Source organism: Ferrimonas sp. YIN67, assembly GCF_057219095.1.
The window spans coordinates 1-115,343 of record NZ_JBXVVJ010000011.1; the positions used below are offsets into that span (position 1 = coordinate 1).

General features: G+C 58.5%; 103 protein-coding genes, 1 pseudogene and 1 riboswitch. Of the genes and pseudogenes, 45 read left to right on the forward strand and 59 right to left on the reverse strand.

Going from position 1 to position 115,343, the window contains the following annotated elements; all coding sequences use genetic code 11:
* The 3 genes from AC2D8U_RS18695 to allS all read left to right on the forward strand — a co-directional run.
* Window positions 1-863 (forward strand): hydantoinase/carbamoylase family amidase (locus AC2D8U_RS18695; protein WP_484620599.1); only part of this gene is annotated, 863 nt, incomplete at its 5' end.
* 20 nt (window positions 864-883) lie between these two features.
* Window positions 884-2,134, forward strand: a complete 1,251-nt coding sequence (locus AC2D8U_RS18700; RefSeq protein WP_484620600.1) for an MFS transporter — start codon at window positions 884-886, stop codon at window positions 2,132-2,134.
* A 545-nt stretch (window positions 2,135-2,679) separates the two neighbouring features.
* Window positions 2,680-3,606, forward strand: a complete 927-nt coding sequence (gene allS / locus AC2D8U_RS18705) for an HTH-type transcriptional activator AllS (protein WP_484620601.1) — start codon at window positions 2,680-2,682, stop codon at window positions 3,604-3,606.
* Here the strand turns inward: allS and AC2D8U_RS18710 are convergent.
* Window positions 3,595-4,536 carry a carbamate kinase gene (locus tag AC2D8U_RS18710; RefSeq protein WP_484620602.1) on the reverse strand — a complete coding sequence of 314 codons (942 nt, stop codon included), beginning with the start codon at window positions 4,534-4,536 and terminating at the stop codon, window positions 3,595-3,597. The genes allS and AC2D8U_RS18710 overlap by 12 nt on opposite strands.
* A 465-nt stretch (window positions 4,537-5,001) precedes the next feature.
* Here AC2D8U_RS18710 and allE point away from each other — a divergent pair, with 465 nt between their 5' ends.
* The 3 genes from allE to AC2D8U_RS18725 all read left to right on the forward strand — a co-directional run bounded on the left by allE (window position 5,002) and on the right by AC2D8U_RS18725 (window position 9,324).
* Window positions 5,002-5,790, forward strand: a complete 789-nt coding sequence (gene allE, locus AC2D8U_RS18715) for a (S)-ureidoglycine aminohydrolase (protein WP_484620603.1) — start codon at window positions 5,002-5,004, stop codon at window positions 5,788-5,790.
* A 251-nt stretch (window positions 5,791-6,041) separates the two neighbouring features.
* Window positions 6,042-7,271, forward strand: coding sequence for a pyridoxal-phosphate-dependent aminotransferase family protein (locus tag AC2D8U_RS18720; RefSeq protein WP_484620604.1), 1,230 nt, complete (start codon window positions 6,042-6,044; stop codon window positions 7,269-7,271).
* Between the two features lie 823 nt (window positions 7,272-8,094).
* Window positions 8,095-9,324, forward strand: coding sequence for a dicarboxylate/amino acid:cation symporter (locus tag AC2D8U_RS18725; protein WP_484620724.1), 1,230 nt, complete (start codon window positions 8,095-8,097; stop codon window positions 9,322-9,324).
* Between the two features lie 572 nt (window positions 9,325-9,896).
* Here AC2D8U_RS18725 and AC2D8U_RS18730 read toward each other — a convergent pair.
* From AC2D8U_RS18730 to AC2D8U_RS18750, 5 genes are all read right to left on the reverse strand, one after another.
* Window positions 9,897-11,036, reverse strand: coding sequence for a glycerate kinase (locus AC2D8U_RS18730; RefSeq protein ID WP_484620605.1), 1,140 nt, complete (start codon window positions 11,034-11,036; stop codon window positions 9,897-9,899).
* 52 nt (window positions 11,037-11,088) lie between these two features.
* Entirely contained in the window at window positions 11,089-11,976 is an 888-nt protein-coding gene (locus tag AC2D8U_RS18735; protein WP_484620606.1) for a 2-hydroxy-3-oxopropionate reductase, read from the reverse strand.
* An 11-nt stretch (window positions 11,977-11,987) separates the two neighbouring features.
* Entirely contained in the window at window positions 11,988-12,770 is a 783-nt protein-coding gene (gene hyi, locus AC2D8U_RS18740; protein WP_484620607.1) for a hydroxypyruvate isomerase, read from the reverse strand.
* Between the two features lie 41 nt (window positions 12,771-12,811).
* Complete coding sequence (gene gcl / locus AC2D8U_RS18745) at window positions 12,812-14,551, reverse strand: glyoxylate carboligase (protein WP_484620608.1); 1,740 nt, start codon at window positions 14,549-14,551, stop codon at window positions 12,812-12,814.
* Between the two features lie 62 nt (window positions 14,552-14,613).
* The gene (locus AC2D8U_RS18750; RefSeq protein ID WP_484620609.1) at window positions 14,614-15,099 is read right to left on the reverse strand and encodes an ureidoglycolate lyase; all 486 of its coding nucleotides are present in this window, start codon (window positions 15,097-15,099) and stop codon (window positions 14,614-14,616) included.
* A 160-nt stretch (window positions 15,100-15,259) separates the two neighbouring features.
* Here AC2D8U_RS18750 and AC2D8U_RS18755 point away from each other — a divergent pair, with 160 nt between their 5' ends.
* Window positions 15,260-15,715 (forward strand): hypothetical protein, encoded by a 456-nt coding sequence (locus AC2D8U_RS18755; protein WP_484620610.1) that lies wholly within the window; start codon window positions 15,260-15,262, stop codon window positions 15,713-15,715.
* A 108-nt stretch (window positions 15,716-15,823) separates the two neighbouring features.
* Here AC2D8U_RS18755 and AC2D8U_RS18760 read toward each other — a convergent pair whose 3' ends face one another.
* The gene (locus AC2D8U_RS18760) at window positions 15,824-16,336 is read right to left on the reverse strand and encodes a 2-thiouracil desulfurase family protein (RefSeq protein ID WP_484620611.1); all 513 of its coding nucleotides are present in this window, start codon (window positions 16,334-16,336) and stop codon (window positions 15,824-15,826) included.
* A 189-nt stretch (window positions 16,337-16,525) separates the two neighbouring features.
* On the opposite strand from AC2D8U_RS18760, the gene AC2D8U_RS18765 reads away from it, so the two are divergent.
* The 5 genes from AC2D8U_RS18765 to prpF all read left to right on the forward strand — a co-directional run bounded on the left by AC2D8U_RS18765 (window position 16,526) and on the right by prpF (window position 23,246).
* The gene (locus AC2D8U_RS18765; protein ID WP_484620612.1) at window positions 16,526-17,191 is read left to right on the forward strand and encodes a GntR family transcriptional regulator; all 666 of its coding nucleotides are present in this window, start codon (window positions 16,526-16,528) and stop codon (window positions 17,189-17,191) included.
* Complete coding sequence (gene prpB, locus AC2D8U_RS18770) at window positions 17,188-18,072, forward strand: methylisocitrate lyase (RefSeq protein WP_484620613.1); 885 nt, start codon at window positions 17,188-17,190, stop codon at window positions 18,070-18,072. The genes AC2D8U_RS18765 and prpB overlap by 4 nt, the downstream gene beginning before the upstream one ends.
* Before the next feature lie 28 nt (window positions 18,073-18,100).
* Window positions 18,101-19,222, forward strand: coding sequence for a bifunctional 2-methylcitrate synthase/citrate synthase (gene prpC / locus AC2D8U_RS18775; RefSeq protein WP_484620614.1), 1,122 nt, complete (start codon window positions 18,101-18,103; stop codon window positions 19,220-19,222).
* Window positions 19,223-19,338: 116 nt separating this feature from the next.
* Window positions 19,339-21,942, forward strand: a complete 2,604-nt coding sequence (gene acnD, locus AC2D8U_RS18780) for a Fe/S-dependent 2-methylisocitrate dehydratase AcnD (RefSeq protein WP_484620725.1) — start codon at window positions 19,339-19,341, stop codon at window positions 21,940-21,942.
* A 110-nt stretch (window positions 21,943-22,052) separates the two neighbouring features.
* A complete protein-coding gene (gene prpF / locus AC2D8U_RS18785) occupies window positions 22,053-23,246 on the forward strand; it encodes a 2-methylaconitate cis-trans isomerase PrpF (RefSeq protein WP_484620615.1) in 1,194 nt (397 codons plus the stop codon).
* A 716-nt stretch (window positions 23,247-23,962) separates the two neighbouring features.
* Here the strand turns inward: prpF and AC2D8U_RS18790 are convergent.
* The 3 genes from AC2D8U_RS18790 to ilvC form a co-directional block, all read right to left on the reverse strand.
* Window positions 23,963-24,703, reverse strand: a complete 741-nt coding sequence (locus tag AC2D8U_RS18790) for an MBL fold metallo-hydrolase (RefSeq protein ID WP_484620616.1) — start codon at window positions 24,701-24,703, stop codon at window positions 23,963-23,965.
* A 158-nt stretch (window positions 24,704-24,861) separates the two neighbouring features.
* Window positions 24,862-25,644 carry an HDOD domain-containing protein gene (locus AC2D8U_RS18795; protein ID WP_484620617.1) on the reverse strand — a complete coding sequence of 261 codons (783 nt, stop codon included), beginning with the start codon at window positions 25,642-25,644 and terminating at the stop codon, window positions 24,862-24,864.
* A 156-nt stretch (window positions 25,645-25,800) separates the two neighbouring features.
* Window positions 25,801-27,282, reverse strand: coding sequence for a ketol-acid reductoisomerase (gene ilvC, locus AC2D8U_RS18800; protein WP_484620618.1), 1,482 nt, complete (start codon window positions 27,280-27,282; stop codon window positions 25,801-25,803).
* Window positions 27,283-27,456: 174 nt separating this feature from the next.
* Here ilvC and ilvY point away from each other — a divergent pair, with 174 nt between their 5' ends.
* Window positions 27,457-28,356, forward strand: a complete 900-nt coding sequence (gene ilvY, locus AC2D8U_RS18805) for an HTH-type transcriptional activator IlvY (RefSeq protein WP_484620619.1) — start codon at window positions 27,457-27,459, stop codon at window positions 28,354-28,356.
* Window positions 28,357-28,406: 50 nt separating this feature from the next.
* Complete coding sequence (locus AC2D8U_RS18810) at window positions 28,407-28,790, forward strand: DUF2784 domain-containing protein (RefSeq protein ID WP_484620620.1); 384 nt, start codon at window positions 28,407-28,409, stop codon at window positions 28,788-28,790.
* Here AC2D8U_RS18810 and hisC read toward each other — a convergent pair.
* From hisC to AC2D8U_RS18830, 4 genes are all read right to left on the reverse strand, one after another.
* Window positions 28,784-29,836, reverse strand: a complete 1,053-nt coding sequence (hisC, locus tag AC2D8U_RS18815) for a histidinol-phosphate transaminase (protein WP_484620621.1) — start codon at window positions 29,834-29,836, stop codon at window positions 28,784-28,786. The genes AC2D8U_RS18810 and hisC overlap by 7 nt on opposite strands.
* Window positions 29,837-29,848: 12 nt before the next feature.
* On the reverse strand, window positions 29,849-31,204 hold the full coding sequence (locus tag AC2D8U_RS18820) for a YjiH family protein (RefSeq protein WP_484620622.1): 1,356 nt from the start codon (window positions 31,202-31,204) through the stop codon (window positions 29,849-29,851).
* Window positions 31,205-31,434: 230 nt separating this feature from the next.
* Window positions 31,435-32,178: a glutamine amidotransferase-related protein gene (locus AC2D8U_RS18825; protein ID WP_484620623.1), complete on the reverse strand. Its 744-nt coding sequence runs from the start codon at window positions 32,176-32,178 to the stop codon at window positions 31,435-31,437.
* Between the two features lie 75 nt (window positions 32,179-32,253).
* On the reverse strand, window positions 32,254-33,471 hold the full coding sequence (locus AC2D8U_RS18830) for an acyltransferase family protein (RefSeq protein ID WP_484620624.1): 1,218 nt from the start codon (window positions 33,469-33,471) through the stop codon (window positions 32,254-32,256).
* Window positions 33,472-33,644: 173 nt separating this feature from the next.
* Here AC2D8U_RS18830 and AC2D8U_RS18835 point away from each other — a divergent pair, with 173 nt between their 5' ends.
* Window positions 33,645-33,866, forward strand: a complete 222-nt coding sequence (locus AC2D8U_RS18835) for a cell division protein ZapB (RefSeq protein ID WP_484620625.1) — start codon at window positions 33,645-33,647, stop codon at window positions 33,864-33,866.
* 79 nt (window positions 33,867-33,945) lie between these two features.
* Here the strand turns inward: AC2D8U_RS18835 and AC2D8U_RS18840 are convergent, their stop codons facing one another.
* The 5 genes from AC2D8U_RS18840 to AC2D8U_RS18860 form a co-directional block, all read right to left on the reverse strand.
* The gene (locus AC2D8U_RS18840; RefSeq protein ID WP_484620626.1) at window positions 33,946-34,149 is read right to left on the reverse strand and encodes a DUF1107 family protein; all 204 of its coding nucleotides are present in this window, start codon (window positions 34,147-34,149) and stop codon (window positions 33,946-33,948) included.
* Window positions 34,150-34,303: 154 nt separating this feature from the next.
* Window positions 34,304-34,912, reverse strand: coding sequence for a thiol:disulfide interchange protein DsbA/DsbL (locus AC2D8U_RS18845; protein ID WP_484620627.1), 609 nt, complete (start codon window positions 34,910-34,912; stop codon window positions 34,304-34,306).
* Window positions 34,913-34,983: 71 nt separating this feature from the next.
* Window positions 34,984-35,979: a serine/threonine protein kinase gene (locus AC2D8U_RS18850; protein ID WP_484620628.1), complete on the reverse strand. Its 996-nt coding sequence runs from the start codon at window positions 35,977-35,979 to the stop codon at window positions 34,984-34,986.
* The gene (locus tag AC2D8U_RS18855; protein WP_484620629.1) at window positions 35,976-36,305 is read right to left on the reverse strand and encodes a DUF3630 family protein; all 330 of its coding nucleotides are present in this window, start codon (window positions 36,303-36,305) and stop codon (window positions 35,976-35,978) included. Before AC2D8U_RS18855 ends, AC2D8U_RS18850 begins: the two co-directional genes overlap by 4 nt.
* Window positions 36,269-37,681 (reverse strand): protein adenylyltransferase SelO, encoded by a 1,413-nt coding sequence (locus AC2D8U_RS18860; protein WP_484620630.1) that lies wholly within the window; start codon window positions 37,679-37,681, stop codon window positions 36,269-36,271. The genes AC2D8U_RS18855 and AC2D8U_RS18860 overlap by 37 nt, the downstream gene beginning before the upstream one ends.
* A gap of 164 nt (window positions 37,682-37,845) precedes the next feature.
* Between AC2D8U_RS18860 and AC2D8U_RS18865 the strand changes: the two genes are divergently transcribed.
* From AC2D8U_RS18865 to AC2D8U_RS18875, 3 genes are all read left to right on the forward strand, one after another.
* Window positions 37,846-38,226 carry a nitrous oxide-stimulated promoter family protein gene (locus AC2D8U_RS18865; RefSeq protein WP_484620631.1) on the forward strand — a complete coding sequence of 127 codons (381 nt, stop codon included), beginning with the start codon at window positions 37,846-37,848 and terminating at the stop codon, window positions 38,224-38,226.
* Between the two features lie 5 nt (window positions 38,227-38,231).
* Window positions 38,232-39,095 (forward strand): hypothetical protein, encoded by an 864-nt coding sequence (locus tag AC2D8U_RS18870; protein ID WP_484620632.1) that lies wholly within the window; start codon window positions 38,232-38,234, stop codon window positions 39,093-39,095.
* 221 nt (window positions 39,096-39,316) lie between these two features.
* The gene (locus AC2D8U_RS18875; protein WP_484620633.1) at window positions 39,317-39,850 is read left to right on the forward strand and encodes a porin family protein; all 534 of its coding nucleotides are present in this window, start codon (window positions 39,317-39,319) and stop codon (window positions 39,848-39,850) included.
* A 35-nt stretch (window positions 39,851-39,885) separates the two neighbouring features.
* Here AC2D8U_RS18875 and AC2D8U_RS18880 read toward each other — a convergent pair whose 3' ends face one another.
* From AC2D8U_RS18880 to leuA, 5 genes are all read right to left on the reverse strand, one after another.
* Entirely contained in the window at window positions 39,886-41,226 is a 1,341-nt protein-coding gene (locus AC2D8U_RS18880) for an OmpP1/FadL family transporter (protein WP_484620726.1), read from the reverse strand.
* Between the two features lie 274 nt (window positions 41,227-41,500).
* A complete protein-coding gene (gene leuD, locus AC2D8U_RS18885; RefSeq protein WP_484620634.1) occupies window positions 41,501-42,103 on the reverse strand; it encodes a 3-isopropylmalate dehydratase small subunit in 603 nt (200 codons plus the stop codon).
* On the reverse strand, window positions 42,103-43,539 hold the full coding sequence (leuC, locus tag AC2D8U_RS18890) for a 3-isopropylmalate dehydratase large subunit (RefSeq protein ID WP_484620635.1): 1,437 nt from the start codon (window positions 43,537-43,539) through the stop codon (window positions 42,103-42,105). Before leuC ends, leuD begins: the two co-directional genes overlap by 1 nt.
* A 3-nt stretch (window positions 43,540-43,542) precedes the next feature.
* Entirely contained in the window at window positions 43,543-44,634 is a 1,092-nt protein-coding gene (gene leuB, locus AC2D8U_RS18895) for a 3-isopropylmalate dehydrogenase (RefSeq protein ID WP_484620636.1), read from the reverse strand.
* On the reverse strand, window positions 44,631-46,187 hold the full coding sequence (gene leuA, locus AC2D8U_RS18900; protein ID WP_484620637.1) for a 2-isopropylmalate synthase: 1,557 nt from the start codon (window positions 46,185-46,187) through the stop codon (window positions 44,631-44,633). Before leuA ends, leuB begins: the two co-directional genes overlap by 4 nt.
* A gap of 438 nt (window positions 46,188-46,625) precedes the next feature.
* Between leuA and AC2D8U_RS18905 the strand changes: the two genes are divergently transcribed.
* A complete protein-coding gene (locus AC2D8U_RS18905; RefSeq protein ID WP_484620638.1) occupies window positions 46,626-48,356 on the forward strand; it encodes an ATP-binding protein in 1,731 nt (576 codons plus the stop codon).
* Here AC2D8U_RS18905 and recQ read toward each other — a convergent pair.
* A complete protein-coding gene (gene recQ, locus AC2D8U_RS18910; RefSeq protein ID WP_484620727.1) occupies window positions 48,347-50,173 on the reverse strand; it encodes a DNA helicase RecQ in 1,827 nt (608 codons plus the stop codon). The two genes, AC2D8U_RS18905 and recQ, sit on opposite strands and share 10 nt — an antisense overlap.
* Window positions 50,174-50,479: 306 nt before the next feature.
* Here recQ and rarD point away from each other — a divergent pair, with 306 nt between their 5' ends.
* Window positions 50,480-51,373 carry an EamA family transporter RarD gene (gene rarD / locus AC2D8U_RS18915; RefSeq protein WP_484620639.1) on the forward strand — a complete coding sequence of 298 codons (894 nt, stop codon included), beginning with the start codon at window positions 50,480-50,482 and terminating at the stop codon, window positions 51,371-51,373.
* Here the strand turns inward: rarD and AC2D8U_RS18920 are convergent.
* Genes AC2D8U_RS18920 through hemC form a run of 4 tightly spaced genes read right to left on the reverse strand, consistent with a single transcriptional unit; the run spans window position 51,370 to window position 55,574 of the window.
* The gene (locus AC2D8U_RS18920; RefSeq protein ID WP_484620640.1) at window positions 51,370-52,554 is read right to left on the reverse strand and encodes a heme biosynthesis HemY N-terminal domain-containing protein; all 1,185 of its coding nucleotides are present in this window, start codon (window positions 52,552-52,554) and stop codon (window positions 51,370-51,372) included. The two genes, rarD and AC2D8U_RS18920, sit on opposite strands and share 4 nt — an antisense overlap.
* Complete coding sequence (locus tag AC2D8U_RS18925) at window positions 52,551-53,924, reverse strand: uroporphyrinogen-III C-methyltransferase (protein WP_484620641.1); 1,374 nt, start codon at window positions 53,922-53,924, stop codon at window positions 52,551-52,553. The genes AC2D8U_RS18920 and AC2D8U_RS18925 overlap by 4 nt, the downstream gene beginning before the upstream one ends.
* Entirely contained in the window at window positions 53,881-54,642 is a 762-nt protein-coding gene (locus AC2D8U_RS18930) for a uroporphyrinogen-III synthase (protein ID WP_484620642.1), read from the reverse strand. Before AC2D8U_RS18930 ends, AC2D8U_RS18925 begins: the two co-directional genes overlap by 44 nt.
* Window positions 54,642-55,574: a hydroxymethylbilane synthase gene (hemC, locus tag AC2D8U_RS18935; RefSeq protein ID WP_484620643.1), complete on the reverse strand. Its 933-nt coding sequence runs from the start codon at window positions 55,572-55,574 to the stop codon at window positions 54,642-54,644. Before hemC ends, AC2D8U_RS18930 begins: the two co-directional genes overlap by 1 nt.
* A 230-nt stretch (window positions 55,575-55,804) precedes the next feature.
* Here hemC and AC2D8U_RS18940 point away from each other — a divergent pair, with 230 nt between their 5' ends.
* Together AC2D8U_RS18940 and AC2D8U_RS18945 are read left to right on the forward strand one after the other, a co-directional pair.
* Window positions 55,805-58,150, forward strand: a complete 2,346-nt coding sequence (locus AC2D8U_RS18940) for a class I adenylate cyclase (RefSeq protein ID WP_484620644.1) — start codon at window positions 55,805-55,807, stop codon at window positions 58,148-58,150.
* Window positions 58,151-58,213: 63 nt separating this feature from the next.
* Entirely contained in the window at window positions 58,214-58,462 is a 249-nt protein-coding gene (locus AC2D8U_RS18945; RefSeq protein ID WP_484620645.1) for a zinc ribbon domain-containing protein, read from the forward strand.
* On the opposite strand, the gene AC2D8U_RS18950 is transcribed toward AC2D8U_RS18945, so the two are convergent.
* Window positions 58,459-58,995, reverse strand: coding sequence for a dihydrofolate reductase family protein (locus AC2D8U_RS18950; protein ID WP_484620646.1), 537 nt, complete (start codon window positions 58,993-58,995; stop codon window positions 58,459-58,461). The two genes, AC2D8U_RS18945 and AC2D8U_RS18950, sit on opposite strands and share 4 nt — an antisense overlap.
* A 103-nt stretch (window positions 58,996-59,098) precedes the next feature.
* Between AC2D8U_RS18950 and AC2D8U_RS18955 the strand changes: the two genes are divergently transcribed.
* Entirely contained in the window at window positions 59,099-59,659 is a 561-nt protein-coding gene (locus AC2D8U_RS18955; protein ID WP_484620647.1) for a TetR/AcrR family transcriptional regulator, read from the forward strand.
* Window positions 59,660-59,662: 3 nt separating this feature from the next.
* On the opposite strand, the gene AC2D8U_RS18960 is transcribed toward AC2D8U_RS18955, so the two are convergent.
* The 6 genes from AC2D8U_RS18960 to moaA form a co-directional block, all read right to left on the reverse strand.
* Window positions 59,663-60,331, reverse strand: coding sequence for a TIGR01621 family pseudouridine synthase (locus AC2D8U_RS18960; RefSeq protein ID WP_484620648.1), 669 nt, complete (start codon window positions 60,329-60,331; stop codon window positions 59,663-59,665).
* A gap of 72 nt (window positions 60,332-60,403) precedes the next feature.
* Window positions 60,404-60,850 (reverse strand): molybdopterin synthase catalytic subunit MoaE, encoded by a 447-nt coding sequence (gene moaE / locus AC2D8U_RS18965; RefSeq protein WP_484620649.1) that lies wholly within the window; start codon window positions 60,848-60,850, stop codon window positions 60,404-60,406.
* A 61-nt stretch (window positions 60,851-60,911) separates the two neighbouring features.
* Window positions 60,912-61,160, reverse strand: a complete 249-nt coding sequence (moaD, locus tag AC2D8U_RS18970) for a molybdopterin synthase sulfur carrier subunit (RefSeq protein ID WP_484620650.1) — start codon at window positions 61,158-61,160, stop codon at window positions 60,912-60,914.
* Window positions 61,160-61,639, reverse strand: coding sequence for a cyclic pyranopterin monophosphate synthase MoaC (moaC, locus tag AC2D8U_RS18975; protein WP_484620651.1), 480 nt, complete (start codon window positions 61,637-61,639; stop codon window positions 61,160-61,162). The genes moaD and moaC overlap by 1 nt, the downstream gene beginning before the upstream one ends.
* On the reverse strand, window positions 61,636-62,163 hold the full coding sequence (moaB, locus tag AC2D8U_RS18980; RefSeq protein WP_484620652.1) for a molybdenum cofactor biosynthesis protein B: 528 nt from the start codon (window positions 62,161-62,163) through the stop codon (window positions 61,636-61,638). The genes moaC and moaB overlap by 4 nt, the downstream gene beginning before the upstream one ends.
* Before the next feature lie 54 nt (window positions 62,164-62,217).
* Window positions 62,218-63,198 (reverse strand): GTP 3',8-cyclase MoaA, encoded by a 981-nt coding sequence (moaA, locus tag AC2D8U_RS18985; RefSeq protein ID WP_484620653.1) that lies wholly within the window; start codon window positions 63,196-63,198, stop codon window positions 62,218-62,220.
* A riboswitch (molybdenum cofactor riboswitch) is annotated at window positions 63,186-63,345 on the reverse strand. (Overlaps the previous gene by 13 nt.)
* A gap of 237 nt (window positions 63,346-63,582) precedes the next feature.
* Here moaA and AC2D8U_RS18990 point away from each other — a divergent pair.
* Entirely contained in the window at window positions 63,583-65,217 is a 1,635-nt protein-coding gene (locus AC2D8U_RS18990; protein ID WP_484620654.1) for an electron transfer flavoprotein-ubiquinone oxidoreductase, read from the forward strand.
* A 140-nt stretch (window positions 65,218-65,357) separates the two neighbouring features.
* Here the strand turns inward: AC2D8U_RS18990 and AC2D8U_RS18995 are convergent, their stop codons facing one another.
* Together AC2D8U_RS18995 and AC2D8U_RS19000 are read right to left on the reverse strand one after the other, a co-directional pair.
* Entirely contained in the window at window positions 65,358-66,365 is a 1,008-nt protein-coding gene (locus AC2D8U_RS18995; RefSeq protein ID WP_484620655.1) for a GGDEF domain-containing protein, read from the reverse strand.
* A gap of 42 nt (window positions 66,366-66,407) precedes the next feature.
* Window positions 66,408-67,286, reverse strand: coding sequence for a PfkB family carbohydrate kinase (locus AC2D8U_RS19000; protein ID WP_484620656.1), 879 nt, complete (start codon window positions 67,284-67,286; stop codon window positions 66,408-66,410).
* A gap of 236 nt (window positions 67,287-67,522) precedes the next feature.
* Between AC2D8U_RS19000 and AC2D8U_RS19005 the strand changes: the two genes are divergently transcribed.
* The gene (locus AC2D8U_RS19005; RefSeq protein WP_484620657.1) at window positions 67,523-68,848 is read left to right on the forward strand and encodes a coproporphyrinogen III oxidase family protein; all 1,326 of its coding nucleotides are present in this window, start codon (window positions 67,523-67,525) and stop codon (window positions 68,846-68,848) included.
* Between the two features lie 38 nt (window positions 68,849-68,886).
* On the opposite strand, the gene AC2D8U_RS19010 is transcribed toward AC2D8U_RS19005, so the two are convergent.
* Window positions 68,887-70,095: an aromatic amino acid transport family protein gene (locus AC2D8U_RS19010; RefSeq protein WP_484620658.1), complete on the reverse strand. Its 1,209-nt coding sequence runs from the start codon at window positions 70,093-70,095 to the stop codon at window positions 68,887-68,889.
* Window positions 70,096-70,689: 594 nt separating this feature from the next.
* Between AC2D8U_RS19010 and AC2D8U_RS19015 the strand changes: the two genes are divergently transcribed.
* Both AC2D8U_RS19015 and AC2D8U_RS19020 read left to right on the forward strand, forming a co-directional pair.
* Window positions 70,690-71,088: a hypothetical protein gene (locus AC2D8U_RS19015; RefSeq protein WP_484620659.1), complete on the forward strand. Its 399-nt coding sequence runs from the start codon at window positions 70,690-70,692 to the stop codon at window positions 71,086-71,088.
* Window positions 71,089-71,453: 365 nt separating this feature from the next.
* Window positions 71,454-73,199, forward strand: coding sequence for an alpha/beta hydrolase family protein (locus AC2D8U_RS19020; protein WP_484620660.1), 1,746 nt, complete (start codon window positions 71,454-71,456; stop codon window positions 73,197-73,199).
* 378 nt (window positions 73,200-73,577) lie between these two features.
* Here the strand turns inward: AC2D8U_RS19020 and AC2D8U_RS19025 are convergent, their stop codons facing one another.
* From AC2D8U_RS19025 to AC2D8U_RS19045, 5 genes are all read right to left on the reverse strand, one after another.
* A complete protein-coding gene (locus AC2D8U_RS19025; protein WP_484620661.1) occupies window positions 73,578-74,930 on the reverse strand; it encodes a coproporphyrinogen III oxidase family protein in 1,353 nt (450 codons plus the stop codon).
* Between the two features lie 743 nt (window positions 74,931-75,673).
* Window positions 75,674-76,660 (reverse strand): formate dehydrogenase subunit gamma, encoded by a 987-nt coding sequence (locus AC2D8U_RS19030; protein ID WP_484620662.1) that lies wholly within the window; start codon window positions 76,658-76,660, stop codon window positions 75,674-75,676.
* Between the two features lie 77 nt (window positions 76,661-76,737).
* Window positions 76,738-77,313 (reverse strand): formate dehydrogenase FDH3 subunit beta, encoded by a 576-nt coding sequence (gene fdh3B, locus AC2D8U_RS19035; RefSeq protein WP_484620663.1) that lies wholly within the window; start codon window positions 77,311-77,313, stop codon window positions 76,738-76,740.
* Window positions 77,314-77,329: 16 nt separating this feature from the next.
* Complete coding sequence (locus AC2D8U_RS19040) at window positions 77,330-80,188, reverse strand: formate dehydrogenase subunit alpha (protein WP_484620664.1); 2,859 nt, start codon at window positions 80,186-80,188, stop codon at window positions 77,330-77,332.
* Window positions 80,189-80,202: 14 nt separating this feature from the next.
* Window positions 80,203-80,403: a formate dehydrogenase gene (locus AC2D8U_RS19045; protein ID WP_484620665.1), complete on the reverse strand. Its 201-nt coding sequence runs from the start codon at window positions 80,401-80,403 to the stop codon at window positions 80,203-80,205.
* A 473-nt stretch (window positions 80,404-80,876) separates the two neighbouring features.
* Here AC2D8U_RS19045 and AC2D8U_RS19050 point away from each other — a divergent pair, with 473 nt between their 5' ends.
* Both AC2D8U_RS19050 and AC2D8U_RS19055 read left to right on the forward strand, forming a co-directional pair.
* Window positions 80,877-81,191, forward strand: a complete 315-nt coding sequence (locus AC2D8U_RS19050; protein WP_484620666.1) for a DUF1496 domain-containing protein — start codon at window positions 80,877-80,879, stop codon at window positions 81,189-81,191.
* Between the two features lie 125 nt (window positions 81,192-81,316).
* Window positions 81,317-81,607 (forward strand): hypothetical protein, encoded by a 291-nt coding sequence (locus tag AC2D8U_RS19055; protein ID WP_484620667.1) that lies wholly within the window; start codon window positions 81,317-81,319, stop codon window positions 81,605-81,607.
* 109 nt (window positions 81,608-81,716) lie between these two features.
* Here the strand turns inward: AC2D8U_RS19055 and uvrD are convergent, their stop codons facing one another.
* The 3 genes from uvrD to AC2D8U_RS19070 all read right to left on the reverse strand — a co-directional run bounded on the left by uvrD (window position 81,717) and on the right by AC2D8U_RS19070 (window position 85,700).
* Window positions 81,717-83,882, reverse strand: a complete 2,166-nt coding sequence (uvrD, locus tag AC2D8U_RS19060) for a DNA helicase II (protein WP_484620668.1) — start codon at window positions 83,880-83,882, stop codon at window positions 81,717-81,719.
* A gap of 81 nt (window positions 83,883-83,963) precedes the next feature.
* Window positions 83,964-84,671 carry an HAD-IA family hydrolase gene (locus AC2D8U_RS19065; RefSeq protein ID WP_484620669.1) on the reverse strand — a complete coding sequence of 236 codons (708 nt, stop codon included), beginning with the start codon at window positions 84,669-84,671 and terminating at the stop codon, window positions 83,964-83,966.
* Window positions 84,672-84,767: 96 nt separating this feature from the next.
* Window positions 84,768-85,700, reverse strand: a complete 933-nt coding sequence (locus tag AC2D8U_RS19070; protein WP_484620670.1) for a GGDEF domain-containing protein — start codon at window positions 85,698-85,700, stop codon at window positions 84,768-84,770.
* A gap of 185 nt (window positions 85,701-85,885) precedes the next feature.
* Here AC2D8U_RS19070 and AC2D8U_RS19075 point away from each other — a divergent pair, with 185 nt between their 5' ends.
* A complete protein-coding gene (locus AC2D8U_RS19075; protein ID WP_484620671.1) occupies window positions 85,886-86,221 on the forward strand; it encodes a DUF2956 family protein in 336 nt (111 codons plus the stop codon).
* Here the strand turns inward: AC2D8U_RS19075 and AC2D8U_RS19080 are convergent.
* Window positions 86,168-87,139, reverse strand: a complete 972-nt coding sequence (locus AC2D8U_RS19080; protein WP_484620672.1) for a LysR family transcriptional regulator — start codon at window positions 87,137-87,139, stop codon at window positions 86,168-86,170. The two genes, AC2D8U_RS19075 and AC2D8U_RS19080, sit on opposite strands and share 54 nt — an antisense overlap.
* A 186-nt stretch (window positions 87,140-87,325) precedes the next feature.
* Between AC2D8U_RS19080 and AC2D8U_RS19085 the strand changes: the two genes are divergently transcribed.
* The 3 genes from AC2D8U_RS19085 to AC2D8U_RS19095 all read left to right on the forward strand — a co-directional run bounded on the left by AC2D8U_RS19085 (window position 87,326) and on the right by AC2D8U_RS19095 (window position 91,342).
* Window positions 87,326-88,702, forward strand: coding sequence for an alkyl sulfatase dimerization domain-containing protein (locus AC2D8U_RS19085; RefSeq protein WP_484620673.1), 1,377 nt, complete (start codon window positions 87,326-87,328; stop codon window positions 88,700-88,702).
* Between the two features lie 13 nt (window positions 88,703-88,715).
* Entirely contained in the window at window positions 88,716-89,621 is a 906-nt protein-coding gene (locus AC2D8U_RS19090; protein WP_484620674.1) for an MBL fold metallo-hydrolase, read from the forward strand.
* A gap of 209 nt (window positions 89,622-89,830) precedes the next feature.
* Entirely contained in the window at window positions 89,831-91,342 is a 1,512-nt protein-coding gene (locus AC2D8U_RS19095) for a sulfatase family protein (RefSeq protein ID WP_484620675.1), read from the forward strand.
* A 71-nt stretch (window positions 91,343-91,413) separates the two neighbouring features.
* Here the strand turns inward: AC2D8U_RS19095 and xerC are convergent, their stop codons facing one another.
* From xerC to lptM, 5 genes are read right to left on the reverse strand one after another with little or no spacing between them, the layout of a single operon-like run.
* Window positions 91,414-92,301, reverse strand: coding sequence for a tyrosine recombinase XerC (gene xerC, locus AC2D8U_RS19100; RefSeq protein ID WP_484620676.1), 888 nt, complete (start codon window positions 92,299-92,301; stop codon window positions 91,414-91,416).
* Window positions 92,294-92,956, reverse strand: coding sequence for a DUF484 family protein (locus AC2D8U_RS19105; protein ID WP_484620677.1), 663 nt, complete (start codon window positions 92,954-92,956; stop codon window positions 92,294-92,296). The genes xerC and AC2D8U_RS19105 overlap by 8 nt, the downstream gene beginning before the upstream one ends.
* Complete coding sequence (gene dapF / locus AC2D8U_RS19110) at window positions 92,953-93,780, reverse strand: diaminopimelate epimerase (protein WP_484620678.1); 828 nt, start codon at window positions 93,778-93,780, stop codon at window positions 92,953-92,955. Before dapF ends, AC2D8U_RS19105 begins: the two co-directional genes overlap by 4 nt.
* A 35-nt stretch (window positions 93,781-93,815) precedes the next feature.
* Window positions 93,816-95,060, reverse strand: a complete 1,245-nt coding sequence (lysA, locus tag AC2D8U_RS19115; RefSeq protein WP_484620679.1) for a diaminopimelate decarboxylase — start codon at window positions 95,058-95,060, stop codon at window positions 93,816-93,818.
* 33 nt (window positions 95,061-95,093) lie between these two features.
* Window positions 95,094-95,261, reverse strand: a complete 168-nt coding sequence (lptM, locus tag AC2D8U_RS19120) for an LPS translocon maturation chaperone LptM (protein WP_484620680.1) — start codon at window positions 95,259-95,261, stop codon at window positions 95,094-95,096.
* Window positions 95,262-95,356: 95 nt separating this feature from the next.
* Between lptM and cyaY the strand changes: the two genes are divergently transcribed.
* Entirely contained in the window at window positions 95,357-95,674 is a 318-nt protein-coding gene (gene cyaY, locus AC2D8U_RS19125; protein ID WP_484620681.1) for an iron donor protein CyaY, read from the forward strand.
* A 188-nt stretch (window positions 95,675-95,862) separates the two neighbouring features.
* Here the strand turns inward: cyaY and moeB are convergent, their stop codons facing one another.
* Window positions 95,863-96,612, reverse strand: coding sequence for a molybdopterin-synthase adenylyltransferase MoeB (gene moeB / locus AC2D8U_RS19130; RefSeq protein ID WP_484620682.1), 750 nt, complete (start codon window positions 96,610-96,612; stop codon window positions 95,863-95,865).
* Window positions 96,612-97,913 carry a molybdopterin molybdotransferase MoeA gene (gene moeA / locus AC2D8U_RS19135; RefSeq protein ID WP_484620728.1) on the reverse strand — a complete coding sequence of 434 codons (1,302 nt, stop codon included), beginning with the start codon at window positions 97,911-97,913 and terminating at the stop codon, window positions 96,612-96,614. The genes moeB and moeA overlap by 1 nt, the downstream gene beginning before the upstream one ends.
* Window positions 97,914-98,094: 181 nt before the next feature.
* Here moeA and AC2D8U_RS19140 point away from each other — a divergent pair, with 181 nt between their 5' ends.
* The 3 genes from AC2D8U_RS19140 (at window position 98,095) to AC2D8U_RS19150 (ending at window position 99,974) form a co-directional block, all read left to right on the forward strand.
* The gene (locus AC2D8U_RS19140; protein WP_484620683.1) at window positions 98,095-98,757 is read left to right on the forward strand and encodes a 7-cyano-7-deazaguanine/7-aminomethyl-7-deazaguanine transporter; all 663 of its coding nucleotides are present in this window, start codon (window positions 98,095-98,097) and stop codon (window positions 98,755-98,757) included.
* 111 nt (window positions 98,758-98,868) lie between these two features.
* Window positions 98,869-99,525 carry an HD domain-containing protein gene (locus AC2D8U_RS19145; RefSeq protein WP_484620684.1) on the forward strand — a complete coding sequence of 219 codons (657 nt, stop codon included), beginning with the start codon at window positions 98,869-98,871 and terminating at the stop codon, window positions 99,523-99,525.
* Window positions 99,522-99,974: a GNAT family N-acetyltransferase gene (locus tag AC2D8U_RS19150; RefSeq protein WP_484620685.1), complete on the forward strand. Its 453-nt coding sequence runs from the start codon at window positions 99,522-99,524 to the stop codon at window positions 99,972-99,974. The genes AC2D8U_RS19145 and AC2D8U_RS19150 overlap by 4 nt, the downstream gene beginning before the upstream one ends.
* A gap of 176 nt (window positions 99,975-100,150) precedes the next feature.
* Here the strand turns inward: AC2D8U_RS19150 and elbB are convergent, their stop codons facing one another.
* On the reverse strand, window positions 100,151-100,807 hold the full coding sequence (elbB, locus tag AC2D8U_RS19155) for an isoprenoid biosynthesis glyoxalase ElbB (protein WP_484620686.1): 657 nt from the start codon (window positions 100,805-100,807) through the stop codon (window positions 100,151-100,153).
* A 448-nt stretch (window positions 100,808-101,255) separates the two neighbouring features.
* Between elbB and polA the strand changes: the two genes are divergently transcribed.
* A complete protein-coding gene (polA, locus tag AC2D8U_RS19160) occupies window positions 101,256-104,009 on the forward strand; it encodes a DNA polymerase I (RefSeq protein WP_484620687.1) in 2,754 nt (917 codons plus the stop codon).
* 569 nt (window positions 104,010-104,578) lie between these two features.
* On the opposite strand, the gene yihA is transcribed toward polA, so the two are convergent.
* Window positions 104,579-105,208, reverse strand: coding sequence for a ribosome biogenesis GTP-binding protein YihA/YsxC (yihA, locus tag AC2D8U_RS19165; protein ID WP_484620688.1), 630 nt, complete (start codon window positions 105,206-105,208; stop codon window positions 104,579-104,581).
* 171 nt (window positions 105,209-105,379) lie between these two features.
* Here yihA and AC2D8U_RS19170 point away from each other — a divergent pair, with 171 nt between their 5' ends.
* The 7 genes from AC2D8U_RS19170 to AC2D8U_RS19200 all read left to right on the forward strand — a co-directional run bounded on the left by AC2D8U_RS19170 (window position 105,380) and on the right by AC2D8U_RS19200 (window position 111,728).
* Complete coding sequence (locus AC2D8U_RS19170) at window positions 105,380-106,006, forward strand: c-type cytochrome (protein WP_484620689.1); 627 nt, start codon at window positions 105,380-105,382, stop codon at window positions 106,004-106,006.
* A 779-nt stretch (window positions 106,007-106,785) separates the two neighbouring features.
* A complete protein-coding gene (locus AC2D8U_RS19175) occupies window positions 106,786-107,421 on the forward strand; it encodes a class I SAM-dependent methyltransferase (protein WP_484620690.1) in 636 nt (211 codons plus the stop codon).
* Window positions 107,422-107,457: 36 nt separating this feature from the next.
* Window positions 107,458-107,991, forward strand: coding sequence for a Der GTPase-activating protein YihI (gene yihI, locus AC2D8U_RS19180; RefSeq protein ID WP_484620691.1), 534 nt, complete (start codon window positions 107,458-107,460; stop codon window positions 107,989-107,991).
* Window positions 107,992-107,994: 3 nt separating this feature from the next.
* Complete coding sequence (locus AC2D8U_RS19185; RefSeq protein ID WP_484620692.1) at window positions 107,995-108,444, forward strand: DUF2489 domain-containing protein; 450 nt, start codon at window positions 107,995-107,997, stop codon at window positions 108,442-108,444.
* 207 nt (window positions 108,445-108,651) lie between these two features.
* On the forward strand, window positions 108,652-110,022 hold the full coding sequence (gene hemN / locus AC2D8U_RS19190; RefSeq protein ID WP_484620693.1) for an oxygen-independent coproporphyrinogen III oxidase: 1,371 nt from the start codon (window positions 108,652-108,654) through the stop codon (window positions 110,020-110,022).
* A 477-nt stretch (window positions 110,023-110,499) separates the two neighbouring features.
* Complete coding sequence (locus AC2D8U_RS19195) at window positions 110,500-110,805, forward strand: DUF1244 domain-containing protein (RefSeq protein ID WP_484620694.1); 306 nt, start codon at window positions 110,500-110,502, stop codon at window positions 110,803-110,805.
* Window positions 110,802-111,728, forward strand: a complete 927-nt coding sequence (locus tag AC2D8U_RS19200; protein WP_484620695.1) for an alpha/beta fold hydrolase — start codon at window positions 110,802-110,804, stop codon at window positions 111,726-111,728. The genes AC2D8U_RS19195 and AC2D8U_RS19200 overlap by 4 nt, the downstream gene beginning before the upstream one ends.
* Before the next feature lie 23 nt (window positions 111,729-111,751).
* Here AC2D8U_RS19200 and AC2D8U_RS19205 read toward each other — a convergent pair whose 3' ends face one another.
* Both AC2D8U_RS19205 and AC2D8U_RS19210 read right to left on the reverse strand, forming a co-directional pair.
* Window positions 111,752-114,115 (reverse strand): EAL domain-containing protein, encoded by a 2,364-nt coding sequence (locus AC2D8U_RS19205; protein WP_484620696.1) that lies wholly within the window; start codon window positions 114,113-114,115, stop codon window positions 111,752-111,754.
* A 214-nt stretch (window positions 114,116-114,329) separates the two neighbouring features.
* Window positions 114,330-114,542: pseudogene (locus AC2D8U_RS19210) on the reverse strand (NAD(P)/FAD-dependent oxidoreductase); the annotation flags it as partial.
* Window positions 114,543-115,343 lie beyond the last annotated feature (801 nt).

Sequence of the window (115,343 nt, forward strand, 5' to 3'; positions counted from 1 at the left end):
CCCTGGCCGAAGAAGAGGGCAGCCGCTTCCCCTACGTGTTCTGGGGCAGCAAGAACATCGTCGGGATCGCCGACAATAAGGATGTCCAGGATCTGACCGACAACGACGGCATCAGCTTCGTCGATGCCATGAAGCAGTGCGGCTTCGATTTCGCTACCGAAAAGACGGTCCGCAAGGACATCAAGGCCTTTATCGAACTGCATATTGAGCAGGGCAAGGTACTGGAGACCGAAGGCAAGCAGCTGGGCGTGGTAACCAGCATTGCCGGTCAGCGTCGCTACAACATCACCCTCAAGGGCGAAGCCAACCACGCCGGCACGACCCCCATGGGCTACCGCAAAGATACCGTTTACGCGCTCTCGAAGATCGTCAGCCAATCCATCGCCAAGGCCGAGGCCGCCGGCGATCCCCAGGTACTGACCTTTGGTCGGGTAGAGCCCAAGCCCAACACCGGCAACGTGGTGCCCGGCGAAGTCCTGTTCTCCATGGATTGCCGTCATACCGATAAGCAAACCTTGATCAACTTCAGCGAAGAGATCATCGGCGACATTCGCCGGATCAGCGCCGAAATGGGGATCGAGTGCGACGTCGATTTCTACATGGACGAAGAGCCCATCCCGATGGATCCCAAGTTGGTGGATCTGATCGATGCGACCCTGGCGGACAGCGGCGCAGACTACATCCGCATGCACAGCGGTGCCGGTCACGATGCCCAGATCTTTGCCCCCCGCATTCCCACCGGGATGATCTTCATTCCCAGCATTGCAGGGATCAGCCACAACCCGGCTGAGCGCACAGAGTTGGACGATCTAACCGTCGGCGTCGAAGCCCTTATCAAGGTGCTGTACGAGCTGGCGTACTAATAAAACAATAGGTGATGAGAATGGAAACAAATCAACAATCCGGTATGGAATACTGGAAGAAAATTGTTATGGTGATGAGCCTCGGCTGGGTCGCCATCTGGATCTACCGTACCGTCCTGACCCCGATCTACCCCGAGATCCAGGCCCACCTGGGCGGTGCAACCGATGCGCAAATGGGGGCTGTCGCCAGCTTCTACTTCCTGGCTTACTGTACTCTGCAGGTGCCCTGTGGCTACCTGGTCGACAAGATCGGCCAGCGCGCCGCCCTGGTTGCTGGCTTCAGCATCTTCATCATGGGTTCGCTGTGCATCGCTAACGCCATGCACATCAACATGATGTATATCGGCGCCTTTATGGCGGGTACTGGCTGTGCCACCTTCTTCTGCTCCGCCTACTCGCTCTCCAACGAGAATGTGCCGGTTGAGCGTCGCGCCTTGGCCAATGCCTTCATCAACAGCGGTTCTGCGGTGGGGATGATGATCGGCCTGATTGGCTCCTCCATCCTGGTGAAAAACCTCAGCGTTGGCTGGCAAACCGTGATGTTTATCGTCGCCACTGTCCTGCTGCTGACGGTGCTGGCGTTCTTCTTCACCATCAAGCCCAACGCCGAGCGCAAGGCCGCCCATGAAGCCAAGCTGGCTGCCGAAGCCAGTGACAGTGCCCCTGCGGCGAAACTCTTCTCCGCGAAGATGATCTCCGTGTACTTCCTGTACTTCACGACCTGTTATGCCTACTACATGATCGTAACCTGGCTGCCCTCCTACCTGCAGTCCGATCGTGGCTTCGAAGGGGCCGCCATTGGTTTCGCCGCGGCGACCGTGGCCCTGGCCAGCATCCCGGGTGCCCTGTTCTTCAGCAACCTGTCCGACAAGTTCCGAGACAAGAAGGTGAAGATCATCCTGGGCCTGGAACTCGTTGCCGCCCTGATGCTGGTGACCACCGTCTGGGCAGGCAGCGTACCGGTACTGATGGCCTCCCTGGCCCTCTATGGTCTGCTGGGCAAACTGGCCCTGGATCCGATCCTGATCTCCTATGTATCTGAGCAATCGGACAAGCGTTCCGTCGGTCGTAGCCTGAGCATGTTCAACTTCTTCGGTATGAGCTCCTCGGTGATCGCCCCAACTCTGACCGGTTACATCTCCGACCTGTCTGGCTCCACCGCGACCAGCTTCGTGATGTCTGCCGTCATGGTCGTCGTTGCCACAGCGCTGTTCGGCATCATCGCCACACGTAAGGCAAGCCCGGCTCAGGATACCGTTACTGCTAACTGATCTTTGATAGTCAGCACTTAGACTCTGGCCCCTCGGCGACACTCGACACTCAGCCTGCTGTCGAAATGATCCCGAGGGGCCAGCCATTTTCCCCTTGCTTCCAGTGCTGCCACTCCCGCTCTTCGCGACATGAAAACCTTCAGTCCGGATCCATCACTTGACCCTTCGCTTCCCCACATATGGCGTTACGCTTGTGTCGAAATGAGCATAATGCTTCGGCTTAAACTCCGCATAAGCGGTAAAACCACGGCACGAGTCAATCATCGAAAGCGTCTTGGTTCAGATCGAAGCGAGGTACGCCAACCCTGGGCGCGGATCCGAAAACCACATGTAGGCCAATCGCGAAAAGGAGTAGCCGAGGAAGGGATAAGTGAATGAAATACTGGTTAGCAAACGGTAAGAACCGAAATATGTTTCAACAATGTAACGGGGCATTTAGCAGTTTGTGCTTATTGTGCCTTCTCTAATCTTGATCAATTTTTCCCTTTCCACATTCTCTTATAAAGGATATAACTCGGGTTAAATAAAGGAAATAAGAGCTGACTATGCTTGATAAGGAAACCATCCGGTCCTTCATGAAAGTGGCTGAGTACTCCAACTTTTCAAAAGCAGCCGAAGCACTGCATAAGACTCCGGCCGCCATCAGCTATAGAGTAAAAGTACTAGAAGAATCTGTCAAAACTCAATTATTTATTCGAACGACTCGAAGTGTGCACTTGACGGAAGCCGGTGAACATCTGCTTAGTCAATGCCAGAGGTGGCTCGATTGGATGGAGGACATGCCCAACGAGTTACGTCAGATAGCCGATGGTGTGGAGCGGCAGGTCAACATTACCATTAATAATGTCTTATTTGATGAAAGCACGGTATCAGAGTTGGTCTTTGCACTGCACAAGGCTTTCCCATTCACTCAGGTAAATATCTCCAAAGCGGTATATATGGGTGTATGGGATGATCTGCTTCATAATGACTACCATTTTGCCATTGGAGTACCAGCATTCGATACCATCGACAATGCAGTCATGTTGAAACCATTGGGTAAGATAAGCTGGACCTTTGTTCTTGCCCCCGATCATCCCCTGGCAGCCATTAATACTCCCTTGAAGGAGTCTCATCTTAGAAGTTATCCGGCAATCAATGTCGAGGACACGTCACATAACATCAATAAGCGTACGGCATGGCTGCTGAGGAACCAAAAAGAGATCCGGGTACCCGACCTGTCCACCAAGGTCGCCTGTCATGTCAAGGGGGCAGGCATTGGCTTCCTTCCGACCAACCTGGCCGCTCCCCTTATCGAGCAAGGCAAGCTGGTTGAACGGCAAGTCCAGTGGAGCCGTCCGCCATCCCCTTTGTCGCTGGGTTGGCGTTTGGACTCCACCGGACAGGTCACCCAATGGCTCATCGAACAGTTCAAAAGTCAGCATCCGACGATCCAGGGCTTTATGAGAAATATTGACCAGTTAGACCGCTAAGGAATAATCCGGTGTTTTGATCTCCTGGGGACGGATACAGGTGCCCTTATCTCCCGCCAGGATCTGCTCAACATCCTGCAATGCGCCAATGTAGGCGGTCTGGCCGGTACGCTCAACGAACTGGATCACCGCCTCGGCTTTTGGCCCGATAGCGCCATCCGGCACGGCAAAGGGGCGCAGTTCTTCGATGGTCACATCGCGCAGAGCGCGTTGCTCAGGCGTACCCCAGTCCTGATACACAGCATCTGCATCGGTCAAGATCATCAGGTAATCCGCATTGATCTGCTCAGCCAGCATGGAGGCGACGAGATCCTTATCGATCACCGCTTCTACGCCCTGATAGCCGGCTTCATCGGAAACGACTGGCATACCGCCACCACCGCAACAGATCACCGTTTGACCTTGCTCCAGCAAGTTTGAAATGGTCCCGGCTTCCAGTACCTGTACCGGCTTGGGAGAAGCCACAACACGACGGACATAATCACCATCGGCACGCAGTTGCCAACCGTACTGCTTCTCCAACTGCTCTTTCTGCTCCGGCGAGTAAACCGGTCCGATAAACTTGGTCGGATCGGCAAAGGCAGGATCAGAGCTGGACACTTCCACCCGAGTCAGCAAACAGGCAACATCATTCATCCCATTAGCGGTCAGGGTCTGAGTCATCATATAACCCAACATGCCCTGAGTTTCGGCAACCAGTACATCCAGCGGATAGGCGGGCACGTCCTGGTAGGCCAGATTTTGCAGTGCCAACAGGCCGACTTGCGGGCCGTTCCCATGCACCAGAGTAATATCATAATCATCGCTTAACTGTTGGATCAGGGCAGAGGCTTGATTGATGTTTTTATATTGGCTCTCAACAGAAAGGACTTCACCACGCTTGATGATGGCATTGCCACCTAAAGCAATTACAATACGCTTTTTACTCATAAATCACCCTTAGACGTTATATCAATAACACATGTCATGACGATGGATTAGCAGTTAGAGTCTCCAACTGTATGAAAGAAAACAGCCATAACTCATACCGAGTGACAGAAATGTGCGCCCTCAATCTGTAGAGTATTAAGTAGGAGCCCTAACTTTGGAGCCCATCCCTAACGCAGAGTAATCGACCAGACAGACTCACACTCGGAGCAACCATCATCCACTTTGATGTTGACACCTTAATAATGGTACGTTTATGTGTCCACCGGAAAGATGCCTCCCCGCCCTTTATCAAGCATTTTTAGTCAATGGTTTATCCACCTTTAAATTAGTCATCAAGACACAGTTTTGGATGTAAAACTTGCTCTCCTAAGGATAAACTAATCTTCGTCAACACTATTTTTGTTCCTTTACTTGGCCAGGGTTCTCGTTTGCTCCATCGACCAAGTAATGTTTTTGAGGTGGACTATGGGTTATTTAAACAATAATACTGGATACATTGACGACTTGCTGGCATCACGGGCTATCATTAAGAAAGACAACTACGCCGTTTTGCCGCCAGATGGACTCGTGCGCAACATAGTGCCAGGTTTTGAGAACTGCGACATCACAGTGCTTGCCTCGCCGAAACTCGGCGCCAGCTTCGTCGATTACCTGGTAACCCTGCACGATGGCGGCAACAATCGTAGCGGTTTTGGTGGCGAGGAGATTGAATCCTTCTTCTACGTCATTGAAGGCCAAGTTGTGGCCGAAGTCGAAGGTAATCGTCATACCCTGACATCCGGTGGCTATATCTACTGCCCGCCTGGCAGCAAGCTCTACTTGGAAAATGACAATCAGGCTAAAGACAGCCAGGCTTTTCTCTATAAACGCAAATATCAGGCAGTCGATGGTTATCAACCCCGCGTCGTAGTCAATCACAGAGATAATCTGGAAAAAGTCCAATACGAAGATATGAGTGATGTCATTGTCGAAGATCTGCTGCCTAAAGATCTCGGTTTCGATATGAACTTCCACGTGTTGACTTTCGAACCCGGTGCCTGCCATGGCTACATCGAAACCCATGTTCAAGAACACGGCGCTCTGATCCTGAGCGGAGAAGGTGTCTATAACTTTGACAACAATTGGGTCCCGGTGAAAAAAGGCGATTACCTGTTTATGGCGGCCTACTCTCCTCAGGCTTGCTATGCAACAGGTCGTAAAGAAGCGTTTAGCTATATCTATTCAAAAGACTGCAATCGCGATATCGAACTGTGAGTTAATGCCGCTAGCGACAGTACTGTAGGAAGCCCTAGATCACAAATGGGCTTCCTTTTTGTTTAAAAAGCCCGTCGAATATTATAAAAGAAGTAATAAAGCGGCGACATGGTTACGCCCCCTTTACCTTTACCATAAAATATATACCGTAAATGTTCTCCCGTGTTGTCATAACCTTTGGCCAGGTTTGCAAGGAAAGCCCGTTTAAACGGTATCGCCAGTCAAAGCATATTTAAAGGAGATAATGACAAATGCAGCCTCAATACGAACTGTTTGAAACATTAAACCCACCCCAGCGTCTGCTGATGGGACCCGGTCCGATCAATGCCTATCCCAGGGTACATCAGGCGATATCGAGCCAGCTCATTGGTCAATTCGATCCCGTCATGACTGACTATATGGTGCAGACCCAGCGTCTTTACCAGCAAGTCTTTCATACAAACAATCCAGCTACCCTGCTGATTGATGGCACGGCCAGGGCGGGTATTGAGGCAGTCCTAGTATCGATCCTCCAACCCGGCGATAAAGTGTTGATCCCGGTAATTGGGCGCTTTGGTCACCTATTGTGCGAAATCGCCCGACGCACAGGTGCAGAGATCTCCACCATTGAAGTGGAATGGGGACAGGTCTGCGATCCACAGCAAATTGAAGATGCGATCCGTCAGATCAAACCTAAGCTGGTTGCCACCGTACAGGGCGATACGTCCACAACCATGAACCAACCGCTCAAAGAGATCGGTGAGATCTGTCATCGCCACAATGTCTTGTTCTATTGCGATGCAACCGCTTCCGTAGCGGGTAACACTCTGCTGGTCGATGAATGGCATCTGGATGCCGTCTCAGTCGGTCTACAAAAATGCCTGGGCGGCCCTTCCGGTAGTGCACCTATCACCCTGAGCCCTCAGTTTGTCGAGCGCATCAACCGTCGCAAGCACATTGAGAAAGGGATCCGTGCCCAGCACCATCGCGATGGTCAAGAAGCCATGATCCAGTCCAATTACTTCGACCTGCCGATGATCCTGGATTATTGGGGCGAGGAACGCCTCAACCATCACACGGAAGCAACTTCCATGCTGTACGCTGCGCGGGAGTGTGCTCGTTTGTTCCTGGAAGAGGGTCCAGAAAAGGTCATTGAGCGCCACCAGCAGGCCGGCGATGCTATGGCCAAAGGCCTCGAAGCGATGGGGCTGACCCTGTTCGGCGACCAGAAGCACAAGATGAATAACGTGGTCGGCGTCTATATCCCGGATCAAGTGGATGGTGAAGCCATTCGCAGTGAACTCCTTCTGCGCTTTGGCATTGAGATCGGCACCTCATTTGGCCCACTCCAGGGCAAGATCTGGCGGATCGGCACCATGGGTTATAACGCCCGCCAGGAAGCGGTACTGCACACCTTGGCCGCACTCGAATCCGTACTGATCCAACACAAAGCACCTATCCAGGTAGGTGCGGCAGTCGCAACGGCGATGGCCTTCTACTGATTCGCTCTCCCAATGCCGCAAGCCCGCTTGCGGCAACCTGCGAACCCAGATAAAGATCCAGACCGGGAGCCGCTTTAAGGCACAACTTGAAGGCTCCCCTATCCCCCGGAACCCCCGCCAGAAGAACGCCATGGGTCGATCTGCCCAACGCATTCTCCCCGGTTCGTCCCAATGCCTCACCCAGTGTCGGCGCCTCTCTGCATAACTAAAATATTGACGTGATTATGGTTAGCCGTGGGTCATTCCTCCCGAAGCGACTCTGCTCACCTCATTCAAAACCATCACGCATGAACCATGCTTCCCAATATGCATAAAATTAAACAACGGGCAACAAGTCATTAATTAAAGCTTATGGTAAGGAGTAATAATCGTGAGCAGTTAACCAAGATAATCCTAGCTCTTTTTGCATGGATTAAATAATTCCAGCTCGATTATCAAAAAAATTTAATAACTAGCCATTTCTTGTACGAAAACAGTGTAAAGACAATGGCCATTGCGTATCTTCGAATCAACAAAAGATATAGAAGAAAGGGTTCGACATTATAAGAATAAATAAAAGACAAACCGTGAGCCGAATCAATAATTTATAGTCAACAGCGGAATAGTTGTACAAACTGGTATGACAACATTCCTGGCACTTATTATTGAAAGGACTGCATTGTCCAATAGGTAAATGGTTGAGCAAGAAAGGCATGATCGCCCATTATCTGCGATCTGTCTGTTGATGAATTAGGTAGATGTAAATGTAAACCGAGCGATTTAAACAAGGATGAGGGGCTGAACAATGTCAATCAGCGTAGCGCAAAGTAAACCCAAGCAAAAAATGTCCCTGACCACACAAATTCTCATTGCAACCTTTGGTGGTATTGCATTTGGGGCTTTGGTTGGTCCATGGGCAGAGAACATAAAATTTATTGGTGACATCTTTATTCGTTTGATCCAGATGTCAGTCGTTTTACTTGTCATGACAGCCGTAACGGCAGCAATCGGCAACGTGGATGGTAAGGGTGCTGGCAAAATGAGCCTGCACACCTTTAAGTGGATCATTTCACTGACCGTTGTTTCCGCATTCGTAGGATTGGGACTTGCCCTGGTCTTCCAGCCCGGTGCCGGCATCGTGATCCAAGGCGCGGCAGAGGCGGTTGCAGCCCCGGAAACCTCGTTGAAGGAGACCATCCTGGGATTCTTCTCCACCAACATCGTGAACTCGATGGCCAGTGGTGCCATGATCCCCTGTATTGTCTTTGCTGTGATCTTCGGCTTGGCAATGGGCGCTTACACTCGCACTTCGGGCCAAACCATCATTCGTGATTTCATCGTGGCCTTGAATGCCGTCATTATGAACATCATCAAGATGGTGATGAACCTGGCTCCCATCGGGATCTTCTGTCTGCTGGCCCACGTTTCCGGCGCAGTTGGCTTCAAAGTCATCTTCCCCATGCTCAAGTTCCTGGGTGCACTCGCCCTGGGCTGTGCCATCCTGCTGGTGGTCTACGGCTTCATCACCGCCATGCTGGTTAAGGTAAACCCGCTGAAGATGCCCAAGAAGTTCGTCAAATTGTCCATCATGTCAATGACCACAACTTCCTCCGCCATCTGTCTGCCAACAAAAATGGAAGACACGGTGACCAAGTTTGGGGTCAGCCGCAAGGTGGCTGATTTCACCGGTCCCATCACCATGTCCATGAACGCGAACGGCGCTGTGATGTGCTATGTACTGGCCATCTTCTTTATGAGCCAGTCAACCGGCATCGTGCTTGAGCCAATTCAGATGGGTATGGCGATCTTGCTGTCTGTCCTGATGTGCATGGGAACCATCGTTGTTCCTGGCGGCATGATCATCGTCTACACCTTCCTGGCCACTTCCATGGGCCTGCCCCTGGACAGCGTTGCCATCCTGATCGGTATCGACTGGTTCTCCGGCATGTTCCGAACCCTGCTGAACAATACGGTAGACGTAATGATCGCCATGCTGGTGGCGGACAAGATTGATGAATTTGATCGCGACGTTTACAACGAAGAAGCCACGGCAGAGTACCTGCAGGCGGCTTAACGTCAGCCACACTCAGTAAGGCGTAACACCTTTTTGAGAAAGCCAGCGGGTATGCCCGCTGGCTTTTTGCTGCCTGTGTCCCCATCGTGACGACAAAGCCTTCTCCCCTCGAGGGCGATGAGTTCGGTCAATTCAAGCATTCAACCCCTGCCAACGGGACCCAAGGATCTGCCGAGTATCTGGATCTGCAGGGAACAGAGAGAGGCAGAAAAAGCAGAGAGCGCAGAGAGAGCAGAGAGAGCCCAGAGCGCAGAGAGCGCAGAGAGAGCCCAGAGCGCAGAAAGCCCAGAAAGCCCAGAAAGCCCAGAAAGCGCAGAGAGAGCAGAGAGAGCTGAGAGAGCAGAGAGAGCAGAGAGAGCAGAGAGAGCCCAGAGCGCAGAAAGCGCAGAGAGCAGAGAGCAGAGAGCAGAGAGTGCAGAGAGTGCAGAGAGTGCAGAGAGAGAGCAGAGAGAGCAGAGAGAGCAGAGAACGCAGAGAGCGCAGAGAACGCAGAGAGCGCAGAGAGAAACAGGAAAAAATAGGCGGGAAGCGGCTAGTCAAGAGCGCCACTTTCCCACCTTGAGTACTAGATCCTAGGGCCTGAGAGCTCCCAGTAAGCCTGCCAGTTGGAAGGCCGCCACTTTAAGGTTCTCCTCCGCTTCGGCCAGGGCCTCAGGCAATGAACAGGGCCGATGCAATACCGAGAAACAGGCGACGATCCCCACCTCGGTCAGCTTGTCACAGCCCGAGCCCAAGGAGCCAGCCAGAGCAACCGTCGGGATCCCCAGGGAGTGGGCCAGTTTCGCTACCCCCGCCGGTGTTTTGCCTCCCAGGGTCTGGCCATCCACCCGGCCCTCTCCGGTGATCACCCAGTCGGCGCCCTGCATCATCTCCTTCAGTGCCACGGTCTGAGTCACCAGATCGATGCCCGGCTTGAGCTCGGCGCCCAGGAACGCCAGCAGGGCAGCTCCCATTCCACCCGCGGCACCGGCACCGGGTGTATCGGCGATCCAGATCCCCAGCTCCTGTTCAATCCGCTCGGCATAACGAAGCAGCGCCTGATCCAACTGAGCAACTAACGACTCGGATGCCCCCTTCTGTGGCCCAAATACCGCCGATGCGCCCTTGGGGCCCACCAGAGGATTATCCACGTCACAGGCGGCCACTACGGACACTTGGGAGAGACGCGGATCCAGGCTCCGGCAGTCGATGCTGGCCAGGCGAGCGAGGGCCAGCCCGCCCGGTTCGAGTTCATGCCCCTCGCTGTCCAGGAAGCGAGCCCCCAGGGCCTGCATCATCCCGGCGCCACCGTCGTTGGTTGCGCTGCCGCCGATGGCGATGATCAGCCGAGTGGCGCCCCGATCCAGTGCAGCCCGGATCAACTCTCCTGTGCCATAGGTGGTGGCAACGGCCGGATCACGCCGCTCGGGTGCCAGCAACTCGATGCCGGAGGCGCGCGCCATCTCGATGACGGCCGTTTCCCCATCCCCCAGCAAGCCATACTCGGCCTCGACGCGCATGTCGGCCAATGGTCCGGTGACTTCGGCGGCATAGTGCTGGCCTCCGGTGGCGGCGATCAGCGCATCCAGAGTGCCTTCTCCCCCGTCGGCCACTGGCACGCACACCAGTTCACTGTCGGGCAGACGCGCTGCGATCCCGCTGCGGATCGCCTCACAGACCCCTTCGGCCGACAAGCTTTCCTTGAATGAATCGGGTGCAATGACGATCTTCATTCACCTTTCTCCTTTGCAAAAAAAAGCGGGCACCCTGTGCCCGCCATTGCTGCTAGTCACGGATGCTGTGGTTGCTCATGTGCTCCAGCGCCTTGATCATTGCCGAATGATCCCAGCCACTGCCATCCAGGGCCGCACAGGTATTGAACAGCTCCTGGGCGGTGGCCGTATTGGGCAGGTTGAGCTTCAGCTCACGGGCACCAGTGAGCGCCAGATTCAGATCTTTCTGATGCAACTGGATGCGGAAACCAGGATCAAACGTCCCCTTCACCATCCGCTCACCGTGCACCTCCAGGATCTTGGAGGAGGCAAAGCCACCCATCAGGGCCTCACGGATCTTGGCTGGGTTCGCCCCGGCCTTGGAGGCAAACAGCAGGGCCTCACCCACAGCTTCGATATTGAGCGCGACGATGATCTGATTAGCCACTTTACAGGTCTGGCCGTCGCCATTACCACCCACCAGGGTGATGTTCTGACCCATCACTTCCAGCAGGGGCTTCACGCGGGCGAAGATCTCCTCACGACCGCCGGCCATGATAGAGAGGGTACCCGCCTTCGCACCCACTTCCCCGCCGGAAACCGGTGCATCGATATACCAGGCGCCCAGGGCTTCAACCTGCTTCGCAAAGGACTTGGTGTCCATGGGAGAGATGGAGCTCATGTCCACCACCACCTTGTCGGCCGCCAGGCCCTTGGCCACACCGATCTCGGAGAACAATACATCCGCTACCTGCGGGGTATCGGGCACCATGGTGATGATCACATCGGCGGCTTCGGCCACCGCGGCCGGCGTTGGGCAGGCAAACCCTTTGTCCCCCAGCAGTTCGGCCGGAGCTGGCTCATAATGCTCTGAAAAGTAGAGAGTGTAGCCCGCATCCTGGAGGTTCTTTGCCATCGGCTTGCCCATGATACCGGTGCCGATAAAGCCAATATTCTTCATTTTTTCGCTCCCTAAACCAGATTAAATTCTTTGAGCCAGCCCAAACCGGCTTCGGTGCCGTTGGCAGGCTTGTATTCACAACCGATCCAGCCGTCATAGCCGATCTTATCGAGGTAGCTGAACAGGAACCCGTAGTTGAGCTCACCGGTGCCAGGCTCATGACGACCCGGGTTGTCAGCCAGTTGGACATGGCCGATCTGCACCAGGTTGTTGGCCACGGTGCGGGCGATGTCGCCCTCCATGATCTGCATGTGGTAGATGTCGTACTGGTAACGCAGGTTGCTGGATCCCACCGCCTCGATCAGACGCAATGCCATAGCGGTGTTGGAAACAAAGAAGCCTGGGATATCTATGGTGTTGATCGCTTCAACCACCAGGGCGATACCTGCATCTTCCAGCTTTTGAGCGGCAAAGCGCAGGTTGTCGGCCAGCACTTGGAACGCCTCTTCATCACTGACGTCACTGGGTTTGATCCCGGCCAGGCAGTTCACCTGACGGCATCCCAGGGCCTTGGCGTAGTCAATCGCCGAGTCGACCCCGTCTCGAAACTCCGTCACCCGATCGGGGTGACAGGCGATCCCGCGCTCACCGGCGTCCCAGTCGCCGGCGGGCAGATTGAACAGCACCTGAGTGAGACCGTGCTCCTCCAGTGCTGCGGCGATATCCTTGGCCGGATAGTCGTAAGGGAACAGATACTCCACCCCGCGGAATCCCGCCTTGGAGGCGGCCTCAAACCGGGCCATAAAGTCATACTCGGTAAAGAGCATGGACAGATTCGCTGCAAGTTTTGGCATGGAAACTCCTTGTCGCCGCGGCCTAGGCCGCGGCAAGCCTTTTAAAGATCAATGGTTTCTTCGAATTCGGTGACCTTATCGATATCCGGCCCCATAGCGATGTTGGTGACCCGCTCGGTCATCACCTCAACCACCACCGGTACCTTGTACTGCTGCAACCAGGCCTTGGCCTGCTCCAGTGCCGGTGCGATATCCCCGGGCTCAAACACGCGGATCGCCTTACAACCCAGGCCTTCGACCACTCGCTTGTGATCAACCCCGTACTCCTTCACTTCCGGTGCATTCTGGTTTTCAAACGACAGCTGCACGCAGTAGTCGATGTCGAAGGCACGCTGAGCCTGGCGGATCAGGCCCAGGTAGGCGTTGTTGATCAGCACATGGATATAGGGCAGCTGGAACTGGGCACCGACGGCCAACTCCTCCACCAGGAACTGGAAATCATAATCCCCGGAAATGGCAACCACCGGCTTGCTAGGATCGGCTTTCACCACCCCCAGTGCCGCAGGCATGGTCCAGCCCAGAGGGCCTGCCTGGCAGGCATTGATCCAGTGACGAGGCTGATGCACATGGAGGAACTGGTTGGCCGCGATCTGGGCAAGGCCAATGGTGGAGACATAGCGGGTCTCGGGACCAAACGCCTTATTCATCTCGTGATAGATACGCTGAGGCTTGATCGGCGTACAGTCGAAGTCATCCCGGCGCAGCAGAGTACGCTTACGCTCGGCACAGGCGGCAACCCACTCGTTACGAGGCTTCAGATCCCCTTTAGCCTTCATCTCCTTGGCCACTTCAACAAACAGCTTCAGTGCCTCATAGGCATCAGAGGCGATCCCCAGATCTGGCGAGAAGACTCGGCCAATCTGGGTGGGCTCGATGTCCACATGGATAAACTTACGGCCCTTGGTGTAAGTTTCCAGCGCGCCGGTATGGCGGTTGGCCCAACGGTTACCGATCCCGAAGACAAAGTCGCACTCCAGGAAGGTGGCATTACCACAGCGGTGATTGGCCTGGCAGCCCATTCTTCCGGCCATCAGCGGGTGCTCATCGGAGACGGCCCCCCAGCCACGCAGGGTCTGGATCACCGGCACATTGACCAGCTCCGCAAACTCTCGGAACAGATCGGCGGCATCCGCATTGATGATCCCGCCGCCCGCGACCAGTACCGGCTTCTCGGCTTCGTTGAGCATCGCCAGGGCCCGCTCGGCCTGGGCTCGGGTAGCCGTGGTTTTCGATGGTGTCATCGGCTCATACAGATCGATATCGAATTCAATCTCGGTCAGCTGTACATCCATGGGCAGATCCAGCAGGACTGGACCGGGACGACCCGAGCGCATCTCGTAGAACGCTTTTTGGAAGGTGCCCGGCATCTGACCCGCCTCGCGAATGGTCACCGCCATCTTGGTCACCGGCTTGGCAATGGCTTCAATATCCACCGCCTGGAAATCTTCCTTGTGCAACTTGGCAACCGGCGCCTGACCCGTGATGCAAAGAATGGGGGTCGAATCTGCGGAAGCAGAATAGAGGCCGGTGATCATATCTGTGCCGGCAGGCCCAGAGGTGCCAATACAGAGGCCGATATTACCGGGTGCAGCCCGGGTATACCCCTCAGCCATATGAGAGGCCCCTTCCACATGGCGAGCCAATACATGATCGATGCCCCCCAACTTCTTCATGGCGGCATACATGGGATTAATGGCGGCGCCAGGAACACCAAACGCCGTATCAATGCCCTCTTTTTGTAAGATTAAGACAGCCGCCTCAATTGCACGCATCTTTGTCATTTTATTATTCACCTTTTGATACGAGTAATATTTTTCGAAATACCTTCATCATTTCTGACGGATTAGAAATTGATGGTGTACTCCTTGGATAGTTTGTTGACGATGCAGTTATCTGCACCGGCCCGATCAACGGTCAGGAAGTCTGTGTCCTGATCTTTTGCAAAGAGCAGGTAATGCCAAACATTGGCGTCATAGTTCACGCCCTGTTTGCCATCAGTGATAAATGCGCGAATGCTGGACTCATCGATGGCCTCGTCCCCTTTGGCCACAATCACGATGAATTGCTCACCCCTGAGTGGGAAGAAAGCCTGGCTGCCCTTGGGGTGCTTCTCAAGCAGATCGAAGGTCAACGACTTCTCGAAAGCAAAGGCACGAACAATGCTGATGGAGGCATTTTCAGTGTCTGTGACGTCTACTGTACCCAAGGCATGAAAACGCTGGCCAGTGCGATCATTAATATAGAAATAGTCTGATTGCTCTGTTTCTATTACTTGGCCAAACGGTGCAAATGCTTCTTTCGTCAGTGGCTCTACGGTCAAAACTGGCATAACAAAGACTCCTAGATTTCAATTAACAATTTAAATCTGATTCACGGGCTCATCCCCACTAATGCGTCATGCAAAAAGCAATGGCCAAATTTCATCCTGTAACGAATAAACCAAAGATCACGACGGTATAATTTGATGTAGAGCAGACTTTTTGTGCTCCATGCATTTTTCAAACAATCAAAAATCGTTTAGCAAAATTTATTTACCATTGCTTTTTTCTGGCAATATTAATGAATTTGGTAAAAAAAACTTTCAACTGCATCCACGACAGATTGCCAAGGCGGAGAAGCGGAAATGGCCGCAATCCCGGTGGCTAGGAGCCCCCTTTTTCCCGACCAGTGGGTGGCCTGCACGGCCGAAAGACACAGGCATGATGCTGGGAGCTCCGGAGGCGCTCACTGAGTTCATTCGGATAGGGGATAACCAGAACAATCAACGGATCCCATGGCATTTTATGCCCGACTCGATGCGCACCTTGCAAAAGTGGCGATGGTTCCAATTGGGTGCTGCGCCCAAGGTTCGGCTCAGGCGCTATCGATCCCTAGCCGACAAGGCGATGACAGCAAAGATCTCAAGCCACAAACCGTTCCTCAAACCCATCACGTTCGCGGCCTGATGCAGATGATCCCGCTCGAACCCCAGGAGCTTGAGCCGTTTACCGAGATGAAGGATGCGACCAATGAACGGGACCGGGCTTGTGACTAAGGCACTCCCACTCGGTCCCTCACCCCGGCTCCCCTGCCGCCAACAGGGCTGCCAGGGCATCCAGCTGCGTTTCATTAAACACCAGGACCCCATGCTGGCGCAGCAATGACGCCGTCACCCCCTCGCCGATCACAAGCTGACCATCGAAGCGCCCGCTATAGACGCTGTCATTGCCACAACTGGGACTGTTGGCCTTGAGCAGGGCGTATTTCAGTTTATAACGCTGCACCAGCCCCAAGGCGATCTCGGCCCCTCGGTAAAAGGGTCGGCTGACATTTTCCCCTGCCTGAGTCACCACTCGCCCATCTTGCTGCAACTCTGCCGCAGCCCTTGGCACAGGTAAACCGCCACTCACTTCCGGACAGATCCCTAGCAACCAGCCCTGGCGCTGCCATAGTCCGATCCGGGGATCCACCACCCCTTTGCTTGCCCCATCATAGCGCACAGGGTCGCCCAGTAAGCAGGCACTGATCAGCAGACGTGGTGACCGAACGAGCCGGTCTTCCTCAATTGATTGTCGACAATCGCTCAAAGTTTCCTCTTTTTTGATCTGGATTAATTTTTAAAAAAATCACCAAAACACTGACCAGGCTGTGACATAGCGGGCATTTCGCGAGCGAATAAGACTAACGTCCAGGTCAACACTTTGTTGACAATTGAGCAAAATGCACGCACATTGCCTCCAGTTGGTCACTTTTAGTGCAGTTGAGCAAGGATCCTCATGGAAACCAGGCAACAAACCCTCGCAGATCACATGTTGACCCAGCTGCAGCACGCCATCATTGGCGGTGAACTGCAACCGGGCAGCAAGATCAACGAGCAGGAGATCGCCGCCCGCTACGGGGTCAGCCGCGGTCCCCTGCGCGAGGCGATGCAACGCTTGGAGCAACGCAAACTGATCGAACGCATCCCCCACGTCGGCGCCCGGGTTGTACGCCTGACCGAGGAGCGTCTGGCCGATCTGTATCAGGTTCGGGCCGAGCTGGAAGCCATGGCCTGCCGCCTGGCTGCCGCTCGGATCAGCCCGATCCAGCTGGATGCCCTGCACCAGCTGCTGGAGCGCCAGGAGGCGGTATTCTCCCAGCAGCCCATCACCGAGTTCCAGGGCGATATCGACTTCCACTTCGGCATCATTCAAGCCAGTGGCAACCATACCCTGATCGCCACCCTCACCGGCGATCTTTATCACCAGTTACAGATGTACCGCTATCAGTGCAGCAGTGGCCGCCGCCCCCTCGAGGCGCTGGCCCAGCACAGGTCGATCCTCGCCGCCATCAAAGATGGCGACGGTGAGCTGGCCGCCTTGCTGATGCGGCGTCATATCGAAGCCGGAGCCCGTCATACCCAGCGGGTACTCAGGCAAAAAATGGAGGAGTTTTCAGGATGAGTCACCCAACCCCAGGTCAACGTTTCCGTACCGCTTTGGCCGAGGCCAAACCCCTGCAGATTGTCGGCACCGTCAACGCCTACTTTGCCCTGATGGCCGAGCGCGTGGGCCATCAGGCCATCTATCTGTCCGGCGCCGGGGTGGCCAACGCCTCCTACGGCCTGCCCGATCTGGGCATGACCTCGCTCAATGATGTGCTGATCGACGCCGGCCGCATCACCTCCGCCACCGACGTTCCCCTGCTGGTGGACATCGATACTGGCTGGGGCGGCGCCTTCAACATCGCCCGCACCATCAAGGAGATGGAAAAGATCGGCGTGGCCGCCGTACACATCGAAGATCAGGTTGCCCAGAAGCGTTGTGGCCACCGTCCCAACAAGGCCTGCGTCTCCATCGAAGAGATGTGTGACCGCATCAAGGCTGCCGTGGACGCTCGTACCGATGAAAGCTTCGTGATCATGGCCCGTACCGATGCCGTGGCCGGTGAAGGGGTTGAATCTGGCATCGAGCGGGCCCAGGCCTACCTGGAAGCGGGGGCCGACATGATCTTCGCCGAAGCCCTGACCGAGCTGGATCAATACCGCCAGTTTAAGGCCCAGGTGAACGCGCCGATCCTGGCCAATATGACCGAATTCGGTAAGACCGAACTGTTTAATAAAGAAGACCTGTTCGAAGCCGGTGCCGACATGGTGCTCTACCCGCTGGGGGCCTTCCGCGCCGCCAACGCCGCGGCCCTGAAGGTCTACCAGGCGATGATGACCGACGGCCACCAGCGCAGCCAGGTCGACAACATGCAGACCCGTAAAGAGCTGTACGACTTCCTCAAGTACCACAGCTTCGAGGACAAGCTCGACACTCTGTTCGCTCAGAACAAGGGTTAACGGTTGAAAACAATAAGGAGATTGTACAATGACTAAACCTATTGGTGGCGCCGGCCTGCGAGGCCAGAGCGCAGGTGAAACCGCCCTGTGTACCGTGGGCAAATCCGGCTCCGGGCTGACCTACCGCGGCTATGACGTGGCCGAGCTGGCCGAAAAGGTCACCTTCGAAGAGGTCGCCTACCTGCTGCTCAAGGGCGAACTGCCCAACGAGGCACAGCTGTCGGCCTACCGCACCAAACTCAAGGGGCTGCGCGGCCTGCCCCAGGCGCTGAAAACCGTGCTGGAGCAGATCCCCGCCGACGCCCATCCCATGGATGTGATGCGCACCGGCTGCTCCATGCTGGGCAACCTGGAAACCGAGCAGGATTTCTCCGAACAGTCCGACAAGACCGATCGACTGCTGGCCGCCTTCCCCTCCATCATCTGCTACTGGTATCGCTACAGCCATGATGGCGTGCGGATCCACACCGAAACCGACGATGAGCAGATCGGCGCCCACTTCCTCCACCTGCTGCACGGCAAGGCCCCTTCTGAGCTGCACGCCAAGGTGATGGATGTTTCGCTTATCCTCTACGCCGAGCATGAGTTCAATGCCTCCACCTTTACCGCCCGGGTCTGTGCCTCCACCCTGAGTGATCTCCACTCCTGCATCACGGGTGCCATCGGCTCCCTGCGTGGCCCACTGCACGGCGGCGCCAACGAAGCGGCGATGGAGCTGATCCAGGAGATGAAGGATGAGCAGGATGCCGTGGCCACCCTCAAGCAGAAGCTGGCCAACAAGGACAAGATCATGGGCTTTGGCCACGCCATCTACCGCGAGTCCGATCCCCGCAACGTGGTGATCAAGGCTTGGTCCGAGAAGCTGGCTGCCGAGTTCGGCGATGACCGTCTGTACAAGGTCTCCGTGGCCTGTGAAACCCTGATGTGGGAAGAGAAGAAGCTGTTCTGCAACGCCGACTTCTTCCACGCTTCGACGTACCACTTTATGGGCATTCCCACCAAGTTGTTCACGCCGATCTTCGTCTGCTCCCGCCTTACCGGCTGGGCCGCACACGTCTTTGAGCAGCGTGCCAACAACCGGATCATTCGCCCAAGCGCGGATTACACTGGCCCAGAGCCACGTCCGGTCACCGCACTGCAGGAGCGGTAAGAGACAATGCTGGAGGCGAACGCACGTTCGCCTGTCTGAAGCGAGGCGCGGCGACAGCACAGTCCGTTGCCGCGATCCCGCCCCGCTTCATCAAATTAAAGTGGGTTCGACACATGATGAACACCGAATACCGTAAAGCCCTCGCCGGCACCTCCCTGGACTACTTCGACACCCGGGCTGCAGTGGAAGCCATACAGCCCGGCGCCTACGCCACCCTGCCCTACACCTCGCGTGTTCTGGCCGAACAGCTGGTGCGCCGCTGCGCACCGGAAGCCCTGACAGATTCCCTCAAGCAGTTGATTGAGCGCAAGCGCGATCTGGATTTCCCCTGGTACCCGGCCCGCGTGGTCTGCCACGACATCCTCGGCCAGACCGCCCTGGTCGATCTGGCTGGCCTGCGCGACGCCATCGCCGAACAAGGCGGCGATCCTGCCAAGGTCAACCCGGTCGTACCGACCCAGCTGATCGTCGATCACTCCCTGGCCGTGGAGCACGGCGGCTTCGATCCCGACGCCTTTGAGAAAAACCGGGCTATCGAGGATCGCCGCAACGAAGACCGCTTCCACTTTATCGAGTGGACCAAGACCGCGTTTAAAAACGTCGACGTCATTCCCGCCGGCAACGGCATCATGCACCAGATCAACCTGGAGAAGATGTCACCGGTGATCCAGGCCCGCGACGGCGTCGCCTTCCCCGACACCTGTGTCGGCACCGACAGCCACACCCCGCACATCGATGCCCTGGGGGTGATCGCCATCGGCGTCGGTGGCCTGGAAGCGGAAACCGTGATGCTGGGTCGCCCCTCCATGATGCGACTGCCGGACATCATCGGCGTCGAGCTGGTGGGACAGCGCCAGCCGGGCATTACCGCCACCGACATCGTCCTGGCGATCACCGAGTTTTTGCGCGAGCAGAAAGTGGTGTCCGCCTACCTGGAGTTCTTCGGTGAGGGGGCTCGCAGCCTGACCCTGGGGGATCGCGCCACCATCGCCAATATGACGCCGGAGTTTGGTGCCTCGGCGGGCATGTTCTACATCGACGAGCAGACCATCGAGTACCTGAAGATCACCGGCCGTGAGCCCGAACAGATCGCCCTGGTCGAGCAGTACGCCAAGACTACAGGCCTGTGGGCAGATGATCTGGTCGACGCCCAGTACGAGCGCACCCTCAGGTTCGATCTCTCCAGCGTCTGTCGCAACATGGCGGGCCCCTCCAATCCGCACCGTCGACTGCCCACCACCGACTTGGCCGAGCGCGGGATCGCCAAAGATCTGGCCAGTGCCCAGGCCCAGGAAGCGGATGGGCTAATGCCCGATGGCGCGGTGATCATCGCCGCCATCACCAGTTGTACCAACACCAGTAACCCGCGCAACGTGATCGCCGCCGCGCTGGTGGCCAAGAAAGCCAACGAGCTGGGCTTGACCCGTAAGCCCTGGGTCAAAACCTCCTTCGCCCCCGGCTCCAAGGTGGCACAGCTCTATTTGGAAGAATCCAAGCTGCTGCCGGAGCTGGAGAAGCTCGGCTTTGGCATCGTCGGCTTTGCCTGCACCACCTGTAACGGCATGAGTGGTGCGCTTGATCCAAAAATTCAGCAGGAGATCATCGATCGGGATCTCTACAGCACCGCCGTGCTGTCCGGCAACCGCAACTTCGATGGCCGGATACACCCCTACGCCAAGCAGGCCTTCCTTGCCTCACCGCCCCTGGTGGTGGCCTACGCCCTGGCCGGTACCGTGCGTTTTGACATCGAACGGGACGCACTGGGGCAGGACAGCCAAGGCAACGACATCACGTTGAAGGACTTGTGGCCAAGCGATGAGGCGATCGATGCGGTGATCGCCCAGAGCGTCAAACCGGAGCAGTTCAAGGCGGTCTATGAGCCGATGTTTGATCTCAGTGTCGACTACGGTGACAAGATCAATCCCCTTTACGACTGGCGTCCGCAAACCACCTACATCCGCCGTCCACCTTACTGGGAGGGGGCACTAGCGGGCGAGCGCACCCTCAAGGGGATGCGGCCGCTGGCGCTGCTGGGGGACAACATCACCACGGATCATCTATCCCCCTCCAACGCCATCCTGGCCAGCTCCGCCGCCGGCGAGTACCTGGCGAAGATGGGCGTACCGGAAGTGGACTTCAACTCCTACGCCACCCACCGCGGCGACCACCTGACCGCCCAGCGGGCGACCTTTGCCAACCCCAAGCTGTTCAACGAGATGGTGTTGGACGACAGTGGTGAGGTGAAGCAGGGCTCCCTGGCGCGGATCGAGCCGGAAGGCAAGGTGACCCGCATGTGGGAAGCGATCGAGACCTACATGGATCGCAAACAGCCGCTGATCATCGTCGCCGGTGCCGACTACGGCCAGGGCAGCTCCCGTGATTGGGCCGCCAAGGGCGTTCGTCTGGCCGGGGTGGAAGCGATCGTGGCCGAAGGCTTCGAGCGCATTCACCGCACCAACCTGGTGGGCATGGGCACGCTGCCGCTGGAGTTTCAGCCCGGCACCACCCGCAAGACCCTGGGGCTGGATGGCACCGAGACTTATGACGTGATCGGTGAGCGCACCCCTCGAGCGACGTTAACCCTGATCATCCATCGGGCCAACGGCGAAACCCTGGATGTGCCGGTCACCTGCCGTCTCGATACCGCCGACGAGGTGTCGGTGTACGAAGCCGGTGGCGTGCTGCAACGTTTTGCCAAGGACTTTTTGGCGCAGAGCTAGGTACTAGGAAAGAGCCTAGGTACTAGGTGCTAGGAAGAGCTGCGCTGGCTTTTTCTAGTACCTAGCAGGGCGAAGCCCGCCCTAGAACCTAGCAACCTATGGAGAATTCTATGAGCTTTAAACCCCAGATCCGTGTCCCCGCCACCTACATGCGTGGCGGCACCAGTAAGGGCGTGTTCTTCAAACTGTCCGATCTGCCCGAAGCCGCCCAGGTGCCGGGTGAAGCCCGTGACAGCCTGCTGCTGCGGGTGCTCGGCAGTCCGGATCCCTACGGCAAGCAGATCGACGGCATGGGCAATGCCAGCTCCAGCACCAGCAAGGCGGTGATCCTGTCCGCCAGCACCCAGCCGGATCATGACGTCGACTACCTGTTTGGCCAGGTCTCCATCGATCAGCCTGTGATCGACTGGAGCGGCAACTGCGGCAACCAGACCGCCGCCGTCGGCGCCTTCGCCATCAGCAATGGCCTGGTCGACGCAGCACGCATTCCCGACAACGGCGTCTGCGTGGTGCGGATCTGGCAGGCCAATATCCACAAGACCATTCTGGCCCATGTGCCCATCACCAATGGCCAGGTGCAGGAAACCGGAGATTTCGAGCTCGATGGTGTCACCTTCCCTGCTGCCGAGGTGAAGATCGAATTTCTCGACCCCGTCGATGCCGCCAGGCCGGGAGAGCCCGGCATGTTCCCCACCGGCAACTTGGTGGACGACCTGGAAGTCCCGGGGATCGGCACCTTCAATGCCACCCTGATCAACGCCGGCATTGCCACGGTCTTTCTTAATGCCGAGGAGCTGGGCTTTACCGGCACCGAGCTGCAGGAAGCGGTCAACAACGATGAAGCCCTGCTGGCCAAGCTGGAGAGCATTCGCCTGCACGGTGCGGTCAAGATGGGCCTGGCCAAGGATCTCAGCGACGCCAGCCGCCGGGGTCACACCCCCAAGCTCGCCTGGGTGGCGCCACCGATGGCGTACACCGCAGCCAGCGGCAAGGCGGTCTCGACCTCAGAGATCGATCTGAATGTGCGAGCCCTCTCCATGGGCAAACTGCACCACGCCATGATGGCCACCGCCGCCGTCGCCATCGCCACCGCGGCCGCCATTCCCGGCACCCTGGTCGCCCTTGCCGCAGAGCCGGCGGCGGGCGGACAGGCACGCAGCGAAGTGCGCTTCGGCCACCCCTCCGGTACCCTGAAAGTGGGCGCCGAAGCCGAGCAGGTGGACGGTCAGTGGCTTGCCAAAAAAGCGATCATGAGCCGCAGCGCTCGAGTATTGATGGAGGGTTGGGTGCGGGTGCCCGCATAGGCAGTGCTGACGCACGGCGAAATTGCGGACGGCTGCGCCGTGGGAAATTTGTGGGGCACCACACTCCCTTGTCGCGTTGGCGACGACAAGGAGAGGGGCTTCGCCCCTCCCCACTCCCCTTATGCCTCCAGCTTCGGCGTGTTTCCTCACTCTCGCGGATCTGCGCTGCGGCAGCGGCCCGATGCGCCTTTATGACTTAGCAGTCCCTGCTGCATCATAAAGACCGGCTACGGCATCCATGCCTAAGCGTTCAAGCCTTTGGCTTTCACCCATGGCTTGGCGGGCCTCTCGGACAGTCCCTGTCCTCGGCCTTACTTCAATCCACTTCGTTCGGCGCCTCAGAGTCGGCCAAAGAGCAAAAGCCAAAGCCGCTGGCCCCCAGCCTTTCGTAGGGTTGGTTAGCCGCGCAGCGGCGTAACCTAGCATTCCCGCTTGAGAGCGGCACTCCAATGCCGCCCCCCCCAAGAGAAAAATAAAAGGCGGCCAAGGCCGCCTTATTACTCGGAAAACCGCCAGCGTTACTCGACGATCAGGGTGTACTCGATATCCTGCATCATCTTGCCGTATGCGCCACCGGACCGCAGAGAACGTCAATTGATGGGTCCCCTTCGGCAGGGGTTTCAACATCATCCAGTTCCCACCCAATCTCGACGCCCCGCGCGAGAACGCCGATCCCAAGCCACTGCTTTACGTAACATGAAGCTGGGTCGAGGACGTCAGCGCCCAGCCGCAGCCTTCTCTATCGCTGGCCGGAACTTCTCCAACGCCGCTCCGATCACCGGGCTGCCATGGCTCGGCAGCAGGTGTTCAAAGTTCAGCTCCAGTATCGCCCGCAGTTCGGCGGCACTGGGTTTGGCGGCTTTCACCCAGCCCGGTCCGACATTGCAGGTTTTGAAGAAGCCCATCATTCGCATCAGCAGACGCGCTGGCCAGTTGAAGTAGGGATCGGGCCCGGCCCAGTTCTGCAGGCTGTCGCCGCTGATCAGGACGCCGCCCTCAATGGGCAGGCGGATCAACCCCTCGCCACACTGGCAACTGTCAAAGTTGAAATAGGTCGCCCCCTCGATGGGCAGGACGCTGTCATCCTCGAGCACCTCGTCGGCACAAAAGTAGGGCTTGGCCTTGAGATCAAAGCCCTTCACATAGGGTGCATCCACGGACCAGATCTTGGCGCCATATCGCTCCCGATAGAAGGGATCGTCCATGCCATGAAACCCCGCCAGGCGGATCACATGATTCACCCGCCCCAGGGCCTCCAGCTGACTCAGCCCCGCTTCGTCCAGCCGCACCGAGTTGATCAGGATCACTGCCTCACCCTGTTTGATCACCACCATATTGCGACTAAAACGCATCGGTACGGGGGCCACCATCGCCACGGTTCCGGTGATCAGATAGATGTCGGGGAAAACGGGCTCGAGGGCACCGTGAGGCTGGGCGGGGGGGAAGGTATAAGCCATCGTCTTCTCTCTCAAGCCGAAGAAAAGTTACCCGGCGGGTCGAATGGATCCCCCGACCCACAGGGCCACTCCCTTCAGCATGGCAAGGGTCTTAGCCCCTCGCAACGCTTGTTAGACCGACGGCAACCGTTGGATGGCAGGCTGCCCAAGAAAAAACGTCAGGCATCACTCGTCAACAAAGGCTCAAAGGCGCTGCTGGGCAAACCCGCCAGGGCTGCCAGGCGTTCGAGCTCCTGCTGGGTTGACTCCGGCCCCTGGGGAAACAGCACCATCCCCCGGGACAGGGCCACCAGGGCCGCCGAGCGCACCAGAGGATCCGGCGCCTTTTCGGGGTAGACGTGATGCTCGCAGGCATCGGCCAGGACGCTGGGAAACTTCCAAAGGCTAGCCAGCTTGGCCCCCACCTGACCATAGTGGAAGCCCAGCAGACGCGTTTGCGCCTCCGACCGCTCCATGCCACTGTGCTCCATCGCCAGCAGGGTCTTGGCATCTTCGGGCAGGATCAGGTGGATCAGCAGCTGGCCTATGCTGTGCAGCATGCCGCTGGTCATCAGCTCATCGGCATTCACCCTTGCCTCCTTGGCCAGCACTCGGCTGATCTGGGCGATCTTCATATTGCTGCTCCAGAACTCCTCCAGGGCCAGGTGGGGCACATCTTGACAGGCCGCCTGCACTCCTCCCGCCAGCACCAGCATCCGCACCTGGGCCAGACCCAGCATGATCACCGCATCATTGATGCTGGCGATCTGACGGGCACCGGCGAAGTGGGCGGAGTTGGCCATGCGCAGCACCTTGAGGCAGAGGCCGGGATCCTGATCGATCAACTTGGCGATCACCATAAGATCGGCGTCGGCACGATCCATCTCGACCATCAATTTCTGTACCGTTTCCGGCAGGCTGGGGATCTGGGTGGGATTGGCAAATAGCCGGGACAGTTCCATTGTTATCATCCTTGTTGGTAAGTCACGGGGCATCGAACAAGGAAAGTATGGACACGGATGAAAAAACCGGCAAATTCAAAGGCAACCAAACCTCTTAAGCCAGATCACAGATAAAAAAACACCGCCCGGAGGCGGTGTTTTCGGTGGCTTAGGCCATTAGCCCGCTTCAACGATGCGCTTCATGGCAGTCATGTAGCCACGCAGCTCCTTACCCACCACTTCCACAGGGTGGTTGCGGATCGCCTCGTTCACCTCAATCAGGCGCACGTTGTCGACACCGTTGCTGGTGTCTTTGAGGCCCTGGCCCATCTCTTCCAGGGTCAGCTTGCCAGCGAAGTCACGCAGCATAGGTACCGCAGCATGGCTGAACAGGTAGTTACCGTACTCGGCGGTGTCGGAGATCACCACGTTCATCTCGTACAGCTTCTTACGGGCGATACAGTTGGCGATCAGCGGGGTCTCGTGCAGGGACTCGTAGTAGGCGGACTCTTCGATGATGCCGGCGGCAACCATGGTTTCAAACGCCAGCTCGACGCCGGCCTTGATCATGGCCACCAGGAAGATCCCACGATCGTAGAACTCCTGCTCGGCGATCGGCTCGTCAGAGGCGCTGGCTTGCTCGAAAGAGGTCTCAGCGGTCTCTTCACGCCACTTCAGCAGGTTGGCATCGTCGTTGGCCCAATCCGCCATCATGGTGCGGGAGAACTCACCCTCGATGATGTCATCCATGTGCTTTTCAAACAGCGGACGCAGGGTCCCCTTCAGCTCTTCGGCCATGTCAAAGGCGCGGATCTTGGCCGGGTTGGACAGACGATCCATCATGTTGGTGATGCCGCCGTGTTTCAGGCCTTCGGTTACCGTCTCCCAACCGTACTGGATCAGTTTGCCGGCGTAGTTGCTGTCCATGCCCTGGGCCACCATCTGCTCGTGGGCCAGGATGGCACCGGTCTGCAGCATGCCACAGAGGATGGTCTGCTCGCCCATCAGATCGGATTTCACTTCGGCGATGAAGGAGGACTCCAGGACGCCGGCACGATCGCCACCGGTGGCGGAGGCGTAGGCCTTGGCCACGTCCCAACCGAAGCCCTGGGGATCGTTCTCAGGGTGAACGGCGATCAGGGTCGGTACACCGAAGCCACGCTTGTACTCTTCACGCACCTCTGTGCCTGGACACTTGGGCGCCACCATGATGACGGTGATGTCGTCACGGATCTGCATCCCCTCTTCAACGATGTTAAAACCGTGGGAGTAGGAGAGGGTCGCACCCTGCTTCATCAGCGGCATCACGGCGTTAACGGCGGAGGTGTGCTGCTTGTCCGGGGTCAGGTTCAGGACCAGATCGGCCTGGGGGATCAAGGCTTCGTAGGTGCCTACTTCAAAGCCGTTTTCGGTGGCGTTGATGTAGGACTGGCGTTTCTCGGCGATGGCGGCTTCACGCAGGGCAAAGGCCACGTTCAGACCGGAATCACGCATGTTCAGGCCCTGGTTCAGGCCCTGGGCTCCACAGCCTACGATGACCACTTTCCAATCCTTGATGAAGTCACAGCCGTTGCTGAACTCCTCACGCTGCATAAAACGACATTTGCCCAGCTGCGCCAACTGCTCGCGCAAGCTCAAGGTATTGAAATAGTTAGCCATGATGTACTCCGTGTACTGCTGTCTGTGTTCGGGCCAAAGCCCAGAAAAAAGTGACCGTCGTGTCGATCGTTGGGCCCAGCATACGACAGGCATTCCGTTGCATAAATTGATATATTCACAATGAAGCGTTGCAATAAGTGCAACGATGTCGGCGGCACAAGGGGATGGGACCGAATGGACCTCAAATCACTACAACTCTTTTATCATCTGGCCCAGAGCCTGCACTTCGGCCGCACCGCCGAGGCCAATCATGTCAGTCCCTCGGCCCTGAGTCGCTCCATTCAAAGGCTGGAGCAGGAGTTGGGGGCCCAGTTGCTGCAGCGGGACAACCGCAGTGTCAGCCTGACCCCCGCGGGCGAGCGCTGCAAGCAGTTTGCGGCCACCCAGCTGGCCCAGTGGCAGGAGCTAAAACAGGCCCTGTCCAAGCCGGATCAGGCCCTAAGCGGTACCCTTAAGATCTACTGTTCGGTCACGGCCGCCTACAGCCACCTGCCGATGGTGCTGGATCCCTTCCGCCAACGACACCCAGGGGTGGAGATCCAGTTGGTCACCGGCGATGCCGCCAGTGCACTGGAGCGGCTCAAGCAGGGAGAAGCCGACATGGCCATTGCCGCCAGTGATGGCGAACTGCCCGCCCAGTTCCACTTCAAGAACCTGGGCCAGGTGCCGGTCGCGATCATCGCCCCCAACTTTTCGGCCATCGGTCCCTGTCCCCTGCAGCAACAGTTGCTGGCCCCGGAGCCCGACTGGTCCCGCATTCCGCTGATCCTGCCAGAGCACGGCCAGACCCGGCGTCGATTGGAGAGCTGGTTTCGACACAAGCGTGCCGGCAAACCCAGGATCAGTGCCACCGTGGCCGGCCACGAAGCCCTGATCAGCATGGTGGCCCTGGGCTGTGGTATCGGGATCGCCCCCCAGGTGGTGATCGATAACAGCCCGCTCAAAGAGCGGATCCGTCATTTGAGCCAGCCCGGTGAGATCCCCCCTTTCTATCTGGGGATAGGCTGCCTGAGTAAGCGGCGTCATGAGCCCCTGCTCGATGCCTTTATGGCCTCGGTGATCCCCGAAACCTGATGCCAGGCTAAGGGATATACTCACATTATCGCCCCCGTTCCGGACCTCCCATGCTCTACGCTCTGCTGGCCGATCTGTTGCTACTGCTCCACACCCTGCTGGTGTGCTTCGTCACTCTGGGGCTCGCACTGATCGGTCTGGGAGGCTGGTTGCAGTGGACCTGGATCCGCCACCCCGGCTTTCGCTGGCTGCATCTGTTGGCGATGGCCGTGGTGGTTGCCCAGGCCTGGCTGGGGCAGATCTGCCCCCTGACCTTGTGGGAGCAGGCGCTGCGCCGCAAGGCCGGGGACGACAGCTACCCCGGCAGCTTCGTCGCCCACTGGCTGGAGCGCCTGCTCTACTACTCCGCCCCCGAATGGCTTTTCGTACTGGCCTATAGCCTGTTCCTGGCTCTGATCCTATTGGCCTGGTGGCGCTGGCCGCCCCGTCACTGACTCAAGGCCGATATCACCTGATCCATCTCGGCCGCCGTGCCGATGCTGAAGCGGATGGCATGGGTCATGCGATGATGGGGGCTTTGCCTTGCCACGATCCCCGCCGCTGCCAGTGCCTGCCAGGCCTGATCCACCACATCAAACTCCACCAGGACAAAGTTGGTGTGGCTGCGATGCACCCGGAGGACGCCGGGCAGCTGACTCACCGCAGTGCGGAACGACTCCCGGATCCCGATGATCTCCGCCACCTCCGCCTGCATCAGGCTGATCCCCGGTGCCTGCAAGGCCGCCAGCGCGATCTGTGCACAGGGATCGGCCAGCGGATAGGGGGCGGCGATCTTCAACAACACCGACATCACCATGGGATTAGCCAGGGCAAAACCGACATGCACCCCCGCCAGGCCAAAGGCCTTGGACAGGGTGCGGATCACCACCAGATGGGGGTGCTCGTCCAGCAGATCCGCCAGGGTCTGCTCCGGGCAAAATTCAATGTAGGCCTCATCGATCACCACCAGCGCCCTGTCCCGGTAATGCGCCAGCAGGGTGAGGATATCGTCCCGGTAGAAGGTATTTCCGGTCGGATTATTGGGGTTACAGATGAACACCAATTTGACGTCCTGATCCAGCATGGCCGGGATATCCAGCTGATATTCCTCGGTCAGGGGGCAGTCCACCACCTCGGCATCCTGAATGTTGGCGCACACTTCGTACATGCCGTAGGTTGGGCTGCTGATCAGGATCCTATCCTGCCCGGCCCGGCAAAACCCTCGTACCAGCAGATCGATCGCCTCGTCCGCCCCTCGCAGCGCCAGCACCCGGTCCGCCGGCACGCCCGCCCACTCGGCGTAGGCCGCCTGAACCTGATCCGGCAGACGATCCGGGTACCTGTGATACTCGGAGGGATCCAGGTTCATGGGGGCACGGGCAAAGGGCAGTTCATTGGCATTGAGCCAGACATTGCCCGCGCCGCCGATCCGACGGGCCGACATGTAGGGCTCCAGATGATCGATATGGGGACAGGCCAGGGTGTTGTGTTTGTTTGTCATAGAAGCACTCACTTATCCGATCATCACATGGCCAATGGCGGCAAACAGGGGCAAGGCAAGTACGCTCCGGAGCAGGAAGATCGCTGCAAGGTGGCCGATGTTCGCCCCAATTTTAGACTTAAGAATGATGGCGCCGATCTCCGACAGGTAGATCACCTGCACCACCGCCATGCCGGCAATGACAAACCGGGTCAATTCACTCTCGATCCCCTTGCCCAGCACGGCAGGCAGGATCATATCGGCAAAGCCGACCACCATCGCCGGGGCCGCCTGCGCCGCTTCCGGTATGGCCAACAGCTCCAGGTAGAGGAAGAAGGGGTAGGAGATCCATTGGAAGATCTGGGTGTGCTCCGCCACCGCCAGGGAGAGGGTACCGATGGCAATGACCGTTGGTATCAGACCAAACCAGAGATCCGCCAGGGCCAGTCCGCTGCCCTTGAGTTGGGCCGGTACGGGTTTGGCCTGCTCTGCCCGCTGTGCTGCCTGGGCCAGGGCCCACTGGAAGCGGGAGAGGTGTTCAGGCTTAGTGGCCGCGGGCTGGGCACCGGGCTCATAACTGTCTGCCATGTTCCGCAGCGGCGGCAGTCTTGGGATCACCATGGCCAAGACCAGGGACACCACCACGATAGAGAGATAGAGCAGGGGGAATTGTCCCTCCACCCCGAGGATGGTGGCAATCAGCAAACAGAAGGCAACCGACGCCAGGGAGAAGGAGCTGATGATGGTCAACGCTTCCCGCTTGCTGTAGTGGCCCTGCTCATACTGCTGGGTGGTCACCAGGGTGCCCACTGGCGCCGCGCCAAACCAGGACGCCATGGCATCGATGGCCGCCCGGCCAGGCAGCCGGAACAGGGTACGAAACAGTCCGGCGATCAATACACCGACAAACTCCATGATGCCGTACTGGGTCAGCAGTGGCAGCAGGAAGATCACCGCCAGGAACAGGGTCATCACGGTCGGTACCAGCTCATTGACCATGGTGCCACCGGTATACTGCCCGGCCAGCCAATCCGGTCCAACCTGCATATACACCATCACCGCCACGGCGGCGCCCAGTACCCGCAGCAAAAGCCAGCCCCAGGAGGCGTAAAAGATCTGGCTGAGCTCAGATCCGCTCGCCCCCACAAAACGATACCCCAGGCCCAGGACCGCGGAGCTGACCGCGACGAAAGTGATCAGCTCAGCCAACAGTGGGGCCATGCTGGCCTTCAGCCAGCTGGCCAGGGCGGCAACCGCGATGGTGCTGCCGTTGCCCAGATCGAGGGGGACAAGGAAAAGAGCTACCCCCAGCAACGAAGCAAAGAGAAACTTCCACACGGAAGCAGACTTGGCTGATGGCATCACCGCCATCGGTATTGGGCTCGTCATCCTGGATACTCCCTAAAAACCATGATGTTTTAATTATTTATACTGACTAATTATGCACTGAGGATTGTAAAGCCAAGCACGAAGATGTAAAGCCCAGAAGTGACTAAAAACTCAATTAAAATGAATTATTTTGCACAATGGAGATCGGCATCAAATTTGGCAGACAGAGAGGGACTGGATCACAGTCATTACATTGGGGGAGTTCAGTGGTCACGCTCCCCCTGGACCATTCAATGCTCGGCCAGCAGCACCCGGTCGACGAAACGCCGTAACAGGTCATTGGAGAGGGGCGTGTCCCGGGCACTGTCGAGCACCTGCTGCAGATGATCCGCGCCATCGGTGTAATGGTGGGCAAATTGGGTCAGGCGCTCGATCAGTACGGGCTTATCCACCTCGGGATGGAACTGAGTGGTCCAAAACGGTGCCTGGTCGACCTTGAAGCTGTGAGTACAGGGCTCGGTATAGGCCAGCAGGGTACAGCCGACCGGCACCTCGGTGGCCCGCTCCCGGTGAACACTGACTGCGGCAAAGCTATCGGGCATATCATGGTAGAGCAGATCGCTGCGGGCCGCCTCGGTCAAAAAGATGGGCGGGGTGCCCATCTCGAATTCGCCCTCGTCCCGGATCACTCGGCCCCCGAGGGCCTTCACGGCCAGTTGGTGACCAAAGCAGGAGCAAAACACCGGCAGGCGAATGTCGATGCAGTGGCGCAACAGGGCCATGGCAGGCTCGATAAAGGGGTAGCGTTCCGGTTCCAGTACACTGGCTTCGGAGGAGCCGCCCACCAGCAAGCCATGGATGCCCTCCAATTGATTCGAGTCGAAGCTGGGGGTATCGAAGACATTGAGGATCGCGATCTGTGTCGGAGCCAGGCCGCAAAAGCGGGCGAAACTGCGCCACTCCTCATCTCGGGTCTTGGGATTTTCCCGGATCTGCAACAGCAGCAGCTTCAACTCGTCTCTGGCACGTCCCACTGTGATCTTATCCTTATGATCCCCGATGCATAACTTCTGTTATACCCTGCCAAAGATCTCGAAACAAACCTCAGTTCATCCACCGGATGTGGCAATCACCGATCCCCTCTGCCCGATCTGCTGTAGGCGGCGCTGGCCGTTGAGCCAGGCAAAGAGCCGGGGACAATAACGATCCAGTGCACGGGCCAGCCCGCCACACAGAATAATGGTGAGCAGGGGAGCCAACAGCCAGATCGCGATCTGACCCGGAGCCGCCTGGCTCGACGGCCACTGCGCCATCCCCCATTTGATCCCGACTACCAGAGGGTAGTGAGCGGCGAACAGGAAAAAAGCCCAGCTTCCCTGGCGTGCCAACCAGTCCAGCAGTTGTGGCCACTGCTGCTGGACCCACAGGGCACAGTGCCAGAAACTGAGCACCCCCAGGATCCGGATCCCGCACTCCAGTTGATGCTCATAGGGCATGCTGCCCAGGGGCTGCTGGGTCACCGGAAGGAGAACGCGCAGGGCGATTAAAAACAGCAATAACAGGGGCCAGACCCTGCCGGCCCGGTGTTGAACCCATCGCCAGCCAACGGGGGGGCCCAACAGGGCCGCCGCAACGCCCAGGGTGAAAAAAAGCGGCACACTGAACCGAAAGAAGCCGGGGGGCACCAAGCCGTAAAGCCACAATGGAATGAGGAGCAAGACCCCCCACCAGCGCAACCCTCGGACCCAGGCGAAGATCAGGGGAGCAAGAAGTACCGTCAGTAGCAGATCATGGATAAACCAGAACTGCTGCGCCACCGGCACTTCGGACAGCTTTTTAAAATTAAAATAGAGCGCCTTGAGGCTCTCACTCTCAAGCAGTGCAGGCAACGCGGAAAAATCGAACCCCGTCAGCGCCTGGACGATACGCATGCTATCCATCGGCTGAGCAAAAAAGTCCACAAACCGCTCCTCGACTGACCAGCCCAGGATGGCGACGAATACGCTTCCCAGCAGCAGCCACAGCACCAGCCAGATCAGGGAAGGCAAGGCGACGGTGCGCACCCGCTTGCCCACGGCCTGACCATAGCGAAAGGGGGGCCGTACCCCCATCAGAAAACCCGAAATGGCACTGAGCAGGGGAACCGCCGCAAAGAATAGATAGAGGGTGGCACTGTTGAGCAACTCCGGCAGCGCGTTGTCCCAACCGGACAGCCCCCGGAAGGGGTTGGCAGAGGAACCTGGCAGACGGCCAAAATGGACAAACACCAGGCCGGCGATCAAAAGCCAGCGCAGGGCGGCGATCCTTTGACTGAGTGAGGGGGACATGACGGCTCCCACTGGAATTGGAGTATTAACTATAAGCAAAGCTGGGAAAACCGCCGGATCGCTCAGAGTTTAAGCAAAGCATGACGGACTCGGTGAATTGCCTCCAGCCAGGCATATCCCAGGCCGGAGGAGGTTGCTAGAATCGGCACTCAATTGGAAGTAAGGACTGACCTATGAGCCTGGAGTTACTTGAAAAGTTGGAATCCCGGGTGCACAACGCCCTGGAAACCATGGAGCTGATGCAACTGGAACTCGAAGAGGAAAAGTTGCGTGGAACTGAGCTGGCGCAGGAGCGTGACAACCTGCAACGGGAAAACGAAGCGTTGAAACAGCAGCTAGCCACCTGGAACAGCAAGATCCAGGGCCTGCTGGGCAAGTTGTCGGAAGAGGCTTGATCCTAGGGCGCAAAGCGCCATTCCAGACGCGAAAAAGGTGGGCCATGCCCACCTTTTTGTTTGGTGCCTATCGTCGCGCTTACGCCGGCGCCACCGGTGGCCGCAACAGCTCATTAAGCTCTGCGATCACTTCACGTAAGTTGGGCCGACACTCCCTTGGCATCAAAAAGCGTCCGTTGCGAAATTCCAGTTGACCCAGATCTTTGATCTCCACGACACCGTCGCGGAAGATCCGTGCATGCTTGGCGATAATACGCGGCGCATAAATGGGAAACTCTCTCACGGGTAAATCCTTAGGCTTTTGCACTTCTTCCCTGAAGTCAGACAAAATATCCACCTTATTAAAAACGGGCAAGCATCGGCAGCCAGAAACCGGGGGAGCCAGTGTCTCCCCATCTTGACGGTACTGGCCTGATCACCGAATGGCCAAAATGCCTTTAGCGTGCGGCCAGATAGTTCAGCAGTTCACTCAACTCATCCAGGCTGCCGACCGAGCCGGTATCCACCAGGTACTTGTTATTGACCATCATGGCCGGTACGCCCCGGATCCCACTCTCAGTCTGAGCCTTCTTCCACTGCTTCATCATGGCATTGACCATAAAGCTGGCTGCGGCCTTATCGTAGTCCGCTTCGGAGATGCCGTTATCGGCAAACAGGGCCTTTACGTCACGAGCAGTCGCGAAGTTTCTCTTGGCATCATGGATGGCAGCAAACATCGCCGGCTTGATGCGACTTTCCACCTTCAACACCTTAGCGACGGCAAATGCGCGGGTCATCTCGATCCCCATTGGGCCACCGATGAAGTCCACATGGTGTTGCTCGAACTTCACGCCTTCCGCCAAACCCGCCTTGATCGGGCCGACAAAGCTCTTCTCGAAGTTGTAACAGTGCCCACAATAGAAAGAGAAAAACTCAGTCACCGTCGGCGTACCGTTGCTCGGGGCCTGATTGAAGGTGGTGTAGTGGGTGCCTTCCTTAAAGTCAGCGGCAAAGACGCTCATAGGGGCGATCACCAGGGCGAAGGCAATGGATAGCAGCTTTTTCATGATTAATACTCAATTATTATCCGTTGTGTAATGTTCAGATGGCCACGGGCAGTCCGGACTGGCCCCGGCTTCTACCAGCCGGCTCCCGGGCTCAGGGACAGCGGAGGTTCATCCAGTGCCGCCAGCTGTTCCTTCAATGCCAGGATCTGTTCTTCCCAAAATTTGTCCGTACCAAACCACGGAAAGTTCCTCGGGAAGGCCGGATCTTGCCAACGTTTGGTCAACCATGCCAGATAATTAATCATTCGAAGGGCCCGCAAGGGCTCGATAAGTGCCAACTCCTGGCTGTCTAACGAGGCAAAAGTTTCATATCCCTCGAGCAATAGATCCAATTGTAACAAACGGTTAGATCTGTCTCCCGACAGCATCATCCAGAGATCCTGCACTGCCGGTCCCATCCTGGCATCATCCAAATCGACAAAGCTTGGGCTGTCGTCCCGCCAGAGGATATTCCCCGGGTGCATATCTCCATGCAGGCGCAACGAACGATAAGAGCCAGACAATGGCTCGGCAATGCGCTCAAGTAGCTGGTCAACAACAATAAAAAAGTTGGTCTCCAGGTAGCCACTCAACCCCGCCTGCTGGGCCAGCACGGACCGTGCTTCATAACCAAACTCTTGGATCCCCAGGCTGGGCCGATGGACAAAGTCCTTTTTACGCCCCTCCTGATGCAACCGTCCCAGGAAACGCCCCACCCCCTCCAGCTGGTCCAGATTATCCACTTCAAATTCCCGACCGCCGACGCTATGCCAAAGGGCAAAGTGATAGCCCTGATGGCTAAACAGGCTCTCGCCATCCAGGACAATGGGGGGCGCCACCGGCACTTCTGCCTCGGCCAACTCCAGGGCAAATTCATGCTCCTCACGGATCTGCTCCGTACGCCAGCGCTGAGGCCGGTAAAACTTGGTCACATAGCGTCGACCATCCTCGGCCCGAAATTGATACACCCGGTTTTCATAACTGTTGAGTGGCAATAGGCCGGTTTCGGGAAAGACCCCCAGGGTCTCGACGGCATCGAGTACCAGATCCGGGGTCAGAGATTGAAAATCAAATTGGGCATGGCTCAAGGGGCGCTCTCCTGCACCAGGGAAATCAAATATTGGATCACCGCTTCTCCTTCTGGAGACGCCAGGGGCGCCTGGATCCAGAGGCTGTCACACAATGCCTCGAAGTGCAGCTCAAGCGCCGTCCCTTCGAAGTCCAGCGGCCAGTACAGACGGTCGGCACCCTGCTCCATTGGCCCAAGACGACAATCCAGGCGTGCCATCAGCTCGGAGACAAGTATGGGAACCTGTTCCTGAACGAGCGGACAGTGCCAGAGCAGTTGCCCTCGTTTAAGATCGGGGCGAGCTGGGCCTAGCTGGAGCAGGAGAGCGTCAGGGAGTGGCTCCATGGCGGGGGATCCTCGGTAAAGGGGTGATCCTGTTGCAGCGGATCATAGGGGCGAGTCAGGGCCCGGTGCAAGCGGATCAGGGGGCGAACATTGCCCGCCTCCGCCGCCACTATGCTCTGCTGAGCCAGGTGGGTCCTCAGGATCACCGCCGGATTCGCCGCCGCCCGAGCCCGCTGCCAGCTGGCCAGATCGCTCACTCCTCCCAATCGAGCCTGATACTGCTGCCACCAGTCACGGAAACCGGGCTGGTCCCCAAGTTGCCGGTGCCAGGGCGTATTCCCACTGCCGGGATCCACCTGGGTCAACGCCCGAAAGCAGCCGTGGTAATCCACCCCGGCTCCCTGCATCCGTTGCAGTAACCCGGTGATCAGCGGCAGATCGGCCGTGCTCACCGCCTCCAGTCCCAGCCTTGCCCCCATGCGCGCCAGGTAACGCTGAATTAAGGCTGGCTCATACTGAGCCAAGGCCGCCCTCAGAGCCTTGGCCTCCACGAAGGGCGTCAGGGTCAGGGCCAGCTTATTCAGGTTCCACAGGCCGATCCCCGCCTGCTGATCGAAAGCGTAACGCCCCTCCGTATCCGAATGGTTGCAGCGGTGTCCCGGCTCGAAGCGATGAAGGAAGGCAAAGGGGCCGTAGTCGAACGTTTCCCCCAGGATCGACATATTGTCGGTATTGAGCACACCATGACAAAAGCCAAAGGCCTGCCAGTCTGCCACCGTTTCCGCGGTCCGCCTTACCACCGCCTGCAGCCAGTCTGCGTAGGCCGTGGCACTGCCTGCCAACTCGGGAAAGTGGTGCGCCAGGCTATCCTCCAATAACGCCTGAAGCCTGTCATGCTGCCTGGAGTAATAGAGATACTCGAAGTGGCCGAAACGCAGATGGGAGCGGCTCACTCGCACAGTAATGGCGCCGGTCTCCTGTTGCTCGCGCCACACCGGCGTGTCGGATCCGATCACCGCCAGGGCCCGACTGGTCGCCACCCCCAGATGGTGCATCGCCTCGCTGATCAGAAACTCCCGCACGGCGCTGCGCAGCACCGCTCGCCCATCGCCTCCCCGGCTGTAGGGCGTCGGGCCGCTGCCTTTGGTAAACAATTCCCAGCCATCGATCTGCCCCAGGTGCAGCCCCCGGCCGTCCCCCAGCCTGGGACTGTAGCCACCGAACTGGTGGCCACTGTATACCTGGGCAAACCCTTCGGGCTCGCCCAGACCGGAGAGACGGGCCAACAGTTCGGGCGTGCGTGCCAATCCCAGAGTCTGCGCCATGGCCCCGCTCCATCCCAACCAACGGGGGGCATCCAGAGGCTGGGCCGCCACCACCTGCCCCAGCCAGGGCAGGCGAGCCTCAATTCCAGGATGAACAGGCCAGACAGGCATGGTACCGCCCCCTCTTTAACTCCCATCAAAAATGGGGTCTTCTACACTTGCCCTAATGATCAGGCACCTTGATCCCGCTCACGGACTGGGCGAGTTTCAGTTACGTGAGGATCCAACTCTGGCTATCATGACAACAAAATCCGACAGACGCACTAGGTTATTCCATGACTGAGCTGACCGGCCGCCTGGCCCGCGAACATCAAACTCTGGGCAAGATGATGGTGATTTACTGCCGTGCCCACTGCGGCCAAGGCCCGCGCCATAAAGGCCTATGCGACAACTGCCAGGAGTTATTGACCTACGCGGGTCAGAAGCTGGATCGATGCCCCTACGGCCAGGACAAGCCAACCTGTGCAAAGTGTCCGATCCACTGCTACAAACCGGCCCCCAGAGAGCAGGTTAGAGCCGCCATGCGTTACGCAGGCCCTCGCATGCTGCTGCGCCATCCAATCGCCGCCATTCGTCACCTGATCGACGACCGTAAAGTGGTACCGAAAAAGCCACCGATGAAAGCCAACCGGGCGCGGCGACGCCCCACCGAGTGACCCCTATGGTGCAGCAGCTGCAAGACGTCACCATCTTGTTGCACCTGGCCATCGCCCTGTTTGGTGGCCTCAACTGCCTGCTGCTGGCGTTATTCCTGCGCTACCTCTACCGGGATCCCTTTCAGTCCCAGCGCTACCTGGCGATCTGGTTTGCCCTGATGGCCCTCTACTTCCTGTATGAGCCATTGCGCCACTGGGCCGCTCCCTGGCTCGGCCACAGCCTCGGTGCCCTGCATTTTTTTGCCCTGCCCAGTCTCTACCTTTACCTGGCCTGCCAGCTTAGGCGGGAGTGGGTCGCACCCGGCTGGCACTGGGGCGTGGCCCTGCTGTTGTTCCTGGCCGTACCCACACTTATGTGGGTTCGAGGCGGCAAGCCCTTTCACCCCTCCGCCCTGTTGCTGCTCGCCCTGATCGCCCTGCTACAGCTCGCTACCTATGCTGGACTTACAACCCGGCTTTGGCAGCAACATCAAGGCTCGTCTCGCCTCACCAGCGGACAAGACCTTCGTCTGCGCTGGCTACTGCTCCTGTCCATCGGTGCTATCGGGGTATGGCTACTCAGGTTACTGCAGCTGTTTCGCCTCGGATTGTCCCATGTCCCGCCAGAGCCCATGCTCGATCTGGCGATCCGGGCCGCAGTCCTGGCAATTTTGATACTCAGCTGGTTATTGGCCCTGCGCCAGATCACCCAGGCCGCCTGGCAAAGACGAATGCAGCCCGCCCCTGGAGAGAGCCCGTCCGCCAAGGAGAGTGACTCGATACTCAGTACGGAGGAGTTGGCGTTTTTAAGGGAGTTACACCGTCCTCAGGCCGAAGACGATGAAAAGGACGCCCCTCACGGGGAGGGGCAAAACGGGACCGGCAAGTAAGGAGAACCGGCAGTGTATCGCGGACACTGGCCTGCCCCGAAAGACAAACTGAGCCTCCCTGCCCGGCCCGCGATACATCAATATAGAGCGTCCACCGGCTGCCCAGACTTTAACCATCACACTCTTTTCTTGTCTTTTCTTCCGATCCTGAACTGGCGGTGTGGAACAAACCTGCCACCCTTAATGCAGAGACTGGCTCGAGGACCAAGCGGGAGGACGCCATGAGATACCTTGGAGTTGCGATCTTGCTGCTGTGCAGCGGCAGCGTGCAGGCAGATTGGGAGTTGGACCGAGGACCGGCGGGCTCTTGGTATATCGGCAGCCAACTCGGTTATGCTGAGGTGGACACCGACTTCGGCAATGCCAACCCCGTGGTCCTCCACGTCCTGGGCGGATACCAATTTACACCCTATATCGCCATTGAAGGGCGTATAGGTACCGGCTTGGCCGATGATGAACTGAGCGGTGGCCTGGATATCGGCGTTGACGGCTACTATGGCCTCTATCTGGTGGGCAGTGTTCCCCTGGGAGATTGGGTCCGCCTCTATGCCATGGCCGGCGGGCTCAACATGTCACTGGAGCTCGATGTTCAGCGCCAGCAGGATAACGACAGTGCCACCGATCTCAGTTATGCCGCTGGCCTGCAACTGCTGGCCAGCGAACGATTAAGCCTGCAACTGGAAGCGATCCGTTGGATCGACAAGAACCAGTTTGATGTCACCGGCATCAACCTGGGACTTCGCTTCGAATTTTAACCCGCGACAACAGGCCCCTGAAGGGGCCTGCCTGCTCACAACCGGTAACTGAGCTGGGCACCAGCCAGCCAGACATGACCGGTCACCTCACCCTGATAACGCACCGATGCCGGCACCATACTGCCGTCCGGCAGGGAGACGGGCACGAGTTGAGTTTCCTCCAGAGGCGCCGTGCCGCTGGAGTGGATGTAGGTCACGGACAGATCCAGCGTGAGGCGCTCACTGAAGGCATAGCCCAAGCCGGTGGAGAGCCACAGCCGGTTGGAATCGGGAATGGTGAGAGTACGATGGTCATCATCGACGGCCGTCATGTCGTAGGCGAGCCCAAGGCGCCAAACCGCCTGCTGACCGAGTGACAGATCACTGCCCAGGGCGAAGCGCCAGTTATCCTTAAACTCCTCCTCTTTCACCCGATCACTGCTGCCATCGGGGAAATCGGCGATCAGATCATCGAAGCGGCTCCACTGAGTCCAGTTGACCGAGGCCGATACGCGCCAATCCGGCCCGACCTGCTGCGCCAACGCCAGCTCTGCAAATGCCGGCAGGGTCAGATCCAGGGCACCCGGGCGAGCCAAACCATCCGGTGCATAGATCACACCGGCAGCATCCCCCTCCAGGGTCAGATCCAGCTCTGAGTGATACGCCAGCCCCAGGGTTGTCGCCGCGCTTGGGGTCCAGCTCAATCCCAGCTTATACCCCCAGGCGTAGTCATCACCGGAGAGGGATTTGATGGCGGTGCCCGAAGGTGGCAAAACCGGATCCAGACCGGCTCCCACCAACATGGCATTGACCCCATCGGCCCATCCTGGCGTAGTAGCCTCCACCTTGCCATCGGCATACATGAAGCGAACCCCCGCCCCCAGTTGCCAATGTTCAGTCAGGGCAAAGGCGATGTTGGGGTTGAATTCAATGGTGGTGATCTCAGTGGTACTGCCAAACAGGGCGGCGGGGTGATCCTTGTCCAGCTCACTCTTAAGGCCATAGTTGGCATTGAGCGCCAGACCGTAGGCCCAACGTTCGCTTAACCGATTGCTGTAGAAGAAGTTGGGGATCCAGGCACTGGGGATCACCCCGTTGGCGTCTGCCGGGATCGCCAGGTCTTGAGGCAAGACCCCGGGCGCGGACAAGGTAACTTGGCCCTCGACGTCCACGGAAGGCGCCACATGGATGGCGCCCGCAGAGAGCTGCCGTCCCTCCAGAGCCATCAACATGGCGGGGTTACGCCCCTGAGTCGCCGCGTTATCGGCAATGGCGGCCTCCCCGGCAAACGCCCGGCCCAGGCCGGTTGCCGAAGTTTCTGCCAGTTGAAAACCCGCCGCATGGGCCTGACTGCACAGGGCCGCAAGGATCCCCGCAGATAAGACGCGATATCTCATCATCTCTCTCTGTTGTTATCGAATTAAAGTCCTGCGATCTTAAAGAACCTAACACTGGAAACAACCGGGCAACACCAATACAACAGAGAATTCCACCACCAAGCAGAGCAAATGGAGAGAAGTGCGCTATTCGATGACTTAACAGCGCGATCATTCCGGATCCGGCTGGAAAAACAGAGGATCAAAAAGAGTTAATACTCTAAATTGAATTCTCAGACTCGAGAGCAAAAAAAAGGCCCGCTCAATAGGAGCGGGCCATCTTTCGGTGCAAGCCTCAGCGCCAGATCGGCGCGGCCGCTTCGAAGGCTTCGATCTCGGGGACCAGCTCCAGACTCTGACCGATGGGATCCAGGCCATTGAGCAGGTTATGGCGGGCCGCCTTATCCAGGCTGAAAGGGAATCCCTGGCCGTTGGTGCCAAACACCTGGCAACGCTCCAGATCCACGGTCAGCTTGGCACCCGGGGCTTGCGCGATCTGCGCCATCAGCAGCTTGATCTCATCCGCAGGCAACACCACGGGAAGCAGGCCATTGTTGATGGCATTCTGGTAGAAGATATCGGCAAAGCTCGGGGCGATCACCACGCGAAAACCAAAGTCTTCCAATGCCCAGGGGGCATGCTCACGACTGGAACCACAACCAAAGTTTTCCCCCGCCAACAGGATGCTGGCCCCGGCATACACAGGCTGGTTGAGGGCAAATTCCGGATTGGGCTGCTCCCCGGCTTCATCCAGGTAACGCCAGTCGTGGAACAGGTGCACACCGAAACCAGTGCGAGTCACCTTGGCCAGAAACTGTTTAGGGATCAGCTGATCCGTGTCGATGTTGGCGTGATCCAGGGCGACAGCCACGCCGGAGTGTTGGGTAAAGGCCTGCATTACTGCACCTCCTCGCAGGAACGTTGATCTTCAAACAGTTCAAACTCACGTACGTCGGCAAAGCGACCGGTCACCGCCGCGGCAGCGGCCATTGCCGGACTCACCAGGTGAGTACGACTGCCCCGGCCCTGACGTCCCTCGAAGTTACGGTTGGAGGTGGAGGCACAACGCTGACCCGCGGTCAGACGGTCCTCGTTCATGCCCAGACACATGGAGCAGCCCGGCAGGCGCCACTCGAAGCCAGCCTCGACAAACACCCGGTCCAGCCCCTCGGCTTCCGCCTGGGCCTTCACCTGATGAGAGCCGGGCACGACAATGGCCTGCACCGAGTCCACCACGGTGCGACCACGGGCGATCGCCGCGGCCGCACGCAGATCCTCAATGCGAGAGTTGGTGCAGGAGCCAATAAACACCGCATCGATGGCGACATCGGTCAATGCCTGCTGCGGCTCCAGCGCCATGTAGGCCAGAGCCTTGATGGCCGCGCTCTGCTCTACCCGGTCGGCAAAGCTGGCGGGATCCGGCACCTTGGCGTTCACCGCCATCACCTGGCCAGGGTTGGTGCCCCAGGTGATCTGTGGCGCGATCTGCGCCGCGTCGAGGACGACCTCAGCATCAAACGCCGCACCCTCATCGGTGTGCAGCTGCGCCCAATCCGCCTTGGCCTGCTCCCACGCTTCCCCCTTGGGGGCATAGGGGCGCCCCTCCAAGTAGTCCACCGTGGTTTGATCCGGGGCCACCAGGCCCGCCTTGGCACCCAGTTCGATGGCCATGTTGCACACGGTCATGCGTCCCTCCATGGAGAGGGCCTGGATCGCCTCGCCACAGAACTCCACCACGTAACCGGTACCGCCGCCATGACCCACCTTGCCGATGATCGCCAGCACGATATCTTTGGCGGTGATGCCCGGGCCGACCTGGCCGCGCACTTCGATCTTCATGGTCTTGGCCTTGCGTTGACGCAAGGTCTGGGTCGCCAATACGTGCTCCACCTCGGAGGTACCAATGCCGAACGCCAGGGCACCGAAGGCGCCATGGGTCGCGGTATGGGAGTCACCACAGACGATGGTGCTGCCCGGCAGGGTCAACCCCTGCTCCGGCCCCATCACGTGAACAATGCCCTGGTTGGGATGGTGAATGTCGAACAGGGTCACACCGAACTCTTCGCAGTTTTTCTGCAGGGTTTCCACCTGGGTGCGGGCCAGGGCCGGCAGCGCCTCGATGGAGGCCGTGGTGGTAGAGGTGTTGTGATCCATGGTGGCCGTGGTGCGCTCGGGCTGGCGCACCGGGCGACCGGCCTTGCGCAGCCCATCAAACGCCTGGGGTGAGGTGACCTCATGCACCAGGTGACGGTCGATATAGAGCAGTGGGGTCTGTCCCTCCGGGGTCGGGATCCCATGGCTCTCCCAGATCTTCTCATACAGGGTCTTGGCCATGACTTATGCCTCCTTGCCCAAGCGGGCAACAATGGCATCACCCATCTGTGCCGTGCTCAAGGCGGTTTGATCCGGCGCCGCGAGTTCACCGGTGACGCAGCCGTCTGCCAGCGCCTGGCTGACCGCCGCATCGATGGCATCCGCCGCCGCGATCTCACCCAGGCTGTGACGCAGCATCAGGCTGGCAGAGAGGATCTGCGCCACGGGGTTGGCGATCCCCTGACCGGCAATATCCGGCGCACTGCCGCCCGCCGGCTCATACATGCCAAAGCCGGATTCATTGAGGCTGGCAGAGGGCAGCAATCCCATGGAGCCGGTGATCATCGCCGCTTCGTCAGAGCAGATATCCCCAAACAGGTTGCCGCACAGCATCACGTCGAAATCATAAGGACGACGCAACAGCTGCATGGTGGCGTTGTCGATGTAGATGTGTTCCAACTCGACATCCGGGTAATCCGCAGCGATGGCGATCACCTCTTCACGCCACAGCATGGAGGTCGCCAATACGTTGGCCTTATCCACAGACACCACCTTCTTGCGGCGCTTGCGGGCCGCCTCAAAGGCCATCCGGGCGATCCGACGGATCTCAAACCGGCTGTAACGCATGGTGTCGTAGGCATTCTCCTGTTCACCTTCGCCTTCACGGCCCCGTGGTGAGCCGAAGTAGATGTCGCCGGTCAGTTCCCGCACCACCAGCAGATCCATCCCCTGTGCGGCGATATCGGCACGCAGGGGCGACAAGCGCTCCAGCCCCGGGTGGATCCGGGCGGGACGCAGGTTACAGAACAGATTGAAGTGCTTGCGCAACGGCAGCAGGGAGCCACGCTCCGGCTGCTCGGTGGGGGGCAGATCTTCCCACTTGGGGCCGCCCACGGATCCAAACAGGATCGCATCGGCCTGCTCACAGCCTGCCAGCGTATCCGCCGGCAGTGCCGTGCCCTGGGCGTCGATGGCGGCACCACCCACATTGAAGTCGTTCAGCTCCAGGGCAAAGCCGAAGCGCTCCCCTGCGGCGTTCAACACTTTCTTGGCTTCCGCCATGATCTCAGGGCCAATTCCGTCACCGGCCAATACGGCTATCCGATGGGTTGTCATGCTTCCTCCGTGGCGCGTTTCTGTAATTTTTGTTCGTTGATCTGCTGCTGACGATGGATCAGGTTGTAGATCCGCAGCAGCGCTTGGGCCGAAGCCTCAATGATGTCGGTGGACAGGCCCATTCCGTGGAAGGTCCGCCCCTCAAATTCCGCCGTAACATCGACCTTACCCAGGGCGTCGTGACCGCCACTCTGAGCGCCGATATCAAAGCTCTGAAGCTCGATATGTTGACCCGTGGCCCGTTCGATCGCCTGGTAGACCGAGTCTACCGGTCCATTGCCGGTGGCCGCCTCGGTGACTATGGTGTCGCCGATCTGCAGCTCCACCGAACCGGTGGCAAAGTGGTTGGAGCCCGCCTGCACATTGAGCTGACGCAGGGAGTAGTGGGCCGCCTCCTCTTTCTGGTTTTCAAAGAAGAGCAGGGCCTCCAGATCGTAATCGAACACCTGCCCCTTCTTGTCCGCCAGCTCGAGGAAACGCTCATACAGCACATCCAGATCGAAGTCGTCCTCCCGATACCCCAACTCGGCCATGCGATGCTTGATCACGTGGCGGCCGGAGCGGGAGGTCAGGTTCAGGGTATTGCGCACCAGTCCGATGGACTCTGGCGTCATGATCTCGTAGGTGTTCTGGGATTTGAGCACCCCATCCTGGTGGATGCCGGAGCTGTGGCTGAAGGCATTGGCGCCGACGATCGCCTTGTTGGGCTGCACCGGCATATTACACAGGGCACTGACCTGGGCGCTGGTGCGGTAGATCTCCGTGGGTTCGGCGCGGCAATTGAGCTTGAATCTGTCCTGGCGGGTCTTGAGGATCATGATCACCTCCTCCAGTGCCGCGTTGCCAGCCCGCTCACCGATCCCATTGATGGTGCCCTCCACCTGTCGTGCTCCCGCCTCGATGGCGGCGATGGAGTTGGCCACCGACAGCCCCAGATCGTCGTGGCAATGCACGGAGATCACCGCCTGATGGATATTGGGCACACGCTCAAACAGGTTAGTGATGATGCCACCAAATTCGCTCGGCGTGGTGTAGCCCACGGTATCGGGAATATTGACGGTACGGGCACCGGCCTTGATCGCTTCCTCTACCATGCGACACAGGTTGTCGATGGGGGTACGACCGGCGTCTTCACAGGAGAACTCCACGTCATCGGTAAACTTGCGGGCGTACTTGATGGCACCTGTGGCCATCTCCAGTACCTGATTGAAATCCCGTTTCAATTTGCTCTGAACATGAATGTCCGAGGTGGAGATAAAGGTGTGGATGCGGAATTGGTCAGCAATGCTCAGGGCCTGAGCGGCGGCATCAATATCCCCTTGCACCGCCCGGGACAGGGCGCAGATCCGACTGTTCTTGATGGTGGCGGCGATCTGCCGCACCGAGTCAAAATCGCCCGGTGATGACACCGGGAACCCCGCTTCAATAATATCGATCCCCATGCGCTCCAACGCCCGGGCTATCTGTATCTTTTCATTCACCGACAAGCTGGCAGCCAAAGCCTGCTCGCCATCGCGCAAGGTGGTATCAAATAAGATGATTTGATCCGACATATCCGTCCTCCGTGGATCCATTCCCATCGCACCATTTTCGGCACTTCCGGGTACAACGCCTTCCGCGGGCATAAAAAAACCCGCGCGGTGCGCGGGTTTTGAGACTGTGCTCGGGCTTAGATGCCGTCTACAACCGCCTCTCCCACGCAGCGTCCTGCGAGGATTAGGTCTAGTCGGCTGTAAACATTTAAGTACGTCATCAGGCTCACTTCTTTTCGGCAATTCGCCGCTATTACTTGACACATCTTTGCCAGTGGGGTCGCTTTTGTCAACCGGTTTTTGACCGCAAGCTAAACAACTTGGGCGAAAGCTGTAAATCAGCTTGATTGGTGGATGTTAGCAGGATAGCTTGAAGAAGTAACAATCTTAATGGATTAAGAGACTTATCACTTGGGCTGGCTTGGCAAAGGAATACTGGCCATAACGCTGCAGCTGTCGATGTTTTCACCCGCTTTCCCGCAGGATTTCGCCCTCGAGCTGGATCCGCTGGCTGAAGCATTGGCGCAATATGACCTCGACAGCGCGGACCAGTTAAGAAAACAACTGCAAGCGGATTACGAGAGTGCAACGCCAAAGTGGCGGCTGCGCTGGCACCTGCTTGGCTGCGAGTCGGGCTCGTTTGACTCGGATCATGCCCTGATACAGCACCATATCACTCAGCTCCGCACCCTGATGGCCCAGACTCCGTACCACCCAGTTCAAGGCTACTTGGAACTGTGTCATGCCGCGCTGGAGCAGGCTACCCAACGCCTTGATATAGCATTAGAACACCTCGCCCGAGCCGTTGAGTACGCTCAGCAGCAACAAGACGGCGCACTGATGGTATTGGCCCGAGTGCGTCGGGCCAATGCCCTGGCTGATGAAAAAAACTATCCCGCCGCTCTGGAAGATCTGGCCATTGCCCTGAGTGCCCAAGATCCGATCTCGGCCCAGGGGTTGATCCACGGCCACCCAGCCCTGCTGCATTTTGCCCTGGCCCGGACTTTTTTCTACCTGGATAACTTTGGCCGAACCGACGATGCCATGACGCAAGCCCTGGCCTTGGTGGATCTCGACTCCCCCCTGAACTGGTTTCTGCGCTACAACTACGCCACCATGCTCAACCGGCAGCAGCGGCTGGCTGAGAGCCAGGCCCAGCTGGATCGCCTCGGCAGCCGACCACTCAGATTGAGCGAACGGGATCAGGGGTTTTTCCACCACTTCCGCTCCCTGACCGCACTCGGACTGGAACAATACCCTCTGGCCCTGAGCGCTGCCACTTTGGCCCTGGAGATCTTCGCCAAGGCAGAGCTGGAACCTCAGCACAGCCAGGCACGCCAGATCCGGGGGCAGGCCCTGTTGATGCTGGGTGAAGAAGCAGCCGGCTGGAAGGCTTTAGAAAAAGCCCGACAGAGCATGATACAACTCGAAGATCTACGGGATCTGGCCCGGATGGCCTCATGGATTGCGGACTATCACAGCCAACGTGACCACTATCAGGCTGCGTACGAAGCACTCAAGGAGCACCAAAGGTATCAACAGCAGCTCAACACTCAGCTGCAGCAACAGGCACTGCTCGAGCAGCAGCAGAAGCTGGGTTCTCAGATGGACAAACACCGACAGCGTTTAGCCAATACCGCCGAGGCCCACTATCAAAGCCAGCAGTCGCTGCTGCTGTGGCAAGGCCTGTCCGCAGCCCTGCTGTTCCCCTGGCTCTTCTGGCTGGTCCGCTACTGGATGCGGAAGCATCCCTCGTCACCTCAGGATCCCCCCCTCGTTGACAGCAAGGCGCACCTGGCACAAGCGATCCGCGATGCCAAGGCCTGTGGCGATCCCCTTCCTGTGATCCTGCTCCGAGTCCGGGCCGAGACACCGCTCAGCCTGCAGGAGCAGTTGCAACTGGATCTGCGCAAGGCTGACCGCTACCTGCAGCTGGATACCGACAATCATCTGTTGCTGCTCCCCTGGGCCAGTGATGGTGAGCTGGGCTGGCGGATCGATGCCTTGCCACGGCAATTGGCAAGCCTGGGACTTGGGGAGTGCGCCATCGGTAAGGCACGGGTCCACACTTTTGACGATGTCGACAGCCTGCTGGTCCGACTGGAGTGCAACCTGATCAGCCACGCAGCCCGGCAGCGTCCTCTGATCACCGAGCACCACCCCCATTGGCTGGCCCGGGATCACGCCTGATCCAGATACTCGCGGATCTGCTCGAGGAACGCCTCGCCATAACGCTCCAGTTTGCGCTCCCCAACGCCGTTGATCGCCAGCAAAGCCCAGTCGCTGGTCGGCATCTCCGCCGCCATCTCCGCCAACGAAGCATCGTTAAACACCACATAAGGTGGCACACCATGCTCATCGGCCAACTCTCGGCGCAACTGTTTGAGTCGTGCGAACAGCTTGCGATCGTAGCTTTGCGGCAAGCTACGGCTGCGACGGCCGGAGCTTTTCGCCACCACCAGGCGTGGCTCCGCCAGTTCCAGGGGACGCTCTCCCTTAAGCACCGCCCGAGCCGCTGGCGTCAACACCAGTATCGAGGAGCGCGTGATGTCCTGATGCACCAGGCCATGGTGGATCAACTGGCGCAGTACGGCTAACCAATGATCGTGACTCTTCTCCTTGCCAACCCCCCAGGTCGACAGCTTATGGTGCCCACGCTCCTGCACCAGCTGGGCATTGCTACCCCTTAGCACCTCGATCACATGACCCATGCCGAAACGCTGACCGACCCGGTAGATGCAGGACAGGGCCTTCTGCGCATCGGTGGTGCCATCATAACGCTTCGGCGGATCGGTACAGATATCACAGTTGCCGCAGGCTTCATGACTGGGCTCGTTAAAGTAGTTGAGCAGCACCTGACGGCGACAGATCTGCGCCTCGGCAAACGCGGCCATGGCATTGAGTTTGTGAAGGTCCACCGGATTGGGCTCATTTTCACCCTGTTCCAACAGATGACGCACTCGAGCGATATCTGCCGGGTCAAACAACAGCACCGCCTCGGACTCCAGACCATCTCGCCCGGCTCGGCCGGTCTCCTGGTAATAACCTTCGATGGACTTGGGCAGATCCCAATGCACCACGAAACGTACATTGGATTTGTTGATCCCCATGCCAAAGGCTACGGTGGCCACCACAATGTCGGTGTGATCCCGCAGAAACGCCTCCTGCACCTGGCTACGCTCGGAGGGCTCCATCCCCGCATGATAACCGGACGCGGCAAACCCCTTCTGACGCAGCTTTTCCGCCACCTCGTCAACCCGGCGACGGCTGCCACAATAGACGATCCCCGCGTTGCCCTTCTGCTGACGCAGAAACTCCACCAACTGCTCCAGTGGCCGCACCTTGTCCACCACGGTGTAGCGGATATTGGGGCGATCAAAACTGGACAGGTGGCAGTAGGGATCCTGCAGCGCCAAACGTAGACAGATATCTTTCCGGGTCGCCTGATCGGCCGTCGCCGTCAGGGCCATCACCGGCACCTGAGGGAACGCCTGCTTGATCCAGGCCAACTGGGCATACTCGGGACGAAAGTCGTGTCCCCACTGGCTGATGCAGTGCGCCTCATCCACCGCCACCATGGAGAGGTTCCAGTGGGGCAGGCTCTCCCGCACCGAGAGCAAACGTTCCGGTGAGATGTAGAGCAGCTTGATCTCGCCCCGGTGGATGGCACTGAACAACTGCCCCACCTCCTCCCGTGCCAGACTGGAGTTGAGTGCCGCCGCCGCAACACCGGACTCGCGCAGCGCATCGACCTGATCTTTCATCAGGGAGATCAAGGGGGAGATCACCAGGGTCAGGCCCGGCAGCATTAAGGCGGGCAGTTGATAACACAGGCTCTTCCCCCCACCCGTGGGCATGATCACCAAGGCATCCCGTCCGGCAACGACCTGCTCCACCACCTGTCGCTGACCCTCGCGAAAACCTCGATAACCGAACACCTGCTGCAGACAATCGGCGGCATCGGCAAAGGTGTGAGAGACGGAGAACGAGGGATTGGGGGCTTCCATGGGTGGGGTTTCGACGTTGGCAATTGGGGGCGCCATTTTACTCAACTCGACACATCTTGTCGCCTGGACAAAATATCTATCAGGAACAGTAGCTTCACTCTAGGCTCTCCGATGAAAGCCCGAACATCGGCCCCCGAGCCGCCCTCGTTTATGGCACCAGCGTCTGATATTCAGGGCAGATGCTTCGCCCAAGTTACCCCGGAAAAAACTAATCCGTAGTATTACCTATTCCCATGACACAGGATCGGGATCACCCGGGTATAATGCCCGGCCTTTCCAACACCACACTGCAATCGCCGGGGTGCTATGCAAAATAATGATGTTCGCCACGGAGTGTTCTACGCCATCGCTGCCTACCTGATGTGGGGCTTTGCGCCGTTCTACTTCCACGCCGTCGCCGAAGTGCCAGCGGATGAGATCCTGATGCATCGGGTGATCTGGTCTTTTGGTCTGGTGCTGGCATTGGCCTGGTTTAGCGGCCAGATGGGCCAGGTTCGCGCCCTGTTACGCCAACCCCGTAAGCTGGGGCTGCTGACCATCACCGCGATCCTGGTGGCCAGCAACTGGCTGATCTTTATCTGGTCCGTCACCAATGGACATATGCTGGATGCCTCCCTGGGCTACTTTATCAACCCCCTGGTCAACGTGGCACTGGGCATGATGGTACTGGGTGAGCGCCCCGGACGCCTGCAACTGGGGGCCGTGGCCATCGCCGCCCTGGGGGTCGTGATTGAAGTCGTACAGTTTGGCTCCGTACCCTGGATCTCTCTGGCCCTGGCGGGCACTTTTGGCTGCTATGGTCTGCTGCGCAAGCAGGTCAACCTGCAGGCCAGTACCGGGCTGCTGGTGGAAACCGCCCTGTTGCTGCCTCTGGCGCTGCTCTATTGGTCCTGGTTGGAGACCCCCACCGCCACACTGAGCAACAATGACTCCTCTCTCAACCTGCTGCTGATCTGTGCCGGGGTGATCACCACGGTTCCCCTGCTGGCGTTCGCCTCGGCGGCCATCCGGATCCCGCTCTATATGCTGGGGATGCTGCAATACATAGGCCCAACCCTGATGTTTACCCTGGCGCTGACCTACTTTGGCGAAGCACTGGATCCGGCTAAAGCCTGGACCTTTGGCTTTATTTGGTGCGCCCTGCTGATCTTCAGCCTGGACGCCCTGCTCAAGGCACGGCGCCAACGCCGTCCCGCTTAGGACGGCTCGGCCCCCAGCACCTTCATCAGGCTGCGGTAAGTGGTCAGCGCCGCATCCCGCTGCCCCAGGCGCTCCTGCACCGCCACCAGGGCCTGCAACCGGGCCGGTGTACGCGCCTGTGAGACCGCCGCCTGGCGATGGGTCAACTCCGTCGGCCAGGCCTGCTGTCGCCCGGCCAATTCCGCCAGGCAATCGAGCAATTCGGGCAGGGTGCTGTCGGGATAACGCCGGGCCAGCACATGGCTGACCGCCTCGGCCTCACTACCATCCCGACACAAGCTGGGCAGCAGGGCCAGTAAACCACCCTGGGGCTGGCTGCGATCCAGTTGCTCCAGCAACAACTTTCGAGCCGGCTCAAGCTGATCAAAATGGGCCAGACGACGCACATAGGCTTCCATCACCCCAGGCTCTTTGCGCAGGGCACGGCTCAAGGAACGCCATCTTTGCTCCAATGCCGCCAGATCGGCTTTTTGATCCAAACAGGCCGCTTCCACCTCGGCGGGCAAACTGGCCAGTTCCTCTTTGGCCAGGACCTTGTGTTTGCTCAACTCAGGGATCAGGCGGGCCAGGGCATCCCAGTCCCCCTGGCGTCGGTAGAGACTCAGGGCCAGACGCAACGCCTGGGGCTTCTGTCGCTGTCTCGCGGTCAAGGCTTCCCAGGCCTGGCGTGCCTGGCTCAATGCGTCATCATCTATCAAATAGCGGATCCGAGTCAGGCTGACCGCGGTCTCGGCCCCCCGGATCGCAGCAGCCTGGTCGAGATAGGTCTGACAGGCGGCATCATCACCGCGATGGTGCGCTGCCCGGGCCGCCGACAACAGGTTCACTGCGGGTAACTGACCGGACTGGGCACCTTTGACCATCAGCCTCTCTGCCCGGATCCAATCCTGCTCCGCCAGGGCCAGCGCCCCGTTGAGGGTATGCTGACGTGCCTTCTCACTGCGACGGCGACCCGGAAAGGCCAGGGTATAACCGGCCAGATTGGCCCCCTTGACCACCAGCCATTCCAGCAGCTGCAACGCGCCAAAACCCACCAACAGCAACAAAACTGCCCCGATCACTGAGGTTTCAACCGTCCACTCACCGATGGCCACCAGAACGTACCCCTTGTGCTCCATCAAGGTGGGACCAACGATCAGACCCGCAAGGATCAAAACAGCGTAAAACAGCAAGCGGATCATCGGCCGTTCCCCCCACCACGCCCAAGACGAGCCGATACCAATTTGGCCAAAGGCTCCGACGCACTAAAGCGGATAGGATTAGCCGGTGCGATCTGGGTCTGGCGCCACTGCTCCAGTTGAGCCAGGGCCAACTCCACCTCGGTGGCGTCCAGGGCGAAATAATCGCGCAGCCAGCCCTGTGCGGTCGCCAGCGCCTGAGCCATCGCCGCCTGATCGCCATGATAGAGGGCAAGTTGGGCCTGCAATAGCTTGCCCTTGAGGTGCTCCCTCAAGTACCAGGCCTGCTCAGGGGCCAGCAGGGGGGCAACGGCGCCCTGACGGCGGCGAACCGTAATAAAATCGTCCACCAGGGCATGCCAACTGCGGGACAGATTCTCTTTCCAGTCCGTAGGGGAAGCACTGATCGGCGTGGCGCCTGGTTCCTGATCGGGCTCTGGCAGTTCAACACTGTTCAACGGAAGGCTATCGAGGCGCTGCACCAGAGCCTCCATCGCCAATGCCATCCCAGCCCGGTCGATCCGCGGCAAGGCATGCAGGGCGGCGACATCTGCCGCCAGGGCCTGTCTCAAAGGGGTTAATTCGGGATCATCAAGCTGCGCCAGGCGGCGATCAGCGTCCGTCAGCAAGGCTTCTGCGGTGTCGGGATCCTGCTCCAGCCAGAGCTTACGCCCCGCCATGCGCACCAGGTAATCCGCTTCGGCCAGCATCCAATCCCTGGGCTGGCGCTCGGCGGTCCGGGTTTGTTCCGCCAGGAATTCGCCCTCGAGTCGTTGCTGCATGGCGCGCAACTCGATCATCTCGGTACTGTGCGACTCACTGCGCCCTTCGCCACGCTCGATGCGCCGTTCCAGATTGCTGCCCTGCTGCAGCAGGTTCTGCTGCAGACTGGCCAACTGACTCGCCAACACGGCATTGTCCTGACGCAGTTGCTGATCCTGCTGCCACTGCCAGCCGGCAAAAGCTCCTGCACCCAGGGCGATCACCAGGGCAAGCAGGGCGACGGCAAAGGCACCACCACCACTGCGTTGCACCAGGATCTCCTGGGGCGGAGCGGACTCACTCTTATTCGAGGGTTGAGGGGTTGGTTGAGTGTCCGCTGTCCCGGCGGATACACGCTTGCTCGTCGGCTGTGCGACAGGTGTGACAGGATCATCACCTCTGCCCTGAGAGGACGAGGCCGTCTCTGCCTTTTTGCCGGACGGGGTGCCTGCTGGCTTGGCTTCCCTCTCTAAGGTGGGCTTGGGCGTGTCTTGGTCCGCTGCCATAGCGCCACCCTTCGGTGCCTTGCTCTCCTGCGGCCGTTCCGCAGCCGCGTCAGAGGCCGGTTCATGGCGTTTGGGATCCTTCGGATCCTTTGGGGTCTTCTCCATAATGACTCAACTTTGCTATACAACCGAGGATGGCGTCATCTCCAGCCCCTCCCAGCACAGTGATCTGCCGGCAGCCGTGTCGTCTGGCCAATTGGGCGACACGCGTCACCGGCACCAGCCAATGACACTGACGAAGCCAGTCATGATCCGCTAAGGGCAACAGGCTAAAGAGGTTTTCAAGAATTTCACCGCTGGTTGCCAGTATGGCGTCAACCCCGCGCTGACGCCAGCCCCGCACCAAACTGCTCCCCTCCAGAGCAGGAGGGCAACGCCGGTACAGCACCCAGGGGCGCACCTCGAAGCCCCGCTGCAACAGGGCCTGGGCAAAGGCCTCGCGCCCCCCTTCCCCGCGCACTATGACAAAGGGTCCGGGAGACAGCCCCCGCAGGCTGGCCAAGGCTAAAACCCCTTCACTGGTTTCCGCCCCGGAGGGCGGACAGTGTGGCGTAATACCGCAACGGCGCAACGCATCGGCAGTGCCTTGACCCACGGCAAAACAGGGCAGATCTGGCCAGTTTCCCTGCAACGCCGCATCCGCCAACGCCACCGCCGTAGGGGAAACGAAAAACGCCCCCACCGCCCCGTCAAATGGGGACGCTGGAGGCGTGAGCGTTTCGATCACCACCATGGGGCAGCTGGTGCTCTTGTGACCCAGAGCCGCCAGCTTCTCAGCCAGCGGCTCATTGCGTCCTTGCGGCCTTAGCAGCAGCAGATGCATCAGCGTTCGCCGTAGACCTTGGCCAGGATCTCGCCAGCCCCCTGCTCGGTCAGTTTGGCCGCCAGGCTCTCACCCAGAGCAACGGCATCGGCAACGGGTCCGCGGATCTCATCGCGCAGGACCACGGAACCATCGGGATCCCCCACCATGCCACGCAGCCACAGCTGTTCACCTTCGATCTCGGCATAGGCCCCGATCGGCACCTGGCAGCCACCCTGCAGCGCCGTGTTCATCGCCCGCTCCGCCAGCACCCGGGCCCGGGTCGGCTCATGCTCCAGCACCTTGAGCAGGGCGATCAATTCGGCGTCGTCGGTGCGACATTCGATCCCCACGGCACCCTGGCCATTGGCGGGCAGAGACTCCTGGGTGTCCAGGTAACCGGCAATACGCTCCGGCATCTCCAGGCGTTTCAGGCCAGCGGCAGCCAGGATGATGGCGTCATAGTCACCGGCATCCAGCTTAGCCAGGCGGGTATTGACGTTACCACGCAGATCCCGCACCTCCAGATCCGGCCTGGCGGCACGCAGCAGGCACTGTCGACGCAGGCTGGAGGAGCCCACTACGGCTCCCTGGGGCAGTTCATCCAGACTTTTGTAGTGATTGGAAACAAAGGCATCCCGAGGGTCTTCCCGCTCCAGGATCACCGTCAGGCCCAGGCCCTCGGGAAATTCCACCGGTACATCCTTCATGGAATGCACCGCGATATCGGTATCACCAGCCAGCATGGAAACCTCCAGCTCTTTGACGAACAGGCCTTTCCCCCCAACTTTGGACAGCGGAGTATCGAGCCAGATATCTCCCTTGGTGGTCATGGGCACCAAGGTTACGGTCAAACCTGGATGAGCCTGCTCCAGGCGGGCTTTAACATGCTCCGCCTGCCACATGGCCAACGGACTCTTACGGGTAGCAATACGGATCTCTTGACGCGCCATTCACACATTCCTTGGCAGATGAGGTTGCACACTTGCTATCAAGCGGTTGTTGCCTTCATGGTGCCACTGTTTTTTTGTAGGAAAAAGGCAACATGTCACCCCTCGAGACAGGAGGACGGCTAAACCTCTTTTCAATTCACAGAAAAAAGACCGAGATCACACTTTTCGTCTACACCCTCACAAAATGTTATCCTGATCACAAATGCCATTTAATTAAGCCGTTTGTTCCCTTGCCCAACCTGCAGTCCGACATTGCGCTGAGCGCCGATCTCAATCAACAACGACTCGATATTGCCCAGCGCCAACTGGGGGAGCGGGCCGCCCTGTTGCGGCGCCTACCTGCCCTGCTGCATAACAATACGCCGGGCCAACCCGGTTATGTCGAAGGCGCCCCGGCCGGCTTTGTTCGTCCTCCGATCTTTACCCCGGATGACACCGCCAGCGGTCCCCTGCTGGGCCTCTACACCATGGGCAGCACCGGTAGTTTTGGCCAGGCTGCCGACTCGGACATCGACTGCTGGCTGATCCACCCGACGTCTTTGGATCCCCTTTCCCGGGAACGACTGCGTGCCAAATGCGACGCCCTCTCCTCCTGGTTCGGACAACAGGGGTTGGAACTGCACCTGTACCTGATCCAGCCGGATCTGCTTCAGGCGGGACAGGCGGAAGGGCTATCCAAAGAGCACAGCGGCTCGGCCCAGACCTGGCTACTGCTCGAGGAGTTCTACCGCAGCCAGATCCACCTTGCTGGCTTGCCCCTGGCCTGGTGGCCCGGGGCGCCCACGGATCACCCCGGACTGCTCAGCCTGGGACAGCTCCAACACCTGCCCGCCTCGGAGATCTTCGGTGCCGCCCTCTGGCAGCTGTTTAAAGGCCTGAGTCGGCCCCATAAGGCAGCGCTCAAGGTGCTGCTGCTGGAGGCCTATGTGGCCGAATATCCTGATCTGCGGATCCTGCGGGATCAGCTCTGGGTTCGGTTGCGATCCGGCTGTCGAGGCACCGAGGTCGACCACTACCTGATGCTGTTCGAACGGATCTGCCAGTACCTGTCCCACCAGGGAGACCGGCGACGACTCATCATGGCCCAGCGCTGTTTCTACCTGAAATGCGCCCTGCCTTTAAGCAAGCCGCAAAGTCATCTCGACTGGCGCCACCCGGTACTGCATCGATTGATCACACAGTGGCGCTATACCCAAGAGCTACTGAAAGATCTGGATAATGCACGCCACTGGCACGCCGGCAAGCTGCGCTGGTGCAATGACCGCCTGGATCACCTGCTGCTGACCAGCTATCAGCACCTGACGGGATTTGCCAACCGTCGTCGTCAGCCCCACCAGATCAAGCTGGATGAGATGGCGATCCTGACCCGTAAGCTCTATACCCGATTCGATGCCGAGCCCGCCAAGATCTCCCAGCTCAACCCCTTGTGGAGCCACTGCCTGACCGAATCAAAGCTGACCCTGGTTTCGGTACAGGACAACCCGACCCTGGCCCAAGGCTGGTACCTGTATCGCAAGGCGCCGGATCCGCAACAGCTGTTTGGTGAAAGTCCCCTCTACCATGGCGACAGTCGCCAGGCCTGCCTGTTCTGGGCCGTGAGCAACGGCTTAGTGGGGACCCATACCCGTTTCTATTGTCACCGAGCACCTCACCACTGGTTCAGCCGGCGTCTGACCCGGCTCGGTCAGCGCCTTCGCCCCCACTGGTCCGATCCTCCCCGGCCGGATCTGTCGGCCCTCGCCCACCCCTGGCGCTATACCCGATTGAGCCTGTTATGCAACCTGGACTGGGATCCCAGCCAGCAGTGTTACGACCAAGGGTCGAGGCTCGATCAACAGGAGGGATCGCCCCTCTCCATTGGGCAGCCCTCCCACTGCGCCGTAGGCAGCCTGTCACTGCTGACGGAAAACTCCTGGGGTGAACGTCATTGCTATCGCTTTGTCGAACAGGAGGGGATCCTAAAGATGCTGGTCCAGATGATCGGAGGCCTCAGTCGACGCCACAAACCCGTGCCGATCCGTGTTTTCGGTGCTGCTCGTCGACTCAACCAAGCGATGGAAGAGAGTCTGATCCGGCTTATGGAGCAGTGTCAGCAGCAGTATCGAAACGCGACGGCGGAGCGCAATCGGATCTTGCCTCTGCAACTGGGTCCAACCCAATATGCGCTCTACTTTGAACCCAGCGGCCTGCACTGGCAACGTCTGGACAGGGAGGCCAGCCTGGTCCAGCAACTCAAACAACGGGGCGTGCTGGCCCAAGCTCAACCGGATCTGGGCCAAGATCCCTACTCCCAGGCCCCCGCCATACTGCGCCAATATGCCAGAGAGGGGATCGTCCAGGTGTTCGTCCGTGAACGCCCCGGTAGTACCGATATCTACCTGGTCGATGAGCACAACCGCTTAAGCCAGCTACAAAGCAGCAGTGATGAACTGGGCTCCCTGGTGGACCAACTCAACCACCTTCATTCAGCCCAGCAACAGCAACTTAGCCACTGCCGCCAATTCAACCTGCCCCAGTTCTACCGGCTGCTCCCCGGTCCGGGTGGTGAACTGGATGCCCAGCCCCTGACCCTGTGAAGCGGATCCGGGTCCATCGTCTGCCCTTGGGCGATAATGGGATCTGCTAACAAGGAGAATCCCATGACCCAACATACCTGCCCCCACTGCCAGGCCCAACTGGCGTGGAACGGCCAGCACTACCAGTGCACCGCCTGCCAACTCGGTTTCCTCCGCCAAAGCGATTGCCCGGATTGTGGTGCACAGCTGGAAAAACTGCAGGCCTGTGGCAGCGCCAGTTACTTCTGCAACTCATGCAACGAACTCAAGTCCAAATCCCGGGTGATCAGCCGGTTTGAGGCGCTGCGGACTGAGGAAAACAAGAGCGATTAATCCCGCTTGCGGCGATAGTGGCTCTGCACCAACTGCCCGGCGTGCACTCGAGTCTCCAGATGCTCAAACCATTGCAGATCCGGCAATGCGCCAAACAGCGGGCTGCCCCCGCCCAGGACCACAGGGATCCGGGTGAGGATCAACTCATCGATCAGATCTTCCCTCATCAGACTCTGAATGGTGCGCCCGCCATCGATATAGAGACGCTCGAAGCCATCGGCATTCAGCCTGGCCAGCACCTCGGCCACCGGCCCATTGACGATCTTCACCTTGCCCGCCAGCTCAGCGGGCACCTCGGTCAGGGTGGTGGAAAGGACAAACACCGGCTTGCTGTAGGGCCAGTCGATCCCGAAACTCAGCACCGTCTCATAGGTAGTGCGGCCCATCAGCAACGCATCCACACTGGCCATGAAGTCGGCAAAACCAAAGTCGCTGCCTTCGGGGTTGGGCAGGGCGTGCAGCCAGTCCAGGCCCCCCTCGGGGTCGGCAATATACCCATCCAGGCTGGTGGCGATGTAGACAATATTACTCATGAGACACTCCGCTTTGTGTTGATCCCTCTCCTTGCCGGATCCGGTCAACTGATTTACAATTTCTACAATGTAGAATTCTTTTTCAGGATAGCGAGCCCAATCGATGAGTGTCAAACCCAAAAAGCGGGGCCGACCGGCTTCTGGCAATAAGCCACTGAGTAAAGAGATCATTTTATCTGAAGCGAAACGGCTTCTGACGCAACAGGGCAAGATCCCCAGCCTTCGCGCCCTGGCCACGGCGTTGGAGATCGATCCCATGGCGATCTACCACTACTACGCCAATAAGGCCGCTTTGCTGGAAGCCGTGGCCACCTCGCTGATGACGGAGATCTATCGGCCGCAAAACGCTGACGATTGGCAGGGGGAGATCCGCCGACTGAGTGAAAGTTACCTGAGCCTGTTGGCGGCCCATCCGGGCTTACTGGAGATCATGCTGAGCATGACGGGCGACGGGCCCGCCGAAGTGTTTATCCAGCGGCTGGAGCTGGCCCTGGCCCCCGTACGGCTGGATACGGGCCGCTTCGAGGCCGCCCGGGATCTGCTGGTGGATTATCTGCACGGCGTGGCTCTGGCGATGCAGTGCAACCCGGAGGGGATCGAATTGAGTTGTCTGGAGGGACCTTTGACGTTGATCTTTGCCAGCCTGGTGCCCGGCGCGGCCTGAATCTCAGCCCTTGGGCCAGGCCGGCGGCTGAGACCGCCAATCCGCCAGTTGAGAGGCCAGCTCCGGCACTTGATACTGTTTGCCCTCGACGGGCGGGCACCAGTAATCATAGTGCTGGCCATCCAGCTCAAAGGACAGCCCCAGGGCGTGCAGATAGGTGCGATCCGACGCCTCGCCGCCATACAGGCTATCTCCCAGGATGGGGGCTCCCAGGCTCTTCAGGGCTACGCGAATTTGATGGGTTCGGCCGGAGCGGGGCCGCAGCAGGAAGGCACGCAGGCCCGGCACCAGGGCGGCGCTGACAAACTGGGTGACGGCAAAGTTCTCTTTCTCCTGAGTCAGCTTCCAGGCACTGCGTCGGGCCTTGGCCATGCCCCCCTTGACCGTCCCCTGCTTCTTCTTCGGCTTCTGTGCCGACAGTGCCAGGTAACGCTTCTCCACCGCGTGGGCGGTGAAGCGTTCGGTCAGCCTGGCCGCCGCCTCGGGACTGCGGGCCAGCAGCAATAGGCCGGACGTGGGGGTATCCAACCGGTGCACCGGATAGAGCTTTTCATTGAGATCCGCTTCCACCTGCGCCACCACGCCGGCGCTGCCATCCTGGCTGTGAAAGTGTACGCCGGGTGCCTTGGCGATCACACGGAATGAGGGCTGACTATCGATCAACTGGTACATGGGCTCACACACAAGAGAAAAGAAAACGGGCGCCTCAGTGAGGCACCCGGATTATACCAACTTAGCGCAGGTTCAGCGTTGCCACTGCTCCGTCGCCTGCTGATCGGCGTCCTTGGCATCCACCCAGACACTGCCTTCGTCACTGGTCTCTTTCTTCCAGAAGGGCGCACGGGTCTTGAGGAAGTCGATCAGGTATTCGCAGGCGTCAAATGCCGCCTTGCGGTGGGCACTGGAAACCCCGATGAAGACGATCTGATCGCACAGCTTGAGTTCGCCGACACGGTGGATGATGGTGACATCGTCCACCGGCCAGCGTGCACGGGCCTCGGCCTCGATCTGATCCAGCACCGCCTCGGTCATCCCCGGGTAGTGCTCCAGGGTCATGGCGCTGACGTTTTTGCTGTCGCCAAAATCCCGCACCTTGCCGACGAAGGTCACCACGGCACCACAACCGGGATCGTTCGCCAGCTTGGCGTACTCCTCGGCCACGCTGAAGTCCTGAGTTTGTACAGAGATCATAAAACTACCTGTATTCGCTGTTAGCTGTTAGCGGTTAGCTGTTAGCTGTTAGCTGTTCAGCTTATCCGCCGGTGACCGGCGGAAAGAAGGCGACTTCGTCACCGCTTTGGATGGCGCTGTCCCAGCCCGACAGGGTCTGATTGATGGCCACCAGCACGTTGGCATCACCCAGGGCCAGCTGCCACTTATCGCCGCGCGTCAGCAGCTGCTGGCGCAGCGCCTCGGCGGTCAGGCCTTCGGGGGCCTCAAGCTCCAACTTGTCGGTGCCGATCACTTCGCGGATCTGCGCGAAAAACAAAACCTTAATCATCAAGCTTCTACCTTAAAATGGCCGGACTTTCCGCCCCGTTTTTCCAACAGGCGTACGCCCTCAATCACCATGTCTTTCTGCACGGCTTTGCACATGTCGTAGATGGTCAGTGCGGCGGTGGTAGCGGCGGTCAGCGCCTCCATCTCCACACCCGTCTGACCCGCCAGCTTACACAGGGACTGGATCACCACCCGGTTGTGCTCTGGCTGCGGCTCCAGCTCGACGGTCACCTTGGTCAGCATCAGGGGATGGCACAGGGGGATCAGATCTGAAGTCTTCTTCGCCGCCATGATCCCGGCGATGCGGGCCGTGGCAAACACGTCACCCTTGTGGTGACGCCCTTCCATGATCATCGCCAGGGTTTCCGGGGCCATGGTGATGATCGCCTCGGCACGGGCTTCCCGCTCGGTAACCCTTTTCTCGGTCACATCCACCATGTGGGCATCGCCCTCGGCGTTAATATGGGTAAAGCCGCTCATAGTGCACTGACGTCCTTCAGGTGAGTCACGAAGTTACAGGGACGATGGGTGGCATCCAGCTGCTCTTTGAGGATCTTGGTCCAGCCAGTCCGGCAGGCACCGGTGGAGCCGGGCAGACAGAACACCGCGGTCTTATTCGCCATGCCACCGATGGCGCGGGACTGGACGGTGCTGGTGCCCAGCTCCAGGAAGGTGATATGGCGAAACAGCTCGCCAAAGCCTTCGATCTGCTTGTCGAACAGGGGGGCAACGGCTTCCGGGGTCGAATCGCGCTCGGTGAACCCCGTCCCACCCGTGGTGATCACCACCTGCACATTATCGGAGGCGATCCATTCGGAGATCACGGCCCGAATGGTGTACTTGTCATCCTTGATGATGCGACGATCCACCAGGTTGTGACCCGCCTCCGTCAGGTTGTCCACCAGGTACTGACCGGATTTATCCGTCTCCAGTGTGCGGGTATCCGACAGGGTCAGGACCGCAACGTTTAGCGGTACAAAATTGGCTTGCGACAGGTGTCCCATAAAGTCGTTCTCTTTCGTTTCAGGGGCAGAATGCCCTGGCTTGATTGTCTTGGTTTATCCGCCGATGGAGGCCAGGTGCGGCGTCGCACCGGAATTCCCATCCTGCAGGTAATGCGTGGCCTCTTTCTGACCCAGTGCCGCGTGCAAGCGGGCCACCAGGGCACCTTGCTGATCATCCGAACCCAGCAGATCGCGCAGTTCAATGCCCGCCTCGGTAAACAGGCACAGGTGCAGTTTACCAATGGCAGAGACCCGCAATCTGTTACAGGTGGCACAGAAATCCTTGGAATAGGGCATGATCAGCCCGACACGACCGGCGTAATCCGGGTGATGGTAGTTCAGTGCGGGACCGTCGTCGGCCCCACGGGGGTCGAGCTGCCACCCCTCGGCCAGCAGGCGTTGCTGGATCACCGTTCCGGACAGATGCTGGGCCTGGAAGTAGTCATGATGCAATCCGGTTTCCATCAACTCGATAAAGCGCAGATCCACCGGGGTATGACGAATAAACTGCAAGAACTGCGGCCACTGATCACCGTTATGCTCCTTGAGCAGCACAACATTAACCTTGACCTGCTCGTAGCCCACTTCTAATGCCCTATCAATGCCTCGCATCACGGCATCGAATCGGCTATCACCGGTGATCCGCTGGAAACTGGCGGGGTCCAGGCTGTCCACAGAGACATTGACCTGGCGCAGGCCAGCATCAAACCAGGACTGAGCATGGTCAGCCAGGCGATAGCCATTGGTGGTCGTGGCGATCCGCTCCACACCCGGCGTCGCCGAGACCAGCTCAATCACCTGCTCAAAATCTTTACGCAGGGTGGGCTCGCCACCGGTGATCCGCACCTTACGGGTGCCGACTCGGGCAAAGCCCGACAGCACCCGACGGATCTCATCCAGGGTCATAAAGCGGGGTTTGCCATCGGGCTTATAGCCGTTAGGCAAACAGTACTGGCACTTAAAATTGCAGGCATCGGTGATCGACAGCCGCAGGTAATGGAACCTGCGACCGAATCGGTCTTGCAGCTCTTGCATGTGTCACCTTTCCTAAAAATGAGGAAGGCAGGCCAACTTTCTCAGCCTACCCCGGTGGCGAAATTGCCACGGCCTGCAGGCCATATCCCTACCTTCTTCTTGGCAAAGGAACTTAGGCACTGCAGGCTCGGTTCACAACTGCTTGCAGTGTAAAGTATAGCCAGACCCGCAAACAATCGACCGAAGTCATATTTTTCCCTCCCGACCGGGCAAAACCCGGCCAAAATCGCTCACTTTTCAGCCGGACGTACCTGTTCCCCCTAGTCTGTTAAGAGGGTGTGAAGCTCAACCGCTTTTCAGTAAGCTGACAGGCAATGGAATGTGCCACGTATTTGTGCCACTTGGGGGCCGCTGCAGGCGGTCGCAGCAGTAGCGAGGTTGAGTATGGAACGCGAATCAATGGAATTTGACGTACTGGTGGTCGGTGCCGGGCCGGCAGGCCTGTCCAGTGCGATCCGGCTGAAGCAACTCAATGCAGATCTGAACGTCTGCGTCGTGGAAAAAGGATCGGAAGTTGGCGCCCATATCCTTTCCGGTGCCGTCTTTGAGACCCGGGCCCTGGATGAGCTGTTACCGGACTGGCAGGCACAGGGTGCACCACTCACCACCGCCGTCAGCGGTGATGATATCTACCTGCTCAAGGCCCAGGGCCAAACGAAATTGCCCAACGCCCTCGTCCCCAAGACCATGCACAACGAAGGCAACTACATCATCAGCCTGGGTAATCTGTGTCGCTGGCTGGCGGAGCAGGCTGAAGGCCTGGGGGTGGAGATCTATCCCGGCTTTGCCGCCGCCGAGGTGATCCAGGAAGCGGGCGTGGTCAAAGGCGTGATCACCGGCGATATGGGCGTCGGCCAGGATGGCCAGCCCAAGGATGGCTATATGCCGGGCATGGAGCTGAGGGCTAAATACACCATCTTCAGCGAAGGCTGCCGGGGACACCTGGGCAAGCAGTTGATCAGTCAATTCAAACTGGATGAAGGCCGCTCCCCCCAGCACTACGGACTCGGCATCAAGGAGATCTGGCAGATCCCCGAGGACAAACATCAGCCGGGCAAGGTGGTCCACACCGCAGGCTGGCCTCTGGATGAACACGGTGCCACCGGCGGCGGCTTCCTCTACCACACGGACAACAATCAGGTGGTGGTTGGCCTGATCACGGATCTCAACTACGACAATCCCTACTTGAGTCCATTCGAAGAGTTTCAACGCTTCAAGACCCACCCTGTGCTCAAGCAATACCTGGACGGTGGGGAGCGGGTTTCCTATGGCGCCCGGGCCATTGCCAAGGGCGGCCTCAACTCACTGCCCGCCATGCACTTCCCCGGTGGCTTGCTGGCCGGTTGTGATGCCGGCACCTTGAACTTCGCCAAGATCAAGGGCTCCCATACCGCCATGAAATCCGGCATGCTGGCGGCGGAAGCCGTAGCGGAAGGCCTGGCAACCAATCCGGACGGGGGGGAGGCGCTGTCCGACTATTGGCAGAAGTTTGCCAACTCCTGGTTGTTTGATGAGCTGTTTGCCAGTCGCAACTTCGGCCCGGCCATGCATAAATTTGGCAGCCTGATGGGCGGAGCCTTTAACTACATCGATCAAAACTGGTTTGGCGGTCGAATTCCCGTCACCCTCAAGGACGAGCATCAAGATCATGCCCAGTTAAAACCCGCCAGTGCCTTCGAGCCCATTGCCTATCCCAAGCCCGATGGCCAGCTGACCTTCGATCGGCTCAGCTCGGTATTTCTCTCCAGTACCTACCACGAGGAAGACCAGCCCAACCACCTGAAGTTGGCTGACGCGCAGATCCCGATCACGGTCAACCTGGCGCAATACGCCGAGCCGGCTCAGCGATACTGCCCGGCGGGTGTCTATGAGATCGTCGAAGAGGCAGCGGGTCCACGGTTGCAGATCAATGCAGCCAACTGCCTCCACTGTAAGACCTGTGATATCAAGGATCCCAGCCAGAACATCACCTGGGTGGTTCCGGAGGGGGGCGGCGGCCCCAACTACCCCAATATGTGACAAGAGCAGCCCTTAGCTCTTAGCTAAGAGCTAAGGGCTAAGAGCTAAGGGCTAAGGACTAAGAAGCCAACCATTACAGCCTGACTCTGGGTGTGGTTGGCTTTTTCTGATAACTGATCACTAACGACTTACCGCTGCTATTAAGCCACCCGGATCCTGTCCCGTCCCTCAGTCTTGGCGGCCCGGATCTGCTGCTCAGCCAGTTGCATCAACTGCTCGGCACCAACTCCTGGACGCCACTGAACGACCCCCTGACTGAGGGTAACCCGGTTGCATATCGGCGAGGCGGCGTGCAGTAACGCCGCCCTCCGTAGCTGACGCTCCATCTCCTGAGCCAGACGCTCGGCGCCGGCACGATCGGTCGCCGGCAACAGCATGGCAAAAGTGCCTCCCTGATCACGACAGAGGATATCGGACTGGCGTCGGCTGATCCCTTTCAGCAGGCGCGCGATCTGCTGCAACAGACGATCCCCCCGCTCGTAGCCATGGCGTTCATTAAAACGCTGGAAATAGTCCACATCGATCAACAGCAGGGTCAGGGGAGTCCGCGCGCGCTGAGCCTCGGAAACCGCCTGGGCCAACCGCTGCCCGAAGTAGCGCCGATTAGCCAGCCCGGTCAAGGGTTCCCGGTGGGAACGCCGGGCCAGTGAGCGGCGCGCCCTGTCATGTTGCAGCGCGATGTAACGGATCAGACGATATCCCGCCCGGCTCAACAACAGCAACAACAGCAAAGCGGCGGTGACCATCACCAGACTCAACCAGGTCTCCGGCGCCGGGGGCAGGAGTGCCGACACGAGAAGGGAGGGTAACAGGAGGGCTGCCAGGACCTTGGGTTGATCCGCCAGGACAGGGATCGCCACCACGACCACGGCGAGCAAGCCGGGCAGATCCGGGGTGGGCAGTTGGCCCAGGTTCAACGCCATCAGGCCACCCGGTAACAGCGCCAGCCAGGGAGACCACTCACGCTCCGGCTGCCGATAAAAGATCCAGGCCAGCAGCCCGGCAAGCAACATCGACAACAGGGTACTCCCCAGCAACAGCGGCGTTCGAATACCTGAGTGAAGGGCGAGGTACAGTGGCACAAGGAAGAGGATCGCTAACAGTCCCTGTCGAGCCAGGGACTGAAATTTAATAAGTGCTAACATCATGGTTTATCCGGGTTTCCTTACCTGGCAAAGCTCATGTTGTCACTATAGACCGGTTACCTGTTGGTCATCGGGATCTTTACGCCCCTGCAGATAGTGCTTAAGGCTCGGAGGCGGTACCGAGCTGTCGGCCCCAACGGCAAACGCTGCCCAACGCGCCGCCATCGCCATCGCCTCGGGCAGTGGCTGATGACTCAGGATCCCATGGATCAATCCTGCCGCATAACAGTCCCCGGCCCCCGTGCTGTCGACCACCTCGGTCGGGCAGGCGGGGCAGGTCAACTCCCCCTCGGCGCAATAGGCTATCGCCCCATTGGCGCCATCGGTCACAATAAAAGCCTTGAGCCGATCGCCGGCGATCTGGCTGGCAAATGCCCAGGGTTCATCGATGCCGTGCTGCTGCAGATCGTCCCGAGAGGTGATCAGATAATGGCAGGGTCTGCGAGACAGATCCTTAGGCAACTGACTAAACACCCTGCTCCCCTGATCCAGCGCTCGCTGCATCATCTGCGGCAACCCCTCGGCCGACAGGTTGACGTACAAGGCATCAAAACCCTTGAGATCCAACCCTACAGGCAGCAACAACCTGGGCCGATTGGGGCGCAATATGGTGCGTTCACCACAGGGCTCCATCAACAATTGCAGGGGCTGAGTCGCTCCGACATGGCGATGCACCCAACGGCAGTCCAATCCCAATGCTTCGGCCTGCTCAAGCAACCAGTCGCCCCGTTCGTCCTCACCCACCTGGCTCAGCAGGGAGATCTGATGACCCGCCCAGACGAGACCCAGGCCGGTATTGGCCCCTCCGCCACCAAGACGGTATCCCACCTCTTCATAGTGGATCCGCGCTCCTGTAGTGAGTGGACGGCTCAACCTGAGGATGTGATCACAATTGATATTGGCAATGATCAGTGCCTGACCCATGATGACTCCAGCAATAATGTTCTGCTCCACTATTATGTCAGATGCTTGCCCCGTGTCATCCGCAGTTCCCAGCTGGCCAGGAGTAAAAAAACTCACGCTAATCCTCCGGTTTCGGGGCCTCCTTCTGTTTTTCTTCCCCCTCTAGTAAGCCGGGTAACGAACTGTGAATGGACGCATCTAAGGTGCGGAAAAATATGGGTATTATCGAATGAATTTCTGTATTCGGAGCGCCACGAATGGAGTCCATTCGATTCCCCCATTGGTCAGCCCAAGCCCTCGACTGGGTAATGGCTGACAAGATCAAGTCCCTGCTGGATCTGCAACAGCTCAAGCCCGGCGGTTATGATCTCAGGGCGCTGGAAGGAAAACGGGTTCCGACCCTCTACATCCATATCCCGTTCTGCCACACCCTGTGCCGTTTCTGCTCCTTCTTCCGCCTTAAGTTCGACGAAACCAAGGCACGGGAATACTTCAAGCTTCTGCGTCAGGAGGTTGAGATCCTGGCCCGCAGCGGCGTCCAGTTTGATCGCCTCTACATAGGTGGCGGCACCACCACCATCATCGAATCCGAGCTGATCCAGACCATTGAGCTGATCAAGGCCCGCTTCGATATTCAGGAGGTCTCCTGCGAGTCCGATCCCATCTACTTTGAACACAGCAACCCGCTGGAACTCAAGGGCCTGGTCGATCGCTTCTCCATCGGCATTCAAAGCTTCGACGACACCATACTGAAAAACAGCGGCCGCTTTGAAAAGTTCGGCAGCGGCGACGCCATCGCCGATCTGTCTGCCCGCGCCATCGCCGAATTCCCCACGGTCAATCTCGACATGATGATGGGATTCAATAACCAGACCCCTGACGAGCTGACCTTGGATCTCGAACGGGCCAGCGCACTGCAACCCGGTCAGATCACCCTCTACCCCCTGACCCTGGGCGTCGGCAAGAACCGCAAGAAGGCGGCCAAGCTGGCGGGGGATCCCAAGGCCCTGCTCTCCCTGTACCAGACCGGTCGCCGCGTCCTGGAGCCGGGTTACGAGCGTGAATATGCCTGGACCTACCGGCGCAACACCGGCAAACCGGTGGAGCACGACTATGTGCTGGACGGGGAAGATTGCATCGGGATCGGCTGCGGCGCCTTTGGCCGGGTGGGGGACAAGTTCTACCTCTCCTCCTTCGATCTGGATGAATATGCCCGCCTGGTCAAGGCGGGTCAGCTCTCCTGCACCAGTCATAAGGCCCTGACCACCCCCCTGATGCGCCGCTACCACCTGCTGATGATGATGGTCAAAGGTCACCTGCCCAATAGCGTGTTCGAGGATCTCTATGGCCGCAAGCTGATCACCGCCCTACCGGCGGAGTTGGCCTTCCTCAAGCTGCATGGCGCCCTGACCAAGAGTCCCTGTGGTGATGGCTATCGCACTACGCCCACCGGCGAATTCATCGCGCTCAAGATGTTCTCCGGCTTCCTCGCCGGGATGGACTGGCTGAGGGAGCAGGCAGGTAACAGCGCCCACCAGGAGCGGGAGGAGCGCGGTACGCCCATCGAGGTACAAACGGCTTAAACGACGAAAACCCGGCCAGATGGCCGGGTTTTGTGCTCTTACAGCGCCGTATACAACTGGGCTGCAATCACCCCCAGCCCGGCCAGCAGACACAGGCCGAGCGCCCAGCGGCCTCCCGCCACCTGATATCCCGTCGCATTCTGGCGACGCAGTTGATTCGCCATCAAGACAGGCAGCACCACCATGTAGATCACCAGAGGAATGGCCGCAAAGCCCAGAATGGCCACGAATCCTTCCGGGTAGAACAGGGCCAGGGCCAGCGGCGGCAGGAAGGTAAGTAGCCAGGTCTGGCCGCGCTCCGCCACACTGTCGCTGCGACGTGCCAACTCCGCCAGGTAATCAAACAGGCTCAGGGTCACGCCGAAGAAGGAGGTCAGCAGCGCCAGATCGGCAAACGCCGTCAGCACGCTGCCCAACCAGCCCTGATCCGACAAGGTCACCAGGACGGAAACCAGATCCGCCAATGCTGCGCCCTCCATCAAGCGTGCTTGCTCGGCCGCAGGCAGGGCCCCCAGGGTCGCCAGCAACCACAGCGTGTAACACAGCAGAGGCAGGGTCGAGCCGACCAGCAGGACGCGACGCAGATCCGCCTCGTTGCCGTCGAGGTAGCGCACCAGTGAGGGAATGCAGACATGGAAGCCAAAGGAGGTGATGATCACCGGGATCGCGGCGATCCAGGCGCCGTGCTGCTGCGCCCGCTCCGCCAGCGTAATCATCAGGTTTGGCGCGGAGATCTCCGGGATCAATACCCAGAGCACCAGCAACAGGGCCAACAACTTGGCGCTGAACAGCACCCGGATCAAACGATCGATCCAGCCCAGGCCGAGCACCACCAGTCCCCCTAGGATCCCGGCAAACAACAAGACAGCAGGGGTGTGCTCCAACACCAGCCAGGGAGCCAGTTTCAAGCCCAACAAAGACGCGCCGCCGGACAGGTACGCGGCGGTCAGGCTGTAGAGCAGCGCCAGGTTGGCCAATGCCCCGACCCACTGCCCGGCACGCCCCAATACCGCGCCGGTCATGCTATGGAGGTTGGCATCCTGGCCGAGTTGGCGGCTGATCTTGAGGTTGACCTCAAGCAACAGCAAAGCACTGTAGCCGGACAGGGCCCAGAGGCCGATCATCAGACCCAAGGCGGGCCAGAAGCCGATGGCAGCCGTGGCGATAGGCAGGGCCAACATGCCCGCCCCAATGGCGGTTCCGGCGACGATCAGCGTGGCGCCGATCAGTTTACTTTTTGAGTTCATGGTCCTATTTCGTCTTTCGTTGTTAAATCTAGGCTAACGAACGACGTCGGGACGGGAGGGATTTTCAGAAGGGGAGAGAGTTGGTTGCGCGTCCGCACCACACCGCCTGCCAATCGATCCCGACCTTGGTCGGTTCAATTAGCCCTAACAGCATTGTGGTGTGTGGTTTACCTTACACGCTCAACAATGCCATCAGGGCTGGCAAAATCGAGCGTAATAGGAGATTACGCTACGGTGCATGGGATTCTCTCTAAAAAATGCCCATTCAGACTAAGGGATGAGGCGCATTCAGGTAAAGCGACACAGCTCACGGTTTTGGGTTTGTGCTCGCAGCACAGGCTTTGGTTTTTGGGGGCGGCTGCCGCCGCGAGACTTTCGTGGTTCACTAACCTGGGTTGTCGCGCTGGCGACAGCAGGTCAGGGGACTTCGTCCCCCAACACCCCCTTTCGCCTCCCTGCGGCGCCCAAAACGCTTCGCTGGGCGTCCTCGAAGTCGGCAGATCTCAAGCGCGGGGGCATCAGGCTACACCACGCCTGCGCCCGGCTTAACCTTCGCTTATGGCTCGCTCCCGCAGACACGCTTGGAGATCGCCTTTGTTTAAAAGCGAAGCCGACCCGTCGTCTTCACAAAGGCTCCACCAAGCTCCCGGTCTGCGCTCTCTCACCAACACTCAGCGCCGCGCTTGGAATCGAGTTTGTGCTGCGCAAGGCGTGATGTTCTGGGGCGGCTGGTACTGCAGACGTTTGGTGGTTCACCAATTTGGGATTGCCGGGAGCGGCCCAGTCGCCGCCAAGGGCTTCGCCTTCTGGACTCCATTTTGTCTCGGTGCGTCGCTGCGCCTGATGTGCATGGATGCACAAATGCCGTGGGCACATGGATGTGCAGGAACGGCCTCCGACTCGATGAAAGATCAAAAGCAAAGTGGTGCTAACCCCGAGTTCAAAGGCAAAGATCGCCCAAAGTGGCAGCGCCACAAAACCAATTTACTCTGACCCTTATGGTCACTCGCAGCCGTTGGTCGAGCATCGACAAACAGAATTCCATTCAGACCAAATAACTCATTAAGTCTTTGTTATTTATTTGTTTAATGTTAGTTTTTGGTAACTTTATTCCGGTGGCCGATTCGGATTTCAGGGAGTGGACAATGGATGTTGTAACAAGAATGGCTCGAGTTGGTAGATCAGTATCTCTGTTCATGGGGCTATTGCTACCCGCTAGCGTTATTGCAGCTTCAGTTCCGCCACAATCGTTGGCGATAAGCGATTTCACTCACCTACCCAAAGTCAGCCAGCCGAAGCTCTCCCCAAATGGCCAATATTTGTCCATGCTACACAATCTGAAAGGGCAGCTGGCTCTCGTGGTAACAGACCTCGACTCGGGCAAAAAGCAGGCGATCACCAAGGTCGACAATGTTGATGTATGGTTAGAATGGTATGACTGGGCCAATGACAACACCCTGCTGCTCAGCATGTCGTATGTTTCCAGTAAACGGGGCCTTTTAGTCCCCGAGGTAGAGCTACAGAAGGTACGTCTCGGTGAGAAGGCGAGCCCCAGAACTGTACTGAAGTCTGGCGTTGGTGGGGGCCGGAGTCCATTACCTCAGTTTCAAGACCGCATTGTCAGCCTGCTTCCGGATGAGCCCGAGCAGATCCTCCTGTCGCTGAAAGAAAACATCGACGGCGATCACAGCGTTTACCGGGTCAGCCTAAAAAATGGTAGGAAGCAACAGATACAACCGTCCGTTGAGGGCATTTCGTTCTGGCTGGCGGATCAGCAGGGCAGGGTGCGCCTAGGAAAGGGGCTACGTAATGGCAAACCTATTTATCGACTCCGTGCCAGTGACAGCAAGGAGTGGCAAGAGTTTAAGCCGAAGCAGTTGTTTTCATCCGGCTGGTTCCGGGTGCTAGGCTTCGAGCCCAACCCGGACCACCTTTTGATCCGCAGTAACCATGAGGGAAAGCAGTCGGTATTCCGCCTCGATCTAAGTTCGCCAGAGTTTACCGCTGAACTCCTGCTCCATGAGCCGGATCTGCACCTGGACGGCCAGTTGATCTATTCGTCGCAAACCGGAGACGCCATCGGGATCACGCACCGCGATAGAGCCAATGGCGTAAGCTACTGGGATCCGGCGATCCACAACCTCGAAAATGCCCTTTCACAGGCCCTGCCCGGTACCCGCAACCAGATCCTGGATATGGATAAACAGCAGCGGCGCTATCTTGCCTATTCCGCCATCGACGGCCAGCCAGGCACCTACTATCTCGGCGATCGTAGCCGTAACCAACTAATGAGTCTAGGCAAAGCCTATCCGGCACTGGATCAGACACGCTATAGCGGTAAACAGGTTGTCCACTTTCCGTCGCGAGATGACAAATCGCTGCAGGGAAGGGTGACCTTTCCACCAGGATACCAACCGGGTAAAAAACTGGCAGCGGTGATCGTGCCCCCGAGTGGAGATCCGGTTCTCGACCACCGCGGTTTCGATTATTGGTCCGCACTGCTGGCGGATCGGGGTTACCTGGTGTTTCAGCCACAATTCAGGGCGGACCGTAAATATGGTGTTCAGCTGAGCCTGGATATCCCCCTAAAGCAGGGGGACGTCATGCAGCAAGACATCGAAGATGGACTGGCGCACCTGGTGGACAAGGGCTGGGTCGATCCCAACCGGGTGTGCGCTGCCGGAGCCAACTTAGGCGGCTATACCGCGCTGATGACAGCCGTTACGCATTCCAGCAAGCTGAGTTGTGTCGTAAGTTACGCAGGGCTGACCGACATCGAAATGCTGATCAAGGATAAAAGCTACTACTCAGACAGGGATAAGCTCGTAGGCCGTTACATTGGTGATACGGAGAACAACCGCAAGCGTTCACCCCTGCAGCGGGTCGACCAGATCCAGGTGCCCGTCTTATTGCTCCATGGCGAAACAGACCAAAGGGTTCTTGTCAGGCACAGTATCCAGCTCAGACGGGCACTGGAAAAACAGGATAAACCGGTGCGCTTTGTCGAGTTGGCCTACAGCTCTCACCATCTCCAGAGTGACGCCATGCGCATCGAGGTGATGACGGAAGTGATCGACTTCCTCGATCAGCATCTGCGTCTCTGAGCGGGGGTTCGCTCTCCACCAGAGTGATGTTCGGGGATGCCTGCGGCATGAGCCTTTCGTGGTTCACCCACTTGGTTTGTCGCACTGACATTTGCGGACCGCTGGCGCCGGACTGAGTTCTGTGGTTCACCAACCTGGGGTCGCACTAACGTTCGTGGACCGCTAGTGCGGTGGGACTTTTGGGGCTCACTAACCAGGGTTGTCGCGCTGGCGACGGCACAAATGCTCCACGGCACCAACCGTCCACAAACACCAAAAGCGGGCCCCACAGAAACCAGCCCGGCGCCACCCGTCCACAAACACCACCTTCACCCCTCCGTCGTCCACAAACAAAAACGGCACCGCTTTCGCAGTGCCGTTTAAGTCGACAGTGAGTGCTTACATGTCGTTCGCTTTCAGCGGTCGACGCAGCTCGGCGCGGACGTTATCCATACCGGTATAGAAGTTCTTCATCATCAGCAAACCCATCATCAAGCCGTTCGGGGTGGCCTGCAGCTTATCCGGATCCTGGCTGCACTTTTCCAGTCCACCGATCCCATGCATAAAGGCCATCTCTTTGGGCAGACCCGTGTAGAGGCCACTGCCATAGTGGTCCTTGAAGTAATCCTTGGACAGACGGCCGCCGAAGACGCCCAACAGGAACCGGTATTGCATCACCGCCTTCTTGTTGTAGTGCTTGGCGGACTCAACCCCCATCTGGCCGTTGGCGATCTTCTCGTTATAACGACGCAGGGAGAAGCTGTTCACGTACAGGGTGTCGTGCAGGAAACTGAAGCTACCGGAACCCAGGCCCAGGTAATCATCGGCGTTAACCACGTACTCGTCGAAGCCCTCTTCATTGGACTTGCCGAAGGACCAGGCGGTCAGTTGCTCATACTGGCCGCGCAGGCTATTGAGGATCAAGGCATAGTCCTTGCGGATATCCTGATCCATATTAGCCAGGTTGGCCTTGGTGCCGATCTTGCTCGCCGCATGACGCTTGGTCAGATCGGACACCATCAACGGATAGGTGGTGATCTGACGGGGATCCAGCCGCTTCAGGGTCGCCATATCCTGGGCCAGGACCTCAGGCGTCTGACCTTCGAAACCAAAGATCATGTCCACGTTGAGGATGGGGAAGTTTTCCTTAGCGCGGGACAGCTTCTCGAACACCACCTCAGGCTCACCGAACTTACCGAGGCGATCGGTACGGGCCAGGATATCACGGTCAAAGCTCTGCACGCCCACGGACAGGCGATCCACCAGGCCGTGCAACTGGGTGAACTCGGTGGAGGTCAGGTGCAGGGGATCGGACTCACAGGAAACCTGCTTGATGGACGGAAACAGGGTCTTGGCCAGTTCAATGGTCTTGGCCAGTTCATCCACCAATACCGTGGTGGTGCCCCCCCCAATGTACAGCTCTTCAAAGTCATACCCCAGGGCCTTGGCCATCTGCATCTCTTGGCGCAGGGAGACAAAGTAAGCTCGCGCCTTCTCTTCCTTAAACAGGAAGCGGTGGAAGGTGCAGAAGGAGCACAGGGTGTGGCAGAACGGGATATGCATGTACAGGGTGTATTTACGCCCCGGGATCGGCGCCGGTACCGCATCACAGGAACGGGTGTCCATCTTCAGATGACGCTTGGTGTAGTACTGCATCAGGCTTTCCATACCGGACAGCATCCACTTGGGTGTGGTGATCTCCGCAGCCTTATTGATGGCAGCATTGTTGAGCGCGCGTTCGGCAAGTGACATGTCCGGTTCCCCGTTGAAGATTTATTGATTTCCCGTTAAGACTCACCCAGTTGCAAAATGTGCCACAGACTCTTGCAAAAGAGCATGTTGAGTGTCAGGGAGACCCAAGGATAAGGTGGATTGGCGGGTTCAGCATCCTGGCTTTGTCGAGATTGTGAACATCAACCCGGCGAGCTTTCGAAAATGCGATCCAAAGCAAAGCAGCTTGTTAAAATCGCCAAAGGTTAGAGTCGGTTTGCGTCAATTTGTCCCAGCCTCTCATGAAAAAGCCCCTGCCAGATGACAGGGGCTTAGCTCGAGAAGAGCGGACGCCGATCGTATCGTCAGCTTACGCGGCAGATTCGAAAAAGGCCCTGCCGGATGGCAGGGGCTTAGCTTGAAAGAAGCAGGGCGCATCGTCAGCTTACGCGGCTACGCCGCTAAGCTAACCTACGGAACTAGAAGCTAATAGCTGATAGCTGATAGCTGATAGCTGATAGCTGACTTCTCTTGGTACTTCAATTTGGCTTTGAGGACGAAAAAGCCCCTGCCGGATGGCAGGGGCTTAGCTTGGAAGAAGCAGACGCCGCTCGTATCGTCAGCTTACGTGGCTGCGCCACTAAGCTAACCTACGGAACTAGAAGCTAATAGCTAATAGCTGATAGCTGATAGCTGACTTCTCTTGGTACTTCAATTCGCCTTTGGCTTTGATCTCGTCGTACTGAAACAGACCGGGTGGTGCTGGTAGCCAGCACCACATCCAATCATTTGTCCATGTACTTCAATTCGCCTTTGGCTTTGATCTCGTCGTACCACAGATCGTGGTGCTGGATCGCCCAGTTCTCATCACAGTAACCGGACACCATGCAGTCCACGCCACCTTCACTCATGACGGTCGCCATGAAGATGTGAACGATGGAGAAGGCACAGATGATGATGGCGGCGCCGGCGTGGGCCAGCAGTGCGATCAGGCTCAGGGTACGGCTTGGCTCAAACAGGTTCGGGAACAGCAGGATCATGCCGGACACGGAGATCACGGCACCGAAGATCACAAAGGCCCAGAACCACAGCTTCTCACCGGCGTTAGCAAAGCCCGCGTGCGGGTGCTTGCCTTTGAACGGGCCGAAGTTGATGTAGCCACCGACCACCATAAACCAGTCAATGTCGTACTTGGCCGGGATCTGGTTCTTGGCCCATTTGATGCTCATGATCAGCCAGCCAATCATAAACGGAATGGCCATGTAGTCATGGATCAGCTTGGAGGCCGACGCCATCGCCGCGAAGGCGCTGGTGCCGAACAGAGGCTCGATCAGGAACTTACCGGACAGCAGCACCAGGCCGGTCAGGATCAGCAGCATGCACGGGATGGCACCCAACCAGTGGATGGCGACGTCGGCCTTGGACCAACGGAACACCATCTTACCGGAGAAGCCTTTTTCCAGCTTGGAGATCCCGTTCACCGCGATAAACAGAATGAACACGGCGATCATGCCGAACAGCGCCGCAAACAGGCCGTAGGACAGCCAGTTGTTGCGCAGATCCAGCAGGCCCAGATCATAGCTGTTGATCAGCTGAGGGTGATGCTCGCTCAGGGAAGTGGTACGGCCTTCGGCGCCCTGTTGGATCGCCTGCCACACCACATCGGCTTCGTTACCGGACTGCGGGGCGATCTCGCCACCGTTGGCCAGGGCGAAGCCTGAAAACAACATAACCGCTAACAGAGCCAGCGGTTTAAATGCGTTAGAGAACATAGTGACTCCTTAACAAGCGGGTGGCCGAAACCACCCGCAAGGCAGTCATCAAAGAGGCCTGTCGGCCTCAGTGATGCTTACTTTTCCCAGCCAGCGCTCTCGTGACCACGGGAAACCACACGCTCGCGGTAGATGTCGGACACCATGCCCGCATCACCGGCCAGCAGGGCCTTGGTGGAACACAGCTCGGCACACATTGGCAGCTTACCTTCGGCGATACGGTTGGCACCGTACTGCTTCTTCTCTTCGGCAGAGCCCGCGACCGTGTTTGGACCACCGGCACAGAAGGTACATTTGTCCATCTTGCCTTTGCCGCCGAACACAGACTTTTTCGGGAACTGTGGGGCGCCAAACGGGCAAGCGTACAGGCAGTAACCACAGCCGATGCAACGCTCTTTGTCGTGCAGCACGATGCCGTCTTCGGTCTTGCTGAAGACGTTGGCCGGACACACCTTCATACAAGGCGCATCGTCACAATGCATACAGGCAACGGAGATGGACGCTTCGCCCGGCTGACCATCATTGATGGTCACAACGCGACGACGCTGAATGCCCCATTCCAGGGCTTCGCTGTTTTCGTTCTTACAAGCAACCGTACAACCGTTACATTCGATGCAGCGCTTGGTGTCGCACATAAATTTCATGGTAGCCATGAGTTATCTCCTCGCCTTACGCTTTTTCGATCTGACACAGGGACGCTTTGGTCTCCTGCATCTGGGTCACAGGGTCGTAACCGTAGGTCATCGCGGTGTTGGCAGATTCGCCCACCACGTACGGCTTGGTGCTAACACCGCCGGACTCTGGGTACTGCAGCTCTTCACCGTGCATCACGCCACCGAAGTGGTATGGCATCCAGGTGGTACCAGGCAGAACGCGTGGGGTGACCATCGCCTTGATCAGGATGCGGCCGCCTTCGGCGCCTTCCAACCAAACGTCATCGCCATCACGGATACCGCGATCCGCCGCGTCAGCCGGGTTCATTTCCACGAACATCTCCTGCTGCAACTCGGCCAACCAAGGGTTGGAACGGGTCTCTTCACCGCCACCCTCGTACTCAACCAGACGGCCGGAAGTGGCGATCAGCGGGTACTTCTTGTCCAGGTTGTCGGAGATCACCTTGTCCTGAAGGGTCTTGAACAGGGTCGGCAGACGGTGCACCTGCATGTCATCGTGGGTCGGGTACTTGGCGATCAGATCACGACGCGGGGTGTACAGCGGCTCACGGTGCGTTGGGATCTCATCCGGGAAGGTCCAGACGCGACAACGGGCCTTGGCGTTACCAAATGGGATCATGTTGTGGGCCAGGGCCACACGCACGATACCGCCACCCAGATCTGTGGACCAGGTACGGCCTTCGGCCGCTTCTTTCTCTTCGGCAGTCAGCTCGTCCCACCAACCCAGCTGCTTGAGCAGCTCGGAATCAAACTGTGGGTAGCCGTCCTGGATCTCCGCATCTTTAGAGGCAGAGCTGTCGGCCAGGATGCTTTCGCCTTCGAACTCAACACCGAAGCGGGCACGGAAGTTACCACCACCCTGGTTTACGTTGCGATCGGTGCGGTACAGGATCTGGGTGCCTGGGTGCTTCTGCTCCGGGGTACCCCAGCACGGCCAAGGCAGACCGTAGGTCTCGCCCTTATTCACGCCGCCTGGTGCTTCCAGAGTCTCGCGAGAGAAGTCGCCCCAGTTCTCGGTGTGCGCCTTGATACGCTCAGGAGACCAGCCGGTGTAACCGATGGAACGCATGCCACGAGCGTACTCGCGCATCACGCTTTCCGGTACCGGACGGTTGTTCTGAACTTCGATGTTCTTGGTCCAGGTATCTGCGATGCCAACGTGTTTGGCGATCAGGTACATGATCTCCATGTCACGCTTGGACTCGAAGACCGGCTCAACCACCTGCTGACGCCACTGAGCGGAACGACCGGAGTTGTTCACAGAGCCTTCGCCCTCGAACACGGTGGCCGCTGGCAGCAGGTAAACGCCGTCGCTGCGACGGTGGGCAACACCGGCGATGGTTGGGTAGGGATCCACAACCACAACGGTTTCCAGCTTATCCAGTGCGTCACGCACTTCCATCTGGCGGGTTTCGGTGTTGACAGACTGACCCCAGAAGAAGGCCAGACGCAGGTTGTCTTTCTGAGCCAGCTTCTCTTTGCCTTCCAGGACACCATCGTGCCAGCGAGAACACGGCATGCCCGGGGTGGTCATAGGATCACGGCCCAGGTACTGGTTCTGGTCGAAACGGGCTTTCACCTGCTCGTATGGCAGATCCCAAACGCGGGACCAGTGCTCCCAAGCGCCGGTGGACAGGCCGTAGTAACCTGGCAGGTTATCAAACAGCAGACCCATATCGGTGGCGCCCTGAACGTTGTCGTGGCCACGGAAAATGTTGGTACCGCCGCCCTGTACGCCCATGTTGCCCAGAACCAGCTGCAGGATGGAGTAGATACGGGTGTTGCCGTTACCGACGGTGTGCTGAGTACCACCCATACACCAGATCACGGTGCCTGGCTTGTGCTGAGCCATGTGCTTGGCCGCTGCGTAAACCGCTTCGCGGGAAACGCCGGTCACGTCTTCCACTTCTTGCGGAGTCCAGCGCTTCACCTCTTCGCGGATCTTCTCGATGCCCCAAACGCGCTGGTTGATGAAGTTCTTGTCTTCCCAACCGTTTTCGAAGATGTGCCACATCAGGCCGTAGACCAGAGGAATATCGGTACCTGGACGCAGTGGCAGGTGTACGTCGGCATGGGCCGCAGTACGGGAGAAACGCGGATCCGCAACGGTAATGGTGGCACCGCGCTCTTTTGCAGTCAGGATGTGCTGCATAGAAACCGGGTGCGCCTCTGCCGGGTTAGACCCGATCAGGAAGATGTTTTTCGCATTGCGGATATCGTTGAAGGACTGGGTCTGAGCACCGTAGCCCCAGGTGTTGGCGACGCCAGCAACCGTGGTGGAGTGACAGATCCGCGCGGAGTGATCCACGTTGTTGGTGCCCCACATGGCCGCCAGCTTGCGGTACATGTAAGCGCCTTCGTTGGAGAACTTGGCAGAGCCCATGAAGTACACGGAATCCGGACCGGAGGTCTCTTTGATCTCCAGCATCTTGTCGCCAATTTCAGAGATGGCCTGTTCCCAGGACAACTTCTTCCATTTGCCACCTTCCAGCTTCATCGGGTATTTCACCCGCTTGTTGGAGTGGGTGTGCGCACGCAGACCCGCGCCCTTGGCACAGTGACCACCGGCGTTGAACGGGTGATCGAACGCTGGCTCCTGGCCGGTCCATACGCCGTTTTGTACTTCGGCGTAGATACCACAGCCCACGGCACAGTGGGAACAGATGGTACGCTTGATCTCAACCGGCTGGCTGTTGTCGGTGATGGCCGCTTCGGCCTTCTTGATCATGCCGTTGCCCAGCATGGACGCCGCAGCGATACCACCCGTGGTGACACCGGCATTCTTCAGGAACTGGCGACGGTTCAGGCCCAGAGCGCCTGCTTTGACTTCGGTCGACTTCTTAGTCAGTTTCATGACGGTCTCCTGCCTTATTCGCCGCGCAGCGACGCGTAGTAGCGGCGCACGTGGTCGGTTTCACGGTAACCCTGCTTCTCAGTCACTGCGGATGCAGTGCTGGCTACGGCAGGCGCGGCAGCCACGGCAACACCGGCAACCGGTGCTACAGCCAAAGCCTTGAGCAGCCCGCGGCGCTCCAGGTTGGTCCCTTGTTGGGATTGGGTGGATTTCATCTCATCTCCTCATGATGGGCCGCACGACCGGCCCGATGCAGAGCAATGCTCGGGATTTCCGAATCCGCTGGATTGGAAATTCCCCCTATTGCTCAATGCCATAAATCGAGTGTTAGGCAGGCTGCATTCTCCATAACCCGGGAGGTGAAAATGTGATTCAGATCGCCCTTGAACAGAGTTTCATCCTGGAACGATAGGATTTTTGACGCAGATCAACGCCAGTTACCGGCATGTTAGCAGCAAGTTTGGCGAGTCGTTACGGTCAGGTTTGCCAGTTGATTTCCATGTCCCTTTTTGCCGCGATCAGGCTCCTTGAACGTGAGAAACTTGTGATCCACCTCTCTCGCCCCCCTCACTTCCTAGGCAACTGGGTGTGCCCTGGGGGATCCCAGCGGCAAGGTCCTTGAGAAATGCCCCGGCGGGGTCGCCTGATCTATGACAAAATGTCGCTATACCCCAACGGAGTCGAAACGATGAGAATGGTTATTGTTGCAGCAATTCCCCTGCTCTTCAGCACCAGCCTGGCGGCCAATCTGCCGACCCATTTACCGGAAAAACCGAATCGGCCCGGTTTGCCCCCAGGCACCGCCGTAGTGATCGACGGCCCCCAGATACAAAGGGCCTGCTGGTACGACGACAAACAATACTCGGAGGGGGCGCCACTGGACGTGGCGGGCCAACTGTTGATCTGTGGCCCCCGCAACACACACGAACTTAACGGTCCCCTGATCTGGCTGACACCGGAGCAACGGGCCCAAAGGGAACAGCCCAAGATCCGCATAAACTGATTGATGGGACAGAGAGCATCATAAGCGGACCCATATAAAGCGAGAAAACAAGGCTTTTCTCTCAGCACAACCGTGGCATCATGGGCTAGTCTCTCAGGAACCCATAACTTCAAGGAGCGGTATTTATGGCCCATACCCATATCGTTGGCTTGTTCATTAGCCACGACAAAAAAGAGTTCTCCATGACGGCCCGCGAGCCGGATGAGAAACTCGATGCGATGATCATCAAAGAGCAAACCCGCGGGCATGAGTTCATGCTGCTGGCCAAAGATCTGGACGAATGCACCGCCGAGCAGGTGAAACGTGATTTCGTCGAAAGCTTCCAGCACGCTGGCTACGCCCGCAGCCCCCGTCAGTATCTGAATGAGTGGCGCCAGGCTCCGGACACCAGCCGAGGTTATACCCCAGCCCCCTAGCCCAGCATTCTGACCAATAAGAACGCCCGCTCACTCTTTACCAAGAGCCGGCGGGCGTTCTTGTCTCTAAAAGCTAGCTGTTAGCTAGTAGCTATTAGCCGCTCTGATCCTATCTCGCCTCCAACCGGGCGTAGGCCACCACCAGCCATTTCACCCCCTGACCATCGAACGCTACCTGCACCCGAGACTGGGGACCCGAGCCCTCGTAGTTGATGATCACCCCATCACCAAACTTGGGATGGTGAACCCGCTGGCCCAGGCTGAAACCGGTTTCATTGAACTTCTGCTCCGCCTGGTTGAAGCGATTGTACTGGCGAGGCGTCGCCACATTAGTGGTCAAGCGTACCTCCTCCAGGTACTCCTGGGGGATCTCCTGAATAAAGCGGCTGGCCTTGGAGAAGGTCTCCTTACCGTAGATCCGACGTGACTCGGCAAAGGTAATATACAGCTTCTTCATCGCCCGGGTGATCCCCACGTAACAGAGGCGGCGCTCCTCCTCCAGGCGGTTGCCCTCATCCAGGGCCATCTGGCTGGGGAATAGCCCCTCTTCGACACCACACATAAATACCAGGGGAAACTCCAGCCCCTTGGCGGTATGCAGGGTCATCAGCTGCACCGCATCCTCGGACTCACCCGCCTGGCGCTCACCGGCCTCCAGCGCGGCATTCGCCAAAAACGCGTTGAGCTCATCCATCTCCTCCGCCTCTTCACTCTTAACAAAGGAGCCAGCCGCGGTCACCAGCTCCTTCAGGTTCTCCACTCGCGCCTCGGCCTTCTCGCCCTTCTCGGCCTGGTACATGGCTAAGAGTCCCGAGTGCTGGATCACGTGGTCCGTCTGGGTCTTGAGCAGGTGATCCTCGGTTTCCGCTTCCAACTGGGCGATCAGATCCATGAAGCGTTTCACCGCCGAGGCGGCACGCCCGGCCAGGCCGGACTCGGACAGCAGACGCTGACATGCGCGCCACAGGGTGATCCCTTCGGCCCGAGCCGTCTGGCGGATGATGTCGACGGTGCGATCGCCAATGCCCCGGGTCGGCGTATTGATGATCCGCTCAAACGCGGCATCGTCATCCCGATTGGCGATCAGCCTCAGGTAACCCAGTGCATCTTTGATCTCCTGACGTTCGAAGAAGCGCAATCCACCATAGATGCGATAGGGCACACTGCGGTGCAGCAGGGCCTCCTCCATCACCCGGGACTGGGCGTTAGAGCGGTAGAGGATGGCACACTCGGACAGCTTGCCCCCCTCATCCTGATGCTGTTTGATGCGACCGACAATATAGCGGGCTTCCTCCAGCTCATTGAACGCACTGTAGAGGCTGATGGGATCGCCATCCTGTCCGTCGGTCCACAACTCCTTACCCATGCGTTCGTTGTTGTGATCGATCAGGGCATTGGCCGCCTTCAAGATGGTGCCGGTCGAGCGGTAGTTCTGCTCCAGCCGCACCGAGGTCGCCCCGGGAAAATCCTGCAGGAACTGCTGGAGGTTCTCCACCTTGGCCCCCCGCCAGCCATAGATGGACTGGTCATCGTCACCGACAATCATGATGTTGGCACTGTCACCGGCCAGCATACGTACCCAGGCATATTGAATGCTGTTGGTGTCCTGGAATTCGTCGACCAGCATATGGCGAAAACGCTGCTGATAGTGACGCAGCAACTGGGGATGGTTGAGCCACAGCTCATGGGCCCGCAACAGCAGTTCGGCAAAGTCCACCAGACCGGCCCGGTCGCAGGCTTCCTGATAGGCCTGGTAGATCCTCAGATAGGTCTTCTCCACCGGGTGGAAGCTGACATCAATATGCTGAGGACGCAGCCCCTCATCCTTCTTGGCATTGATATAGCCCATGGCCTGGCGGGGCGGCCAACGCTTTTCATCCAGCTCCAGAGAGCGAATGATCCGCTTGAGCAGACGAAGCTGATCATCGGAGTCCAAGATCTGGAACCCCTCAGGCAATTTGGCTTCCTGGTGGTGGGCCCGCAACAGGCGATGAGCCAGGCCGTGGAAAGTACCGATCCACATTCTGCCGATCGGCCCCTGCACCAACTCCTCGATGCGATGACGCATCTCCTTGGCGGCCTTGTTGGTAAAGGTCACGGCCAGAATGGCGAACGGGCTTTCACCCTGCTCCTGCAACAGCCAGGCGATGCGATGGGTCAATACCCGGGTCTTGCCCGAGCCGGCGCCAGCCAGCACCAGGGTGGCACCAGGCGGTGATTCCACCGCGGCGCGCTGTTTGTCGTTGAGCTTATCAAGCAGGGCGGAGCTGGACATAGGGCAAGAACCACATCAGAACAAAAAATAGCTGGATATTATACCAGTGGTTTGCGTCGCCGTTGAGCACAAAAAAGCGGACTAGAGGAATCCGCGCAGTGACTGGAGCGAAGAGATCGCCGCCGTAGGCAATCGCATACCGGAGGGGCGTGGCCGACCGTCCGGTCTAGGATTGAGCCAGATCGCCTGACAGCCCGCCCGCAATGCACCGGCCACGTCCTTGTCCGGATGATCGCCAATATGCAGCAGCTGCTCAGGACGCAACGCCAGTTCTTGGCAACAACGCAAAAACAGGTCCGGCGCTGGCTTCTGTGGCCCGTCCGGACCGGCGCTCAGCACGCAGGCAAAGGGGATCTGCGGCATAAAACGGGAGACATCCGCATTACCATTGGTGATCACCGCCAGCGGATAGCGTTGGGCCAACTCTTCAAGCAGGCTCAGGATCTCTCTGGGCACCTCAATCTCACTGCGCCACCCCAAGAAATGGTTCATGGCCTGCTCTGCCAAAGGCTCGAGGTGCTCCCCCCCCAGAGCACCCAAGCCTCGACGCAGGGTTTGCCGACGCCATTGGGTGGTGCACTGGATCAGGTCCGGGCTTTGCCGGGCCACCTCCGCCTTATGAATTCGCCAATATTCGGGATCCGCCGCGCGCGGATCGCCGGTTTCGTCGGCCAGCAATCTCAGCAGGCGCTGTTCAGCCCTTTTGAGTACGGGCCCATTGTCATAGAGGGTATCGTCGAGATCGAAACTCAACGCCCGTATCGGATGCAAACGTCGATAAAACTGCATAACACTCCTGAGCCATCAGAGATCCAAGGCAGGCAACGCCCAACGCCATGCTAACACCCTTTGGACTCCGCCCGGACACAGGCTAAGACAAACGGCTCAGTCACATCGCGCGGTAGCTTCCGCAGCGGTAATAGCACCGACCCGCTCGTGCCGAGCCTGGACCCGCTGCACCAGGGTCATTAACTGCCCACCGTCCGATCCCCGCATAACCTCTTCGCCCCAGGGTCCGACGACGCGATCCCGGCCCGCTCGTTTCGCTTGATACAGACATCGATCGGCGGCTTCGATCTGATCATCCATTCCCGCCTTACCGTCGGACGCCACACCTATGCTGACGGTTACCGGCAGAGATTGGGCGCAAGCCAAACGGATCCGCTCCGCCAGCACCAGGGCCCCCTGCACCTGAGTGCGCGGACACATAACCACAAACTCTTCACCACCGATCCGGGCGATATGATCACAACCACGAACGCAACGCTCAAGCAGTCGGGCAAATGACTGCAAACAGCGATCCCCCTGTCCATGACCCAAGGTATCGTTGAGTCCCTTGAAATTATCCAGATCGAGAAGCAACAGGGTCAGGGGTTCATCATAACGCCGAGCCTGCGACCAAAGTTGAGCCCGTGTTTGTTCCCACTGACGCCGATTCGCCAGGCCGGTCAGGGGATCCGTCAATGCCTGTCGCTGTAATCCTTGTCGCTGTCGCTCCCAATGAAGCAGCAGCAGGCTCCCCGCCAGCCCAGTGACCAGAAACAGCACCACCGCCTGCTGGCGCTCAGGACTCACCGGAAAGGTCCTGGTGATCCACCACTCCGCGAGAGCCATCAAGGCCGAGGCCGTCAAGGCCACCAATGCCAATCCCAATGGATCGCGCCCAAACAGGCAGCCCCAGATCAACAGGGAATAGGCCAGAGCAATAACCAACTCCAGGGGGGTATTGAGATCCAGTAGGAAGATCCCCAGCGTCAGGGCCAGCAGGCCCCAGCGACGATCCCAGGCGGCGCCGGTTCGGCAAAATAATGACTTCATGGCATTCCTTACCTATGAAAACCGAGTGACAAGATCTCAGCAAACTTCGAGCCACAAATGCACACCATTGTTTTAAAAGCACAAATGGATGGAGCGCCAACTTTGTGACACCGTCAACAGGCAGATCTTTGCCGCCGATTGGGGTTACAATGACGCTCAAATTCAGGACAAATCGATCGGACCCTATGGCCAAGCCCTCCCAGACTATTTCACCAGAAGTGATCACCGAAGCGATGAAGATCGCCAAGGCCAACCAGAAGCCGGGCCAGACCAAAGAACAGACTAAGCTGATCGCCGCGGGCATCGAGAAAGGGATCTTTGAGTACAAGAAGCAGCAGAAAGCCAAGGCTCGTGCCGCCGACAAGGCCAAGAAGCAGGAGCAACGCGCCAAGGCCCGAGCCGCCGCCGAGGCTGAGCCGCAAGTGCCCTCAGCGCCACAACCGGGTCATCGCCCCCTGCCCTGGCTCCTACTGGGCCTGAGCTGGCTCGGCTTCGCCGCCTACCTGTTGCTGGCCGGATAACAACACTGCGCCTGCGCCCTGCTGCAGCCAGATCACCAGTTCATCGATAAACAGTCGGGTACGGCGTGGTAGCTGGGCCCGGCAGGGAAACAGCACCGACAGCTGCAGTGAGGGGTGCTGCCAGTCCGGCAATACCGGCACCACCCGCTCGCTGAATTGACCACTGTGCAGCTTAAACATCGCGCCAATGCCGATCCCCACCCCCTGTTCGATCAGCACCGAGTTGCCCAGCGGCGTATCCGTACCATGCCCGGGGGGCAGCGTCAGCTGATACTCACGGCCATCCCAATGCTGTAAAGGCAAATGACCCTGTTGTTGTGGCAGCGGATCCATGCCGATCATCCGGTGCCGGACCAATTGCTCGGGCTCAACTGGCGTACCATGGCGCGCCAAGTAATCCCGGCTGGCGAACAGGCCCAAAGGGATCGGCGCCAGCACCCGGCCGATCAGCGCCGAGTCCTTAGGCAAGCCAATGCGCAGCGCCAGATCGATGCCGGACTGCAACAGATCCTGGGTCTGATCCGCCAGATCCAGGCGCAAGTCGATCTGCGGATAGCGACGATGAAATTCCCCCAAAAACGGCCCTAATACCGCCTGACAAAACTCCACCGGCGCGCTGATCCGCAACCGTCCGGCCGGATCACTTTCCGTGCCCTCCACCGCCTCCATCGCCAACTGGGCATCCGGCAGCAACCGGCGACAGTGTTGGTAGACCGTCTTCCCCTCCGGGGTCAGCTGCATCTGCCGGGTGCTGCGCTGGAGCAAACGCACCGCCAGCGCCCGCTCCAGCTCGGCGATCTGTTCGCTGATCCGACCGCGCCCCATCTGCAGGGTGCGCGCCGCCGCGGTAAAACTGCCCTGCTCCACCACACAGGCAAAGATCGCCAAACGGCGGATCTGCTGCAACACAGGTTTCATCCTCTCCTCCCTGTCGCTCTATTACTCATCCCGGAGCTCAGGCTACGCCAGCCCGATGCGGCAAACCTTGCGCCGAACCACATTGATCCACTTTTCCGATCAGGCCTGTCCGGTTTTGGGGTCTGGTCCGGCAGCAAGTGCCCGCTTACTCTGACTCGGCACTCCCGACGTACGCAAGGACCCGTTATGAACCGCATTATTCAACTGCTGAGCCTCGCCCTGCTGCCCACCCTGTGGCTGCCAGCCCTGGCCCAGGACAGTGCCGCCACCGCCGCCCTAAAGGCCCGCAATGAGATGCTCGAACCCACCATTACCCGGCTGGGCAATCGCACCTATGTCGCCTCAGGCTACAGCCCGGCCAACGTCTCGATGATCGTCGGTGACGACGGCCTGATCATCATCGACGCGGCGATGATGATCGATCACGCCGATGCCATCCTGACCGAGTTCCGCCAGATCAGCCCCCTGCCCATCAAGGCGGTGATCCTGACCCACGGCCATGGCGATCACACAGGTGGTCTGCCCGCCTTCACCCAAACCCAGGCCGACGGCAGCAAGCCGCTGGTCTACGCCCGCCTGCCGTTCAACAGCGAAGGCCAGTGGTTCAAAGGCGCGGGGATCACCATCAACAAACTGCGTGGTGCCCGTCAGGGCGGTTTCCTGCTGCCGCCCGAGAAGCGCATCAACAACGGCATTGCGCCCGCGATCTACCCACCGCGCAAAGGCCGGGTGTTCGATGGCGGCGACGCTGGCGATCACAAGGAGCTGTTCGCCGACGAACGTCTCACCCTCGAAATAGCAGGCGTGACGCTGGAGATGGTGGCCGCTCCGGGGGAGACCGAAGATCAGCTCTATGTCTGGGACGCACAGGAGCGCGTCGTCTTTACCGGCGATAACTTCTACCGCTCCTGGCCCAACACCTATGCCATCCGTGGCACCGGATACCGCAACGTACAGGAGTGGATCGCCAGCCTCGATAAGATCTTGGCCCAAAAGCCCATCCATGCCGTTGGCGGCCATACCCCACCTCTGGTGGGCGAGCAGGAGACCATCACCACCCTGACGAACTACCGTGATGCCATGGCGCATGTTTTCGACGCCACCATCGAAGGGATCAACCAGGGCAAGACGCCCAACCAACTGGTACAAGAGGTTGGGCTTCCCCCCCACTTGGCCAAGCTGGACTACCTGCAGGAGTACTACGGCAACATCCGTTGGAGCGTACGCGCCATCTTCCAGGGCTACCTGGGCTGGTTTGATGGTAACCCAACCCAACTCGATAGCCTGTCGCCCGAGCGCGAGGCCCGGTTGATGCTGCGCCTGGCCGGGGGTGAGGAGAATTTCCGCATGCACGCCGCATCGGCACTGGCCGCCGGTGACGTGCAGTGGGCGGCACAGCTCTCAGACCAACTGCTGGCGCTCTATCCCAACGACCGCGACGCCAAGCTGATCAAGGCCGAAGCACTGGAGGCGATCGGCGATAAGTTGCTTACCGCCACGGGACGTAACTACTACCTCACCGTGGCCCAACAGCTGCGCAAAGAAGCCGCGGCCAGTGAATAACCCGGATCACCTCATGAAATTACGATTCCGCTTATTTACCCTGATGATCGCCCTACTCAGCCCCCTGGCTTTAGCCAACGGCCAGGGGCAGCTGACCGTCTCCGTCGCCGACTTCGGTGACGTCAGGGTGCACAGCCTGACGGCGCCGGAGGAGAGCTCCCTGGTCAACAGCCATGTGATCGAGTCCGATCAGGGCCTGGTGTTGATCGACGGCCAGTTCCTACGCCCCTACGCCAAGCAGTTCCGAGCCTATGTGGATGGCCTGAATAAACCCCTAGTGCAGGTATTGCTGTCGCACCACCATCCGGACCACTGGATGGGGCTCGAGTACTTTCCCGAGGTCGAAGTGGCCGCGCAGCAGGCGATCATCGACAATCATCAACGCATGGCGCCGCTCTACCTGAAACAGAAGGCCAAGGAGTACGGCGCAGAGAGGGTGATCGACCATGCCATCGAGATCTCACGACCGCTCGCCGATGAAGCGATCCTCGCCGGTCAGCACTACCGATTCACCCTGCTCACCGGCGGCGAAGCCCCGGCACAGACCCTGATCGCCCTGCCGAAACATGGCTTGCTGTTTGTCCAGGATATGGTGCCCTCCGAGGCCCACGCCTTCTTCGGTGCCCGGGATCTGGCCACCTGGCGCGCACACCTTGCACAGCTGGAGACGGACAAGGGCAACCAGGTGCTGTTTACCGGTCACGGCCTGCCGGTGCAGTTGCATCCCAACGCCATTCAGGAGCAGATCGCCTACCTGGAGAGCGCCGAAGCCCTGCGCAATGAGCACCAGCAGGCCGATGCCGAAACACTGCAAGAGGCGGTGATCGCCGCCCATCCTGAGCTCAGGGCCAGGCCCCTCGCCCAGATCGCCAGTTGGTTCTACATCAATAAAGTGGCACCACAGCAAAGGGCTGAGTGAGCACAGGCCAGGCGAAATGAATTTCCCCCCTGAGCAGCCTTTGACCACACCTTTCGTGTAACCCAACCGCACGGGAGGGTAAAAGAACGCAAAAGATCAGGTGGCACAAAGTATTAACGGTAAAAATACAAGCCATCTCATCGAGTACCGAGCCATGTCGCTCGTGTGGCAAGTCCGCCTGGCTCATTGTTCATTGGAGGAACCTTGGGATGAAACTGACTTACTGTACCCTGCTGCTGTCGGCCGTAAGCGCTACCGGGTTTGCGGCAACAAATCAGCCCAATGTCGTGGTGATCCTGGTCGATGATATGGGCTGGGGCGATGTGGGTTACCACGGCTTCAGCGATATCCGCACACCCAATATCGATCAATTGGCCGCCGGGGGTGTCCAGTTTTCCCAGGGCTACACCGCCGCATCCGTTTGCGGCCCATCCCGCGCTGGCTTGCTCACCGGCGTCTACCAGCAGAAGCTGGGGGTGTATGGCAACGGCAAGAGTGGCCCCCTGAATCCGGAGCAGCCCCTGCTGTTTGCCTCACTCAAGGAGCAGGGATACGCCACGGCCGCCATCGGTAAGTGGGGGATCCATGTGCACAGTGATACACCGCTGCCCAATGACAATGGCGTGGATTACTTCTATGGGTTCCTCGGCGGCGCCCATGATTTCTACCGCTCCAGCCTGGATGAAAACAACCGCAAAAAAGGCTTGCTCCCCCTCTATCGAAACAAGGAGATGTTACCGGTTATTCAGAGCCACAACGGTTACCTGACCGAGATGTTCTCCGAGGAGGGGGTCGGCTTTATCGAGCAGAATAGCGATCAGCCCTTCTTCCTCTATTTGGCCTATAACGCGGTGCATTCGCCCTGGCAGGTGCCGGACACCTATTTGGATCGATTGGACGATCTCGAGGTCCACCACCCTGATCGTAAGGTGTTTGCCGGCATGGCGCTGGCCATGGACGACGGCGTAGGGCAGATTGTCTCGGCCCTGAAAGCGGCGGATGTCTATGACAACACCCTGATCTTCTTCCTGTCGGACAATGGCACACCGAGCGGCCAGGGGATCGAAGAGCCGGGGGACAGGAAACGGGGCGAAACCGTGATGAGCAATCCTGGCGATCTCAACGGCTTCAAGGGAGATACCTACGAAGGCGGGCTTCGCATCCCCTTCCTGGTGCATTACCCCAAGGAGCTCCCTCAGGGGCTTACCTACGACAAGCCGGTGATCAGCCTGGATGTCGCCGCCACCGTTATGGCCCGCCTGGGACTGGAGCATCCCGGTGAGAGGGCCCCCTTCGACTACGACGGCGTCGATCTCTTCCCTTATCTTCAAGGCAAGAACCCGGCTCGGCCCCATGAGTTGCTCTACTGGCGGCGGGGCGACGATTACGCCATTCGACTCGGTGATAAGAAACTGGCGTATAACGACCGAAAAGGCGGCACCAACACCATCGAGCTGTTTGACTTAAGTGAAGATCCCGGCGAGTGGAATGATCTGGTCAACCAACAGCCTGAGCTGGCGCAGACCCTGCAGGACATGTTTGATGAATGGGACAGCGGCCTGGCTCCCCATCCGGTGAAGCCCCTGCCAAATCGCAATCGCAACTTTGCCCAAGGCGAGCGGGTGAACGTCCATGCCTATAACGAGATGGTCGAGCAACAGCCGACCAAGGTGGCCAAGAAGAAACGCAAGAGGAAGCCACGTAAGGCGAAAGGGGAGTAAGCTTTACCACTCCCCCGCACAGGGGGAGTGCGGCCCGGCCAGACGTTGCCCCTGGCCCCAGCAAGATAAATCTACTTCTTTTTCGCCCTGGGGTGGGCGCTGTCGTACACCGCTGCCAGGTGCTGAAAATCCAGGTGGGTGTAGATCTGGGTGGTGGAGAGGTTGGCGTGCCCCAACAGCTCCTGCACGGCACGCAGATCGCCACTGGACTCCAACATATGGGTCGCGAAGCTGTGGCGCAGCTTGTGGGGATGGATCCTGGCATCCAGCCCCTGTTTCGCCCCCCATTGGGCCAGCCGGTCTTGCACGCTGCGGCGACTGAGGCGGGTGCCGCGCTGGGACAGAAACAGGGCATCACAGGGCCCCTTCAGCAGGCTGGGCCGCAGCACCAGGTACTGCTCCAGGGCGCGCCGGGCCATACCCGCCACCGGCAACAGCCGCTCCTTGCTGCCCTTTCCCATCACCCGCACCGTCCCCTCATCGAGATCCAATCCCGTCAGGTCCAGGCTGACCAGTTCATCGAGTCGCAGGCCCGAAGAATAGAACAGCTCCATCACCGCCCGATCGCGCACCGTCAGGGGATCGGTTTCATCCAGGCTCAACAGGCGATCGATCTGATCCGGATCGAGGTTTTTCGGCAGGGGCCGGTCCCGTTTGGGCAGCTGCACATTGAGGGTCGGATCCGTTGTCAGGATCTGCTCACGTTGCAGAAAGCGCACCAACTGCCTCAGAGCCGACAGGGTCAGGGACAGCGAACGGGGTGAGAGGCCCTGCCGATGTAGGCGGGCCAACAGGGCTTCGCAGTGCTGGGACTGCAGTTGTGACCAGGCTTGAACGCCCTGCTCTTGCAACAACGGCAGGCAACGTTCCAGCTCCCGACCGTAGTTTCGTTGGGTGTGGAGAGAGTATTGTCGCTCACTTTCCAGGTAGCGCAGGAGATCGGCGATCGCCCTATGCATGGCGTTCTTGTTCGAGACGATAGGTCAGTAGCTGCTTGAGTTGGTCCAGCAGCACGGTGCCCATCTCGGCAACGAAATGGCGGGGATCATGAGAAGCGATCGCCAGCAGCCCCACCCACTTGCCGGGTTTCCCCAGGCCGATCAGGGCCACGGAGCCGGTCTCCAGCCCCACCAACTCCCGGGCTTCCGCCGCAGGCAGGCGGCCCAGATAGTAACCCCGGCTGTCGAGTCGACGCCGCAGGATCCCAACCACATTCTCCGACTCAAACTGCCCCAGCCCCCGAGCAGCAAGCAGATTAACCCGGGTAAAGCGAAACTTGTCTCGCAGTCGTGCCTCCAGCTCCTGCTGTACCTGTTCCAGGCTATCCAGCGCCAACAGATCAAACAGCAGAGCACTGTAGAAGCGGTAGATCTCCTCATTACGCGCCGCCACGGACAACAGCGAAGTGATCTCCTCCTCCAGCTGGCCCACCCGATCCCGCAGCGTCTGTTGCTGACGCTCGATCAGGGAGACCGTGCCCCGATCCTGGTGCGGGATCCGCAACGACAGCAGGAGATCGGGGTAACGTGCAAAGAAGTCAGGGTGGTCCAACAGGTACTCCCGTACCAGGATCGGATCCACATGGTTGAGGTTGATCAGGTTGTTCTGGCTCATAGCTCGATCTGTCCATCATAGACATGAGTCGCCGATCCAATCATGAAAACGGGCTTTCCCGGCCCTTCCCAGCGGATCTGTAAGCTGCCGCCAGGCAGATCGACCCGGACATTGTCACTCAGCAGGCCCTGATACTGACCGATCACCGCCGCGGCACAGGCGCCCGTACCGCAGGCGCGGGTTTCCCCAACCCCACGCTCGAACACGCGCAAACGGATATGGTCACGACTGAGCACCTGCATGAAGCCGACATTCACCCCCTTGGGAAAACGCTCGTGCTTCTCCAACAAGGGGCCTAAGGTCGTCACGGGCGCATCATCCACATCGTCCACCTTGAGCACACAGTGGGGGTTACCCATGGACACTGCACCGGCCAGTACCGTCTGTTGCTCGGTCATCAACAGATAGGTTTTTTCCACCTTGTTGGCGCGAAACGGCAGGGCAGTGGGAGCAAAGTCCGGCACGCCCATATTGACGTTGACCCGACTCTCCCCCTCTATCTTCAATGTCAGGTTACCGCGCTGAGTCGAGACCTTGATAACGTTACTGTTGATCAGGCTCTTAAGCTTCACAAAGCGAGCAAAGCAACGGGCGCCGTTGCCACACTGCTCCACTTCACTGCCATCAGCATTGAAGATACGGTAATGGAAATCCAGCTCAGGATCGTAAGGGGGCTCCACCAGCAGCAGCTGATCGAACCCTACCCCAGTATGGCGATCGGAGAGACGACGAATGGCATCCGGCGACAGGTAGAGGTTCTGGGTTACCCCGTCCACCACCATAAAGTCGTTGCCCAATCCGTGCATCTTGGAAAACTGTATCAAAATTATCGCCTTAAACTTTGCAATCTGGCCTTAGCCTAGGGTAACAGGCTCTCGCCCTGCCACAAGTGTGCCAACGTTTCCCGCGCCCGCACCTGATGGAGCTCATCCCCATCCACCAAAAGCTCAGCCACTCTGGGCCGACTGTTGTAGTTGGAAGCCATGGTAAAGCCATAAGCCCCGGCACTGCGAACCGCCAGCAGATCACCAGCCTCAATGACCAGTTCCCGCCCCTTACCCAGGAAGTCACCGGTCTCGCATACCGGACCAACCACGTCATAGTGACGAGCCTCTCCCTGCCGAGGCTTCACCGGGATGATCCCTTGCCAGGCACTGTAGAGGCTGGGACGCAGCAGATCGTTCATTGCCGCATCAACGATGGCAAAATGGCGATCTTCTCCCCGTTTGAGATATTCCACTCGAGTCACCAGGATCCCGGCATTGGCCATGATGGCCCGTCCCGGCTCCAAGATCAGGGTCAGGGGCCGCTCCCCGATCCGCTGACGCAGGGCCTTGGCATACTCCTCGGGGAGCGGAGGCTGTTCATCGTCATACTGGACACCCAGGCCGCCGCCAACATCCAGGTGGGACAGGGTGATCCCCAGCTCGGCCAAGTGATCCACCAGCTCCAGCAGGCGATCCAGTGCATCGATAAAGGGGGGCAGGCTGGTCAGCTGGCTGCCGATATGGCAGTCCACCCCCTTGATGGTCAGGTGGGGCATGGCCGCCGCCTTCTGATAGATCCTCAGCGCCTCGTCCATGGCGATGCCAAACTTGTTTTCCTTGAGCCCGGTGGAGATATAGGGGTGAGTGCCCGCGTCCACATCCGGGTTGATCCGCAGCGAGATGGGCGCCATCACCCCCATCTCTTCGGCCAGTGCATTGATCCGCACCAGCTCGGGCTCAGATTCCACGTTGAAGCAGTGGATCCCGGCCAACAACCCCTGACGGATCTCCTCAGCCGTCTTACCGACACCTGAGAATACCACCTTGGCGGGATCACCTCCGGCCTGCAGCACCCGGGCCAACTCGCCACCGGAAACAATATCGAAGCCACTGCCCAGACGGGCCAGCAGGTTCAACACCCCAAGGTTGGAGTTGGCCTTCACTGCGTAACAGATCAGATGGGGATGCTCCCCAACCGCCCGATCAAAGGCCCGATAATGGCGCTCGATGGTGGCACGGGAGTAGACATAACATGGCGTACCATACTCGGCGGCAATCCGCGCCACCGGTACGTTTTCGGCGCACAAGGCGCCATCCTGATAGTGAAAATGATCCACGAAGATCCCTTTTCTTACGATCCAAAAGCGGGTTTACTGCTCAGACTCCGTCTGCTCAGCCTGGGTCGAGCCTTGCTCTACCGACGAGATCTCTGGTTGAGCCTGGTTGTCGACAGGGGCTTCGGGCAGATACAGGGGCCCGGTCTGGCCACAGCCGGTCAGACCGGCCACCAGAACAAGCAGTAGGCTAAAAAAACGCATGGGTCCCTCAAAGCTGCCGATTTTTCATTGATTGGCCGTATAATCGCGCTAAGCCCAGTCAAACACAACCTGAGTCACAGCAAAAGAGAGCCCTTATGAGCCTGGATAGCAGCACTTATCATCAGCTGGCCGATGCGGCCATGGAACGTATTACCGAAGTGATCGACGATTCGGAACTGGAACTGGATTACGATCAAGCGGGCAACGTACTGGAGCTGGAGTGCATCGACGGCAGCCACATAGTGATCAACAAGCAGGAGCCACTCCATCAGATCTGGATGGCCACCAAGTTTGGCGGCTATCACTATGACTATGTCGATGGTCAGTGGCTCTGCGAGCGCAGCGGCACCGAACTGTTTGCCTTCTTGAGCGAGTCCGTGGCCAAGCAGGGCGGTGAGCAGATCGCTTTTTAAGCCGGTTCCTGTTCCCTGATCGATTCACCCTGGTGTGGGGCGTAACCGACCGCAGCTCAGAGTAATCCCTTACGGCAGGTTACGGTGCTCCCCTTGAACGATGGCCGCTCTTTGGCTACGCGCCCACCCTGCCCGACTTCAAGAAAAACGGGAGGCCTTCTGGCGTCCCGTTTTTACTCTCGCTGATCTTAACCGCACACAGTACAACCTGGCCGCTTGGGCAGTTTCATTTCACGAAACTCCATGGTCATGGCGTCGATCATCAGAATGCGGCCCGACAGGGTCTTGCCCATACCACTGAGCTGCTTAACCGCCTCGGTGGCCTGCAGACAGCCCACCATGCCCACCACGGGGGCCAGAATGCCACTCTCGACACAGGACAACTGCTGCTCGCCAAACAGGCTGGCGAAACACTGGTAGCAGGGCTTATCGACAGCATAATCAAACACGGTTACCAACCCCTCCATGCGGATCGCCGCGGCGGAGATCAACGGCACCTTGGCCTCAAAGCAGAAACGATTAAGCTGCTCGCGGATCATCAGGTTGTCGGTGCAGTCGAGCACGATATCATGGGCGTTGACCTGCTCCGCTAACTCAGGCTCGTCCAACAGACGGTCGATCACCGAGATCTCGACATGCGGATTAAGGCCAGCCAGCTCCTCGGCGGCGGACACCGCCTTATTGATGCCGATGCGGCTATCCCGGTGCAATACCTGACGCTGCAGGTTGGACAACTCGACATGATCAAAATCCACCAGGGTGATCTGGCCGATCCCGGCGGTCACCAGATACTGAGCGGCAGCGCAGCCCAGGCCGCCCACACCGAGGATCAGCGCCTTGCCCTGCTTCAGTGCTTCCTGGCCGTCCATGTCGAAAGCGCGGATCACGATCTGCCGGTTGTAGCGCATCAGCTCCTGATCGGAAAGAATCTCCTCCATCACAGCCCCCCCCCCAGTTGACCACTGAGCACGGCATTAAAGGGCTCGACAGTCACCTGAGCACCCGCGTCCAGATCGGCGCACTCGCGGGGCAGCACGATAAAACAGTTGGCCCGGCTCATGGAGGTGGTCATATCCGAGCCCTGAGCCCCAGTGGTGCTGACGACCAATTGTCCCTGAGCATTGCGGGACATCACACCCCGCTGATATTCCTGACGACCCGGCCCCTTGCGCAGAGGATGCTGCAGGGTGGCATGGAATGTCAGGGCCGGCGCCTTGCGTTCGCCCCCCAGATGGGCCAGCAGCGGCTGCACCAGCTGATACATGGTCACCATGGAGGAAACCGGATTGCCGGGTAGGCCACAAAACCAGGCATTGGGCAGCTGGCCGAAGGCAAAAGGTTTGCCTGGCTTGATCGCCAATTTCCAGAAATTTACCTGACCCAGCTCATCCAGCACCGTCTTGATGTAATCGGCCTCACCCACCGAGACACCCCCGGAGGTGATCACCAGATCGGCTTCAGCGTCGGCACGGGCAAATGCGGCCCGAACGGCATCCAGATCATCCGGGATCACGCCCAGATCGACCACCTTGCAGTGCAGGGTCTGCAGCATGGTACGCAGGGCATGACGATTGGAGTCGTAGATCTCACCCGGTGCCAGTTCGGTCCCCGGTGCCTTGAGCTCATCCCCGGTGGAAAACAGGGCCACGGTGATCTGGGAAAAGACCGGCACCTCGGCGACCCCGACGGTGGCCAGGACACCGATCTCGGCGGCGCCAATCCGGGTGCCCGCACTCAGTACCCGGGTGCCGGCCTCAAGCTCACTGCCCCGTTCCCGGACAAAGGCCCTGGGCCGAACCGCCTCTTCGATGATCGCCATCTCCCCATCGCGCTTCACCACCTCCTGCATCACTATGCTGTCCAGCCCTTCGGGCAGCAGGGCACCTGTCATGATCCGGACACACTCCCCAGGGCCACACTCCCCCTCGAAGGGGACACCGGCAAATGCCTTACCCACCACCTTCAAACGGGTCGGTTCGGTGACGTCTTCAGCACGCACCGCATAGCCATCCATGGCGGAGTTGGCAAAGGCGGGCAGATCGATGGGGGCATGGATCGCCTCGGCCAGCACCCTGCCCGGGGCCAATTCCAGGGGAACAGTTTCCACCGCCTCAAACGGCGCTACTAGGTCGTAGATCTTTTCCAGAGCATCTTGGGGAAGCATCAGTCCCGGTTGGCTGCAGCAGTCTTGACTCACTGGGTCGATTCCTTGTTGGGCAGAGTGATCCGGCGGGATCATCGAGCGAGAGTTTCGGTTCATTATGCCATCACCCCGGCAGTTTGGGACCGATTGCCTCACATAAGGCTTGCATTGCATTCATCACTGCCTATAATTTCGCCCTCTTTTTGCCCCGCCACACGCGGCCTGGCAAGTTCAATCCTCCGGGTTCCCTAACCCCGAACATCAAAAAGGTGACACCATGCTTCAATTGAGCGAGGCGCAGATCAAGCGCGCGCTGCTGATCCTGATCAGCTTCCACATCGCCGTGATCGCGGCCTCCAACTACCTGGTTCAACTGCCATTTCTCCTGTTTGGCTACCACACCACCTGGGGTGCCTTTACCTTCCCCTTCGTCTACCTGGCGACGGATCTGACCGTGCGGATCTTTGGTGCCCAGGCGGCCCGCCGTATCATCTTCGGTGCCATGGTCCCGGCCCTGATCCTCTCCTACCTGATCTCTGTGATCTGGTTCGAAGGACGCTACGTCGGCCTCAGCGGACTGGGTGAGTTCAACGGTTTCGTCGGCCGCATCGCACTGGCCAGTTTTACCGCCTACCTGCTTGGCCAGTTGATGGACATCAAGGTGTTTGCCCGACTGCGCGAGCGTGCGGCCTGGTGGGTCGCCCCGGCGTGCTCTACGGTGATCGGAAACCTGGTGGACACCGCGGTATTCTTTTCCGTGGCCTTCTACGCCAGCTCCGATCCCTTCATGGCCGAGCACTGGACCGAGATCGCCACCGTCGATTACGGCTTCAAGCTGGCCATCAGCCTGCTGTTGTTCCTGCCCGCCTATGGTGTGCTGCTGAAACTGCTGACCGATAAGATCCTGACCACAGGAACGACTCGCCAGCCACTGGTGTAGTTCCCAAGCGCCAAGCACAGGGCCGCCCGGCATCACCGGGCGGCCCTGTTTCGTTTCAACACGGGCGAAGGTATGATCCGCCCCCCTTCGTCACGGCAAAGAGGCCACATCATGACCCAGATCTTCGATATCCACTGGCAGCAACGATGCCGTCAATGGGCAGCCGACGCCGGCAGCGACGGCGCTCATAATCTGGATCATATTCGGCGGGTCGTCGCCAGTGCCCAGGCTCTCGGTCGGCAAGCCGGCGCCGAGCTGGCAGTGATCCTACCCGCCGCTTGGCTGCACGATGTGGTCCTGATCGACAAGCGGGATCCCCGTCGCAGTCAAGCCTCGGTACTGGCGGCCGACAAGGCCGTTGCCCTGTTGACTGAGCACGGTTACCCAAGCCAGTACCTGGCGGCCATCCATCACGCCATCGCGGCCCACAGCTGGTCGGCCGGGATCGAGCCCGTCAGCCTGGAAGCGCAAATCGTTCAGGATGCGGATCGTCTCGATGCGCTCGGCGCCATCGGCCTGGCCCGCTGCCTGATGCTGGGGGGCCAGTTTGGTAACACCCTGTATCACAGTGAAGACCCCTTTGCCGAACGGCGCGATCTGGACGACAGTCGTTATTGTCTGGATCACTTCTTCGTGAAATTGCAGCACCTGCCCGGCCAGCTGCGAACCGACGCCGGACGGGCAGAAGGACAACGTCGCTGGGCCTACATCGAGCAGTTTATGACGATGCTGAAAAGCGAGCTGGGACCAAAGGAGCCGGCGCAATGAACCCCATGACCCTGCGTGATGCGCCTTACGCCGAAGCTGCCGCACTGCTGGCTCAGGTACCGGAATTTGATCGGCCCTATGGGATAGCGCATTACCAGCAGCGTTTGACCAACGTTACCTACCTCAGTCGCATCGCCGAGGTGGAAGGCAAGGCTGCCGGTGCCATGGTGGGTTATGAAACGGGAGCCACAGAATTCTACTGCTGGATGGCCGGTGTCCTGCCTGACTTTCGCAGCCTGGGCGTGGCCGAAGCCTTGCTTAACGATCAAACACGCTGGGCGCAACAGCAAGGCTACCGCAGCCTGACGGTAAAAAGCCGAAACCGCTATCCAGGCATGCTTCGGCTATTGATCAAAAACGGCTTTCATATCGTCAGAGTGGAAGCCAAGGGGACAAGCACGTTGGATCACCGTATCCACTTTGCCAAAGATCTGGGCAAATGCCGTTAACCCTCGAAAGAGGGAATGAGATCCATGATCCTTTGAGGGCGTTCCAACCCGATGGGTGGCTCACATCCATTACGACGCACATGGCTCACAAAAGATCCGGCCGGCAGCTTTGCCGGCCTTTTTATGGCCCTTGGCCATAGCTAACAGCTAACAGCTAACAGCTAACTGGCCAAAAGCTATTCACACCAGCTCAGCACCTTGGCCACCAGGGCATTCACACTGGCTTCGGCTTCAACGATATTGCCCGCCAGCATATAGGCTGGACTGGATATGATCTTATGGGTTTCATCCACCGTCACCTGGTCCACCGGACAGGTGTGGTGCTCCCCTCCCATCAGGTTAAACGCCTGGGCCGTTTCCACATCCGTTCCTATGGTGCCCTTGACCCCTTGACCGGCGATCCGCGGCAACATGATCGGCGCGATGCACAGGTAGCCACTGGGCTTGCCCGCCTGAATGAACTGCCGGGCCGCCAGCACTACATCGTCGGCGACATGGCACTCGCTCCCCGCCAGGGCAAAGTCGCACAGGTTCTTGGCAGCGCCAAACCCGCCCGGCAGGATCAAACCATCAAACGCCTCGGCATCCAGCTCACTCAAAGGCCGGATCTCCCCCCGGGCCAGGCGAGCGGATTCCACCAGAATGTTACGCCGCTCCCCCGCCGCCACTTCACCAGTAAGGTGGTTAACCACATGGAGCTGATCCCGATCAGGGGCAAAGCACTGATACTGGGCCCCAGCACGGGACAACGCCAGCAAAGTCAGCACCGCTTCATGGATCTCACTGCCATCAAACACACCCGAACCACTGAGTAATACAGCGATCTTTTTCATCCTGAGTCTCCTTGTTATTTCAGCAAGAATTGCTGCAAATCCTAGTCACCAGAAATTGTTTTAACATTTTTTTCATCTCCATATGGACCCGGTTATTTTATGTGCTATCTTGTTGCTCGACCATCGGGAAGGAACCTGGTGCAGTATCTCCTCCTTTGGACCCAAACTGTCAAGGTCGGCAATCAGCTATCCACATTGGGTCGGTCCTCACATTTACTTTATTTTTGCCCTGCGCTCTCCCCGTAGAAACCGCGCAGGATCTGGCTTTGCGCAATTTTCAAGGATCCAGATCACGGATCCGGGCAGGGTTGTCCACAGACTCTGTACACAAAGTTATCCACAGGCTGTTTACTGACCAGAGTCCGCGGCGGATGACGGCCGGAGCACTGGCGCAGCAGGGGCCCGTCATGGCATTCTACCGACCTGACTTATCAACCAAACTGGCCCCATGTCCCAGAGCGAAACCAAACCCCTGATCCTGGTCGACGGCTCCTCCTACCTGTACCGTGCCTACCACGCGCCACCACACCTGACCAACTCCAAAGGCGAACCCACCGGGGCGGTATACGGGGTGGTGAACATGTTGCGAAGCCTGCTGAAACAGTACGATCCCACCCATATGGCGGTGGTGTTTGACGCCAAAGGCAAAACCTTCCGTGACGAAATGTATGCCCAATACAAGGCACAGCGTCCCCCCATGCCAGACGATCTGCGTAGCCAGGTAGAACCACTGCACGCCATCATCCAGGCGCTGGGTCTGCCGATGATTGTCCACAGCGGTGTCGAAGCCGATGATGTGATCGGCACCCTGGCCGTCGAGGCGGAAAAAGCTGGTTATGATGTGCTGATCAGCACTGGCGATAAGGATATGGCCCAGCTGGTGACGGATAAGATCACCCTGGTCAATACCATGACGGATACCAAGCTGGATCCGGCCGGGGTCAAAGAAAAATTTGGCGTTGGCCCAGAGCTGATCATCGATCTGCTGGCCATGATGGGGGACAAGGTAGACAACATTCCGGGTCTGCCCGGTGTGGGCGAAAAAACTGCCCTGGCCATGCTTCAGGGGATCGGCAGCCTGGAAGCCATCTACCAGGACATCGATGCCGTGGTGCCCCTGGGCTTTCGTGGCAGCAAAACCATGCCGAAGAAACTGGCCGAACATAAAGATGCGGCCTTCCTTTCCTATGCCTTGGCCACCATCAAGACCGATGTAGAGCTGGAGGAGAAACCGGATGCTCTGGTGATCCGAGAAGCCGATCGGGACACCCTGGCCAAACTCTACGGTGAACTGGAGTTTCGTCGCTGGCTGGACGAAGTCCTCAACGGGGGAGCCGTCCTGCCCCAGGGACAACAAGGCAAGGGGAGTACTCAAACCGCTCCGGCCCAGAGCACGACCGAACACGAGTTGATCCTCACCGAATCCCAGCTGGACAGCTGGCTGGACAAACTGAAAGGATCCGAACTCTTTGCCCTGGATACGGAAACTACCAGCCTTGACTATATGGAAGCCGAGCTGGTTGGCCTCTCCTTTGCCGTGGAAGCGGGTAAGGCTGCCTACCTGCCCGTGGGACACGACTATGAGGGAGCACCACAACAGCTGGATCGCGACAGCGTCCTGGCCAAGCTCAAACCCCTGCTAGAAGACCCAGACGCCAAAAAAGTAGGCCAGAACCTCAAGTACGACATGTCCGTCCTGGCCAAGTACGGCATTGCGCTGCAAGGCGTTGTCTACGACACCATGCTGGAGTCCTACTGTTTCAACTCCACCGCCGGCCGCCACAATATGGATGATCTGGCCCTCAAATACCTGAGCCACAAAACCATTCATTTCGAGGAGATCGCGGGCAAAGGGGCCAAGCAGAAAACCTTTAACCAGATCGAACTCGAGCAGGCCGCCCCCTACGCTGCCGAAGACGCAGACATCACCCTGCGCTTGCACCAACACCTGCTGCCGCGCCTGGAGGAACTGGAGGGACCCAGCAAGATCTTCCATGAGCTGGAGATCCCACTGATCCCCGTGATGTCTCAGATGGAACGCAATGGCGTACTGCTGGATGTCGACAAGTTGCATCAACAAAGTGGCGAGATCGCCGCTAAGTTGACCCAGCTGGAGCAACAAGCCCACGAGATCGCTGGAGAAGCCTTCAACCTGGGCTCCACCAAACAGCTTCAGGTGATCCTGTTCGACAAGCTCAACTGCCCGGTATTGAAAAAGACCCCCAAGGGAGCCCCCTCTACCGCCGAAGAGGTGCTGCAGGAGTTGGCGCTGGACTATCCGCTGCCCAAGATCATCCTTGAGCACCGCAGCCTGGCCAAACTGAAAAACACCTACACCGACAAGTTGCCACTGATGATCAAGGCCGAAGGCCGGATCCATACCTCTTATCATCAGGCTGTCACGGCCACCGGCCGTCTCTCCAGCTCTGATCCCAACCTGCAGAACATCCCGATCCGCAGCGAAGAGGGTCGCCGGATCCGTCAGGCCTTTATTGCCCCTGAAGGCTTTAAACTCCTGGCCATCGACTACTCGCAAATTGAACTGAGGATCATGGCTCACTTGTCCCAGGATAAGGGGCTACTGGAAGCCTTCGCCCAGGGCAAGGACATTCACAAGGCCACTGCAGCCGAGGTGTTCGGGGTGCCCTTTGATGAGGTCACCACGGAGCAGCGTCGTCGCGCCAAGGCAGTTAACTTTGGTCTGATCTACGGCATGTCGGCCTTTGGCCTGGCCAAGCAACTGGCGATCCCGCGCTACGAGGCCCAGGAGTACATCGACAAGTATTTCGATCGCTACCCTGGTGTCCTGGCGTACATGGATCGCACCCGCAAACAGGCCCACGACGATCAATACGTCGAAACCCTGTATGGTCGCCGACTGTATCTGCCGGAGATCAACGCCCGCAACAAGATGCGCCAGCAGGCAGCCGAACGCACCGCCATCAATGCGCCGATGCAGGGTACCGCCGCCGACATCATCAAGAAGGCGATGCTGGGTGTCGCTCAGTACCTGGCCGAACAAAATAGCGATGAGATCCGCCTGCTGATGCAGGTCCATGATGAACTGGTCTTTGAAGTGATCGAAGCCGATGCCCAGGCACATCAGCAAGCGCTCTGTACCATAATGGAAGCCGCTGCCCAGTTGGATGTTCCCTTACTGGCAGAGGCGGGTCTGGGTGATAACTGGGATCAAGCCCATTAACCTCTGAACAAAAGTTCAGCAGGCAAACACCAAGAAGGGGCAAATGCCCCTCCTTTGGTGATCCAATGCACAAAACAAACCATCCACCAGTGAAAGCACTTTCCTCAAGCCGTCCAGCTTGGTTATGCTTGATGGGTAGGGTACAGAGGTAAGATGTTCTATCTTTCAAACCTGTTTTTGATTGCCTCTGGGCAATCGCCAAAATTGGCACCCCGGCGATCTCTATCGTCGGGGTTTTTTTGTGCCTTTTTCCACACAATGCCTATCGCAAAACCTGACCCCTTCCGAATGGCGCGATCCCCGACGAACGGCGAGTGCTCCCATGTGGGAGGATCTGGGCTTTTAGAACCTGAGTCCTAAGAACACAACACCATTGCGGCCCGCAGGCACCCGTCAAGCATTTAGCAACACCACTTTAGAGCAAATGCTTTAAAGCTTTATTTTCGTAGGCTATAGTGGACTCGCCACACCAATCCCGCTGATTGATGTGTCTTGTTATCGTTTATTGAAAAGCTTCTTTATAGACTTGCTTTAGCCCGGTGCCCATTCGGCACCGGTTTTTTTCAACATCAGCTCAAGCCAATCTCTTGGTCATGGCGCTGAAACCAGCCATTGAGCACGTTCAACGCCGGCTCACGGCCTGTCCCTTTCAGGGATGAGAACAACTGTACCGTGACCTCTCCTTCCAGTTCAGCCAGCGTGGCCTTAACGGTACGCAGCGTCTTTTGTTTCTCCGCCTGCTTAAGTTTATCCGCCTTGGTCAACAGGACCAGCACCGGCATTTGAGCCGCAACGCCCCAACGGATCATATTAAAATCCAGATCTTTCAAAGGGTGGCGAATGTCCATCAAAACCACCAGCCCCTTCAGGCAACGTCGTTCCTCCAGATACTGGGCCAGCTTCTCCTGCCACTGAAGTTTCATCTCCAAAGGAACCTTGGCAAAGCCATATCCGGGCAGATCGATCAACCGCTTGTCATCGTCGAGACGAAAGACATTGATCAACTGAGTCCGGCCGGGCCGCTTACTCGTGTGTGCCAATCCACGGTGATCGGTCAAGGTATTCAATGCACTGGACTTACCAGCATTGGAACGACCGGCAAAAGCGATCTCCATACCGATGTCGTCAGGCAGATGGTGAATGTCCGGGGCACTGGTCACAAATTGCGCCAGGCGAAAATCGATTGTTTGTTCGGTCACGTAGAACTCCGTAGAGGCATAGCCAACCTAGAGCGTTTCAGGTCACAAATTGCACCAACTCTTAGATCTGGCTCTGGTTTCGTGTAAAATGCCTGCAGCATGCTCCCTCCATTTTAACAGGCGAGCGTTGCGGCAGGGAAAGAAACGCTAAACAAGAAAAGTTGGAACGTCATGAAAAAGTTTGCTGTTGCCCTCGCTGTATTGTCATCCATTTCGACAACGGCCCTGGCCGAAGGCGATCCCACGGCTGGTCAGGCGAAAGCCGCCACCTGTGTAGCTTGTCATGGAATGGACGGAAACAGCCCCATCGATCTCTACCCCAAAATCGCCGGTCAGCATCAGGGATACCTGATCAAGCAGATCACCGAATTCAAGCTGGCCGGACAAACTGGCGGCGCCCAGGGACGCCATGATCCTGTAATGAGCGGTATGGCCATGATGCTGGCCACCGAGCAGGACATTGCCGACGTGGCCGCCTTCTATTCTGAACAGTCGATCCAGGCAGGAGCTCCAGGCCCTGAAGCCATCAGAGCAAAGGGTGAAACCCTTTACCTGGGCGGCGACCCGGCTCGTCAACTGACCGCTTGTGTTGCATGCCACGGTGCTCAAGGCAAAGGCATGAGCCTGGCGGGTTATCCCGCTATCGCCAGTCAGCATGGTGGCTACCTCAAGTCGCAGCTGGAGAAATTCCGCAGCGGTGCCCGTCACAATGATCTTAACGGCATGATGACGGACGTAGCCAAAAAGCTCAGTGATGACGATATCGCAGCCTTGAGCGCCTACATCCAGGGGCTCTGAGCCAAGCAAATAAAAACGGGCCCAGTGGGCCCGTTTTTTATTCTGCCCCTCCTGCTCTCAACGCAGTAATGCGCTCCTTCTCGCATAAAGAACGAAACAAGTCACTGGTGAAACCGCTTTGTCGTCCGCCATCCACCCGCGCGCATGTAAGAGATCACCCATTATCTCCATCAGCGATCGTAAAGATACGCTCTCTTATTTTTATCAAATTTTACAAGTTTTCATACACTTATAGATTTAACAAAAAAATTTGAAGCATTTCTCACCCTGAAAAAAGTTGCGATCCAGTTCAAAGTGGGTAGAGTGGTGCACCAACAGGGAGGACGCCTCGGTGACGGACCGCTGATGGCCCCAGGAATGATGCACAGGATGTGTGTCACGCGCATCGGAAGGCGCCCTGTTAAAGGAGTAGACGAGTCGGAGAACTCGACCCCAAGGACTTGGGGATCTCACGGAAGAATGTGCTTGTCAGGAAGACATTTAGCCACGGGGAATGTGGCAAATTACCGTCACGGATTGGCGGATATAGGACGAATAACAAAGTGTCATGGTTGACCGAAAACAATAAAATCCACGCACGGAAGCTGGTAACAAGAAAAAGGAACGAGACCGGGAACGTCACTAAGCGGGAAAGGAACTCCTGGTTAAAAAATCTGGAGGCGTGTCGACTGACACCCATACGAGGCGGCAGGCATTCCTGTCGCCTTTTTTATTTCTCCCCCCGACACACCCGCTACTCTTGCGTATAATGGTTGCCCCGATCTGTGCCAGGACACCTCATGCATTGCCCCTTGTGCCTTCATGCTGACAGCCATCATTATCATCAGGATAAGCGCCGCCACTACTTTCAGTGCCCGCAATGTGAACTGGTGTTCGCCGATCCCAGCGCCCTGCTGCCAGCTCCGGCGGAAAAGCAAATCTATGATCAGCATCAGAATCAGGTCGATGATCCCGGCTATCGGCGCTTCCTGTCTCGCCTGGCCAACCCACTGATCGCGAGGTTGCCCCAAGGCAGCGAAGGTCTTGATTTCGGCTGTGGACCCGGCCCGGCTCTGGCCGAGCTTTTACGGGAGGCGGGTCATTCCATGGCCCTGTATGATATCTACTACGCACCGGATCGGACTCCCCTGCGCCGCCAGTACGACTTCATTACCTGCACCGAGGCCATCGAGCACTTCTACCGGCCAGCCCGCGAGTGGCAACTGCTCCTAGAACTGCTCAAGCCAGGAGGCACCCTAGGACTGATGACCAAACTGGTGCGCAGCCGAGAAGCCTTCGCCCAATGGCACTACAAAAATGACCCCACTCATGTTTGTTTCTTCAGCCAGGCAACCTTCCGCTTCCTGGCTCGACGACACGGTATGACGGTGGAATTTCACGGCAGCGACGTCATTCTGCTGCAAAAACCGGCATAATCTGGTATAAACGCCGGCCCAAATGGAGGCAGACCCATGACCCGAATCAAGAAATCCCGCAAAGTAAACACCAATGGTCCAAATCGACCACCGCGGGAGAAGAAACAAGAAACCCGAGCCAGTAAGAAACGTGGCAAGGGCCAAAGCGCCGGAAGCCGCCACAGTGGTACCGATGTGAAACGCGCCGACAACCCGGCGGCCAAGAAAGATCCGCGCCTCGGCAGCAAGAAGGCGATCCCCTTGGTACTGGATCAAGTCACCCAGCCAGCGCCAACCCGGAGTGAAGCACCAGAAAAAGAGCTGGCACGCCTGGAGAATGATCCCCGCCTGCACACCCTGTTGGAAAGAGTGGAAGACGGTGAAGTACTGGCCCAGCACGACCAATTCTACCTGGAGTCCAACCTGGCCCGCATCGCCGTGCTGATGGACGAACTGGGTATTGAGGACGAGGACGAGGACGAGCTTGATAACGCCCCGCTGATCAGCACCACAGATGAGGCCAAGGATGAGGATGACCTGCTCGCCCAGTTCAACCAGGGCGAAGATCTGCTGGATCAATTCAAGGACTAAAGCATGACGCTACAGGGAAGTTTGTTGATTCTGGCCACGGTAATCATCCTGTTGCTGACGGGCTACGCAGGCTGGCTACTGTGGCGACTGCGCCGAGTTCGCCTGGCACAAGCCAGTAACCAAGCCCAACGGACCGCCGAATTGCAATCCCAGATCCTGCTGATCGCCAAGGCCTGCCTGCAGGAACAGTGCGAACCAGCCGAGGGAGCACTGCGCCTGGTCAACCTATTACGGGGTCTTCCTCGCCACACGCCCGATCATTGGCGTCAGCAATTCCCGGATCTGCATGCCCTGTATGATAAGGTCGCGGATCAACCCATCCTGGCCGCACGCCAGGCTCTCAAACGCAATGAGCGGATGCGGTTGGACCTGGAGCGGGAACGCTGGGAAGACCAGCTCGGCCCCGCGATGCGGGGAGACCTCGATCGACTCGTGGCGGACCGCTGGCTCTGACCCAGACGACATATCCAAACGGTACCTTCGGGTACCGTTTTTTTTATTTGTCCCGGGGCGCAGCCCGTTCACCCAACCATTTTTGCCGCTCCGAATGTTGAGTTCGATCCCATCCGGGCAACAGAGCAGCAAAATCTCGCTCAACAAGAGTGGTCAATGCCAACAAAAGCGGCATAATGCCAACATAGCCGCATATGGAGTGACAACGTGCAGGATAAGATCAGCTGGAATCAGGCCCTCATCGAGAAATACAACTACTCGGGGCCTCGCTATACCTCATACCCCACCGCAGTGGAGTTCCACCCGGATTTTACCGACGAGCAGTTGTCGACCGCCATCAGCGGATCTGACAAACAACACTTGTCCCTGTACCTGCATATCCCCTTCTGCCACAAGCTTTGCTATTACTGCGGCTGCAACAAGATCATCACGCGCCATGCCCATAAAGCAGATCAGTACCTGGATTACCTGGAGCGTGAAATCAAAAACCGCGCCCCACGCTTCAGCCACTACCAGGTGACCCAAATGCACTGGGGCGGTGGTACACCGACCTTCCTCAATGGCGAGCAGATCCGTCGCCTGACCAGCCTGCTGAAAACCCATTTCAACTTTGCCGAGCAGGGCGAATTCTCTATCGAAATTGACCCCCGGGAGATCGATCTGCACCTGCTGGACGTCCTCAAAGAGGTCGGTTTCAACCGGATCTCCGTAGGGGTTCAGGATTTCGACAAACGAGTACAGGCCGCGGTAAACCGCGAACAGGATGAACAGTTCATCTTTGATCTCGTGCAGGCAGCTCGGGAAAAGGGTTTTGGCTCCACCAATGTCGATCTGATCTATGGACTGCCCCATCAAACCCCGGAAAGCTTCCAAAAGACCCTGGAGCGGATCCAGGATCTCAGCCCGGATCGACTCAGCATCTTCAATTATGCCCATCTGCCCCATCGCTTCGCGGCCCAACGCAAACTCCATGAAGAGGATATGCCGACCCCGCAGCAGAAGTTGAAGATCCTGGAAAACAGCATCAACACCCTGACCGGGGCCGGCTACCAGTTTATCGGCATGGATCACTTCGCCAAGCCCGAGGATGAGCTCGCCAAACTGCAGCGAGCCGGCAAGCTGCACCGCAACTTCCAAGGCTACACCACCCAACCAGACGCCGACCTGCTCGGCCTGGGGGCCTCGGCGATCTCCAGCATCGGCAGTGCCTATGCCCAGAATGCCGTGGCACTGAAAGACTACTACCAGGCGATGGACGATCAGGGCCATGCCCTGGCCAAAGGCTGCACTCTGGAGCGCGACGACTTTATCCGCCGCGCGGTGATCAAACAGTTGATCTGCCACTTCGAGCTGGACAAGCGCACCATCGAAACGGACTGGGATATCGATTTCGACCAGTACTTTGCCGAAGACATAGAGCTACTGGCTCCCTTTATCCAGGATGAGTTGGTCGAGCATGAAGGCCACATCATTCGGGTCACAGCCCAGGGCAACCTGCTGATCCGTAACATCTGCATGTGCTTTGATCGCTATTTCCGCGACAAGGCGCGCCAGCAGCAGTTCAGCCGAGTGATCTGATCAGCACGCTGATCCGGCCAGGTAAAATCTTCTGTCTGCGCTTTGATCGGCGACCACCCCGCGACAAGGCGCGCCAGCAGCAGTTCAGCCGAGTGATCTGATCAGCACGCTGATCCGGCCAGGTAAAATCTGCTGCATGTGCTTTGATCGGCGACCACACCGCGACAAGGCGCGCCAGCAGCAGTTCAGCCGAGTGATCTGATCAGCACGCCCCCCTCTCTCACACAGACAAACGCCACACCAGGTTTCTCCTGGCGTGGCGTTTTTTTAGGCTGCGCGCAACTCAAGGGGCTCGGCCAGCTCATCCTGAGCCACATCAGCCACCCGCCCGAGAGCACCTGTGTTCCCTCAAGCCCCCAATCGATTTGGCCTGCAGCGGCACACTCCTATAAGATCAAGAGGCTGCCTCTGCGCCAACGCCGACAGCAAGGAAACAACATGGGATCGCCACCCACTTCAAACGCCTAAGGAGAGAGCATGACCCCACAAACCCAAACCGAGATCCAGGCCGCCGTACTGCGCCGCCTGCTGGCACACCTGGATCAGCATAAGGAGGTGCAGAACATCGATCTGATGATCCTGGCCGATTTCTGCCGTAACTGCCTGGCCAAATGGTATATGGCCGAGGCCGAGGAGCGAGGGGAAGCGGTGGATTATGACGCCGCCCGAGAGGCGATCTACGGCATGCCATACAGTGAGTGGAAAGAGAAATACCAGCAAGAGGCAACGCCAGAACAACTGGCTGCCTTCGACGCCCGCCAGTTGGCCAAAAAACCTTTATGAGCCCAGAGCAAGTGATGGAGGCATGCCCCCTGTGGCAGCAGGCCGAGCACGATGAATTTACCGGTGTCGATGGCATTGCGATCCGCTATAGCATACTGCGCCATGCCAATGCCGTCGGGGCCATCGCCATCAGTAATGGTCGGATCGAAAGCTACCTCAAATACTGGCCAGTGGTGCAGCAGCTATACCGCCAGGGTTACAGCCTCTACCTGTGGGATCATCGCGGCCAGGGCCTATCGGGCCGTCTGCTGACCGATCCCCATATGGGCCACGTGCGTCGATTTGATGATTACATTGAAGATATGGCCCAGTTCTATCGAGACAAGATCCGCCCCGATGGTCATCGCCATCACTATCTGCTGGGCCACTCCATGGGCGGTGCCATCGGCACCCTCTACCTCGCACGTTATCCGGATCATTTCGACCGGGCCGCCCTGTCAGCCCCAATGTATGGGATCCGGTTGCCCGCGCCTAAGCGCCTGATCCGTAGGCTGGCCCGACTCCTGTCGAAACTGGCGCCTTACCGGTACATCCCCGGGGGGCACGGTTACCAGCCCAAAACTTTCGAAGAGAATGAGCTCACCTCGGATCCCCAGCAGTACCGTCAGTTCCGTCAGCTCTACCAGGATTGCCCCCAGTTGCAGTTGGGCGATCCCTGCAATCACTGGCTGCAACAGGCCCTTCTTGCCACCGAGCGGCTATCCCGCCTGTCGGTGAAGACCCCCATACTGGTACTCCAGGCCGAGGCTGACACCATTGTCTGCAATGATGCTCAGGTGCGCTTCTGCCAGCGCCAACCCCAGCATCACCTGCAGATCCTGCCTGGTGCCAAGCACGAACTCTTTATCGAGCGAGAGTCCTTGCGAGATGCGGCACTGGCCGCCAGCCTGGACTGGTTCAAAGACCGCCTCCCCTTGGAGTGAGAGGCACTCACAGCCGGGATACCTTAGCTGGAAAGGGAACTGCGCCCCAAGGTGCGCAATACGCTGAGCAGCTCCTCCAGAGGAGAGGGGCTTCCGAAATGACTCCCAAGGAAACGTTCGCAGCCCTGCTCCTTCGTGAGCTGGAACCGGATCTCATCGTCCACACCTATGGCCATCCAGTCCACCCCCAACGCGTCAGCGATCTGCGCCTGGGCCGAAGCCAGCGCACTCACTGACGCGTTTGATAAACCTTGAATATCCCGTACATCCAGCACCAGGCGCCTTACCGGTAGCACCTTAAATCGATGAAGCGAATGCAAACCGGCTCCCGAATGGACCAGGCTCAGTCCGACTCCCATCTCCTGAAGCCGGGCCCAGACCAGCCTTAACTCATCGAGCGAAGAGGGCAACTCGGCCTCCGATAATGCCAATACCAGCATGCCGGGAGATACCCCTTGTTCTTCCAGATTCACTCTCAGGTACTCGACAAAGGCGGTCCCAATAAGCTGCAGTGGGGCGACGGGTAGGATCAGCTCTTTAAGTCCATAGCGGCGCAATACGCTGAGTTCCCGGCAAGCCTGGTTTACCTGTAACTCGGTCAGCGCTTCACACAGGCCAAAACGAACCGCGACCGGCAGAAACTCTTCTGGAGCAATACTGCCTCGCTGACTATGGTGCCAGTGCAGCGACGCTTCAGCCCCGTGCAATTCACCTTCGGCATCCATGACGGGCAAGAATTGGAGACAGATCTCCTCCTGCTCCAGCGCATGGGAAAGGGCATCACGCAGCCACAACTGTTGACGGACCTGCTGCTGCATCTCGACTTGGAAAACACAGTGCTGTCCACGCCCCAACTCCTTACTTCGAAGCAGCGCCAACTCAGCCTGTGCCAGCAACTCATTAGCGCGTTGTCGCGGCCCGGGATGGAACAGGGTTAGCCCAAGGCTCGCACTCAGGTGCAGAGGTGTGCCCTCCGGTCCTCCCTGAGACAGAGTCGTCTGGATCCGCTCCACCAGTTGGCCGACCCGCCCAACCTGTACCCGGTCTTGATGATCCAGGCCTGTGAGCAGGAGGGCGAACTCGGCTCTTCCCTGACGCTGCAACATGGCGGCATCGGCAAAACGCTTCTCCAGACGCACCAGAACCTGCTCCATCAGGCGCTCAGCGCCGATCTGACCATAAGCCCCATAAAGCAGGGGCAGGTCATCCAGCTCCAACAACACCAGCAAGGCGGCCCCATCCGTCTCGGCCTGCACCATCGGCTCCAGCAGGCTCGCCAGTTCAACGCGAGTCAGCACCTGGTTGCGCTCCGGCTCCCTGTGCTTGCGTGCCATCTCCTCACTGATATCAAGATGGGTGCCAATCATTCGTCTGGGCCGCCCTTGACCGTCCCAATCCACCACCATGCCGCGATCCATCACCCAGACATAATGCCCGCTCCGATGACACAATCGATGCACGTTCTCAAACCGCCCCTCTCGTCCATCGACATAATCGCGAAGCTGACCTAGCACCCGCTCCCGATCATCAGGATGCAGGCGCTGCTCCCAAGACTCGAAGGTCGACAGGAGCTCATCGTCCCGGTACCCCAGCATCGCCTTCCAGTGATGTGAGAAATAGACCTGATCCCGATCGATCTGCCAGTCCCAGACACCGGCGCGGATCCCCTCAATGGCATACAACCAACGCTGCTCACTCTCGACCAACTGAACATATCCCTGACGCAGCCGTTGGTTACCCCGCTCGATCTCTTCCCACAGGGCATCCAACTCTCTGGGTCGCCAGGTCGTAGAGGGAAGCAGCCTGGGCTCCCCCAGACGACGACACAGGTCTTGCAGCTCTGCCAGGGGTAACACCACAAAACGGCGCCCGGCCCACGCCAGCAACCCTATCAGCAGCAAGCCAAGACTCCAGACGCGGGCCAGACGCTGAAAAAACAGAGACTGGCCAATATCATTGAGCGGCGTCAGATCCTGTTCCATGTACACCAGCCTGGGCTCAAGGTGGGATTGCAACTGGATCAAGGGATAGTAGAGTTGCAAGCTGCCTCGATGCGAGTTCTCTAAGACCAGAGGACGGCCGCTGAGGATGGCACTGTTGGCCCGGGCCCTGTCATAGCCCTCGATCAAACGGCTGGCCTGCCCGCCCCGCCAGATCATTCGGCTGCCAAAGAAGATCCGCTGATCCCGATCAATCACTGCGGCACCCAGCAGCGCTTCCTCTTTGGCCCATTGCATCATGCTTAATTCGGCCACTTCACCGGCCCGACCCGGCCCCGCGGAAACCAGCAACTGTTCCATCTGTTCGGCGCGCTGCAGCAACAGCAACTCCTGGGCCACCTTGAGGTGACCTCGCATCTGCTCTCGCCCCTGAAAAAAATCGAGCATGACCAAGCTGCCCAATGCCAACAGGAGTGTGATGGGCAACAAAATCAACAGTGATAAACGGGGGAGCGACGCCTTCCCTTTACGCCACGAAATTGACAAGTCCTTGTCCTAAATAAACATTAATCTCCTTAGCATAACCATACGCTGCGTCCTGACAAGGACCGTCAGGACGAAAGCGCAGGCTCATTGATGCTTCGATTACCGCCGCCGCTACTCAGGCGTTTAACCCCGCCACATGACCACTGCTCCAGGCCCACTGGAAGTTGTAGCCCCCCAACCAACCGGTCACATCCAACACCTCACCGGCAAAGAACAGGCCCGGCACGGTTTTACACTCCATGGTCTTAGAGCTGATCTGATCCGTATCCACGCCCCCCAGAGTCACCTCCGCAGTGCGGTAGCCTTCGTCACCCGCAGGCTTGAGCTCAAAGGCATTCAGGGTCTGTGCGATCTCCGCCAGAGTTGTCTTGTTCAACTGGGCCATCTGCTCATTGACCCAGCCCTGGCGGGCCATCAGGGTTATGCCAATGCAACTTCCCAGATACACCGCCCTCCCACCAGCAGCCAGTTACGGGACAAGCCATTATCCTTATTATCTTGTCGACCTTCCTGGCAAAACCAGGTTGCGCCAACGGGCAATTTGAGACTGGGCTATGCCTGACTATTTAGTGAGTTATCGCCACCTATGAAGTTAACGGCATCACCGAATAGGTGTAATGCATGTTCAATTCAGTGTGGAGTGTCCTTTGCTGCCATTTGGAAGAAGAGCTTTGGCATACCTTGGGGTGAATTGCCTTTACTGCCCTTATCCCGCCACCGACAGACCGTAACGCCGCTGGCCTTCCCATCACATGTCCCTTGTAGAAAATCGAGTTGGAGATACACCGGTTGAGTGCCGCCTATCAATAACAATATACGATGTTTGTCAGGCCTTATATTGGTTGCTAATCAATTCGAACAACAAACAACAAACAACAGATTTGAACCCCATTTATTTTAATCGTGCAAAACTTATATTCCCTTAAGTATTACCCAACAAATAATAGAAATAAATACAACCTTCAAGTTAAGCCCCCAACATATTTCCATGGCCAATACTTCTTTACACTTAAATCAACACCAATAATTAATTAAAGGCGTAGTAATGTCGTATTGATACTGATGCTGCTCTCATTGCAACCCCTGATGAATGAGTTTAGCCAGCCCATTGTTCAAGCGAGGTTTGATT

Coding starts and splice junctions, on each gene's coding strand:
- AC2D8U_RS18700 (WP_484620600.1), top strand. CDS start 884: ATGGAAACAAATCAACAATCCGGTATGGAATACTGGAAGAAAATTGTT.
- allS (WP_484620601.1), top strand. CDS start 2,680: ATGCTTGATAAGGAAACCATCCGGTCCTTCATGAAAGTGGCTGAGTAC.
- AC2D8U_RS18710 (WP_484620602.1), bottom strand. CDS start 4,536: ATGAGTAAAAAGCGTATTGTAATTGCTTTAGGTGGCAATGCCATCATC.
- allE (WP_484620603.1), top strand. CDS start 5,002: ATGGGTTATTTAAACAATAATACTGGATACATTGACGACTTGCTGGCA.
- AC2D8U_RS18720 (WP_484620604.1), top strand. CDS start 6,042: ATGCAGCCTCAATACGAACTGTTTGAAACATTAAACCCACCCCAGCGT.
- AC2D8U_RS18725 (WP_484620724.1), top strand. CDS start 8,095: ATGTCCCTGACCACACAAATTCTCATTGCAACCTTTGGTGGTATTGCA.
- AC2D8U_RS18730 (WP_484620605.1), bottom strand. CDS start 11,036: ATGAAGATCGTCATTGCACCCGATTCATTCAAGGAAAGCTTGTCGGCC.
- AC2D8U_RS18735 (WP_484620606.1), bottom strand. CDS start 11,976: ATGAAGAATATTGGCTTTATCGGCACCGGTATCATGGGCAAGCCGATG.
- hyi (WP_484620607.1), bottom strand. CDS start 12,770: ATGCCAAAACTTGCAGCGAATCTGTCCATGCTCTTTACCGAGTATGAC.
- gcl (WP_484620608.1), bottom strand. CDS start 14,551: ATGACAAAGATGCGTGCAATTGAGGCGGCTGTCTTAATCTTACAAAAA.
- AC2D8U_RS18750 (WP_484620609.1), bottom strand. CDS start 15,099: ATGCCAGTTTTGACCGTAGAGCCACTGACGAAAGAAGCATTTGCACCG.
- AC2D8U_RS18755 (WP_484620610.1), top strand. CDS start 15,260: ATGCATTTTTCAAACAATCAAAAATCGTTTAGCAAAATTTATTTACCA.
- AC2D8U_RS18765 (WP_484620612.1), top strand. CDS start 16,526: ATGGAAACCAGGCAACAAACCCTCGCAGATCACATGTTGACCCAGCTG.
- prpB (WP_484620613.1), top strand. CDS start 17,188: ATGAGTCACCCAACCCCAGGTCAACGTTTCCGTACCGCTTTGGCCGAG.
- prpC (WP_484620614.1), top strand. CDS start 18,101: ATGACTAAACCTATTGGTGGCGCCGGCCTGCGAGGCCAGAGCGCAGGT.
- acnD (WP_484620725.1), top strand. CDS start 19,339: ATGAACACCGAATACCGTAAAGCCCTCGCCGGCACCTCCCTGGACTAC.
- prpF (WP_484620615.1), top strand. CDS start 22,053: ATGAGCTTTAAACCCCAGATCCGTGTCCCCGCCACCTACATGCGTGGC.
- AC2D8U_RS18790 (WP_484620616.1), bottom strand. CDS start 24,703: ATGGCTTATACCTTCCCCCCCGCCCAGCCTCACGGTGCCCTCGAGCCC.
- AC2D8U_RS18795 (WP_484620617.1), bottom strand. CDS start 25,644: ATGGAACTGTCCCGGCTATTTGCCAATCCCACCCAGATCCCCAGCCTG.
- ilvC (WP_484620618.1), bottom strand. CDS start 27,282: ATGGCTAACTATTTCAATACCTTGAGCTTGCGCGAGCAGTTGGCGCAG.
- ilvY (WP_484620619.1), top strand. CDS start 27,457: ATGGACCTCAAATCACTACAACTCTTTTATCATCTGGCCCAGAGCCTG.
- AC2D8U_RS18810 (WP_484620620.1), top strand. CDS start 28,407: ATGCTCTACGCTCTGCTGGCCGATCTGTTGCTACTGCTCCACACCCTG.
- hisC (WP_484620621.1), bottom strand. CDS start 29,836: ATGACAAACAAACACAACACCCTGGCCTGTCCCCATATCGATCATCTG.
- AC2D8U_RS18820 (WP_484620622.1), bottom strand. CDS start 31,204: ATGACGAGCCCAATACCGATGGCGGTGATGCCATCAGCCAAGTCTGCT.
- AC2D8U_RS18830 (WP_484620624.1), bottom strand. CDS start 33,471: ATGTCCCCCTCACTCAGTCAAAGGATCGCCGCCCTGCGCTGGCTTTTG.
- AC2D8U_RS18835 (WP_484620625.1), top strand. CDS start 33,645: ATGAGCCTGGAGTTACTTGAAAAGTTGGAATCCCGGGTGCACAACGCC.
- AC2D8U_RS18845 (WP_484620627.1), bottom strand. CDS start 34,912: ATGAAAAAGCTGCTATCCATTGCCTTCGCCCTGGTGATCGCCCCTATG.
- AC2D8U_RS18855 (WP_484620629.1), bottom strand. CDS start 36,305: ATGGAGCCACTCCCTGACGCTCTCCTGCTCCAGCTAGGCCCAGCTCGC.
- AC2D8U_RS18860 (WP_484620630.1), bottom strand. CDS start 37,681: ATGCCTGTCTGGCCTGTTCATCCTGGAATTGAGGCTCGCCTGCCCTGG.
- AC2D8U_RS18865 (WP_484620631.1), top strand. CDS start 37,846: ATGACTGAGCTGACCGGCCGCCTGGCCCGCGAACATCAAACTCTGGGC.
- AC2D8U_RS18870 (WP_484620632.1), top strand. CDS start 38,232: ATGGTGCAGCAGCTGCAAGACGTCACCATCTTGTTGCACCTGGCCATC.
- AC2D8U_RS18875 (WP_484620633.1), top strand. CDS start 39,317: ATGAGATACCTTGGAGTTGCGATCTTGCTGCTGTGCAGCGGCAGCGTG.
- AC2D8U_RS18880 (WP_484620726.1), bottom strand. CDS start 41,226: ATGAGATATCGCGTCTTATCTGCGGGGATCCTTGCGGCCCTGTGCAGT.
- leuD (WP_484620634.1), bottom strand. CDS start 42,103: ATGCAGGCCTTTACCCAACACTCCGGCGTGGCTGTCGCCCTGGATCAC.
- leuC (WP_484620635.1), bottom strand. CDS start 43,539: ATGGCCAAGACCCTGTATGAGAAGATCTGGGAGAGCCATGGGATCCCG.
- leuB (WP_484620636.1), bottom strand. CDS start 44,634: ATGACAACCCATCGGATAGCCGTATTGGCCGGTGACGGAATTGGCCCT.
- leuA (WP_484620637.1), bottom strand. CDS start 46,187: ATGTCGGATCAAATCATCTTATTTGATACCACCTTGCGCGATGGCGAG.
- AC2D8U_RS18905 (WP_484620638.1), top strand. CDS start 46,626: ATGTTTTCACCCGCTTTCCCGCAGGATTTCGCCCTCGAGCTGGATCCG.
- recQ (WP_484620727.1), bottom strand. CDS start 50,173: ATGGAAGCCCCCAATCCCTCGTTCTCCGTCTCTCACACCTTTGCCGAT.
- rarD (WP_484620639.1), top strand. CDS start 50,480: ATGCAAAATAATGATGTTCGCCACGGAGTGTTCTACGCCATCGCTGCC.
- AC2D8U_RS18920 (WP_484620640.1), bottom strand. CDS start 52,554: ATGATCCGCTTGCTGTTTTACGCTGTTTTGATCCTTGCGGGTCTGATC.
- AC2D8U_RS18925 (WP_484620641.1), bottom strand. CDS start 53,924: ATGGAGAAGACCCCAAAGGATCCGAAGGATCCCAAACGCCATGAACCG.
- AC2D8U_RS18930 (WP_484620642.1), bottom strand. CDS start 54,642: ATGCATCTGCTGCTGCTAAGGCCGCAAGGACGCAATGAGCCGCTGGCT.
- hemC (WP_484620643.1), bottom strand. CDS start 55,574: ATGGCGCGTCAAGAGATCCGTATTGCTACCCGTAAGAGTCCGTTGGCC.
- AC2D8U_RS18945 (WP_484620645.1), top strand. CDS start 58,214: ATGACCCAACATACCTGCCCCCACTGCCAGGCCCAACTGGCGTGGAAC.
- AC2D8U_RS18950 (WP_484620646.1), bottom strand. CDS start 58,995: ATGAGTAATATTGTCTACATCGCCACCAGCCTGGATGGGTATATTGCC.
- AC2D8U_RS18955 (WP_484620647.1), top strand. CDS start 59,099: ATGAGTGTCAAACCCAAAAAGCGGGGCCGACCGGCTTCTGGCAATAAG.
- AC2D8U_RS18960 (WP_484620648.1), bottom strand. CDS start 60,331: ATGTACCAGTTGATCGATAGTCAGCCCTCATTCCGTGTGATCGCCAAG.
- moaE (WP_484620649.1), bottom strand. CDS start 60,850: ATGATCTCTGTACAAACTCAGGACTTCAGCGTGGCCGAGGAGTACGCC.
- moaD (WP_484620650.1), bottom strand. CDS start 61,160: ATGATTAAGGTTTTGTTTTTCGCGCAGATCCGCGAAGTGATCGGCACC.
- moaC (WP_484620651.1), bottom strand. CDS start 61,639: ATGAGCGGCTTTACCCATATTAACGCCGAGGGCGATGCCCACATGGTG.
- moaB (WP_484620652.1), bottom strand. CDS start 62,163: ATGGGACACCTGTCGCAAGCCAATTTTGTACCGCTAAACGTTGCGGTC.
- moaA (WP_484620653.1), bottom strand. CDS start 63,198: ATGCAAGAGCTGCAAGACCGATTCGGTCGCAGGTTCCATTACCTGCGG.
- AC2D8U_RS18990 (WP_484620654.1), top strand. CDS start 63,583: ATGGAACGCGAATCAATGGAATTTGACGTACTGGTGGTCGGTGCCGGG.
- AC2D8U_RS18995 (WP_484620655.1), bottom strand. CDS start 66,365: ATGATGTTAGCACTTATTAAATTTCAGTCCCTGGCTCGACAGGGACTG.
- AC2D8U_RS19000 (WP_484620656.1), bottom strand. CDS start 67,286: ATGGGTCAGGCACTGATCATTGCCAATATCAATTGTGATCACATCCTC.
- AC2D8U_RS19005 (WP_484620657.1), top strand. CDS start 67,523: ATGGAGTCCATTCGATTCCCCCATTGGTCAGCCCAAGCCCTCGACTGG.
- AC2D8U_RS19010 (WP_484620658.1), bottom strand. CDS start 70,095: ATGAACTCAAAAAGTAAACTGATCGGCGCCACGCTGATCGTCGCCGGA.
- AC2D8U_RS19025 (WP_484620661.1), bottom strand. CDS start 74,930: ATGTCACTTGCCGAACGCGCGCTCAACAATGCTGCCATCAATAAGGCT.
- AC2D8U_RS19030 (WP_484620662.1), bottom strand. CDS start 76,660: ATGTTCTCTAACGCATTTAAACCGCTGGCTCTGTTAGCGGTTATGTTG.
- fdh3B (WP_484620663.1), bottom strand. CDS start 77,313: ATGGCTACCATGAAATTTATGTGCGACACCAAGCGCTGCATCGAATGT.
- AC2D8U_RS19040 (WP_484620664.1), bottom strand. CDS start 80,188: ATGAAACTGACTAAGAAGTCGACCGAAGTCAAAGCAGGCGCTCTGGGC.
- AC2D8U_RS19045 (WP_484620665.1), bottom strand. CDS start 80,403: ATGAAATCCACCCAATCCCAACAAGGGACCAACCTGGAGCGCCGCGGG.
- AC2D8U_RS19050 (WP_484620666.1), top strand. CDS start 80,877: ATGAGAATGGTTATTGTTGCAGCAATTCCCCTGCTCTTCAGCACCAGC.
- AC2D8U_RS19055 (WP_484620667.1), top strand. CDS start 81,317: ATGGCCCATACCCATATCGTTGGCTTGTTCATTAGCCACGACAAAAAA.
- uvrD (WP_484620668.1), bottom strand. CDS start 83,882: ATGTCCAGCTCCGCCCTGCTTGATAAGCTCAACGACAAACAGCGCGCC.
- AC2D8U_RS19065 (WP_484620669.1), bottom strand. CDS start 84,671: ATGCAGTTTTATCGACGTTTGCATCCGATACGGGCGTTGAGTTTCGAT.
- AC2D8U_RS19070 (WP_484620670.1), bottom strand. CDS start 85,700: ATGAAGTCATTATTTTGCCGAACCGGCGCCGCCTGGGATCGTCGCTGG.
- AC2D8U_RS19075 (WP_484620671.1), top strand. CDS start 85,886: ATGGCCAAGCCCTCCCAGACTATTTCACCAGAAGTGATCACCGAAGCG.
- AC2D8U_RS19080 (WP_484620672.1), bottom strand. CDS start 87,139: ATGAAACCTGTGTTGCAGCAGATCCGCCGTTTGGCGATCTTTGCCTGT.
- AC2D8U_RS19085 (WP_484620673.1), top strand. CDS start 87,326: ATGAACCGCATTATTCAACTGCTGAGCCTCGCCCTGCTGCCCACCCTG.
- AC2D8U_RS19090 (WP_484620674.1), top strand. CDS start 88,716: ATGAAATTACGATTCCGCTTATTTACCCTGATGATCGCCCTACTCAGC.
- AC2D8U_RS19095 (WP_484620675.1), top strand. CDS start 89,831: ATGAAACTGACTTACTGTACCCTGCTGCTGTCGGCCGTAAGCGCTACC.
- xerC (WP_484620676.1), bottom strand. CDS start 92,301: ATGCATAGGGCGATCGCCGATCTCCTGCGCTACCTGGAAAGTGAGCGA.
- AC2D8U_RS19105 (WP_484620677.1), bottom strand. CDS start 92,956: ATGAGCCAGAACAACCTGATCAACCTCAACCATGTGGATCCGATCCTG.
- lptM (WP_484620680.1), bottom strand. CDS start 95,261: ATGCGTTTTTTTAGCCTACTGCTTGTTCTGGTGGCCGGTCTGACCGGC.
- cyaY (WP_484620681.1), top strand. CDS start 95,357: ATGAGCCTGGATAGCAGCACTTATCATCAGCTGGCCGATGCGGCCATG.
- moeB (WP_484620682.1), bottom strand. CDS start 96,612: ATGGAGGAGATTCTTTCCGATCAGGAGCTGATGCGCTACAACCGGCAG.
- moeA (WP_484620728.1), bottom strand. CDS start 97,913: ATGATCCCGCCGGATCACTCTGCCCAACAAGGAATCGACCCAGTGAGT.
- AC2D8U_RS19140 (WP_484620683.1), top strand. CDS start 98,095: ATGCTTCAATTGAGCGAGGCGCAGATCAAGCGCGCGCTGCTGATCCTG.
- AC2D8U_RS19145 (WP_484620684.1), top strand. CDS start 98,869: ATGACCCAGATCTTCGATATCCACTGGCAGCAACGATGCCGTCAATGG.
- AC2D8U_RS19150 (WP_484620685.1), top strand. CDS start 99,522: ATGAACCCCATGACCCTGCGTGATGCGCCTTACGCCGAAGCTGCCGCA.
- elbB (WP_484620686.1), bottom strand. CDS start 100,807: ATGAAAAAGATCGCTGTATTACTCAGTGGTTCGGGTGTGTTTGATGGC.
- polA (WP_484620687.1), top strand. CDS start 101,256: ATGTCCCAGAGCGAAACCAAACCCCTGATCCTGGTCGACGGCTCCTCC.
- AC2D8U_RS19170 (WP_484620689.1), top strand. CDS start 105,380: ATGAAAAAGTTTGCTGTTGCCCTCGCTGTATTGTCATCCATTTCGACA.
- AC2D8U_RS19175 (WP_484620690.1), top strand. CDS start 106,786: ATGCATTGCCCCTTGTGCCTTCATGCTGACAGCCATCATTATCATCAG.
- yihI (WP_484620691.1), top strand. CDS start 107,458: ATGACCCGAATCAAGAAATCCCGCAAAGTAAACACCAATGGTCCAAAT.
- AC2D8U_RS19185 (WP_484620692.1), top strand. CDS start 107,995: ATGACGCTACAGGGAAGTTTGTTGATTCTGGCCACGGTAATCATCCTG.
- AC2D8U_RS19195 (WP_484620694.1), top strand. CDS start 110,500: ATGACCCCACAAACCCAAACCGAGATCCAGGCCGCCGTACTGCGCCGC.
- AC2D8U_RS19200 (WP_484620695.1), top strand. CDS start 110,802: ATGAGCCCAGAGCAAGTGATGGAGGCATGCCCCCTGTGGCAGCAGGCC.
- AC2D8U_RS19205 (WP_484620696.1), bottom strand. CDS start 114,115: ATGCTCGATTTTTTTCAGGGGCGAGAGCAGATGCGAGGTCACCTCAAG.